The 115,343-nt window shown below is 56.4% G+C and carries 107 protein-coding genes, 5 tRNA genes and 1 riboswitch (2 of these 113 cut by a window edge); of the genes, 47 read left to right on the top strand and 65 right to left on the bottom strand.

What is annotated here, in order from left to right:
* The 5 genes from ACDO57_RS11150 to ACDO57_RS11170 form a co-directional block, all read left to right on the top strand.
* A protein-coding gene (locus ACDO57_RS11150) for a fimbrial protein (RefSeq protein WP_024908718.1) crosses the window boundary here: on the top strand, window positions 1-385 show its 3' portion. Its footprint begins 152 nt before the window's first position; only the last 385 of its 537 coding nucleotides appear in the window; the start codon falls outside the window, past its left edge; the stop codon is at window positions 383-385.
* A 68-nt stretch (window positions 386-453) separates the two neighbouring features.
* Window positions 454-1,128, top strand: a complete 675-nt coding sequence (locus ACDO57_RS11155; protein WP_148769789.1) for a molecular chaperone — start codon at window positions 454-456, stop codon at window positions 1,126-1,128.
* A 26-nt stretch (window positions 1,129-1,154) separates the two neighbouring features.
* Entirely contained in the window at window positions 1,155-3,698 is a 2,544-nt protein-coding gene (locus ACDO57_RS11160; protein ID WP_370883976.1) for a fimbria/pilus outer membrane usher protein, read from the top strand.
* A gap of 23 nt (window positions 3,699-3,721) precedes the next feature.
* Window positions 3,722-4,708, top strand: a complete 987-nt coding sequence (locus tag ACDO57_RS11165; protein ID WP_061715711.1) for a fimbrial protein — start codon at window positions 3,722-3,724, stop codon at window positions 4,706-4,708.
* The gene (locus tag ACDO57_RS11170) at window positions 4,705-5,208 is read left to right on the top strand and encodes a fimbrial protein (RefSeq protein ID WP_370883977.1); all 504 of its coding nucleotides are present in this window, start codon (window positions 4,705-4,707) and stop codon (window positions 5,206-5,208) included. Before ACDO57_RS11165 ends, ACDO57_RS11170 begins: the two co-directional genes overlap by 4 nt.
* On the opposite strand, the gene dinG is transcribed toward ACDO57_RS11170, so the two are convergent.
* Window positions 5,195-7,372, bottom strand: a complete 2,178-nt coding sequence (gene dinG, locus ACDO57_RS11175) for an ATP-dependent DNA helicase DinG (protein ID WP_370883978.1) — start codon at window positions 7,370-7,372, stop codon at window positions 5,195-5,197. The genes ACDO57_RS11170 and dinG overlap by 14 nt on opposite strands.
* Before the next feature lie 97 nt (window positions 7,373-7,469).
* Complete coding sequence (gene rhlE, locus ACDO57_RS11180; RefSeq protein ID WP_024908724.1) at window positions 7,470-8,849, bottom strand: ATP-dependent RNA helicase RhlE; 1,380 nt, start codon at window positions 8,847-8,849, stop codon at window positions 7,470-7,472.
* 207 nt (window positions 8,850-9,056) lie between these two features.
* Between rhlE and cecR the strand changes: the two genes are divergently transcribed.
* Genes cecR through ACDO57_RS11205 form a run of 5 tightly spaced genes read left to right on the top strand, consistent with a single transcriptional unit; the run spans window position 9,057 to window position 14,697 of the window.
* A complete protein-coding gene (cecR, locus tag ACDO57_RS11185) occupies window positions 9,057-9,734 on the top strand; it encodes a transcriptional regulator CecR (protein WP_024908725.1) in 678 nt (225 codons plus the stop codon).
* Entirely contained in the window at window positions 9,731-10,726 is a 996-nt protein-coding gene (gene hlyD / locus ACDO57_RS11190; RefSeq protein ID WP_061715714.1) for a secretion protein HlyD, read from the top strand. Before cecR ends, hlyD begins: the two co-directional genes overlap by 4 nt.
* Window positions 10,719-12,458, top strand: a complete 1,740-nt coding sequence (locus tag ACDO57_RS11195) for an ATP-binding cassette domain-containing protein (protein ID WP_061715715.1) — start codon at window positions 10,719-10,721, stop codon at window positions 12,456-12,458. The genes hlyD and ACDO57_RS11195 overlap by 8 nt, the downstream gene beginning before the upstream one ends.
* Window positions 12,448-13,581, top strand: coding sequence for an ABC transporter permease (locus ACDO57_RS11200; RefSeq protein ID WP_090417702.1), 1,134 nt, complete (start codon window positions 12,448-12,450; stop codon window positions 13,579-13,581). The genes ACDO57_RS11195 and ACDO57_RS11200 overlap by 11 nt, the downstream gene beginning before the upstream one ends.
* A 9-nt stretch (window positions 13,582-13,590) precedes the next feature.
* Entirely contained in the window at window positions 13,591-14,697 is a 1,107-nt protein-coding gene (locus tag ACDO57_RS11205; protein ID WP_045909494.1) for an ABC transporter permease, read from the top strand.
* Here the strand turns inward: ACDO57_RS11205 and ACDO57_RS11210 are convergent.
* The gene (locus ACDO57_RS11210) at window positions 14,659-15,069 is read right to left on the bottom strand and encodes a YbhQ family protein (protein ID WP_061715717.1); all 411 of its coding nucleotides are present in this window, start codon (window positions 15,067-15,069) and stop codon (window positions 14,659-14,661) included. The genes ACDO57_RS11205 and ACDO57_RS11210 overlap by 39 nt on opposite strands.
* A 133-nt stretch (window positions 15,070-15,202) precedes the next feature.
* Here ACDO57_RS11210 and ACDO57_RS11215 point away from each other — a divergent pair, with 133 nt between their 5' ends.
* The 3 genes from ACDO57_RS11215 to ACDO57_RS11225 are packed head-to-tail and all read left to right on the top strand — an operon-like array spanning window position 15,203 to window position 18,161.
* Window positions 15,203-15,964 (top strand): endonuclease/exonuclease/phosphatase family protein, encoded by a 762-nt coding sequence (locus tag ACDO57_RS11215; protein WP_032649441.1) that lies wholly within the window; start codon window positions 15,203-15,205, stop codon window positions 15,962-15,964.
* Window positions 15,961-17,199, top strand: coding sequence for a cardiolipin synthase ClsB (gene clsB / locus ACDO57_RS11220; protein WP_048991526.1), 1,239 nt, complete (start codon window positions 15,961-15,963; stop codon window positions 17,197-17,199). The genes ACDO57_RS11215 and clsB overlap by 4 nt, the downstream gene beginning before the upstream one ends.
* Window positions 17,199-18,161, top strand: coding sequence for a YbhN family protein (locus ACDO57_RS11225; protein WP_061715718.1), 963 nt, complete (start codon window positions 17,199-17,201; stop codon window positions 18,159-18,161). The genes clsB and ACDO57_RS11225 overlap by 1 nt, the downstream gene beginning before the upstream one ends.
* A gap of 89 nt (window positions 18,162-18,250) precedes the next feature.
* Here ACDO57_RS11225 and ACDO57_RS11230 read toward each other — a convergent pair whose 3' ends face one another.
* The 6 genes from ACDO57_RS11230 to moaA all read right to left on the bottom strand — a co-directional run bounded on the left by ACDO57_RS11230 (window position 18,251) and on the right by moaA (window position 21,729).
* Window positions 18,251-18,958 (bottom strand): Bax inhibitor-1/YccA family protein, encoded by a 708-nt coding sequence (locus tag ACDO57_RS11230; RefSeq protein ID WP_024908758.1) that lies wholly within the window; start codon window positions 18,956-18,958, stop codon window positions 18,251-18,253.
* A gap of 64 nt (window positions 18,959-19,022) precedes the next feature.
* On the bottom strand, window positions 19,023-19,475 hold the full coding sequence (gene moaE, locus ACDO57_RS11235) for a molybdopterin synthase catalytic subunit MoaE (protein WP_061715719.1): 453 nt from the start codon (window positions 19,473-19,475) through the stop codon (window positions 19,023-19,025).
* Between the two features lies 1 nt (window position 19,476).
* Window positions 19,477-19,722, bottom strand: a complete 246-nt coding sequence (moaD, locus tag ACDO57_RS11240) for a molybdopterin synthase sulfur carrier subunit (protein WP_048992093.1) — start codon at window positions 19,720-19,722, stop codon at window positions 19,477-19,479.
* Window positions 19,715-20,200 (bottom strand): cyclic pyranopterin monophosphate synthase MoaC, encoded by a 486-nt coding sequence (moaC, locus tag ACDO57_RS11245; protein WP_008501142.1) that lies wholly within the window; start codon window positions 20,198-20,200, stop codon window positions 19,715-19,717. Before moaC ends, moaD begins: the two co-directional genes overlap by 8 nt.
* A gap of 3 nt (window positions 20,201-20,203) precedes the next feature.
* A complete protein-coding gene (gene moaB, locus ACDO57_RS11250; RefSeq protein ID WP_061715721.1) occupies window positions 20,204-20,716 on the bottom strand; it encodes a molybdenum cofactor biosynthesis protein B in 513 nt (170 codons plus the stop codon).
* Between the two features lie 23 nt (window positions 20,717-20,739).
* Window positions 20,740-21,729, bottom strand: a complete 990-nt coding sequence (gene moaA / locus ACDO57_RS11255; RefSeq protein WP_061715722.1) for a GTP 3',8-cyclase MoaA — start codon at window positions 21,727-21,729, stop codon at window positions 20,740-20,742.
* Window positions 21,717-21,850: riboswitch (molybdenum cofactor riboswitch) on the bottom strand. Its footprint overlaps the gene before it by 13 nt.
* 225 nt (window positions 21,851-22,075) lie before the next feature.
* Between moaA and yvcK the strand changes: the two genes are divergently transcribed.
* Window positions 22,076-22,984: a uridine diphosphate-N-acetylglucosamine-binding protein YvcK gene (gene yvcK, locus ACDO57_RS11260; RefSeq protein ID WP_370883979.1), complete on the top strand. Its 909-nt coding sequence runs from the start codon at window positions 22,076-22,078 to the stop codon at window positions 22,982-22,984.
* A gap of 63 nt (window positions 22,985-23,047) precedes the next feature.
* Here yvcK and uvrB read toward each other — a convergent pair whose 3' ends face one another.
* On the bottom strand, window positions 23,048-25,063 hold the full coding sequence (uvrB, locus tag ACDO57_RS11265; RefSeq protein ID WP_029742168.1) for an excinuclease ABC subunit UvrB: 2,016 nt from the start codon (window positions 25,061-25,063) through the stop codon (window positions 23,048-23,050).
* Between the two features lie 752 nt (window positions 25,064-25,815).
* On the opposite strand from uvrB, the gene ACDO57_RS11270 reads away from it, so the two are divergent.
* Complete coding sequence (locus tag ACDO57_RS11270; protein ID WP_208763637.1) at window positions 25,816-26,538, top strand: ABC transporter ATP-binding protein; 723 nt, start codon at window positions 25,816-25,818, stop codon at window positions 26,536-26,538.
* Here ACDO57_RS11270 and bioD read toward each other — a convergent pair.
* Genes bioD through bioB form a run of 4 tightly spaced genes read right to left on the bottom strand, consistent with a single transcriptional unit; the run spans window position 26,501 to window position 30,128 of the window.
* On the bottom strand, window positions 26,501-27,202 hold the full coding sequence (bioD, locus tag ACDO57_RS11275) for a dethiobiotin synthase (RefSeq protein ID WP_370883980.1): 702 nt from the start codon (window positions 27,200-27,202) through the stop codon (window positions 26,501-26,503). The two genes, ACDO57_RS11270 and bioD, sit on opposite strands and share 38 nt — an antisense overlap.
* On the bottom strand, window positions 27,195-27,950 hold the full coding sequence (bioC, locus tag ACDO57_RS11280; RefSeq protein WP_370883981.1) for a malonyl-ACP O-methyltransferase BioC: 756 nt from the start codon (window positions 27,948-27,950) through the stop codon (window positions 27,195-27,197). Before bioC ends, bioD begins: the two co-directional genes overlap by 8 nt.
* Window positions 27,934-29,091, bottom strand: coding sequence for an 8-amino-7-oxononanoate synthase (gene bioF, locus ACDO57_RS11285; protein WP_370883982.1), 1,158 nt, complete (start codon window positions 29,089-29,091; stop codon window positions 27,934-27,936). The genes bioC and bioF overlap by 17 nt, the downstream gene beginning before the upstream one ends.
* Window positions 29,088-30,128 (bottom strand): biotin synthase BioB, encoded by a 1,041-nt coding sequence (gene bioB / locus ACDO57_RS11290; protein ID WP_023334965.1) that lies wholly within the window; start codon window positions 30,126-30,128, stop codon window positions 29,088-29,090. Before bioB ends, bioF begins: the two co-directional genes overlap by 4 nt.
* Window positions 30,129-30,196: 68 nt before the next feature.
* On the opposite strand from bioB, the gene bioA reads away from it, so the two are divergent.
* A complete protein-coding gene (gene bioA, locus ACDO57_RS11295) occupies window positions 30,197-31,504 on the top strand; it encodes an adenosylmethionine--8-amino-7-oxononanoate transaminase (RefSeq protein WP_370883983.1) in 1,308 nt (435 codons plus the stop codon).
* 48 nt (window positions 31,505-31,552) lie between these two features.
* Complete coding sequence (locus ACDO57_RS11300; RefSeq protein WP_061715728.1) at window positions 31,553-32,029, top strand: kinase inhibitor; 477 nt, start codon at window positions 31,553-31,555, stop codon at window positions 32,027-32,029.
* A gap of 103 nt (window positions 32,030-32,132) precedes the next feature.
* Here ACDO57_RS11300 and hutH read toward each other — a convergent pair whose 3' ends face one another.
* From hutH to hutI, 5 genes are all read right to left on the bottom strand, one after another.
* Window positions 32,133-33,653: a histidine ammonia-lyase gene (hutH, locus tag ACDO57_RS11305; RefSeq protein ID WP_061715729.1), complete on the bottom strand. Its 1,521-nt coding sequence runs from the start codon at window positions 33,651-33,653 to the stop codon at window positions 32,133-32,135.
* Window positions 33,650-35,338: a urocanate hydratase gene (gene hutU, locus ACDO57_RS11310; protein ID WP_370883984.1), complete on the bottom strand. Its 1,689-nt coding sequence runs from the start codon at window positions 35,336-35,338 to the stop codon at window positions 33,650-33,652. The genes hutH and hutU overlap by 4 nt, the downstream gene beginning before the upstream one ends.
* A gap of 126 nt (window positions 35,339-35,464) precedes the next feature.
* Complete coding sequence (locus tag ACDO57_RS11315; RefSeq protein WP_024908773.1) at window positions 35,465-36,199, bottom strand: histidine utilization repressor; 735 nt, start codon at window positions 36,197-36,199, stop codon at window positions 35,465-35,467.
* A 19-nt stretch (window positions 36,200-36,218) separates the two neighbouring features.
* Entirely contained in the window at window positions 36,219-37,157 is a 939-nt protein-coding gene (gene hutG / locus ACDO57_RS11320; protein WP_370883985.1) for a formimidoylglutamase, read from the bottom strand.
* The gene (gene hutI, locus ACDO57_RS11325) at window positions 37,154-38,377 is read right to left on the bottom strand and encodes an imidazolonepropionase (protein WP_090417754.1); all 1,224 of its coding nucleotides are present in this window, start codon (window positions 38,375-38,377) and stop codon (window positions 37,154-37,156) included. The genes hutG and hutI overlap by 4 nt, the downstream gene beginning before the upstream one ends.
* Window positions 38,378-38,601: 224 nt before the next feature.
* On the opposite strand from hutI, the gene ACDO57_RS11330 reads away from it, so the two are divergent.
* On the top strand, window positions 38,602-39,885 hold the full coding sequence (locus ACDO57_RS11330; RefSeq protein WP_024908776.1) for a putative acyl-CoA thioester hydrolase: 1,284 nt from the start codon (window positions 38,602-38,604) through the stop codon (window positions 39,883-39,885).
* A 55-nt stretch (window positions 39,886-39,940) separates the two neighbouring features.
* Here the strand turns inward: ACDO57_RS11330 and tisB are convergent, their stop codons facing one another.
* The gene (tisB, locus tag ACDO57_RS11335) at window positions 39,941-40,030 is read right to left on the bottom strand and encodes a type I toxin-antitoxin system toxin TisB (RefSeq protein ID WP_023332440.1); all 90 of its coding nucleotides are present in this window, start codon (window positions 40,028-40,030) and stop codon (window positions 39,941-39,943) included.
* Window positions 40,031-40,473: 443 nt separating this feature from the next.
* The gene (gene pgl / locus ACDO57_RS11340; RefSeq protein ID WP_048992106.1) at window positions 40,474-41,469 is read right to left on the bottom strand and encodes a 6-phosphogluconolactonase; all 996 of its coding nucleotides are present in this window, start codon (window positions 41,467-41,469) and stop codon (window positions 40,474-40,476) included.
* Between the two features lie 140 nt (window positions 41,470-41,609).
* Here pgl and ACDO57_RS11345 point away from each other — a divergent pair, with 140 nt between their 5' ends.
* Entirely contained in the window at window positions 41,610-42,428 is an 819-nt protein-coding gene (locus ACDO57_RS11345; RefSeq protein WP_048992107.1) for a pyridoxal phosphatase, read from the top strand.
* Here the strand turns inward: ACDO57_RS11345 and modC are convergent, their stop codons facing one another.
* The 4 genes from modC to ACDO57_RS11365 form a co-directional block, all read right to left on the bottom strand.
* The gene (gene modC, locus ACDO57_RS11350; RefSeq protein WP_048992108.1) at window positions 42,429-43,487 is read right to left on the bottom strand and encodes a molybdenum ABC transporter ATP-binding protein ModC; all 1,059 of its coding nucleotides are present in this window, start codon (window positions 43,485-43,487) and stop codon (window positions 42,429-42,431) included.
* A 2-nt stretch (window positions 43,488-43,489) separates the two neighbouring features.
* Entirely contained in the window at window positions 43,490-44,179 is a 690-nt protein-coding gene (gene modB / locus ACDO57_RS11355) for a molybdate ABC transporter permease subunit (RefSeq protein WP_032641645.1), read from the bottom strand.
* A complete protein-coding gene (modA, locus tag ACDO57_RS11360) occupies window positions 44,179-44,952 on the bottom strand; it encodes a molybdate ABC transporter substrate-binding protein (RefSeq protein ID WP_370883986.1) in 774 nt (257 codons plus the stop codon). The genes modB and modA overlap by 1 nt, the downstream gene beginning before the upstream one ends.
* A 178-nt stretch (window positions 44,953-45,130) precedes the next feature.
* Window positions 45,131-45,280: an AcrZ family multidrug efflux pump-associated protein gene (locus tag ACDO57_RS11365; protein WP_008501118.1), complete on the bottom strand. Its 150-nt coding sequence runs from the start codon at window positions 45,278-45,280 to the stop codon at window positions 45,131-45,133.
* A gap of 127 nt (window positions 45,281-45,407) precedes the next feature.
* Between ACDO57_RS11365 and modE the strand changes: the two genes are divergently transcribed.
* The 7 genes from modE to gpmA all read left to right on the top strand — a co-directional run bounded on the left by modE (window position 45,408) and on the right by gpmA (window position 53,156).
* Window positions 45,408-46,196 (top strand): molybdenum-dependent transcriptional regulator, encoded by a 789-nt coding sequence (modE, locus tag ACDO57_RS11370; protein WP_370883987.1) that lies wholly within the window; start codon window positions 45,408-45,410, stop codon window positions 46,194-46,196.
* Window positions 46,197-46,263: 67 nt separating this feature from the next.
* A complete protein-coding gene (gene modF / locus ACDO57_RS11375; protein ID WP_248163612.1) occupies window positions 46,264-47,736 on the top strand; it encodes a molybdate ABC transporter ATP-binding protein ModF in 1,473 nt (490 codons plus the stop codon).
* 201 nt (window positions 47,737-47,937) lie between these two features.
* On the top strand, window positions 47,938-48,954 hold the full coding sequence (gene galE / locus ACDO57_RS11380) for a UDP-glucose 4-epimerase GalE (RefSeq protein WP_048992115.1): 1,017 nt from the start codon (window positions 47,938-47,940) through the stop codon (window positions 48,952-48,954).
* Window positions 48,955-48,963: 9 nt separating this feature from the next.
* Entirely contained in the window at window positions 48,964-50,010 is a 1,047-nt protein-coding gene (gene galT / locus ACDO57_RS11385) for a galactose-1-phosphate uridylyltransferase (protein WP_061715735.1), read from the top strand.
* Window positions 50,011-50,014: 4 nt separating this feature from the next.
* Window positions 50,015-51,163, top strand: a complete 1,149-nt coding sequence (galK, locus tag ACDO57_RS11390) for a galactokinase (RefSeq protein WP_048992118.1) — start codon at window positions 50,015-50,017, stop codon at window positions 51,161-51,163.
* A complete protein-coding gene (gene galM, locus ACDO57_RS11395; protein WP_048992120.1) occupies window positions 51,157-52,197 on the top strand; it encodes a galactose-1-epimerase in 1,041 nt (346 codons plus the stop codon). The genes galK and galM overlap by 7 nt, the downstream gene beginning before the upstream one ends.
* A 206-nt stretch (window positions 52,198-52,403) precedes the next feature.
* Window positions 52,404-53,156, top strand: a complete 753-nt coding sequence (gpmA, locus tag ACDO57_RS11400; protein WP_023310804.1) for a 2,3-diphosphoglycerate-dependent phosphoglycerate mutase — start codon at window positions 52,404-52,406, stop codon at window positions 53,154-53,156.
* A 61-nt stretch (window positions 53,157-53,217) separates the two neighbouring features.
* On the opposite strand, the gene aroG is transcribed toward gpmA, so the two are convergent.
* Window positions 53,218-54,270: a 3-deoxy-7-phosphoheptulonate synthase AroG gene (gene aroG / locus ACDO57_RS11405; protein WP_024908788.1), complete on the bottom strand. Its 1,053-nt coding sequence runs from the start codon at window positions 54,268-54,270 to the stop codon at window positions 53,218-53,220.
* Window positions 54,271-54,574: 304 nt separating this feature from the next.
* Between aroG and ACDO57_RS11410 the strand changes: the two genes are divergently transcribed.
* A complete protein-coding gene (locus ACDO57_RS11410) occupies window positions 54,575-54,955 on the top strand; it encodes a protein YbgS (RefSeq protein ID WP_370884128.1) in 381 nt (126 codons plus the stop codon).
* Between the two features lie 106 nt (window positions 54,956-55,061).
* A complete protein-coding gene (gene zitB / locus ACDO57_RS11415) occupies window positions 55,062-56,000 on the top strand; it encodes a CDF family zinc transporter ZitB (RefSeq protein ID WP_024908790.1) in 939 nt (312 codons plus the stop codon).
* Here zitB and pnuC read toward each other — a convergent pair.
* From pnuC to sdhC, 26 genes are all read right to left on the bottom strand, one after another.
* Complete coding sequence (gene pnuC / locus ACDO57_RS11420; protein ID WP_024908791.1) at window positions 55,997-56,716, bottom strand: nicotinamide riboside transporter PnuC; 720 nt, start codon at window positions 56,714-56,716, stop codon at window positions 55,997-55,999. The genes zitB and pnuC overlap by 4 nt on opposite strands.
* Window positions 56,717-56,738: 22 nt before the next feature.
* Window positions 56,739-57,782: a quinolinate synthase NadA gene (gene nadA / locus ACDO57_RS11425; protein WP_370883988.1), complete on the bottom strand. Its 1,044-nt coding sequence runs from the start codon at window positions 57,780-57,782 to the stop codon at window positions 56,739-56,741.
* A 191-nt stretch (window positions 57,783-57,973) separates the two neighbouring features.
* Window positions 57,974-58,049, bottom strand: a tRNA-Lys gene (locus tag ACDO57_RS11430).
* Between the two features lie 24 nt (window positions 58,050-58,073).
* Window positions 58,074-58,149 (bottom strand) — tRNA-Lys (locus ACDO57_RS11435).
* A 146-nt stretch (window positions 58,150-58,295) separates the two neighbouring features.
* A tRNA-Lys gene (locus tag ACDO57_RS11440) sits at window positions 58,296-58,371 on the bottom strand.
* A gap of 3 nt (window positions 58,372-58,374) precedes the next feature.
* Window positions 58,375-58,450: transfer RNA gene (locus ACDO57_RS11445), tRNA-Val, on the bottom strand.
* A 26-nt stretch (window positions 58,451-58,476) separates the two neighbouring features.
* Window positions 58,477-58,552 (bottom strand) — tRNA-Lys (locus ACDO57_RS11450).
* Window positions 58,553-58,713: 161 nt separating this feature from the next.
* Window positions 58,714-59,505 (bottom strand): cell division protein CpoB, encoded by a 792-nt coding sequence (cpoB, locus tag ACDO57_RS11455; RefSeq protein ID WP_024908792.1) that lies wholly within the window; start codon window positions 59,503-59,505, stop codon window positions 58,714-58,716.
* A 9-nt stretch (window positions 59,506-59,514) separates the two neighbouring features.
* Window positions 59,515-60,036 carry a peptidoglycan-associated lipoprotein Pal gene (gene pal, locus ACDO57_RS11460; protein ID WP_003858578.1) on the bottom strand — a complete coding sequence of 174 codons (522 nt, stop codon included), beginning with the start codon at window positions 60,034-60,036 and terminating at the stop codon, window positions 59,515-59,517.
* A 35-nt stretch (window positions 60,037-60,071) separates the two neighbouring features.
* A complete protein-coding gene (gene tolB / locus ACDO57_RS11465) occupies window positions 60,072-61,364 on the bottom strand; it encodes a Tol-Pal system beta propeller repeat protein TolB (protein ID WP_032649508.1) in 1,293 nt (430 codons plus the stop codon).
* 134 nt (window positions 61,365-61,498) lie between these two features.
* Complete coding sequence (gene tolA, locus ACDO57_RS11470; RefSeq protein WP_048990051.1) at window positions 61,499-62,800, bottom strand: cell envelope integrity protein TolA; 1,302 nt, start codon at window positions 62,798-62,800, stop codon at window positions 61,499-61,501.
* Window positions 62,801-62,828: 28 nt separating this feature from the next.
* A complete protein-coding gene (gene tolR / locus ACDO57_RS11475) occupies window positions 62,829-63,257 on the bottom strand; it encodes a colicin uptake protein TolR (protein WP_003858589.1) in 429 nt (142 codons plus the stop codon).
* A 3-nt stretch (window positions 63,258-63,260) separates the two neighbouring features.
* Window positions 63,261-63,953 carry a Tol-Pal system protein TolQ gene (gene tolQ, locus ACDO57_RS11480; protein ID WP_008501101.1) on the bottom strand — a complete coding sequence of 231 codons (693 nt, stop codon included), beginning with the start codon at window positions 63,951-63,953 and terminating at the stop codon, window positions 63,261-63,263.
* On the bottom strand, window positions 63,950-64,354 hold the full coding sequence (gene ybgC / locus ACDO57_RS11485; RefSeq protein WP_003858593.1) for a tol-pal system-associated acyl-CoA thioesterase: 405 nt from the start codon (window positions 64,352-64,354) through the stop codon (window positions 63,950-63,952). Before ybgC ends, tolQ begins: the two co-directional genes overlap by 4 nt.
* 148 nt (window positions 64,355-64,502) lie before the next feature.
* Entirely contained in the window at window positions 64,503-64,793 is a 291-nt protein-coding gene (gene ybgE, locus ACDO57_RS11490; RefSeq protein WP_008501100.1) for a cyd operon protein YbgE, read from the bottom strand.
* Complete coding sequence (gene cydX / locus ACDO57_RS11495) at window positions 64,793-64,906, bottom strand: cytochrome bd-I oxidase subunit CydX (protein WP_003858598.1); 114 nt, start codon at window positions 64,904-64,906, stop codon at window positions 64,793-64,795. The genes ybgE and cydX overlap by 1 nt, the downstream gene beginning before the upstream one ends.
* 14 nt (window positions 64,907-64,920) lie before the next feature.
* Window positions 64,921-66,060, bottom strand: coding sequence for a cytochrome d ubiquinol oxidase subunit II (cydB, locus tag ACDO57_RS11500; RefSeq protein ID WP_023334940.1), 1,140 nt, complete (start codon window positions 66,058-66,060; stop codon window positions 64,921-64,923).
* A 15-nt stretch (window positions 66,061-66,075) separates the two neighbouring features.
* A complete protein-coding gene (gene cydA / locus ACDO57_RS11505) occupies window positions 66,076-67,644 on the bottom strand; it encodes a cytochrome ubiquinol oxidase subunit I (protein WP_048990050.1) in 1,569 nt (522 codons plus the stop codon).
* A 730-nt stretch (window positions 67,645-68,374) separates the two neighbouring features.
* Window positions 68,375-69,244 carry a succinate--CoA ligase subunit alpha gene (sucD, locus tag ACDO57_RS11510; protein WP_014169173.1) on the bottom strand — a complete coding sequence of 290 codons (870 nt, stop codon included), beginning with the start codon at window positions 69,242-69,244 and terminating at the stop codon, window positions 68,375-68,377.
* A complete protein-coding gene (gene sucC / locus ACDO57_RS11515; RefSeq protein WP_006809579.1) occupies window positions 69,244-70,410 on the bottom strand; it encodes an ADP-forming succinate--CoA ligase subunit beta in 1,167 nt (388 codons plus the stop codon). Before sucC ends, sucD begins: the two co-directional genes overlap by 1 nt.
* A 117-nt stretch (window positions 70,411-70,527) precedes the next feature.
* Window positions 70,528-71,748 carry a 2-oxoglutarate dehydrogenase complex dihydrolipoyllysine-residue succinyltransferase gene (gene odhB, locus ACDO57_RS11520; RefSeq protein WP_008501093.1) on the bottom strand — a complete coding sequence of 407 codons (1,221 nt, stop codon included), beginning with the start codon at window positions 71,746-71,748 and terminating at the stop codon, window positions 70,528-70,530.
* Window positions 71,749-71,762: 14 nt separating this feature from the next.
* Entirely contained in the window at window positions 71,763-74,570 is a 2,808-nt protein-coding gene (gene sucA, locus ACDO57_RS11525) for a 2-oxoglutarate dehydrogenase E1 component (RefSeq protein WP_032649515.1), read from the bottom strand.
* Window positions 74,571-74,803: 233 nt separating this feature from the next.
* Window positions 74,804-75,520: a succinate dehydrogenase iron-sulfur subunit SdhB gene (sdhB, locus tag ACDO57_RS11530; RefSeq protein WP_008501090.1), complete on the bottom strand. Its 717-nt coding sequence runs from the start codon at window positions 75,518-75,520 to the stop codon at window positions 74,804-74,806.
* A 15-nt stretch (window positions 75,521-75,535) separates the two neighbouring features.
* A complete protein-coding gene (gene sdhA / locus ACDO57_RS11535) occupies window positions 75,536-77,302 on the bottom strand; it encodes a succinate dehydrogenase flavoprotein subunit (RefSeq protein ID WP_024908800.1) in 1,767 nt (588 codons plus the stop codon).
* The gene (gene sdhD / locus ACDO57_RS11540) at window positions 77,302-77,649 is read right to left on the bottom strand and encodes a succinate dehydrogenase membrane anchor subunit (protein WP_008501088.1); all 348 of its coding nucleotides are present in this window, start codon (window positions 77,647-77,649) and stop codon (window positions 77,302-77,304) included. Before sdhD ends, sdhA begins: the two co-directional genes overlap by 1 nt.
* Window positions 77,643-78,047: a succinate dehydrogenase cytochrome b556 subunit gene (gene sdhC, locus ACDO57_RS11545; RefSeq protein WP_020684965.1), complete on the bottom strand. Its 405-nt coding sequence runs from the start codon at window positions 78,045-78,047 to the stop codon at window positions 77,643-77,645. The genes sdhD and sdhC overlap by 7 nt, the downstream gene beginning before the upstream one ends.
* A 639-nt stretch (window positions 78,048-78,686) precedes the next feature.
* On the opposite strand from sdhC, the gene ACDO57_RS11550 reads away from it, so the two are divergent.
* A complete protein-coding gene (locus tag ACDO57_RS11550; RefSeq protein WP_023334930.1) occupies window positions 78,687-79,970 on the top strand; it encodes a citrate synthase in 1,284 nt (427 codons plus the stop codon).
* Window positions 79,971-80,067: 97 nt separating this feature from the next.
* Here the strand turns inward: ACDO57_RS11550 and nei are convergent, their stop codons facing one another.
* The 7 genes from nei to ACDO57_RS11585 all read right to left on the bottom strand — a co-directional run bounded on the left by nei (window position 80,068) and on the right by ACDO57_RS11585 (window position 85,922).
* Entirely contained in the window at window positions 80,068-80,859 is a 792-nt protein-coding gene (gene nei, locus ACDO57_RS11555) for an endonuclease VIII (RefSeq protein WP_370883989.1), read from the bottom strand.
* An 18-nt stretch (window positions 80,860-80,877) separates the two neighbouring features.
* Entirely contained in the window at window positions 80,878-81,618 is a 741-nt protein-coding gene (gene pxpA, locus ACDO57_RS11560) for a 5-oxoprolinase subunit PxpA (protein ID WP_370883990.1), read from the bottom strand.
* On the bottom strand, window positions 81,605-82,537 hold the full coding sequence (pxpC, locus tag ACDO57_RS11565) for a 5-oxoprolinase subunit PxpC (RefSeq protein WP_024908804.1): 933 nt from the start codon (window positions 82,535-82,537) through the stop codon (window positions 81,605-81,607). The genes pxpA and pxpC overlap by 14 nt, the downstream gene beginning before the upstream one ends.
* A complete protein-coding gene (gene pxpB / locus ACDO57_RS11570; protein WP_032649521.1) occupies window positions 82,531-83,187 on the bottom strand; it encodes a 5-oxoprolinase subunit PxpB in 657 nt (218 codons plus the stop codon). The genes pxpC and pxpB overlap by 7 nt, the downstream gene beginning before the upstream one ends.
* Window positions 83,188-83,201: 14 nt before the next feature.
* Window positions 83,202-83,945, bottom strand: coding sequence for a type 2 GTP cyclohydrolase I (locus tag ACDO57_RS11575; RefSeq protein ID WP_024908806.1), 744 nt, complete (start codon window positions 83,943-83,945; stop codon window positions 83,202-83,204).
* Window positions 83,946-83,955: 10 nt separating this feature from the next.
* Complete coding sequence (gene phrB / locus ACDO57_RS11580) at window positions 83,956-85,368, bottom strand: deoxyribodipyrimidine photo-lyase (RefSeq protein ID WP_370883991.1); 1,413 nt, start codon at window positions 85,366-85,368, stop codon at window positions 83,956-83,958.
* A 347-nt stretch (window positions 85,369-85,715) separates the two neighbouring features.
* A complete protein-coding gene (locus ACDO57_RS11585; RefSeq protein ID WP_013097552.1) occupies window positions 85,716-85,922 on the bottom strand; it encodes a YbfA family protein in 207 nt (68 codons plus the stop codon).
* 309 nt (window positions 85,923-86,231) lie between these two features.
* On the opposite strand from ACDO57_RS11585, the gene kdpF reads away from it, so the two are divergent.
* The 9 genes from kdpF to potE all read left to right on the top strand — a co-directional run bounded on the left by kdpF (window position 86,232) and on the right by potE (window position 98,163).
* The gene (gene kdpF / locus ACDO57_RS11590; protein WP_014069365.1) at window positions 86,232-86,321 is read left to right on the top strand and encodes a K(+)-transporting ATPase subunit F; all 90 of its coding nucleotides are present in this window, start codon (window positions 86,232-86,234) and stop codon (window positions 86,319-86,321) included.
* Window positions 86,321-88,000, top strand: a complete 1,680-nt coding sequence (kdpA, locus tag ACDO57_RS11595; RefSeq protein WP_370883992.1) for a potassium-transporting ATPase subunit KdpA — start codon at window positions 86,321-86,323, stop codon at window positions 87,998-88,000. Before kdpF ends, kdpA begins: the two co-directional genes overlap by 1 nt.
* Before the next feature lie 18 nt (window positions 88,001-88,018).
* On the top strand, window positions 88,019-90,067 hold the full coding sequence (gene kdpB, locus ACDO57_RS11600) for a potassium-transporting ATPase subunit KdpB (RefSeq protein WP_024908809.1): 2,049 nt from the start codon (window positions 88,019-88,021) through the stop codon (window positions 90,065-90,067).
* Window positions 90,068-90,079: 12 nt separating this feature from the next.
* Complete coding sequence (gene kdpC / locus ACDO57_RS11605) at window positions 90,080-90,655, top strand: potassium-transporting ATPase subunit KdpC (RefSeq protein ID WP_370883993.1); 576 nt, start codon at window positions 90,080-90,082, stop codon at window positions 90,653-90,655.
* Window positions 90,656-93,343 carry a two-component system sensor histidine kinase KdpD gene (gene kdpD, locus ACDO57_RS11610; RefSeq protein ID WP_370883994.1) on the top strand — a complete coding sequence of 896 codons (2,688 nt, stop codon included), beginning with the start codon at window positions 90,656-90,658 and terminating at the stop codon, window positions 93,341-93,343.
* The gene (gene kdpE / locus ACDO57_RS11615; protein WP_024908812.1) at window positions 93,340-94,017 is read left to right on the top strand and encodes a two-component system response regulator KdpE; all 678 of its coding nucleotides are present in this window, start codon (window positions 93,340-93,342) and stop codon (window positions 94,015-94,017) included. The genes kdpD and kdpE overlap by 4 nt, the downstream gene beginning before the upstream one ends.
* A gap of 278 nt (window positions 94,018-94,295) precedes the next feature.
* A complete protein-coding gene (gene speFL, locus ACDO57_RS11620; RefSeq protein ID WP_003858645.1) occupies window positions 94,296-94,400 on the top strand; it encodes a leader peptide SpeFL in 105 nt (34 codons plus the stop codon).
* Window positions 94,401-94,654: 254 nt separating this feature from the next.
* Window positions 94,655-96,853, top strand: coding sequence for an ornithine decarboxylase SpeF (gene speF, locus ACDO57_RS11625; protein WP_032649529.1), 2,199 nt, complete (start codon window positions 94,655-94,657; stop codon window positions 96,851-96,853).
* A complete protein-coding gene (potE, locus tag ACDO57_RS11630; RefSeq protein ID WP_032649532.1) occupies window positions 96,850-98,163 on the top strand; it encodes a putrescine-ornithine antiporter in 1,314 nt (437 codons plus the stop codon). The genes speF and potE overlap by 4 nt, the downstream gene beginning before the upstream one ends.
* Window positions 98,164-98,267: 104 nt before the next feature.
* Here the strand turns inward: potE and pgm are convergent, their stop codons facing one another.
* Together pgm and seqA are read right to left on the bottom strand one after the other, a co-directional pair.
* Window positions 98,268-99,908 carry a phosphoglucomutase (alpha-D-glucose-1,6-bisphosphate-dependent) gene (gene pgm / locus ACDO57_RS11635; RefSeq protein WP_024908814.1) on the bottom strand — a complete coding sequence of 547 codons (1,641 nt, stop codon included), beginning with the start codon at window positions 99,906-99,908 and terminating at the stop codon, window positions 98,268-98,270.
* A gap of 24 nt (window positions 99,909-99,932) precedes the next feature.
* Complete coding sequence (gene seqA / locus ACDO57_RS11640) at window positions 99,933-100,481, bottom strand: replication initiation negative regulator SeqA (protein ID WP_008501070.1); 549 nt, start codon at window positions 100,479-100,481, stop codon at window positions 99,933-99,935.
* Between the two features lie 183 nt (window positions 100,482-100,664).
* Here seqA and ybfF point away from each other — a divergent pair, with 183 nt between their 5' ends.
* The 4 genes from ybfF (at window position 100,665) to fur (ending at window position 103,277) form a co-directional block, all read left to right on the top strand.
* Window positions 100,665-101,438 carry an esterase gene (gene ybfF / locus ACDO57_RS11645; protein ID WP_024908815.1) on the top strand — a complete coding sequence of 258 codons (774 nt, stop codon included), beginning with the start codon at window positions 100,665-100,667 and terminating at the stop codon, window positions 101,436-101,438.
* Between the two features lie 128 nt (window positions 101,439-101,566).
* A complete protein-coding gene (ybfE, locus tag ACDO57_RS11650; RefSeq protein ID WP_024908816.1) occupies window positions 101,567-101,854 on the top strand; it encodes a LexA regulated protein in 288 nt (95 codons plus the stop codon).
* A 155-nt stretch (window positions 101,855-102,009) separates the two neighbouring features.
* Window positions 102,010-102,540: a flavodoxin FldA gene (gene fldA, locus ACDO57_RS11655; RefSeq protein ID WP_008501067.1), complete on the top strand. Its 531-nt coding sequence runs from the start codon at window positions 102,010-102,012 to the stop codon at window positions 102,538-102,540.
* Window positions 102,541-102,830: 290 nt separating this feature from the next.
* Window positions 102,831-103,277 (top strand): ferric iron uptake transcriptional regulator, encoded by a 447-nt coding sequence (fur, locus tag ACDO57_RS11660; RefSeq protein ID WP_023310771.1) that lies wholly within the window; start codon window positions 102,831-102,833, stop codon window positions 103,275-103,277.
* Window positions 103,278-103,373: 96 nt separating this feature from the next.
* On the opposite strand, the gene chiQ is transcribed toward fur, so the two are convergent.
* From chiQ to nagE, 4 genes are all read right to left on the bottom strand, one after another.
* Window positions 103,374-103,703 (bottom strand): ChiQ/YbfN family lipoprotein, encoded by a 330-nt coding sequence (gene chiQ, locus ACDO57_RS11665; RefSeq protein WP_024908817.1) that lies wholly within the window; start codon window positions 103,701-103,703, stop codon window positions 103,374-103,376.
* A 47-nt stretch (window positions 103,704-103,750) separates the two neighbouring features.
* Window positions 103,751-105,148 (bottom strand): chitoporin, encoded by a 1,398-nt coding sequence (gene chiP, locus ACDO57_RS11670; protein ID WP_032649540.1) that lies wholly within the window; start codon window positions 105,146-105,148, stop codon window positions 103,751-103,753.
* A gap of 446 nt (window positions 105,149-105,594) precedes the next feature.
* On the bottom strand, window positions 105,595-107,262 hold the full coding sequence (gene glnS, locus ACDO57_RS11675) for a glutamine--tRNA ligase (RefSeq protein WP_370883995.1): 1,668 nt from the start codon (window positions 107,260-107,262) through the stop codon (window positions 105,595-105,597).
* Between the two features lie 169 nt (window positions 107,263-107,431).
* Window positions 107,432-109,453 carry an N-acetylglucosamine-specific PTS transporter subunit IIBC gene (gene nagE, locus ACDO57_RS11680; protein WP_024907027.1) on the bottom strand — a complete coding sequence of 674 codons (2,022 nt, stop codon included), beginning with the start codon at window positions 109,451-109,453 and terminating at the stop codon, window positions 107,432-107,434.
* A 329-nt stretch (window positions 109,454-109,782) separates the two neighbouring features.
* Here nagE and nagB point away from each other — a divergent pair, with 329 nt between their 5' ends.
* From nagB to asnB, 5 genes are all read left to right on the top strand, one after another.
* Window positions 109,783-110,583, top strand: coding sequence for a glucosamine-6-phosphate deaminase (gene nagB / locus ACDO57_RS11685; RefSeq protein ID WP_023310765.1), 801 nt, complete (start codon window positions 109,783-109,785; stop codon window positions 110,581-110,583).
* Window positions 110,584-110,638: 55 nt separating this feature from the next.
* The gene (gene nagA / locus ACDO57_RS11690) at window positions 110,639-111,787 is read left to right on the top strand and encodes an N-acetylglucosamine-6-phosphate deacetylase (protein ID WP_061715752.1); all 1,149 of its coding nucleotides are present in this window, start codon (window positions 110,639-110,641) and stop codon (window positions 111,785-111,787) included.
* Between the two features lie 8 nt (window positions 111,788-111,795).
* Window positions 111,796-113,016: an N-acetylglucosamine repressor gene (locus ACDO57_RS11695; RefSeq protein WP_024907025.1), complete on the top strand. Its 1,221-nt coding sequence runs from the start codon at window positions 111,796-111,798 to the stop codon at window positions 113,014-113,016.
* 45 nt (window positions 113,017-113,061) lie between these two features.
* Entirely contained in the window at window positions 113,062-113,814 is a 753-nt protein-coding gene (gene nagD, locus ACDO57_RS11700; protein WP_023310763.1) for a ribonucleotide monophosphatase NagD, read from the top strand.
* Window positions 113,815-114,063: 249 nt separating this feature from the next.
* Window positions 114,064-115,343 carry the 5' portion of an asparagine synthase B gene (gene asnB, locus ACDO57_RS11705; RefSeq protein WP_010428626.1) on the top strand. The gene runs 385 nt beyond the window's last position, so only the first 1,280 of its 1,665 coding nucleotides appear in the window; its start codon is at window positions 114,064-114,066; the stop codon falls past the right edge of the window.

The raw sequence follows: 115,343 nt of genomic DNA on the forward strand, positions 1-115,343 counted from the left end.
AAACGTTCAGTTAGGCAAAGTCTCTAAAACGGTATTTACCGGTGCAGGCTCTACCAGCACGTTAACGAAGTTCGATATTCAGTTAAAAGACTGTCCGGAAACCGTTACCTCTGCAGCGATTAACTTCGGCGGAACGCCGGATGCGAATAACAACGCAACGCTGGCATTAACGCCGGATGTGGATGCGGCAACGGGTGTCGCTATTCAGCTGGTTGACGCTTCTGAGCAGCCGGTGAGTCTGTACACCCCTTCTCAGCAATATCCGTTAGCCTCCGGTACAGCAGTTAACGACCTGATATTCGGCGCGCGTTATATTCAAACCGGGGCCGCGATTACCGCAGGTCCGGCTAACTCCGTTTCGACCTTCACCGTTATCTATAACTGATATTATCAATCCTGAGATATTAACGCGGTTATACGCGTTAATATCTCTTATCTTATTGAGAAATATTTATGCGCCACGGTTATTTACTGAGCACGCTTTTACTGGCGGCCTCTACTGCACATGCAGGTGTCATTATTAATGGCACACGTCTGGTCTACCAGGGAGAGAAAAAGGAATCGTCTCTTGGTCTTTCAAACCCAGATGCAACGGATTATCTGGTACAGTCCTGGGTCGACTCTGGCGGTAAAAACCTGGCCAAAGCGCCGTTCCTGATCACCCCTCCTCTTTTCCGTCTGGATGCGAAAGAAGATAACGTTCTGCGCGTTGTACGTACGGGCGGAAATTTACCGGAAGACAGGGAAACACTGTACTGGTTGAATATTAAAGCGATCCCTTCATCAAAGCACGTCGAAGGTGTGAATACGCTACAAATTGCCATTAATACGCGTATTAAATTGCTTTATCGCCCGTCAGCAGTAAAAGGCAGACCAGAAGAGGTGGCCGATAAGCTTGAATGGCGCCGTGAAGGTAATGAACTGGTGGTGAATAACCCCACGCCTTTCTTTATGAACTTCCAGACCGTCACGCTGAACGGTCATAAAGTAACAAAAGCCACCTGGGCGGTCCCGAAAACGGAAACGCATTTTGCCTTGCCTGGCAATATCGGAGGCTCAACCGTCACGTATTCCATTATTACTGATTACGGCAGCATCAGCCATACCTGGTCGAAAGCCGTTCGTTAATACTATCCCCCGGTAATAAAATAATCATGTACAGCCATAAAAAGCCGTTTACCTGCCGAATTTCATCCCTGCTGGTCATTCTCTGTGGCCTGGCACTGGCGATCTTTGCGCAGCAGGTTATGGCTGATGATTATTTTAACCCCGCGCTGCTGGATATTGATAATCCGCAACAGGGTAAGACCGATCTGTCGGTTTACGAAAAAGGGCCAGGGCAGGCACCGGGGAAATATCAGGTCGCTATTTTTATTAATAATAATAAAATTGATACCCGCGACGTCACGTTCACATTGCATAAAGGTTCACACGGCAGCAGTTCACTTCAGCCCTGCTTTAGCCTGAATGATTTAAAAAGCCTTGGGATCAAAACCCAAAAATATCCGGCGCTGATGGCAAAAGGCCAGTGTGCCGATTTAACCGCCATCCCGGCAGCCTCCACGTCGTTTCACGTTCGCAATCAGCAGCTGCTGCTCAGTATCCCTCAACTGGCCCTGGGCCAGGTTCCACGCGGCTATATCGACCCGAAAGAATTCGACGAGGGGATCACCGCAGGTATTCTCAACTACAGCGTGACCGCCAGCCAGAGCCATGCGCGACAGTCGGGCGAGCAGAATAACAGCAGCCAGTACGTTAACCTGCGTCCCGGGTTTAACGTTGGCGCCTGGCGCGTACGCAACTACTCCACGTGGAATCGCAGCACCCAGGGCAAGGAAGAGCAGCAAAAATTCTCTTCCGTTTATACCTATGCCCAGCGCGATATCGTGGCGATGAAAAGCGATCTCACCGTTGGACAAAGCTCTTCGCCTTCTGATGTTTTTGACAGCGTACCCTACACCGGCGTGGAGCTTAAATCCGACAGCGACATGCTGCCGGACAGCGAAAAAGGCTATGCGCCCATTATTCGCGGCACCGCACACAGCAATGCGCTGGTGATGGTTCGCCAGAACGGCTACGTCATTTATCAGAACACGGTCGCTCCCGGCGCGTTTGAAATTAACGACCTTTACCCCACCGGCAGCAGCGGCGATCTGCAGGTCACCGTGAAAGAGACCGACGGCAGCGAAAGCCATTTCGTGGTGCCATATGCCTCCGTACCGGTACTGCAGCGCGAAAAAAACCTGCGCTACAGCGTGACCGCCGGGCGGTACCGTTCCTACGACAAAGACGTCGAGAAAACTCCGTTTGCCCAGGGCAGCGCAATTTACGGCCTGCCCTTTGGTTTTACCGCTTACGGCGGCATACAGCAGAGCAGCCACTATCAGTCCCAGGCGCTCGGCGCCGGGAAAAACATGGGCGATTTAGGGGCGTTCTCCATCGACGTCACCCGCGCAAAGGCCCTGCTGAAAAAGCAGCAGGCCAGCAAAGGCCAGTCCTGGCGCGTGCGCTACAGCAAAGATTTTGCCGGTTCAGGCACCAACTTCTCGCTCGCGGGCTATCGCTACAACAGCAAAGGGTTTTACACCCTGGAAGACACCATGGAGTCATATACCCGCTCTGACGACTGGTCTGCCCCCCAGCAGCGCCGCGCCCGAACCGAGGCCACCATCGACCAGACGCTGCCCGAAGGCTGGGGGTCCGTCACCCTGAACATGGTGAAAGAGACTTACTGGAGCCAGAACCAGGACATGACCTCCATGAGCGTCAGCTACAACAACAGCTGGCACGGGGTGAGCTACAGCCTGAGCTACAGCATGAACAAGAACACCCAGGACAGCGATGAAAACGGCGACGAAGTGACGAACGACAACCAGTTCTCGCTGAGCGTCTCCGTGCCGCTGGACCACTGGATGCATAACACCTGGGCCACCTACAACCTGAACAATACCAAAGACGGTACCACGCAGAATATCGGCCTGAACGGCACGGCGCTGAAGGAAGACAACCTGAACTGGAATATTCAGGAAGGGGTGAGCAGTACCGGCAGCAGTAACTCCACCAGCATGAACGCCGATTACAAAGCGACCTATGGCGAAGTGAGCGCAGGCGTCAGTCAGGATAAATACCAGCAGACCGTGAACGTCGGTTTGCAGGGCGGCGTGGTTGCCCATGCCAACGGCATCACCCTGAGCCAGCCGCTCGGTGAGACCATCGCGCTGGTGAAGGCGCCGGGAACGCACGGGACGCATATCACCAACCAGACGGGCGTTGAGACCGATTTCCGCGGCTACACCGTCGTACCATTCGTCACCGCGTATCGCCATAACACCATTGCGCTGGATACCGAAACGCTGCCGGATGATGCCGACGTGACGCACGCGGCGCAGGTAGTGACCCCTACACGCGGCGCCGTAGTTCGCGCCAGCTTTACTACCCGCGTGGGCAATCGCGTGCTGATGACGCTCACGCACAACGGTAAACCGCTGCCCTTCGGCGCGACGGTGACCACTGAGGATAAGGACAACGAATTTATCGTTGGCTCAGATGGCCAAACGTACCTCTCCGGCCTCCCCGCACGCGGAAAACTCTCCGTTGCGTGGGGTGACAATGCCAGCGAACAATGCATCGCGCAGTACACGCTGGCTGAAGAGAGAGATAAATCCGGCATTATTACCGCTGCCGCAACATGTCAGTAATGCACTGGTTGAGACGAAAGATGATGCAAATCGTTAAACAGAGTTTTTTATTGTTAGTGCTGGGAATATCCGCATTTTTTATGCCGCACGCGAAAGCGTCATGCACGTCTCCGGATATGCCAAAGATGATTGATGTGGCCTCCATATCGGTACCCACCTCGCTGGCCGTTGGCGCGACCATTCCGGGTTCAGAGCAGACGGTGCACGTTGCCGGGAATTGCTCCAGTACCTACAGCCCGGGGATGGAAATAGTGGCTTGCTATTATGGTTCCGGTTCAGAAATAGCGGGCCTGCCGGGCGTGTACGACTCTGGTGTCGCCGGGATTGGTATCGCCCTGATGAACGATCAGGGGCAACGCATCCAGGGGGCCGGTGGCGTCCACTGTGATTCCCGGAATACGCCGGTGGGATATCTCTCTTCAGATGGACAGCTCTCGTTCAATTTTGACGTAACTCTGGAACTGGTGAAAACCAGCTCCACGGTGTCCTCAGGCTCGCTTTCTCAGGCTCAGACGGAGTTTGGGCTTGGCGTTTACAATCACGAAGGTTTAGGCAGTCCGAACACCCTTTCCTATTCAGGAAATATCACGTTTAACGAAGTCACCTGCTCAGTTTCGCCGAAAAGCCTCACCGTGACGCTGGGCAATTTCCCTGTCAGCGACTTCACCGGGACAGGAACTCTGACGTCGCCTCAGACGTTCGACATTACCGTTAACTGCAATAACACCGTACAGCCTCAAGTGATGATCACCAGTGCAAACGGCTATGAAACAGATTTCCCTGGCGTCGTAAAACTGACTCAGGAGAGTGGCGTAGCAACCGGCGTAGGAGTGCGCATGATGTTCGACGGGGAAATTGCCAACTTTGATACTTACAAGAATACGGCGGCAGTTGCACAAGCGAACGTTCCGCTGGCGATCCCGTTTGAGGTCGCATATCAACAAACGGCAGCCAGCGTCACCCCCGGGACAGCAAACAGCATTGCCACGATTACGTTGGGATATAAATGAAAAAAATCACCTTGTTACTACTGGCAGGCCTTCTCACGCAGGCGAATGCCGATGAGATCGCGATCCAGATGAGAGGCAATATCATCGCCAATACCTGCTCGGTAGACAGCGCCAGCCAGAATTTGACCGTTAACCTGGGACAAGCCGCCTCCAGCGATTTTAAGGATGTGGGGGATACCGGGGAGTGGAAGAATTTTGATCTTACGCTGTCCAAATGCCCGTCCACCACCACGCTCGCCACCGCGACCTTTAACGGCCAGGCAGACAGCGTACACCCGACGAAATTTGCCAGCACGGGCAGCGCCGGCGGGCTGGCTCTGGAGCTGGCAGACCGCCTGGATCGCATTACGATTGCCCCGCAGGCGAGCTTCAGCGCCCTGGTTAATCAAAGCGATCATACCGTCGATTTCCCACTCGCCGCACGATACTACGCCACCTCCATGCCGGTGAGCGCGGGGACGTTCAGCAGCGTGGTGCAGGTGACCTTCACTTACCAGTAGGATCGCGCCCCTTAGCACGGATGCTTTTCCTGCGCCCGGCGGTCAGTGTTGCCGGGCGTTTTTTTACCTCGGGCACCTCTGGCTGTTCAATCGGAAAGATCGGCAGCGCGTTCAGCAGCCGCTGGCCGTAGTTTTTGGTGAGCAGACGTTTGTCATAAATCACCACCTCCCCCCAGCAGCCGTGGCTACGAATCAGACGCCCGACCTGCTGAATAAGGTTAAACGACGCCGCAGGTAAACTCTGCACCTCAAACGGATAGCGGTTGAGGCTTTTCAGCCACTCGCCTTCGGTGATGACGACCGGGCTGTCGATAGGCGGGAAGGCGATTTTATGGATATGCACCTGCGTCAGGTAGTCCCCTTTCAGATCCAGACCTTCCGCGAAGGACTGCAATCCCACCAGCACGCTGCGCTCGCCATTATCGATACGTTTGCGGTGCGTTTCCACCAGCCGGTAGCGCGGCTGATCGCCCTGCACCAGCAGGAGTAAACGCAGATCGGTGACGTGCTCCAGGAAGCGCTGCATCGCGCGCCCGCTGGCAAACAGCACCAGCATGCCGGGGTATTTCCTGCTCTCAACCTGTTCGCGGAAGTAGGCCGCCATTTCCGCAATGTGCTGCTCTTCGTTGTCGATCAGCGGCTCGAATTTCATGCGCGGGATCACCAGCTTCCCCTGCTCGCAGTGGTTAAACGGCGAGTCCAGCGCGACAAAACGATCGCCCGCTTTCTCTTTAAGCCCGCTCATTTCCTGCAAACGCGAAAAACTGTTCAGGGAGCGCAGCGTGGCAGAGGTGACCACCACGTGCGGCACGCTCCGCCAGATGAGCTTTTCCAGCTGATCGGCCACGCGGATGCCCACGCAGTGGAAAAACAGATGAACCTGCCCGTCGCGCACTTCACGGGTGGCCCATTTGGTGACCGGCGCGCCCGACGCCTGCACCATCGAGGCCAGCCGCCAGAGCTTGCTCTGGGCTTCAAACATGCCGAGCGCACGGTTCATTTGCAAAAGAATACGGTGCAGGCGAACCACGTCGTGTGAGCCGGTTTTCTCGCTGAGATCGTTTAAGAACATCTCCGCCAGCCCGCGCAGCTTTTCGAGATGCTTCGCCAGCTGCTGGCAAATCTCCATCACCTCGTCCGGCAGTTCGCCCATCGCAAAGCGGTGTTCCGCCTCCTGGGTTGCGGGAAGATATAGATTCAGGATGTTGTTCAGCGACGAGATAAGGCTGTAAACCTCTTCGCAGTGGTCGCTCAGACGCTCCGGCACCGCCAGCGGCGGCGTGGTTTTCGGCCGGAACTGCTCCATGCAGGTAGCGACAAGCTTGCAGAAGAGATCCAGCTGCAGGCGGAACCAGGGGGCGGTAATTTCTGCGCTCATCTCCAGCGCGTCGCGCGCCACGTCGGGCAGATGGTGGCCTTCGTCGAGCACCAGCAGCAGGTTTTTCGGCTCCGGCAGCACTGCTTCGCTCTCCAGCGCCGCCATCACCAGGGCGTGGTTAGCCACAACCACCTCCGCTTCCTGAATTTCACGCCGGGCGACGAAGAACGGGCACTCGCGATAGTAGTGACAGTTGCGGTTCAGACAGCTGGCTTTGTCGGTGCTGAGCCTTCTCCATAAGTCGTCGCTGATGGCCTGGCTGGTGTGATCCCGCAGGCCGTCCCACTTATAGCCGTCCAGCTCGGCTTTGAGTTTTGCACACTGCTCCTGCTCGGCCTTATTGTTTGGCGTCAGCTCGTCATCCAGAAACGCGAGCAGATCCTGTTGATTCGGCTCGCTGCTGGCCAGCGCCGCCAGGTTACGCGGGCACACGTAACGCCCGCGCCCAAAGGCGGCCGTAAACCGCAGGTCGGGGATGATTTTGCGCAGCAGCGGCAGGTCTTTGCTGAAAATCTGATCCTGCAGCGCCACGTTGGCGGTGCTGACCACCAGCGTTTTGTCCTCTTCCCGCGCGATGGCAATGCCGGGAATGAGGTAAGACAAGGTTTTCCCGACGCCGGTCGGGGCTTCAATCGCCAGATGGCGCCCGTCGTCCCCGGCGAGCGTTTTTGCCACGTCAGCAATCATCTGCCGCTGCGGCGCTCGGGGGATAAAGTCGGGGATCTGCTGTTGTAGCGCCTTATACCATGCGCCAATTTGCGCCTTGAGCGCAGCGGTTAAAGCCATCGGAAAACCTGAAATACTGTATAAACAGCCACTATTGTGGCACTTTCTCTTCGCAGCCGCAAAAAGAAAAGCCCGGCTTTACGACCGGGCTTCCAGATTACTGCGGGTTAGCAGGTTTACGCGGGCGGCGTCGGCGCTGCCCTTCTCCTGCCGGCTTGCCTTCGCCGCTGCGCCACGGATTGTCACCGGCCGGTTTGCTGTCGTTGCTACGACGCGGCGGTTTGCCCGCTGACTTCGGCGCGCCGCCTTCGGCACGACGCGGCTGCTGACCGCGACCACCGCCGCCCTGACCGCGACCGCCCTGGCGACCGTTCTGAATCGGCTCGGCTTTGATCGACGGATCCACTTCATACCCCGGGGTTTCGATACGCGGGATCTCTTTCTTCAGCAGACGTTCGATATCGCGCAGCAGCTTGTGCTCGTCCACGCAAACCAGAGAGAGCGCTTCGCCGGTTGCCGCCGCACGACCGGTACGGCCGATACGGTGCACGTAGTCTTCCGGCACGTTTGGCAGCTCGTAGTTCACCACGTGCGGCAGCTCTTCAATGTCGAGGCCACGGGCAGCAATGTCGGTTGCCACCAGCACGCGGATGTCGCCGGACTTGAAGTCCGCCAGCGCACGGGTACGCGCGCCCTGGCTCTTGTTGCCGTGGATAGCCGCGCTACGGATGCCGTCTTTATTCAGCTGTTCCGCCAGGTGGTTCGCGCCGTGCTTGGTGCGGGTAAAGACCAGCACCTGCTGCCAGTTACCCTGGCCGATCATTTGGGAGAGCAGTTCGCGCTTGCGCTTTTTATCAACAAAGTGAACGTGCTGCGTCACCTGCTCAGAGGCGGTGTTGCGGCGCGCCACTTCCACTTCCAGCGGGTTATGCAGCAGCTTTTCCGCCAGCGCCTTGATCTCGTCGGAGAAGGTCGCGGAGAAGAGCAGGTTCTGACGACGCGGCGGCAGCTTGGCCAGCACGCGGCGAATATCGTGAATAAAGCCCATGTCGAGCATGCGGTCGGCTTCGTCCAGCACCAGAATTTCAATGCTATCGAGCTTCACCGCGTTCTGGTGTTCCAGATCCAGCAGACGACCCGGCGTTGCCACCAGCACGTCGACGCCGCCGCGCAGCTTCATCATCTGCGGGTTGATGCTGACGCCGCCGAACACCACCAGCGAGCGAATGTTGAGATAGCGGCTATAGTCACGCACGTTCTCACCAATCTGAGCCGCCAGCTCGCGAGTTGGGGTGAGGATCAGCGCACGAACCGGACGGCGGCCTTTGGCGTGCGGCTGATTTTTTACCAGCAGCTCTAACAGCGGCAGCGTAAAGCCCGCGGTTTTACCGGTGCCGGTCTGGGCGCTGGCCATCAGGTCACGGCCCTGAAGAACGGCGGGGATCGCCTGCTGCTGGATTGGGGTTGGCTCAACGTAGCCCTGCTCTGCGATCGCGCGCAGAATTTCCGGGTTCAGGCCAAGGGAATCAAAAGACATAAAAACTCCGAACCGCCCCGACCATCACAGGTGTAGTTTTCAGGGAGATATAACGAATAGGGGAGGACAAAAACCACAATGTCGCGAAGGGGCGGAGTGTAGCAGCTTTTGTGACGTGGCGCATAAAATATCCCTCCGCATTCCCTCGACGTTAGCGTGAATCAGGCATAATCTTAATCAATCGATTGATTAATTTTTAATGCCGCCATGAATACAACACCCACAACAACCAAAGGTGAACAGGCCAAAAACCAGCTTATTGCCGCCGCGCTGGCGCAGTTTGGTGAGTACGGGCTGCATGCGACCACGCGCGATATCGCCGCGCTGGCCGGGCAAAACATTGCGGCGATTACCTACTATTTTGGCTCAAAAGAGGATTTATATCTCGCCTGCGCCGAGTGGATTGCCGATTTTATCGGCACGCAGTTTCACCCGCACGTCGAGGAGGCCACCGCGCTGCTCAGCCAGCCGTCCCCCGATCGCGAGGCCATCCGCCAGCTGATCCTCAATGCCTGCCACAACATGATCCGCGTGCTGACCCACGACGATACGCTCAACCTGAGCAAGTTTATCTCCCGCGAGCAGCTCTCCCCCACTGCCGCCTATCAGCGGGTACACGATCGGGTGATTGAGCCGATGCACTCCCACCTGACCCGGCTGATCGCCGCCTATACCGGGCGGGATGCCAACGATACCGCGACAATTTTGCATACCCACGCCCTGCTGGGTGAAATCCTTGCCTTCCGTCTGGGCCGGGAAACCATCCTGTTACGCACCGGCTGGACACAATTTGATGAGGATAAAGCCGCGCAGATCGGTGAGGTGATCGCCTGTCATCTCGATCTGATCCTGCAAGGCTTAACGCAAAGGAGCCTGAAGTCATGAAAAAACCTGTCGCCATCATTCTGGTGGTTGTTGTTTTGCTTGCCGCGGGCGTCGGAGGATGGCTGTGGTACCAGAGCCATCAGGATAAAGGCCTGACGCTGTACGGTAACGTGGATATTCGCACGGTGAACATGAGCTTCCGCGTCGGCGGACGTCTCGCCGCGCTGAGCGTTGACGAAGGCGATGCCATTAAAACCGGGCAGACGCTGGGGATGCTGGACAAAGCGCCCTATGAAAATGCGCTGCTGCAGGCCAAGGCGGGCGTCTCCGTTGCGCAGGCGCAGTATGACCTGATGCTGGCCGGCTATCGCGACGAAGAGATCGCTCAGGCCGCGGCAGCCGTCAAACAGGCGCAGGCGGCCTATGACTACGCGCAGAACTTCTACGCTCGCCAGCAGGGGCTGTGGAAAAGCCGAACCATTTCCGCGAATGACCTGGAAAATGCGCGCTCCTCCCGCGACCAGGCGCAGGCAACGCTGAAATCCGCGCAGGATAAGTTAAGCCAGTACCACACCGGTAACCGCCCGCAGGATATCGCCCAGGCGAAAGCCAGCCTTGAACAGGCGCAGGCGCAGCTGGCCCAGGCGGAGCTGGATCTGCACGACACCACGCTCATCGCACCGTCTGACGGCACGCTGATGACCCGCGCCGTGGAGCCGGGCAGCATGCTCAGCGCGGGCAGCACCGTGTTAACCCTCTCCCTGACCCGCCCGGTCTGGGTACGCGCCTACATTGATGAGCCCAACCTCGGCCAGATGCAGCCGGGTCGCGAGCTGCTGCTCTATACCGACGGTCGCCCGGACAAGCCGTATCACGGCAAAGTGGGCTTTGTCTCCCCTACCGCCGAATTCACGCCGAAAACAGTAGAAACACCGGACCTGCGTACCGACCTGGTGTATCGCCTGCGCATCATCGTGACCGATGCGGATGACGCGCTGCGTCAGGGCATGCCCGTCACCGTAAAAGTGAACGGCGGGGAACGACATGAATGACGCGGTTATTCAGCTCAACAATCTGGTTAAATGCTTTAAGGGGATGGATAAGCCCGCGGTCGCACCGCTGAACTGTACCATCCAGAAAGGCTATGTGACCGGGCTGGTCGGCCCGGACGGCGCGGGGAAAACCACCCTGATGCGGATGCTGGCCGGGCTGCTGAAGCCGGATGAAGGATCGGCCCGCGTGCTCGGCCTTGACCCGATAAAAGATGACGGCGCGCTCCACGCTATGCTCGGCTATATGCCGCAGAAGTTTGGCCTGTACGAAGACCTGACGGTGATGGAAAACCTGAACCTGTACGCCGACCTGCGCAGCGTCACCGGCGAAACGCGACAGAAAACCTTCGCCCGCCTGCTGGAATTTACCTCCCTCGGCCCGTTCACCGACCGGCTGGCGGGCAAGCTCTCCGGCGGGATGAAGCAGAAGCTGGGGCTGGCCTGCACGCTGGTGGGCGAGCCAAAAGTGCTGCTGCTGGATGAGCCCGGCGTCGGCGTAGACCCGATTTCCCGCCGCGAATTGTGGCAGATGGTGCACGAGCTGGCGGGCGACGGGATGCTGATCCTCTGGAGCACCTCCTACCTCGACGAAGCGGAGCAGTGCCGGGACGTGCTGCTGATGAACGAAGGCGAACTGCTTTATCAGGGCGAGCCGACGACGCTGACGCAGAGCATGGCCGGGCGCAGCTTCCTGCTGCACAGCCCCCAGGCGTCCAACCGCACGCTGCTGCAGCAGGTGCTCAAGCTGCCGCAGGTCAGCGACGGGATGATTCAGGGCCGCTCGGTGCGGGTGATCCTCAAAAAAGAGGCCACCGTCGACGATATTCGCCATGCGCCCGGCATGCCTGAGATCGACATGGAAGAGACGGCGCCGCGTTTCGAAGATGCGTTTATCGACCTGCTGGGCGGCGCGGGGACGTCAGAGTCGCCGCTTGGCGCCATTCTGCACACGGTGGAAGGCACGCCGGGCGAAACGGTCATTGAAGCCAAATCCCTCACCAAAAAGTTCGGGGATTTCGCCGCCACCGACAACGTCAATTTTGCGGTGAAGCGCGGGGAGATTTTTGGCCTGCTCGGGCCGAACGGTGCGGGAAAATCGACCACCTTTAAGATGATGTGCGGCCTGCTGGTGCCGACGTCCGGCAAGGCGCTGGTACTGGACATGGACCTGAAGGTCAGCTCCGGCAAGGCGCGCCAGCATCTGGGCTATATGGCGCAGAAATTCTCCCTGTATGGCAACCTGACGGTCGAGCAAAATCTGCGCTTTTTCTCCGGCGTGTACGGCCTGCGCGGGCGCGCGCAGAACGACAAAATCCGCCGCATGAGCGACGCCTTCGGGTTAACCAACATTGCCTCCCACGCCACCGACGAGCTGCCGCTCGGCTTTAAGCAGCGGCTGGCGCTGGCCTGCTCGCTGATGCACGAGCCGGATATTCTGTTTCTGGATGAACCGACCTCGGGCGTTGATCCTCTCACCCGCCGCGAGTTCTGGCTGCATATCAACAGCATGGTGGAAAAAGGGGTGACCGTGATGGTAACCACCCACTTCATGGACGAGGCGGAGTACTGCGACCGCATCGGGCTGGTGTATCGCGGTAAGCTGATTGCCCACGGTACCCCGGACGACCTGAAAAACCAGGCCGCCGACGAGGAGGTCCCGGACCCGACCATGGAGCAGGCGTTTATCACCCTCATCCACGACTGGGATAAGGAGAATGCCCATGCGCAGTAACACCCTTTCCTGGCGCCGGGTGCGCGCGCTGTGCGTTAAAGAGACGCGGCAGATCGTGCGCGATCCCAGCAGCTGGCTGATTGCGGTGGTGATCCCCCTGCTGCTGCTGTTTATCTTTGGCTACGGCATTAACCTGGACTCCAGCAAGCTGCGGGTCGGGATTTTGCTGGAGCAGCAGAGCGAGGAGGCGCTGGACTTCACCCACGCCATGACCGGCTCGCCCTACATTGACGCCACCATCAGCGACAATCGTCAGGAACTGATCCAGAAGATGCAGGCCGGGAAAATTCGCGGTCTGGTCGTCATTCCGGTGGATTTTGCCGCCAATATGGCGCGGGCGAATACCGATGCGCCGATCCAGGTGATCACCGACGGCAGCGAGCCGAACACCGCGAACTTCGTGCAGGGCTACGCGGAGGGGATCTGGCAGCTCTGGCAGATGCAGCGGGCGGAAGATCGGGGTGAAGAATTTAAACCGCTGATCGACGTGCAGACGCGCTACTGGTTTAACCCCGCCGCCATCAGCCAGCACTTTATTATTCCGGGCGCGGTGACGATTATCATGACGGTCATTGGCGCGATTCTGACCTCGCTGGTGATCGCCCGCGAGTGGGAGCGCGGCACCATGGAGGCGCTGCTTTCAACCGAAGTGACGCGCGTCGAGCTGCTGCTGTGCAAGCTTATTCCCTACTACTTCCTCGGCATGCTGGCGATGCTGCTCTGTATGCTGGTGTCCGTCTTTATCCTCGGCGTGCCGTATCGCGGCTCGCTGGTGGTGCTGTTCTTTATCACCAGCCTGTTTTTACTCAGCACGCTGGGGATGGGGCTGCTCATCTCCACCATCACCCGCAACCAGTTTAACGCGGCCCAGGTGGCCCTCAACGCCGCCTTTTTGCCGTCGATTATGCTGTCCGGCTTTATCTTCCAGATAGACAGCATGCCTGCCGTGATCCGCGCCGTGACCTACGTGATTCCGGCGCGCTACTTTGTGAGCACGCTGCAGAGCCTGTTCCTGGCAGGGAATATTCCGGTGGTGCTGATCGTCAATACGCTGTTTTTACTGGCGTCTGCGGCGATGTTTATCGGGTTGACGTGGATGAAAACCAAACGGCGGTTAGATTAAGGAGCGCGCATGTTTCACCGTTTATGGACGTTAATACGCAAAGAGTTGCAATCCCTGCTGCGCGAGCCGCAAACCCGCGCCATTCTGGTGTTGCCGGTGCTGATCCAGGTTTTACTGTTCCCGTTTGCCGCCACGCTGGAGGTGACCAACGCCACCATCGCCATTTACAACGAAGACAACGGCAAACACGCCGTTGAGCTGACGCAGCGTTTTGCCCGCGCGAAAGCCTTTACCCACATCCTGCTGCTAAAAAGCCCGCAGGAGATCCAGCCTACCATCGACACGCAAAAAGCGCTGCTGCTGGTGCGGTTCCCGGCGGATTTTTCCCGTAATCTGGATACCTTCCAGACCGCGCCGCTGCAGCTGATCCTCGACGGACGCAACTCCAACAGCGCCCAGATCGCGGCCAACTATCTGCAGCAGGTCGTGAAGGATTACCAGCAGGAGCTGATGGACGGCAAACCGAAGCCCAACAACAGCGAACTGGTGGTGCGCAACTGGTATAACCCGAATCTGGACTACAAGTGGTTTGTGGTGCCGTCGCTGATCGCCATGATCACCACCATCGGGGTGATGATTGTGACCTCTCTCTCCGTCGCCCGCGAGCGCGAACAGGGCACGCTGGATCAGCTGCTGGTCTCCCCGCTCGCCACCTGGCAAATTTTCGTCGGCAAAGCGGTGCCGGCGCTGATTGTCGCGACCTTCCAGGCCACCATCGTGCTGGGGGTGGGAATTTGGGCCTACCAGATCCCGTTCGCCGGATCGCTGGCGCTGTTTTACTTCACGATGGTGATTTACGGGCTGTCGCTGGTGGGGTTTGGGCTGCTGATTTCCGCACTCTGCTCGACGCAGCAGCAGGCGTTTATCGGGGTATTCGTCTTTATGATGCCCGCGATCCTGCTCTCGGGGTACGTCTCACCCGTCGAGAATATGCCGGTGTGGCTCCAGGATCTGACGTGGATAAACCCGATACGACACTTTACGGATATCACCAAGCAGATCTATCTGAAGGATGCGAGTCTGGATATTGTCTGGGGAAGTTTGTGGCCGCTACTGGTCATCGCGGCCACGACGGGCTCAGTGGCGTACGCGATGTTTAGACGCAACATCGCGTAGCTTTTTCTCTTTGGTCAGCAACGAGACCACCGCAGGCCCTGCGAGGATAGCCAGACCCGCCAGGGCCAGCAGCAGGTTGTTTTGCAGCACGCGTGACAGCAGCCACAGGACGATCATCGCCGCACCAAAATACCAGGTGGTGGTGAGCTCTTCGAGCACATCACCCACCTCGCGCCAGCGTGCTTCATGGTGGCGCTGTAAGAACAGCATCGACAGCACGGTGACGCCGTAAAGGACGCATAGCCCCAGGCCAACATGCACCAGCGTGCCGCTCATCCAGCCCATCACCAGTACGGCCACGACCAGTAAATGCAACATTATCTGCCAGCAACTCAGGCCAGTTGCGACACGAACACGTTGTTGCCACTTCATGGCTTCTCTCCTGAAGGATTTTTCTCTGCTTAATCAGACTACCGCACTTTACGGAAAATTCCGTAACGCCGCATCTTTTTGTGACGCCGACTACACTTTATTTTCATTGGGATAGTCACTCAGGAAGGAGCTTATGACGAAAAAAATGCAGCATTTCTCGCTTAAAGTGCTGACGATAAACATTCATAAAGGCTTCACAGCATTTAATCGCCGCTTCATTTTACCGGAGCTGCGCGACGCGGTTCGCACCGTCAGCGCGGATATTGTCTGCCTGCAGGAGGTGATGGGCGCACACGAAGTGCATCCGCTTCACTTTGAGAACTGGCCCGACACGCCGCACTATGAATTTCTGGCCGACACCATGTGGAGTGATTACGCCTACGGCCGCAATGCGGTCTATCCGGAAGGGCATCACGGCAACGCGGTGCTGTCCCGTTATCCCATAGAACATTACGAAAACCGCGACGTTTCCGTCGGGGAGAGCGAAAAACGCGGTCTGCTATACTGCCGCGTTACCCCGCCCGATCTTGAGCTGCCCATCCATGTCGGCTGTGTTCATCTGGGCCTGCGCGAAGCCCATCGTCAGGCGCAGCTGAAAATGCTGGCCGAATGGGCCAACGCGCTTCCCGAAGGTGAACCGGTGGTAGTGGCGGGCGATTTCAACGACTGGCGACAGCGGGCAAACCATCCGTTAAAGGTAGAGGCCGGACTGGAGGAAATTTTCACCCGGGCGAACGGCAGGCCTGCGCGCACCTTTCCGGTCCGTTTCCCGCTGCTGCGGCTTGACCGCATCTACGTAAAAAATGCCCATGCCAGCAGCCCGACCGCCCTGGCGCTCCTCAACTGGCGGCATCTTTCCGACCATGCCCCGCTCAGCGCGGAGATCCACCTATGAAATGTTCCTGGCAGGAAGGCAACCGGATCACGCTGCTGGTCAACGGGGACGAGTATTACCCGGCCGTGTTTAAGGCGATTGATCACGCTCAGCAGAAAGTGATCCTCGAAACCTTTATCTGGTTCGAAGACAACGTTGGCAAGCAGCTGCACAGCGTGCTGCTGCGCGCCGCCCAGCGCGGGGTGAAAATTGAAGTGCTGCTGGATGGCTACGGCTCGCCGGACCTCAGCGATGCATTCGTCAATGAACTGACCGCCGCGGGGGTGGTGTTCCGCTACTACGATCCCGGCCCTCGCCTGTTCGGTATGCGTACCAACCTTTTCCGCCGGATGCATCGCAAAATTGTGGTGGTGGATGAGACGGTGGCGTTTGTCGGCGGCATTAACTACTCCGCTGAGCATATGTCCGACTACGGCCCGGAAGCGAAGCAGGATTACGCGATTCGCATTGAAGGCCCGGTGGTGCAGGACATCTTGCTGTTTGAGCTGGAGAACCTGCCGGGGAAAGAGGCCGTTCGCCGCTGGTGGAAACGCCGTCATCGCCCGGAAGAGAACCGGAAGCCCGGCGAAGCGCAGGCGCTTTTCGTCTGGCGCGACAACGGCGAGCACCGGGACGATATTGAACGTCATTATCTCAAGATGCTGGCCAACGCGAAGCGTGAAGTGATCATCGCTAACGCCTACTTTTTCCCGGGCTATCGTCTGCTGCATGCCATGCGCAATGCCGCCCGACGCGGCGTGCGCGTGAAGCTGATTGTGCAGGGCGAGCCGGACATGCCGATCGTCAAAGTCGGGGCACGGCTGCTGTATAACTATCTGGTGAAGGGCGGCGTCCAGATCTACGAATATCGCCGCCGACCGCTGCACGGCAAAGTCGCGCTGATGGACGATCACTGGGCCACCGTGGGCTCCAGCAACCTTGATCCGCTGAGCTTATCGCTCAACCTTGAAGCCAACCTGATCATTCACGATCGCCAGTTTAATCAGACCCTGCGGGATAACCTTCAGGCGTTGATCGTTAACGACTGCGTGCGCGTGGATGAGTCCATGGTTCCCAAACGCACCTGGTGGAACCTGGGCATCAGCGTGGTGGTGTTCCACTTTCTGCGGCATTTCCCGGCGATGGTCGGCTGGCTGCCGGCGCATACGCCGAAGCTGGCGCAGGTGGACCCGCCGGTACAACCCGAAATGGAAACCCAGGACCGCATAGAAGCGGAAGACGGAGGCAAACCCTGATGTCGAAATCGCATCCACGCTGGCGGCTGGCAAAAAAGATCCTCACCTGGCTGTTTTTTATTGCGGTCGCTGTGCTGCTGGTGGTCTACGCGCAGAAAGTTGACTGGGAAGAGGTGTGGAAGGTCATCCGCAACTATAACCGGATGGTGCTGCTGGGCGCTGTGGGGCTGGTTATCGTGAGCTACCTGATGTACGGCTGCTATGACCTGCTGGGCCGCGCTTACTGCGGCCACAAGCTGGCCAAACGTCAGGTAATGCTGGTGTCATTTATCTGCTACGCCTTTAACCTGACGCTGAGCACCTGGGTCGGCGGCATTGGCATGCGCTATCGCCTTTATTCGCGCCTTGGCCTGCCGGGCGGAACCATCACGCGCATTTTCTCGTTAAGCATCACCACTAACTGGCTGGGCTATATTCTGCTCGGCGGGGTGATCTTCACCATCGGCGTGGTGCAGTTGCCCGCGCACTGGTATATCGATGAGGCTACGCTGCGCATTCTGGGCATCGTACTGCTGCTGATTATCGCCGTTTATCTCTGGGCCTGCGCCTTTGCCAGACGCCGTCATATGACCATTAAAGGGCAAAAGCTGGTCCTGCCCTCGTGGAAGTTTGCGGTGCTGCAGATGGCGGTTTCCAGCGCTAACTGGATGGCGATGGGAGCCATCATCTGGCTGCTGATTGGCGAGGACGTAAACTACTTCTTCGTGCTGGGCGTGCTGCTGGTGAGCAGTATTGCGGGCGTGATTGTGCATATTCCGGCGGGGATCGGCGTGCTGGAGGCGGTGTTTATTGCCCTGCTGGCCGGGGAGCATGTTTCTCAGGGAACGATTATCGCCGCCCTGCTGGCGTACCGCATGCTGTATTACTTCCTGCCGCTGGCGCTGGCCACGGTCTGCTATCTGGTGCTGGAAAGTCGGGCGAAAAAGCTGCGGGCGAAGAATGAGAGGATGCTAGCGAAGTGAATAAGTCGGGTGGCGGCTTCGCCTTACCCGACCTACGGTTCGCGCTTCGTAGGCCGGGTAAGGCGAAGCCGCCACCCGGCAAAGCAACCTTAACGACGGTTGCCGAAAATACGCAGCAGCATCAGGAACAGGTTGATGAAGTCCAGATACAGCGTTAGCGCGCCCAGGATCGCGTATTTGCGCAGGTTTGAACTGTCGCGCACGTCGATCTGCTCGCCGATGTTTTTCAGTTTCTGGGTGTCATACGCCGTCAATCCAACGAAGATCACCACCCCGATGTAGGTCACGGCCCACATCAGCGCTTCGCTCTTCAGCCACAGGTTCACCAGCGACGCCAGCACAATCCCGATCAGCCCCATAAACAGCATACTGCCGAAGCCGCTCAGATCGCGTTTCGTGGTGTAGCCGTAGAGGCTCATCGCACCGAACATCCCGCCGGTGACCACGAAGGTGCTGGCGATGGATGAGTAGGTGTAAACGATAAAGATGCTGGAAAGCGTCAGCCCCGTTAGTGCCGAATAGAGCATAAACAGGGTCGTTGCCATGCCGGCACTCAGCTTTTGCACAAGACCGGAAAGCACAAACACCAGCGCCAGCTGCGCGATAATCAGCCCAAAGAAGGTGATCTTACTGGAGAAGATAAACATCATCAGCTCCGGCGTGTTCGCCGCATACCACGCGATAAACGCGGTAAGCAGCAGGCCAACCGTCATCCAGCCGTACACCTGAGCCATATACGTCTGCAGGCCGCTGCGGGTCTGCTGTACTATTGAATCGGAACGCGGAAATCGGTCCATGATTCACTCCTGATTAAGATTAAGTAGACACACACGTTAAGATTAACACATCCACGTAAACCGACTACCAACGGCTGGCGGCTTGTTTATCGCTGTCGCGAGATTCCACCCAGCGGTCACCTTCCGGCGTGGCTTCGCGCTTCCAGAACGGCGCTTTGGTTTTGAGGTAATCCATAATGAACTCCCCGGCGGCAAACGCGCTGCCGCGGTGCGCGCTGGTAACCCCGACGAAGACAATCTCCTCGCCGGGCCACATCTCGCCGATGCGGTGAATCACCGTGATGCGGCCGAGTGGCCAGCGGCCCCGCGCCTCCTCCACAATCTCCGCCAGCGACTTCTCCGTCATCCCCGGATAGTGCTCCAGCGTCAGCGCCTTCACGCTGTCGCCGAGGTTGTGGTTGCGCACTTTGCCGGTAAAGGTGACGACCGCGCCGTCTTCATCGCGTTCCGCCAGCCAGCTGTATTCGGTCCCCACGTTAAAACGCCCGGGGCTCACCAGAATGCGGGTTTCAGCCATCTTAGCCCCCCGTTACCGGCGGGAAGAAGGCCACTTCATCCCCTTCGGCCAGCGGGTGGGTGAACTCCACCAGCGTCTGGTTAACGGCGGCCAGCAGCTTGCCTTCGTCCAGCGCCAGCGCCCAGCGGTCGCTTCGTGCCGCCAGATGCGCGCGCAGGGCAGCAACGTTTTCAAAAGACGCATTCAGCGTCAGGCTGTCGGTATTCACCAGCTCGCGCACCTGCGCAAAAAAGAGCACCTTAATCATGGCTGTCCACCTTAAAATCACCGGATTTTCCGCCGCTTTTTGCCAGCAGGCGAACCGGGCCAATCACCATATCTTTCTGCACCGCTTTGCACATGTCGTAGATGGTCAGCGCGGCAACGGAGGCCGCCGTCAGCGCCTCCATCTCCACGCCGGTTTTGCCGGTTAAGCGGCACAGCGATTCAATCCGCACCCGATTATGCTCCGGCTGCGCCTGCAGGTTCACTTCCACCTTGCTCAGCATCAGCGGATGGCACAGCGGGATGAGATCCCAGGTGCGCTTGGCGGCCTGAATCCCCGCGATGCGGGCGGTGGCAAAGACATCACCCTTGTGATGGCTGCCGTCGATGATCATCGCCAGCGTTTCCGGCAGCATGGTGACGAACGCTTCCGCGCGCGCCTCGCGCACCGTTTCGGCTTTGGCGGAGACGTCAACCATATGCGCTTCGCCGGCGGCGTTAATGTGGGTCAGTTGTGACATAGCTTATTTCTTTAAATGGGGATGGAAATTACACGGACGGGTACGGGCATCCAGCTGCGGGGCGATGATGTTTGCCCACGCGGTGCGGCAGGCTTTGGTCGAGCCCGGCATGGCGAAAATCAGCGTTTTGTTCGCCACCCCGGCAACGGCGCGCGACTGCAGCGTGGAGGTACCGATCTCTTCAAAGGAGAGCATGCGGAACACCTCGCCGAAGCCTTCCACCTCGCGGTCGAACAGCGGGATCAGCGCCTCGGGCGCCTGATCGCCTGCGGTAAAGCCGGTGCCGCCGGTGATCAGCACCACCTGCACCTCATCGCTGGCGATCCACTGAGAGACCTGCGCGCGAATGGCGTAGCGGTTCTCCTTCACGATCGCTTTATCGACGATGTGATGCCCCGCGTCATGGGCCGCCTCGCGCAGCCAGTGGCCGGAGGTATCATCCTCTTCGCCACGACGGTCGGAAACGGTAAGGATCGCAATGCGTGTCGGGATAAATTCTGCGCTTACCTGACTCATTTTCTGTTCCTTCTTAAGCCTGATTACCCGCCGATGTAGGACAGGTTCTGAGTAATGCCGGTATTGCCCTGATGCAGGAAGTGGGTCTGTTTTTTATGCGTCAGCGCTTCAGAAATGCGTGCTTCAAGCGCGTCCTGCTGCGCATCGTCTTCCAGCAGATCGCGAAGATCTACGCCGCCGTCACCAAACAGGCAGAGATGGAGCTTGCCCACGGAGGAGACGCGCAGGCGGTTGCAGCTGGCGCAGAAATCTTTCTCGTAAGGCATGATAAGCCCGATCTCGCCTTCGTAATCAGGATGGCAGAAGACCTGCGCCGGGCCGTCGCTGCGCTGGCGGATCTGGTGGATCCAGCCGCGCCTGAGCAGCGCGTCGCGCAGCACCATGCCGGAGATGTGATGGCGGCGGAACAGCTCGCTGCCCTCGCCGGTTTCCATCAGCTCAATAAAACGCAGCTGAATGGGGCGGGATTTAATCCACGCCAGGAAGGTATCGAGCTGGTGATGGTTTACATCACGCATCAGCACCGTGTTGACTTTGACTTTTTCGAAGCCGGCCGCAAATGCCGCATCGATACCGTCCATGACCTGCTGGAATTTATCCTGGCCGGTAATGGCGTGGAACTGGCGGGCGTCCAGACTATCGACGCTGACGTTAATCGCCGTCAGCCCCGCATCGCGCCAGGTCGCCACGTCGCGCGCCATGCGGTAACCGTTGGTGGTCACCGCAATCTGGCGGATACGTTCGTTTTCACGTACCGCGGCAATGATGTCGGGGAAATCGCGGCGCAGCGAGGGTTCACCGCCGGTAAGGCGCACTTTTTCGGTGCCGAGCTCAGAGAAGGCGCGCGTGACGCGGCGCACTTCATCCACGGAGAGAAAGCCGTTATTGGTGACGTTGCCCGGTTTGTAGCCATCGGGCAGGCAGTAGGTGCAACGGAAGTTGCACACATCGGTAATCGACAGACGTAAGTAATAAAACTTACGCGCGAAAGCATCAGTAAGTTGTGAAGCCATGTACACCTTTCCAGATCGGGAGGCACAGTCATTTCTTTCTGTACCCTGGTGGCAAATTCGCCACGGCCAGAGCGCCATATCTTTCGACACAGGCGCAAGGGCTAGAGTGTATGTTTTCAATTTTGAAAACGTGGTTAGGGCGATAGTAGCGCGGAAATTCTGACGGCGCCATTATCGCTTTTCGCTATATAATTAAGTATATAGCGAGTCATTCGTCCATTTTCGCTACAGAATACCTAAAAAACGCATTTTCACATTGATATACGTCATTTTGCATCGGGTGAAGCATCGTCTTTTAGGGGTAGTTAGGTTACTGTTACGCGATCGAACGTGATAAGGAATACGTATGCGCAATCGCACTTTTGCGGATCTTGACCGAGTGGTCGCTCTTGGCGGAGGACACGGCTTAGGCCGGGTTATGTCCTCTTTGTCGTCACTGGGCTCAAGGCTGACAGGGATAGTGACCACCACCGATAACGGCGGCTCAACCGGGCGCATTCGTCGTGCCGAAGGCGGCATTGCCTGGGGAGATATGCGCAACTGCCTGAACCAGTTAATTACCGAGCCGAGCGTCGCGTCGGCGATGTTTGAGTACCGTTTTGGCGGTAATGGCGAACTTTCCGGTCATAACCTCGGAAATCTGATGTTAAAGGCGCTGGATCACCTGAGCGTACGGCCTCTGGAAGCCATCAACTTAATCCGTAATCTGCTCAAAGTGGACGCATTCCTGATCCCCATGTCTGAACAACCGGTTGACTTGATGGCAATCGACGCCGAAGGGCATGAAGTTTACGGCGAGGTGAATATTGACCAGCTCCTCCTGCCGCCAACGGAGTTGATGACCTATCCGAGCGTGCCCGCCACGCGTGAAGCGGTAGAGGCAATCGGGGAAGCGGATCTTATCCTGATCGGTCCAGGCAGTTTTTATACCAGCCTGATGCCCATTCTGCTGGTGAAAGAGCTGGCGCAGGCGCTGCGCCGCACCCCGGCGCCGATGGTTTACATCGGTAATCTGGGACGTGAACTGAGCCCGGCGGCGGCGAGCCTGTCGCTGGCAGACAAACTTGAATTAATGGAGCATTACGTCGGCAAGAAAATCATTGACGGCGTAGTCGTGGGACCAAAAGTGGATGTGTCAGGGATTGGCGATCGTCTGGTGGTGCAGGAGCCGCTGGAGGCCACAGACATCAAGTATCGCCATGACCGCCATCTGCTGCGCGAGGCGCTGGAGAAGGCGATTCAGGCGCTGGGTTAGGTTCGTTTTGTGCGGCCTGATGCCCTCTCCCACGGGGAGAGGGGGAAAACACGCTGCTTTAAGCTATGATGCCGCGATAAACAGATCCCGCAGCTGATGAAGCTGGTCGCGGATCTGCGCCGCCTCTTCGAACTCCAGGTTCTGCGCGTGCTGCATCATCTGACCTTCCAGCTCGTGGATTTTCTGCTGCAGCGCTTTCGGCGTCAGCACGACGGTATCTTCTTCCACCACTGAACGCGCCTTGCCGCGGCCTTTCGCTTTGGTTTTGGCAATGTTCTGACCCAGCGCTAGAATATCCACCACCTTCTTGTTCAGACCCTGCGGCGTAATACCGTGTTCTTCGTTGTAGCGCTGCTGTTTCTCGCGGCGGCGCTCCGTTTCACCAATCGCTTTCGCCATCGACGGGGTAATTTTGTCACCGTACAGAATCGCTTTACCGTTGACGTTACGCGCCGCACGACCGATGGTCTGGATCAGGGAGCGTTCAGAACGCAGGAAGCCCTCTTTGTCCGCATCGAGAATCGCCACCAGCGAGACCTCCGGCATATCGAGACCTTCTCGCAGCAGGTTAATCCCTACCAGCACGTCAAACTCGCCCAGACGCAGGTCGCGGATAATCTCCATGCGCTCCACGGTATCGATATCCGAGTGCAGATAACGCACCTTCTCGCCGTGCTCTTCGAGATACTCGGTCAGGTCTTCCGCCATACGCTTGGTGAGCGTGGTCACCAGCACGCGCTCGTTGATGGCGGAACGGGCGCGAATTTCCGAGAGCAGATCGTCCACCTGGGTGGCCACCGGACGAACTTCAATAATCGGGTCGAGCAGACCCGTTGGACGCACAACCTGATCGACAACGTCTTCACCGGATTTCTCCAGCTCGTAGTTGCCCGGCGTGGCCGAGACGTAGATGGTTTGCGGCGCGAGCGCCTCAAACTCTTCAAACTTCATCGGACGGTTATCCAGCGCCGACGGCAGGCGGAATCCGTACTCCACCAGCGTCTCTTTACGCGCCCGGTCGCCGCGGTACATCCCGCCGATCTGCGGGATCGTAACGTGGGATTCGTCGATCACCAGCAAACCGTCTGCCGGAAGGTAGTCAAACAGCGTCGGCGGCGGCTCGCCCGGCCCGCGCCCGGAGAGGAAGCGGGAGTAGTTTTCGATGCCGGAGCAGTAGCCCAGCTCGTTCATCATCTCAAGGTCAAACTGGGTGCGCTGGCTCAGGCGCTGCTCCTCCAGCAGCTTATTGTTGGCCAGCAGCACCTTACGGCGCTCGGCCAGCTCCACTTTGATCTCTTCCATCGCCTGCACGATACGCTCGCGCGGCGTCACGTAGTGCGTTTTCGGGTAGATGGTGAAGCGCTGGATCACCGACTCAACGTGTCCGGTCAGCGGGTCGAAGAGCGACAGGCGTTCAACCTCTTCGTCGAACAGCTCGACGCGCAGTGCCATATCGTCCGATTCCGCCGGGAAGATGTCGATCACCTCACCGCGTACGCGGAAGGTGCCGCGCTGGAACGCCTGATCGTTACGGGCATACTGCAGCTCCGCCAGACGACGGACAATGGCGCGCTGGTCGATGATCATCCCCTGCGTCAGGTGCAGCATCATCTTGAGATAGAGATCCGGATCGCCGAGACCGTAGATCGCGGAAACCGATGCGACAACGACCACATCGCGACGCTCCAGAAGCGCCTTAGTGGCCGACAGACGCATCTGCTCGATGTGTTCGTTCACCGAGGCATCTTTCTCAATGAAGGTGTCAGAGCTCGGTACATAGGCTTCAGGCTGGTAGTAATCGTAGTAGGAGACGAAATACTCCACGGCGTTTTCCGGGAAGAACTCTTTCATCTCGCCGTAAAGCTGTGCGGCCAGGGTTTTATTGGGTGCCAGCACCATCGTGGGGCGCTGGAGATCCGCAATCACGTTGGCGATAGTGAACGTTTTACCCGAGCCGGTTACCCCCAGCAGCGTCTGGTGCGCCAGCCCATCTTCCAGCCCTTCTTCCAGACGACGGATCGCCTCAGGCTGATCGCCAGATGGACGGAAAGCAGAATTCAATTTGAACGGTTTACTCATGGGCGACAACCTGATGACGTTATAAGCGGCAGGTGAGTAATTTTACTCCTTGTTGCCAGGAATGCCAGTAAAAAACACTGGATGAAAAACCAGTAGCATGTCAGGATATTTAGAGTAGCGCCTGAATGATTAGCGCGATAGCGACCAAAATTTGGACTGTGACAATATAAAACACCAGTCAGGTCAGGTTATCCCCAGAACTTTTTCTTTTTTAACATTTGTCAAGCCAGGTAATGATAGTTTTGTGGCAACGAGTGACACTTTCATGACGGGAATTGCTTTTATCTAAGCAATTAAATAATAAACGATATTTTCTAAAGCCGCGTTTCGCGTCAATTTGGGCGTAAGCCGCGTCTTCTCTCGCTTATCGCGTGTTTTCTAACTCTAATGCACATGGTTATCCACAGGAATAGTGGATAACTGCTTCCAGCCCATGCAGACTGGCGCTCGGCAAATTCCCGGATTTTCCCACGAGACGGCGGTAAAAAATTTTTATAGCTATTTTTTGCTGATTAACAGTTGCGTCATTCATAACCAACCGATGCGATCTTGCTCACATTTTCAGCATTTCGGGTTCTGCACCACAACTCAACACCGCCAGCACCGTCGATGTGCAATCCCGTTTTTTCTCGGCCCCTCTCCGATGACTTATTCCTAAAAAAGCCGGTTTTTTAAACACTTTTCGGTTTCTGGCAGGGGTTTTGCAGATTCAAACCCGAGCCTCACCTACACACATTTTTAAGGAGAGAAAGATGTTGAGTCTGCGTGCTGTGAATCAGTTTTACGGAAGCCAACATACGCTATGGAACGTGAATTTGGATTTTCCGCAAGGGATGTGTACAGGCGTCGTTGGCCTGCCGGGAATGGGGAAAACCACCCTCATGAATTGCATCGCCGGGAGAGTGCCCGTCGAAAGCGGCAGCATCATCTGGCATGAGGCAGGCGCGCCGCCGCGCGATTTGCTTAACCTGCCGCCAGAACAGCGTTCAGGAACGGAGATAGGCTATGTCCCGCAGGACAGGCGGATCTTCTCCCAGCTAACGATCGAGGAAAACCTGCATATCGCCATGCGGGCGATGGGGAAACCCAACCCGGAAGCGAAAAATGACGTTTACGACCTGTTTCCGGCGCTCTACGCATTGCGACAGACCCGCGCCAACACGCTCTCTCCGGACGACCAGTACCAGCTGGCGCTGGCTAATGCGCTGGTGAACCGTCCTCACCTGCTGATCCTCGATGAGCCCCTGCACGGCGCAGGACACAGCTTCGCCCAGAAGCTGGGGCAGCTGCTGGTGCGCTTAAACCGGGAGTTAGGTATGACGGTGCTGTTAGCGGAGCAGCAGCTGTCGTTTATCCGCCGGGTTGCGGACCGTTTCTGTATGCTCTATCGCGGGCGTAACGTGGCGCAGGGCCACGTTAACGAACTGGATGACGAGCTTATCGCGCACTGGATGTCGCGGGAAGCAAGACGCTGAGATCGAGATAACGCCCGATTTCGGCATTTTCCGCGCCGTCAGCAAGCCAGGGAATTTCCCCGAGGCACGGGGCGGGAAGGACGCGCCTGAGCGTCGCCAGATACTCCTGGTGTCGTTTCCCCGGCGCAACCACGTCGTTGGCTATCCAGCCCGCCAGACGCAGCCCGGCCTGCCGTATGGCCTGCGCGGTCAGCATGGCGTGATTGATACAGCCCAGCTTAACGCCGACGACCAGAATGACCGGAAGCTGCTCGGCCTGCACCCAGTCAGCAAACGTCTGCGCGTCCGAAAGCGGCGTAAACCAGCCGCCAGCCCCTTCCACCAGCACCCAGTCGGCCTCGCTTTCCAGCGCCCGTAACCCGGCTGAAAGCACGGCGAAATTAATCGGACGACCTTCGTCAGCGCTGATGATGTGCGGCGAGGTCGGCTCGGCAAAGGTGTACGGATTGACCGCTGAATAGGCGAGTTCACGCGTGCTGTTACGCTGGAGCGCCAGCGCGTCGGTGTTGCGTAACCCTTCCGCCGTCATCTCGCTGCCGGAAGCAACGGGCTTATATCCGGCGGTGTTTTTTCCGAGCTTTCGTGCCGCCTGCAGCAGCGCAGAGCTGGCAACCGTTTTGCCCACTTCCGTATCCGTTCCGGTGACAAAATAACGTTCAGTCACGTTCGATAATCCCATGAAAAAGTTGATAAGAGAGCGGGAAATGCCCCCGCTGCTGAGGCCAGGCCAGCTCCAGGCGCTGCAGCTGTCCCCGGGTGAGTGGTTTTTTCTCCCGTCCGGCATGCAGGTGCGTGGCGCCGATGCCCTTCAGCGAGCGCATGGCGCTGAACGCATCGCTAAAATTGAGGGTGATGGTCTGCACCGTGCTGCGGTAGCGCCAGCCTGTCAGCGCCTGCGTCACCTGCTCATGCGATAAAAAACGGTTAGCATGCGGCTGCACATCCACCGCTTTCCACGCCTGATTCAGCTCCGGCAGCGAACTCTCCAGCAAGGTGGTAAAGGCCACCTTCCCGCCCGGTCGCGCCACGCGATAAAGCTCGCGCAAGGCCTGCGGCAGGCTGCTGCACCACTGGACCGCCAGATGGCTCCAGACCAGATCGAACTGCGCATCCGCCAGCGGGATCGCCTCGATATCGGCCAGCAGATAGCGATCCGCTGCCTGCCTTTGACGCGCCTCGTCGAGCATCTGCTCTGAGAGGTCGATAGCCGTGACCTGGCTTCCCGCCCCGCGCCAGTAGCGGCTGTTGCTGCCCGGACCACAGCCGGCGTCCAGCACCTGGGGAAAACGGCTCTCGCCAAGCGCGGTCAGAAGCCCCTGCGCGCTCTGACGCTGCAGCTCATCGTGCTGCGAATAGCTCTGCGCGGCGCGACCAAATGCCGCCGCGACGGCCTGCTTATTCACCGGCAACATGGAGCGCCTCCAGCAACGTCTCAATATCCTGTCGTTCATGCGCCGCCGTCAGGGTTAAGCGCAGCCGCGCCGTACCAGGTGGGACGGTGGGCGGGCGGATGGCGGTCACCCACATGCCGCGCTGGCGCAGCGCCTGTGCCAGCGCCAGCGCGCGGCCGTTTTCACCGACAATCACCGGCTGGATAGCGCTCTGCGAATCGGTTCTGCGGAATGGCAGCGCCTCGAGTCCCTGACGGAAGCGGGCGATATGCTCTGCCAGACGCTGGCGACGTTCATCCCCTTCTGCGCTGCGGATCACCGCCAGCGATGCAGATAGCGCCACGGCCTGCGCCGGGGGCATGCTGGTGCTGTAAATCAGGTGTCGGGCAAACTGCAGCAGATAGTCGGCGACGGATTCGCTGCACAGCACGGCGGCGCCGCTGACGCCAAAGCCCTTGCCGAAGGTGACAATCAGCAGCTCCGGCTTCACGTTTTGCTGATACGCGCTGCCGCGCCCTTCGTCGCCCATTACGCCAATACCGTGGGCATCGTCCACCAGCAGCCAGGCGTTTTGCCGTTTGGCGGTATCGTGCAGCACGGCAAGCGGCGCGCTGTCGCCGTCCATGCTGAATACCCCTTCAGTGACCGCCAGCTGTTGTCCGTCGCAGGGTTTATCCAGCAGCGCAGCTAGCTGTCCCGCATCGTTATGAGCAAAGCGGCGCAGCTGCGCCGGGCTTAAATGTGCCGCCTCCAGCAGGGAGGCGTGACTTAAGCGGTCGGCGACAATGCGGTCCTCTTTTTCCATCAGGGCAGTAATCACCGCCTGGTTGGCGGCAAAGCCGGAGATAAACAGCAGCGCGCGCGGGTAGCCGAGCCAGTCAGCCAGTTCCTCTTCCAGCGCATGATGCGCTGTGGTGTATCCGCTGACGTGTCCCGAGCCGCCGCTGCCCACGCCAAACCGCTCAGCGCCCTGCTGCCAGGCGCGGATAATGGCCGGATGCTGGCTCAGCCCGAGATAGTCGTTGCTGGAGAAATTGCAGAACCGCTGGCCTTCACGGGTAAGAAAACGGCCCGCGCCGTTTTCCACCACCCTGCGAACGCGAAATGCCTCTGCCGTCCGACGGTCGTCAAGCGCAGAGTTGATACGTGCCTGCCAGGTCATACGGTTGCCGCGTTGTAGAACTGGTCGGTGTCGGCGTTGAAAATCTGCTGCTCCAGCTGCTGCTGTTGCTCGTTATCGCCCGTCAGCACCTCGGTCTGATGCGGGTTAAGCCCCAGCTTGCGGAACAGCTGAACGTCTTTGTCCTCTTCCGGGTTCGGCGTGGTCAGCAGCTTGCAGCCGTAGAAGATGGAGTTGGCTCCGGCCATAAAGCACATGGCCTGGGTCTGCTCGTTCATCTGCTCGCGACCGGCAGAGAGGCGCACGAAAGAGGTCGGCATCATAATGCGCGCCACCGCGATGGTGCGAATAAAATCAAACGCATCCACGTCGTCGTTGTCCGCCAGCGGCGTGCCCTTGACCTTCACCAGCATGTTGATCGGCACGCTTTCCGGCGGGGTCGGCAGGTTAGCCAGCTGCAGCAGCAGGCCCGCGCGGTCTTTCACCGTTTCGCCTAAGCCCACGATACCGCCGGAGCACACTTTGATTCCGGCATCACGCACTTTATCCAGCGTATCCAGACGCTCCTGGTAGGTACGCGTGGTGATGATGTTGCCGTAAAACTCCGGCGAGGTGTCGAGGTTGTGGTTGTAGTAGTCCAGCCCCGCCGCCGAGAGGCGCTGCGCCTGCTCGTCGTTCAGCGTGCCGAGCGTCATACAGGCTTCGAGGCCCATCTCCTTCACGCCTTTTACCATCTGCTCCAGGTAAGGCATGTCGCGATCGTGCGGGTTCTTCCACGCCGCGCCCATGCAGAAGCGGGTCGAGCCGGCGTTTTTCGCCTTGCGCGCCGAGTCGAGTACCTGCTCAACTTCCATCAGCCGTTCGGATTCCAGGCCGGTTTTGTAGCGCGCGCTCTGCGGGCAATATTTGCAGTCTTCAGGGCAGGCACCGGTTTTGATCGACAGTAGCGTGCTGACCTGAACATGGCGAGGATCGAAGTGCTGACGATGCACCTGTTGGGCTTCGAACATCAGCTCAAGGAAAGGTTTATTGAATAATTCAGTGACTTGCGACATCGTCCAGCGTGCGTGGTGAGCCATGGGGCTTCTCCAAAGGGTTTTGTTAATTTTCGGTTCGGTTTATACTCGTAAACCTAAAACTTTTCAAAATGGTTTACAAGTCGATTATGACCCAGGACGATCTCGCCTTCGACAAGCAGCATATCTGGCACCCTTACACCTCCACGACCCGCCCCCTTCCCGTCTATCCGGTGACCTCCGCCCACGGCTGCGAGCTGCATCTCGCCAGCGGCGAACAGCTCGTTGACGGGATGTCCTCCTGGTGGGCGGCCATTCATGGGTACAACCACCCGCGCCTGAATGCGGCAATGAAGGCGCAGATTGACCAGATGTCGCACGTGATGTTCGGCGGGATCACCCATCAGCCCGCGGTGGATTTATGCCGTCGCCTGGTGGCGATGACGCCTGACTCGCTGGAGTGCGTGTTCCTGGCGGATTCCGGCTCCGTGGCGGTGGAAGTGGCGATGAAAATGGCGCTGCAGTACTGGCACGCGAAAGGCGAAACGCGCCAGCGGTTCCTCACCTTCCGCAACGGCTATCACGGGGATACCTTCGGGGCGATGTCGGTATGCGATCCGGACAACTCCATGCATAGCCTGTGGAAGGGCTATCTGCCGGAAAACCTGTTTGCCCCGGCCCCCCAGAGCCGCTTCGACGGCGAGTGGAACGAAATGGACATGGTCGGCTTCGCGCGGCTGATGGCGGCGCATCGCCATGAAATCGCCGCCGTGATACTTGAGCCGATTGTGCAGGGCGCGGGCGGGATGCGGATGTACCACCCGGAATGGCTGAAGCGTATTCGCAGGATGTGCGACCGCGAGGGCATTCTGCTGATTGCCGATGAGATCGCCACCGGCTTTGGCCGCACCGGCAAGCTGTTTGCCTGCGAACATGCGGGTATCGCCCCGGATATTCTGTGCCTCGGCAAAGCGCTGACCGGCGGCACCATGACGCTCTCCGCCACGCTCACGACCCGCCAGGTCGCCGACACCATCAGCGACGGCGAAGCAGGCTGCTTTATGCACGGCCCGACGTTTATGGGTAATCCTCTCGCCTGCGCCGTCGCAAGCGAAAGCCTCGCCATTCTGGAGAGCGGCGAGTGGCAGACGCAGGTGGCGGCGATTGAAGCGCAGCTGAAAGCAGAGCTGAGCGCCGCCTCAGGGGCGAATTTCGTCGCGGACGTGCGCGTGCTGGGCGCCATCGGGGTGATTGAAACCACCCATCCGGTGAATATGGCGGCGCTACAGCGCTTCTTCGTGGACCAGGGCGTGTGGGTACGGCCTTTCGGCAAGCTTATCTACCTGATGCCGCCGTACAGCATTACGCCGGAGCAGCTGCGAAAATTAACCGACGCGGTTGTAACAGCCGTTAACATTCCCGCGCATTTCACGATTTAACCCTATGCATTACACTTGCTGAACGAGCGATCAACGAGGGTAAACCGTATGAAAATCATCAGCAAAGATCTGCGCGACGGTGAAAAACTGCCGGAGCGTCACGTTTTCAACGGCATGGGGTATCAGGGAGACAATATCTCCCCACACCTGGCGTGGGATGAGGTTCCGGCAGGCACCAAAAGCTTTGTCGTGACCTGCTACGACCCGGATGCGCCTACTGGCTCCGGCTGGTGGCACTGGATTGTGGCGAACCTGCCTGCCGACACGCGCGTCCTGCCGCAGGGTTCCGGTTCAGACCTGGTTGCCCTGCCTGAAGGTGCCATTCAGACGCGCACTGACTTCGGTAAAGCGGGCTACGGCGGCGCGGCGCCGCCAAAAGGGGAAACCCACCGCTATATCTTCACGGTGCACGCGCTGGATGTGGAGAGGATTGAGGTCGATGAAGGGGCGAGCGGCGCAATGGTCGGGTTTAACGTGCATTTCCATACGCTGGGCAGCGCGTCGATTACGGCGATGTATTCGTAATAGTGCGGGCTGATGCCCTCACCCCGGCCCTCTCCCACAGGGAGAGGGAGAAAACCTGGCAATTCCCTCTCCCTGTGGGAGAGGGTTAGGGTGAGGGGAAAAATCACAGCACCGAAGGTAACAGCCCCACCAGCCGCCCCTCTTCCAGAAGCTGCATCGCCTTATCAATATCCGGCGCAAAGAAGCGGTCGTCATCGTAATGCGATACATGCTCGCGCAGCGCATGACGCGCCTGCTCCAGCAGCGGGCTGGATTTTAGCCCTTCACGCAGATCGATACCCTGACTTGCCGCCAGCCATTCCACCGCCAGCACGCCGCGGGTGTTGGAGGCCATTTCCCAGAGACGACGCCCGGCAGCCGGTGCCATCGAAACGTGATCTTCCTGGTTTGCAGACGTTGGCAGGCTGTCCACGCTGTGCGGGTGCGACAGGGCTTTGTTCTCGCTTGCCAGCGCTGCGGCCGTCACCTGAGCAATCATAAAGCCCGAGTTGACCCCGCCGTTACGCACCAGGAACGGTGGCAGCTGGGACATATGTTTATCCATCATCAGCGCGATACGGCGCTCGGACAACGCGCCGACTTCGGCAATCGCCAGGGCGATATTATCCGCCGCCATCGCTACCGGCTCGGCGTGGAAGTTACCGCCGGAGACCACCTCGTTTTCCTGAGCGAACACCAGCGGGTTATCGGACACCGCGTTGGCCTCCACCAGCAGCACCTCCGCCGCCTGACGCAGCTGCGTCAGGCACGCGCCCATCACCTGCGGCTGGCAACGCAGGGAATACGGATCCTGAACCTTCTCGCAGTTATGGTGTGAATCGGCGATCTCGCTGGTGTCGGTAAGCACGTGACGGTACATCGCGGCGGCATCAATCTGCCCGCGCTGACCGCGCACCTCGTGGATGCGGGCATCGAACGGGCGACGCGAGCCCAGTACGGCTTCGGTGGTCAGCGCGCCGCACACCACCGCCGAGGCAAACAGATCTTCCGCTTCAAACAGGCCGCGCAGCGCGAAGGCGGTCGATGCCTGCGTGCCGTTCAGCAGCGCCAGCCCCTCTTTCGCCGCCAGCGTAATGGGTGTTAAGCCGGCTTTTTTCAGCGCCTCTTTCGCAGGCAGCCACTCGCCCTGCCAGCGCGCTTTGCCTTCGCCCAGCAGCAGCAGCGACATGTGCGCCAGCGGGGCAAGATCGCCGGATGCCCCAACAGAGCCTTTTGCCGGGATCCACGGATAGACTTCCGCATTGACCAGCGCCATCAGCGCCTGAATCACGCTCAGGCGAATGCCGGAAAAGCCGCGCGCCAGGCTGTTGATTTTGAGCACCATCATCAGACGGACAATCTCATCGTCAAGCGGCTGGCCGACGCCCGCCGCGTGCGACAGCACCAGAGAACGCTGTAAGTTTTCCAGATCGTGCGTCGCGATGCGGGTCTGCGCCAGCAGCCCAAAGCCGGTGTTAATCCCGTAAGCCGTGCGCCCTTCGGCCACAATAGCTTCCACACAGGCAACGCTGTCATTAATGGCCGCGTGCGCGCTTTCATCAAGCGAAAGGGTGACCGGTTTACGCCAGACGTTACGCAGCTGTTTGAGCGTCAGCGAGCCGGGAGTGAGTGTTAATGCGTTCATTCATGCTTTCCTTGTGTGGCAGGGATCATCGGCAGGTTAAGGCCCTGCTCTTTGGCACAGTCAATGGCAATCTCGTAACCCGCATCCGCGTGACGCATCACGCCGGTTGCCGGGTCGTTGTGGAGCACGCGAGCGATACGCGCGGCGGCTTCATCGGTTCCGTCGCAGACGATGACCATCCCGGAATGCTGGGAGAAGCCCATCCCCACGCCGCCGCCGTGGTGCAGCGACACCCAGGTCGCGCCGCTGGCGGTATTCAGCAGGGCGTTCAGCAGCGGCCAGTCGGAGACCGCATCCGAGCCGTCGCGCATGGCTTCCGTTTCGCGGTTCGGGCTGGCGACGGAGCCGGAGTCCAGGTGGTCGCGGCCAATGACGATCGGCGCGGAAACTTCACCGCTGCGCACCATTTCGTTGAAGGCCAGACCGAGTTTTTGCCGCCACTCCAGCCCTACCCAGCAGATACGCGCCGGCAGGCCCTGGAAGTTAATGCGCTCGCGGGCCATATCCAGCCAGCGGTGCAGGTGTTCGTCATCGGCGACGATTTCCTTCACTTTGGCGTCGGTTTTGTAGATATCCTCCGGGTCACCGGACAGGGCAACCCAGCGGAACGGACCGATGCCGCGGCAGAACAGCGGGCGGATATAGGCCGGAACGAAGCCCGGGAAGTCGAAGGCGTTATTCACGCCCATCTCTTTCGCCATCTGGCGAATGTTATTGCCGTAATCAAAGGTCGGAATGCCCATCTGGCTGAAGGCCAGCATGGCGGAGACGTGTTCCGCCATGGAGCGTTTCGCGGCAAGCACCGTGCCTTCCGGATCGGTTTCCGCTTTTTGCTGATAGTCTTCCCAGGTCCAGCCTTTTGGCAGGTAACCGTGCAGCGGGTCATGGGCGCTGGTCTGGTCGGTGACCAGATCCGGACGCACGCCGCGGGCGACGAGTTCAGGAAGAATGTCCGCCGCGTTGCCGCACAGGGCAATCGACACCGCTTTGCCTTCAGACGTGTATTTTTTGATGCGCGCCAGCGCATCGTCCAGATCGGTTGCCTGTTCGTCGACGTAACGGGTACGCAGACGGAAATCAATGCGGCTCTGCTGGCACTCAATGTTCAGCGAGCACGCGCCGGCAAGCGTGGCGGCCAGCGGCTGCGCGCCGCCCATCCCACCGAGACCCGCGGTCAGTACCCAGCGGCCTTTGAGCGAGCCGTTATAGTGCTGGCGACCGGCTTCCACGAAGGTTTCGTAGGTGCCCTGCACAATCCCCTGACTGCCGATGTAGATCCAGCTACCCGCGGTCATCTGGCCATACATCGCCAGCCCTTTCGCGTCCAGTTCGTTGAAGTGTTCCCAGGTGGCCCAGTGCGGCACGAGGTTAGAGTTGGCGATCAGCACGCGCGGCGCGTTTTTGTGCGTTTTGAACACGCCCACCGGCTTGCCGGACTGCACCAGCAGGGTTTCGTCATGTTCGAGTTCGGTCAGGGATTTTACAATTGCGTCATAGCATTCCCAGTTGCGCGCGGCGCGGCCTATGCCGCCGTAGACCACCAGCTCGTGGGGGTTCTCCGCCACCTCAGGATCAAGGTTGTTCATCAACATGCGCAGCGGGGCTTCGGTGAGCCAGCTTTTGGCGGTGAGAGTGGTGCCGCGCGCGGCGCGGACATCCTGCTGGCGGTATTTACCTGACGACATTGTGTGCTCCTCATACGGGACAGTGATGCATTTAGATATACTTGTATAGACAAGCACACACAAGGTCAGTTTTAACAAAAAAGATACAATTTTGTTATATTGCGTTAGCTATCACGCTTTTAAAACTTATGACATAAAGTGACCCTGCAGCCGGTAACGGTTCCCCGGGAAAAGCAGTCGGGCATGCGACACAATGTGCGACGAGGACCAGGTCCGACGGCGAATTAGCAGGCACGGATCGTGCTCTTTAATGCGCAACCGTTCACACTCCTGCGGCGTGGCGCGCACGGCCTCCACAATGTGCTCCCCTTCCGTCAGCGGTGCGACGAGCGAGAGATAGGCGTGCGGCGTCGTCTGGGTGTAATCCTGGTTCAGATAGTCCGGTATCCGTTCAGCGTTCACGCAGCGATCTTCAATCTGCACCGGAATGTCGTTCTCAAAATGCACCATAACCGAGTGGAAGATCCGGCTACCTTCTTTGACATTCAGCTCTACCGCCTGCTCGGCGCTGGCCTGGGTCTCTTCGAGCACCAGTACCTCACAGCGGTGCTGGTGATTACGCGAGGTTATCTCATCGGCAATACTGCGGATTTCAAACAGGGCAGATTGCCCTTTCGGTTCCGCCACAAATGTCCCCACGCCCTGCAGGCGCACCAGAAGCCCTTCGTCGGTCAGCTCGCGCAGCGCCCGGTTGACGGTCATCCGGCTAAAACCGAACTGCGCCACCAGCTCGGCCTCCGAGGGAATGCGATCGTGCGGCCGCCAGACGCCGGTGGCGATTTTTTCGCTGATCGCCTGCTTCACCTTTTCGTAGAAAGGCGCGGGAGGGCTCGACTGCGGCAGAGGTGAGCGTGAAAACATCGTAACTCCTTGAATAGTGTTATGCCCACCAGTGAGCAATTTGCCAGGCCAGACGGGCGGCAAGCTTTGCGCCCTGCCCGTCCCGATCGTACTGCGGGTTAAACTCTACCAGATCGGCGGCCTGTAGCTTACCGCTACGGCAGATTTGTTCGATAACCGGCAGAAGATCCAGTGCCGGTATGCCTAACGCAGCCGGAGCGGAAACGGCAGGCATTTCGCTGGCGGGCAGGACGTCCAGATCGATCGTCAGGTAGATACGGTCAGCCTGCGCCAGCACTTTTTCCAGCGCAGATAGCGCATCGCGCCTGAAATGGAGATCTTCCACCAGCGTGACGTTCAGGCGTTCAGCCTCATCCCACAGCGCCTGCGTGTTGGCCGCCCGGCTCACGCCAAAGCAGGCGTACTGAAATGCCCGCCCGCGCTCATCGCAATAGTGCGCCAGCTGGCGAAACGGGGTGCCGGACGTGGCATGGTCGGCCTTGCGCAGGTCAAGATGCGCATCAAGATTGATCACCACCACGCGCTCGTTGGGGAACGCGTCAAGAACGCCGCGACCGTGCGCCCAGGCGGTTTCGTGCCCGCCGCCAAAGACCAGCGTACGCATCCCGGACTGCTGACAGGCCGTAACGGCATCGCTTAACGCCTGCTGTGCCGCTTCCAGCTCGTCGCCTTCAACGTAAACCGAGCCCATATCCGCCAGCCGATCGTGTCCCTGATGGCTTGCCATATTCGCCAGCGCCTTTCGCAGCATATCAGGCGCCTGCACGGCGCCGGGCCTGCCCTGATTGCGTTTTACCCCTGCATCACATTCAAAGCCTATCAGCGCGATGCCGGATGAAAGCGGCGTGAACTGCCCCTGCTGCTTTATCGTCTGGAAAATGCGCGTTGCGTTGCTGGCCTCGGCGCTGTCGTCGCGCCCCTGCCAGACCGTTTCGGCTACGGGCCGCCATAACCTCATACTGCCTCCCCACGGAAAATACGTTGATACAGCGGATTGCGTCCCGGCTCGTAGACCATCTCAACCGGATGGTGAGCATCCCAGACGATAAAATCGGCGACAAACCCGGCCCGCAGCTGTCCGTGAGTTGCGCCACGGCCCAGCGCCTGCGCGGCATGCCGCGTGACGCCAGCCCAGGCTTCTTCAGGGGTCAGGCCAAACTGGACGCAGGCCATGTTCATCGCCAGGTGCAGGCTGGCAAACGGGCTGGTGCCGGGGTTGTAGTCGGTGGCGACCGCCATCGGGACACCCTGTTTTCTGAGCTGTTCAACCGGCGGACGCTGGCGCTCCTGCAGAAAATAGAACGCCCCCGGCAACAGGACCGCAACCGTGCCGCTTTCCGCCATCGCCTGAACGCCTGCGTCGTCAAGATATTCGATATGATCGGCGGAGAGTCCCTTATACCGGCTGACCAGCGCCGCACCGCCCTGATTCGACAGCTGTTCGACATGTCCTTTCACCGGGATGCCGAGCGCGGTGGCCGCCTGAAAGAGGCGCTCGGTTTGCGACGGGGTAAAGCCGACGTTTTCGCAGAACACGTCTACTGCTTCATATAACTCTTTTTGCCACAGCGCGGGCAATATCTGCTCACAGACCAGCGTGAGATACGCATCTGGATCCTGTCGGTATTCCGGCGGAACCGCATGGGCCGCCAGCAGCGTTGGGCTGATATCGATCGGATTATTGAGGCTCAGCTGACGGGCAACCTGCAGCATCTTCTCTTCGGCCTCGGGGTTTAGACCGTATCCCGACTTGATTTCAACCGTAGTGACGCCTTCATTCATCAGTCGCTGAAGCCGCTGCTGCGCCAGCTTAAGCAGGGTTTCGGGTGAGCTGCTGCGCGTCGCCGTCACGGTCGCGTTAATCCCGCCCCCCTGGGCGCTGATGGTTTGATAAGAGACGCCGTTCAGACGCTGCTCCCACTCCGCCGCGCGATCGCCGCCAAACACCAGGTGGGTATGGCAGTCAATCAGGCCAGGCGTGACCAGACGCCCCTGGAGATCGACACAGTGAGGGTGTCCGGCAGGAATGTCAGATTCAGGGATCACGGCCAGAAGGGTGTGGCCGCGCACGACCAGGGCATGTTGCTCTTTCAGTCCATAGGGCGCAGAGACGTCCGGCACCATCGTAGCCAGTCGCGCATTTCGCCATATTACATCGTCGGGATGAATCTGCTGCATGGGCATTCCACTTGTCATGGGTTGTATAGACATTTATTTTCATCTGTTGCCTGCTGTCAACCGACTTTGCGGAAAATGTTATTTATTTGTGATCACTTACCTGCCGCTCCGGGGCTAAAAATGCAACTTTTACCCTTTTTATCTTCCCGTTTCGCTCAACTTAGTATAAAAAAGCAGGCTATTTCGTCTATCCCGTAAAGACTTGCATACCCAGGAGCTTCACCTTGAACATTTCCAGGATTTCCCGTCTGGCGTTAGCACTCGCCTTTGGCGTGACCTTATCCGCATGCAGTTCAACCCCACCGGATCAGCGACCTTCTGAGCAGGTTGCGCCCGGTACCGCCTCCCGCCCGATTTTGTCCGCTGATGAAGCGAAGAACTTCGACCGTGCGCACTACTTCTCAGCGATGGATCCTAACGCTGCACCGTGGACACCGTCGTCTATTAACCTGCCTAAACAGCCTGACTTCGTGGTAGGCCCGGCGGGTGCGCAGGGCGTAACGCATACCTCTATTCAGGCTGCGGTTGATGCTGCCATCACTAAACACAGCGCGTCTCGCCAGTACATCGCGATCCTGCCAGGTGAATATGAAGGCACCGTGTATGTTCCGGCCGCACCAGGCAGCATTACGCTTTACGGTCTGGGCGAAAAAGCTATCGACGTAAAAATTGGCCTGGCGATTGATTCCGAAATCGACAGCAACACCTGGCGTCACCTGGTGAACCCGGCCGGTAAATATATGCCGGGTAAACCGGCGTGGTACATGTTTGATAACTGCCAGAGTAAGCGTTCCGCCACCATTGGCGTGATGTGCTCAGCGGTGTTCTGGTCTCAGAATAACGGTCTGCAGCTGCAGAACCTGACCATCCAGAATACCCTGGGCGACAGCGTTGATGCCGGTAACCACCAGGCCGTTGCGCTGCGTAGCGATGGTGACCAAGTGCAGATTAACAACGTCAACATTCTGGGCCGTCAGAACACCTTCTTCGTGACCAACAGCGGCGTGCAGAACGCCCTGCAGAATAACCGCCTGACCCGTACCCTGGTGACCAACAGCTACGTTGAAGGTGACGTGGATCTGGTGTCCGGTCGCGGCGCGGTGGTGTTTGATAACACCGATTTCCGCGTGGTGAACTCACGTACTCAGCAGGAAGGTTACGTGTTTGCTCCGGCAACCCAGTCTAACCTCTTCTACGGCTTCCTGGCCGTGAACAGCCGCTTTAATGCTGCCGGTGACGGCGTGGCGCAGCTGGGACGTTCCCTGGACGTGGACTCTGCCACTAACGGCCAGGTCGTGATCCGCGACAGCGTGATCAACGAAGGCTTCAACATGGCGAAGCCGTGGGCTGATGCAGCAATCTCCAAACGTCCGTTCTCCGGCAATACCGGTGCGATGGATGATAAAGGGAACGTGCAGCGCAACCTGAACGACGCTAACTTCAACCGCATGTGGGAATACAACAACCGCGGTCTGGGTAGCAAAGTGGTTGCTGAGCCGAAGCAGTAATAAGATGAGAGTAAAAGGGGGAGTTTAATCCCCCTTTTTACTGCGACTGAATGCGTCAGGCTCCAAACTTAAGATACGCATCCAATAGTTGCATAATCGCAACCATGAGTTGCAGGAACAGAATTGCCCATTCCACACCGCTCATACGCCACTCCTTTGGTATAGAGCACTTCTCCCCTGATTTACCTTTCCGCGGCCTGTCACCAGAGGTGTGTTGGTTATGTTTTGATGTGCTCCGCAGTTTAGGCACTGTCGGCACCACCCGACAGCCAGGACTGAATACGGATCCTGAATTGCGGAACTGCAACACATCAAGCCAACGGACAGAATGATATCAAATCACTACTGTACATAAAAACAGATAAGGTCAGTTTAGAAATTTATAAAGAAAACGCCTCTAAACAACTGATTATTTTAAAAATAACAACCGATAATCATTCTGTGTTCTTTGTCCTTCGTTGACGATGCGTTTACTTCACCTTGAGTCGACATTATGATGACCATGTTGGTTACGTTTTGATGTGCTCACCCGGCAACCACCGGGCATAAAAAAACCTCGCGTTCGCGAGGTTTTTTGTTTTAAGCCGCTTAGTGAGCGTTAACCACGACCCACATTGGCCCCTGTCCGACGGCGTAACGTCCTTTCTCTTCCAGCAGACCCTGCTCGCCTTTAATTTCATACAGCGCGATGTGGTGGGATTTCTGCCCCGCTGCAATCAGGTATTTACCGCTGTGATCGATATTAAAGCCGCGCGGCTGGGTTTCCGTTGGCTGGAAGCCTTCAACCGCCAGCACGCTGCCGTCTTCAGAAACGCTAAACACGGTAATCAGGCTGGAGGTACGGTCACAGGCGTACAGATGGCGGCCATCTGGCGTAATGTGGATATCCGCCGCCCAGCGGGTGTCGGAGAAGTCAGGCGGCATCATGTCCAGCGTCTGCACGCACTCAATCTGGCCGTTAGGATCTTTCAGCTCCCAGACGTCCACTGAGCTGTTCAGTTCATTAACCACGTAGGCGTATTGCTGGTTCGGATGGAAGACCATATGGCGCGGACCCGCGCCTTCAACGGTAGTCACTTCGGCAGGATTCTGCGCCACCAGGTGACCATCGTCGCTCAGGGTGAACAGGCAGATACGATCCTGCTTCAGCGCAGGCACCCACAGCGTGCGGTTATCCGGCGTGATATTCGCCGAGTGGCAGCCTTCAAGCCCTTCCACCACATCCACGGTTTCGACCGGAATGCCATTTTCCAGACGCGTTACGCTGACGCAGCCCGCGTTATAAGAGCCGCTGAAGACAAAATTGCCTTTACGATCGGTAGAGATATGGGTTGGGCTGCCCGGCAGCGGGGCTTCGGCAGTGTACGTCAGCGCGCCATCGTCCGGAGAAATGCGATAGGCCAGCACGCGGAACTCCGGGCGCACACCCACGTACAAGAAACGTTTATCCGGGCTGATGACCATCGGTTGCACCTGGCCTGGCACATCAACAACCTGCACCAGCGTGAGTGTCCCTTCGGTATTTAAACGCCAGACGTGGATCTGCTGGCTTTCAGGACTGGCGGTATAAACGGTTTGTTTCATGAATATTCACTCCTCACTGCGCATGAAAGTAGTTAACTTTTGACGGTGAATGCTGAATTGTCGACAGGAGTTTTGAAGCATTCGCCTCTCGGTGTACCATCCCATCAAAACGTAAATTCAATATTAACCTGGGAAAACAGATGACCTCGCGTGTGATTGCTCTGGATTTAGACGGTACCTTACTGACGCCGCAAAAAACCCTTCTTCCCTCTTCTCTGGAAGCGCTTAAACGCGCACAGGAAGCGGGATATCAACTCCTTATCGTAACGGGTCGACATCACGTTGCCATTCACCCTTTTTATCAGGCACTGGCGTTAGATACACCTGCAATTTGTTGTAATGGCACCTATTTGTATGATTATCAGGCAAAAAAGGTTTTAGCATCCGACCCGCTGCCGGTTCCCCAGGCGCTGCAACTGATTGATCTGCTGGATGAGCATGCCGTTCACGGTCTGATGTACGTAGATAATGCGATGGTGTATGAGCGCCCTACCGGCCACGTGGTGCGCACCAGCAACTGGGCGTTGTCCCTGCCTGAAGCGCAGCGTCCGGTCTTTACCCAGGTTTCCTCCCTGCGTCAGGCGGCCCAGGACGTTGAGGCTATCTGGAAATTCGCCCTGACGGATGAAGACACCACCAAACTGAATGCCTTCGCAAAACACGTGGAACAGACGCTGGGTCTGGAGTGCGAATGGTCCTGGCACGATCAGGTGGATATTGCCCGCAAAGGCAACAGCAAAGGCAAACGGCTGACGCAGTACGTGGAATCGCAGGGCGGGTCAATGCAGGACGTGATCGCCTTCGGCGACAACTACAACGACATCAGCATGCTGGAAGCCGCCGGTACCGGCGTGGCGATGGGCAATGCCGACGACGCGGTCAAAGCGCGTGCTAACGTGGTGATCGGCGACAACACCACCGACAGCATCGCGCAGTACATTTATACCCACCTGCTGTAATCAGGCGGTGATCGAGACACTCTTGATTTGCGCGTAAAGCCACAGGCCGGGTTTGATCCCTAACTCATCCCTGGCCCACGGGCTGATGCGCGCCCAGAGCGTTCTGCTTCCCACTTCAAGCTTCACTTCCACCTGCCCGTTATCATCAAAACACTCCGCGACTTTGGCGCGCAGAATATTTCGAATACTGGTTTGCAGCGGCGGTTGCAGCACCAGCGAGACGTCCGACGCCTGAATGCGAATTCGCAGTACGGACTGTAACGGTTTATCAATCTTATTGACCCAAAGATGCTGGTCACCCAGCGCCAGGGCGGTCATCGCATAGTGCGGGTGGTGTTCCAGCACGCTCACTTTCAGGATGCTGCTCTGCTGTTCCCGGGGTAACCACGGGTGCATTACGCTGCTGCCCCACACCTCTTCCAGGTTGCCGAAGGCCTTGACGCGGCCCTCTTCCAGCACCAGCACCTTATCGGCCAGATGCAGGATCTCATCCAGCGAATGGCTGACGTAGAGCATCGGAATATTAATTTCCCGCGTCAGGCGCTGTAGATAAGGCAGAAGTTCACGTTTACGCGGAATATCCAGCGAGGCCAGCGGTTCGTCGAGCAGCAGCAGTTCGGGTGCGGTCAGCAACGCGCGGCCAATCGCCACGCGCTGTTTTTCTCCGCCGGAAAGCGAGGAAGGCAGCCTGTCGAGCAGAGGTTCAATGCCTAGAAGCGTTACCAGCTTCTCAAACTGCGAAGCCATGCTTTTCGCCATGCCGTAACGCAGGTTGCCGCGCACGCTGTAGTGCGGGAATAGGCGCGCGTCCTGGAAAACATAGCCGATGCGGCGCTTATCCGGCGAGAGGTAAACTTTATTCTCCACGTCATTCAGGACGCGGTCATTCAGGACAATACGGCCTGACTGCGGGCGGGTCAGACCGCTGATGGCATTAATCAGCGACGTTTTTCCCGCCCCCGACACGCCAAAGATGGCGGTGATGCCGCTTGCCGGCAGCGTCTCGTTAAGCGTCAGGGTATGGTTTCCCAGCGTCTGGGTGAAATGGAGTTCCAGCATGCTTATTTCCCCATTCGCTCGCGGCTGAGGCGCGCCAGCCATTCAGACACCATTAGCGATGCCAGCGCCAGCACGATTGAGATGATGCACAGCCGCGCCGCCGCGCCTTCACCGCCCGGCGTTTGAATCAGGGTATACATCGCCGACGGGATGGTTCGCGTCTCGCCGGGGATGTTCGACACAAACGTGATGGTCGCGCCAAACTCGCCCAGCGAGCGGGCGAAGGCCAGCACCGTGCCAACAATAATGCCGGGTAACGTCAGGGGTAGCGTGATGGTGAAAAAGACGCGCCAGCGGCCTGCCCCCAGCGTGCGGGCCGCCTGTTCGAGCTTCATGTCCACGCCTTCCAGCGCGAGGCGTATCGCCCTCACCATCAGCGGAAATGACATTACCGCTGCCGCCAGTACCGCACCGCGCCAGCTAAACGCAAACGTCAGCCCAAACCAGTCGTAGAGCTTCTCGCCGATAAAACCGCGCCGCCCCATCGAAATCAGCAGCAGGTAACCGACCACCACGGGCGGCAACACGAGCGGAAGATGAAGCACGCTGTCGAGCAGCGTTTTGCCGGGAAACTGACAGCGAACCAGTAACCAGGCAAAGAAGATCCCAAAGGGCAAACTCAGCGCAACCGCCAGGGAAGAGACTTTAAGGCTCAGCAGAACAGCCTGCCATTCAGGATCGGTCAATATCATCAGTGAGTCGTAAATCCGTAACGTTTAAAGATTGCGGACGCTTCCGGCCCCTTCAGATAATCGCGGAAGGCCGTCACGGTCGCATTTTTATGTCCATCAACAATCGCAACAGGATATTCCACTTTCTTGTGGGAGTCTTCCGGGAACGTTGCGACCACTTTTACACCTTTACTGGCAACGGCATCAGAGCCATACACAATGCCCAGCGGGGCTTCGTTGCGTTCTACCAGCGCCAGCGCGCCGCGGACATCTTCCGCCGGAGCCAGTTTCGGTGACAATGTCTCCCATGCGCCCAGCTTTTGCAGCGCTTCTTTGGCATAAATACCGGCCGGAACGTGCTCCGGATCGCCCACCGCCAGACGGCCACCGTTCAGCAGGCTCGTCCAGTTGGTCTCTTTGTTGATGGTAATGTCCGCCTGGGCGCTGGCTTTTGGCGCCACGACAACCAGGCTATTCCCCAGCAGCGTTTCGCGGGTTGCCGCATCAATCGCTTTCTTCTCCACCGCGTAATCCATCCACTTCTGATCGGCAGAGATGAACAGATCCGCCGGTGCGCCCGCTTCTATCTGGCGCGCCAGCGTCGAGGAAGAGGCAAAAGAGGAGACCACCTCGACGTTTTTCTCTTTTTTATACGTCGCCGCGATATCCTGCAGCGCGTTGGTCAGCGACGCCGCCGCAAAGACCGTGATTTTACCGTCGTCCGCCAGCGCGTGGCCGGTAATTGAAAGCGTCAGCGTTGCCCCTGCGAAAAGGCGTACCCAGGTACGTGCCATTTTTAACTCCTGTGAGTAGCGTTATATACATATTAATATAACGGTAACGTCAGGGAGATCCCAGCGTTAAATCGTACCGCTGAAGAGGTAAACCGGTGTGATACGTTAAATATTATCGGCGAAAACGGGAAAATCTTGAGAGCAAAACGCCCGGACAAGCCGGGCGTTTTGTGGGGAATCAATGCTGCTTTTTAGCCTGGTCTCTGTGACCAATGTTCGAAAAGACGTTGAACACTTCACCCAGGCCGTAGATGGCACCGAGGATGATGGCCATCACTACTGGTACCATGATCACGGCGAATACCAGACTTTTCAACAACTCTAACATGGTTTTCTCCAGATATTGTGAATAGCTTATTCTACCCTTTCAAGTGAGAAAAACATCCCCTTTTGTGCGGTACCCTTTGCGCCCTGCACCATTTGGGTCACAATACTCTTTTTGCCAGGACACTGTTATGCAGGCCGAAATTCTTCTCACACTCCGACTTCAGCAAAAGCTTTTCGCCGATCCGCGACGTATCGCCCTGCTTAAACAAATAGAACAAACAGGCTCGATTAGCCAGGGGGCGAAAAACGCGGGCATCAGCTATAAAAGCGCCTGGGACGCCATCAACGAGATGAACACCCTGAGCGAACAGCCGCTGGTAGACAGAGCCACGGGCGGCAAAGGCGGCGGCGGTGCAATCGTGACGCGTTACGGCCAGCGCCTTATTCAGCTTTACGATCTGCTGGCCCAGATCCAGCAAAAAGCGTTTGATGTGTTGAGCGACGACGACGACGTTCCGCTGGACAGTTTGCTGGCCGCCATTTCCCGCTTCTCGTTACAAACCAGCGCCCGCAACCAGTGGTTTGGCACGGTGACGGCGCGCGATAATCTCCAGGTACAGCAGCATATTGAAATCCTGCTTGCCGATGGGACTACCCGTCTGAAAGCCGCCATAACGGCGCAGAGTGCAGAGCGCCTTGAGCTGGACGAAGGGAAAGAGGTACTGGTGCTGCTGAAAGCACCGTGGGTCAATATCACGCGCGATCCCGACACCGCAAAGGCAGCAGATAACCAGTTGCAGGGCGCAATTAGCCATATCGAACGCGGCCAGGCGCAGTGCGAAGTGCTGATGACCCTGGCAGACGGGCAACGACTTTGCGCGACAATACCGCTTAACGAGGCGGACGGTTTAGAAGAAGGTACTGTCGTCACCGCCTGGTTCAACGCAGATCGGGTGATTATCGCCACATTGTGCTGAGCACATTGACAATCGCGCCGACAGTGCGTATCCCTGATATCTATTGCTGCAAAAACAGGGATAAATCATGTCATCATTGCATATTTCGCAAGGCACGTTTCGTCTTAGCGATGTCCGAACGCTGACGATTGCTGATTTGACGATACGCGCGGGTGAAAGCTGGGCGTTTGTCGGCACTAACGGCAGCGGTAAATCTGCGCTGGCCCGCGCGCTGGCCGGCGAGCTCAACCTCCTCAAGGGCGAATACCAGAGCACCTTTACGCGCCTGACGCGCCTGTCGTTTGAACAACTGCAAAAGCTGGTCAGCGACGAGTGGCAGCGCAACAACACCGATTTACTCAGCCCTGGCGAAGACGATACCGGCCGTACGACGGCAGAAATTATTCAGGATGAGGTGAAAGACCCCGCCCGCTGTCAGCGCCTGGCAGAACGGTTCGGTATCACCGCCCTGCTGAACCGGCGCTTTAAATACCTTTCGACCGGCGAGACGCGGAAAACGCTGCTTTGTCAGGCGCTGATGAGCGAGCCTGACCTTCTTATTCTGGACGAACCGTTCGACGGTCTTGACGTGCAGTCCCGTGCGCAGCTTGCGGCTCTGCTGGAGTCGCTTAATCGGCAGGGATATACCCTGGTGCTGGTACTTAACCGCTTCGATGAAATTCCGGACTTTATCCAGCACGCGGGCGTACTGGCCGACTGTAACCTGACCGAGACCGGCGAAAAAACCGCACTGCTTAAGCAGGCGCTCATTGCCCAGCTCGCGCACAGCGAACAGCTAGACGGTATTACTCTTCCGGAACCTGACGCCCCTTCGGCCCGCCATGCGCTTGACCCCCACCAGCCGCGCATCGTGCTGCGGGATGGGATGGTCTCTTATGACGATCGCCCGATCCTTAACCGTCTAAGCTGGACGGTCAATCCAGGCGAGCACTGGCAGATTGTCGGCCCTAACGGCGCGGGAAAATCAACGCTGCTTAGCCTGATCACCGGCGATCACCCGCAGGGCTATAGCAACGATCTGACGCTGTTCGGTCGGCGTCGCGGCAGCGGCGAAACCATCTGGGATATTAAAAAACATATCGGCTATGTCAGCAGCAGCCTGCATCTGGATTACCGGGTCAGTACCACGGTACGCAACGTGATCCTCTCCGGCTATTTTGATTCCATCGGTATTTATCAGGCGGTGTCGGACAAACAGCACAAGCTGGCCCAGCAGTGGCTGGATATCCTTGGCATGGACAACCGGGTCGCTGACGCACCGTTTCATAGTCTGTCGTGGGGGCAGCAGCGTCTGGCCCTGATCGTTCGCGCGCTGGTAAAACACCCTACGCTGCTTATCCTCGACGAACCGCTGCAGGGACTCGATCCGCTCAACCGACAGCTTATCCGCCGCTTTGTGGACGTGCTGATTAGCGAAGGTGAAACGCAGCTGCTTTTCGTTTCACACCATGCCGAAGATGCCCCCTCCTGCATCACCCATCGGCTGGAGTTTGTTCCGGACGGTGAGCAGTATCGTTATCTGCAAAGCAAAATCGATTAACCCCCGGAGGGCACCGCCCTCCGTTTTTCAGATAACCTGCACTAAGACATTGCTATCCCGTTGATCTACAATGCCCCACAGCGGCTGATAATCGGACTTTAAAAACAGTGTAAACGATTCCACTATTTTATCCCATGTCACACTTTTCGCGTCTCTGTTATGCTATGGTTATTACATACCATAAGCCCAATGGAGCGAAATATGCGAGTTCTGGTAACAGGTGGTAGCGGTTACATAGGTAGTCATACCTGCGTGCAACTGCTGCAAAACGGTCACGACGTCATCATCCTCGACAACCTGTGCAACAGTAAGCGCAGCGTGCTGCCTGTGATTGAACGTCTTGGCGGTAAACAACCGACTTTTGTAGAAGGCGACATCCGCAACGAAGCGCTGATGACCGAGATCCTTCACGACCACGCCATCGAAGCGGTGATCCACTTCGCAGGTCTGAAAGCGGTCGGTGAATCCGTTGCGAAACCGCTCGAGTATTACGACAACAACGTCAACGGTACTCTGCGTCTCATCTCCGCCATGCGTGCGGCCAACGTCAAAAACTTCATCTTTAGCTCTTCGGCTACCGTCTACGGCGATCAGCCTAAAATCCCTTACGTTGAAAGCTTCCCAACCGGGACACCGCAAAGCCCATACGGCAAAAGCAAACTGATGGTGGAGCAGATCCTGACCGACCTGCAAAAAGCACAGCCGGAGTGGAGCATCGCGCTGCTGCGCTACTTCAATCCGGTCGGCGCCCATCCGTCCGGCGATATGGGTGAAGATCCGCAGGGCATCCCGAACAACCTGATGCCGTATATCGCGCAGGTTGCCGTCGGTCGTCGCGACTCGCTGGCGATTTTTGGCAATGACTACCCTACCCAAGACGGCACCGGCGTGCGTGACTACATCCACGTCATGGATCTGGCCGACGGCCACGTGGCGGCGATGCAGCAGCTGGCCAACAAGCCGGGCGTGCATATTTACAACCTCGGCGCCGGGGTCGGCAGCAGCGTGCTGGACGTGGTTAACGCCTTCAGCAAAGCCTGCGGTAAGCCGGTGAGCTACCACTTCGCACCGCGTCGTGATGGCGACCTGCCTGCTTACTGGGCCGATGCCACCAAAGCCGACAAAGAGCTTAACTGGCGTGTCACGCGCACGCTTGATGAAATGGCACAGGATACCTGGCACTGGCAGTCACGCCACCCGCAGGGCTATCCGGACTAAGGATCCGTCATGACGCAATTTAATCCCGTCGATCATCCGCATCGTCGCTTTAACCCGTTAAGCGGGCAATGGATTTTGGTTTCTCCGCATCGCGCCAAGCGCCCCTGGCAGGGGGCGCAGGAAACGCCTGCGAAACAAACGCTGCCACAGCACGACCCGGACTGCTTCCTCTGTCCGGGCAACACGCGCGTCACCGGGGATAAAAACCCGGACTACAAAGGCACCTTCGTCTTCACCAACGATTTTGCCGCCCTGATGACCGACACCCCGGACGCACCGGAAAGCCACGATCCGCTGATGCGCTGCGAAAGCGCGCGCGGTACCAGCCGCGTGATCTGCTTCTCCCCCGACCACAGCAAAACGCTGCCGGAGCTGAGCGTTGAGGCACTGAAAGAGGTCGTCAGCACCTGGCAGGCGCAAACCGCCGAGCTGGGTCAAACTTACCCGTGGGTGCAGGTGTTCGAAAACAAAGGCGCGGCTATGGGCTGCTCCAACCCGCATCCGCATGGCCAGGTCTGGGCGAACAGCTTCCTGCCTAACGAAGCCGAGCGTGAAGACCGTCTGCAAAAAGCGTATTACGCGGAAAACGGTTCCCCAATGCTGGTCGATTACACCCGCCGTGAGCTGGCCGACGGCAGCCGCACCGTGGTGGAAACCGAACACTGGCTGGCCGTCGTGCCTTACTGGGCTGCCTGGCCGTTTGAAACGCTGCTGCTGCCGAAAGCGCACGTACAGCGCATCACCGATCTCAGCGACGCGCAGCGTGACGACCTTGCTCTGGCGCTGAAAAAGCTGACCAGCCGTTACGACAACCTGTTCCAGTGCTCCTTCCCGTACTCCATGGGCTGGCACGGCGCCCCGTTTAACGGCGAAGAGAATCTACACTGGCAGCTGCACGCCCATTTCTATCCGCCGCTGCTGCGCTCTGCGACGGTGCGTAAATTTATGGTGGGCTATGAAATGCTGGCGGAAACCCAGCGTGACCTGACGGCGGAACAGGCGGCAGAACGTCTGCGTGCCGTTAGCGACGTCCACTATCGCGAATCAGGAGTCTAAAAAAATGAGTCTGAAAGATAAAACACAATCCCTGTTTGCTGAAAAATTTGGCTACCCTGCCACCCACGTTATCCAGGCCCCTGGCCGCGTCAACCTGATTGGTGAACACACCGACTATAACGACGGTTTCGTCCTGCCGTGCGCCATCGATTACCAGACGGTGATCAGCTGTGCGAAGCGCGACGACCGCCAGGTTCGCGTGATTGCAGCGGATTACGGTAATGAGACGGACGCGTTTTCCCTCGATGCCCCAATCGTGACGCACGACAGCCAGCAGTGGTCAAACTACGTGCGCGGCGTGGTGAAGCATCTACAGAAGCGTAACAAAAACTTTGGCGGCGCAGATTTAGTGATCAGCGGCAACGTGCCGCAGGGCGCGGGCTTAAGCTCCTCTGCGTCTCTGGAAGTCGCGGTGGGTACCGTGTTCCAGCAGCTTTATCATTTACCGCTGGATGGCGCGCAAATCGCCCTGAATGGTCAGGAAGCGGAAAACCAGTTCGTGGGCTGTAACTGCGGCATTATGGACCAGCTGATCTCCGCGCTGGGCAAAAAAGAACACGCGCTGCTGATCGACTGCCGCTCGCTGGGCACTAAAGCCGTTCCCCTGCCAAAAGGCGCGGCTGTGGTAATCATCAACAGCAACTTTAAGCGCACGCTGGTGGGCAGCGAGTACAACACCCGCCGCCAACAGTGCGAAACCGGTGCCCGCTTCTTCCAGCAGCCCGCCCTGCGCGACGTAACGCTCAATGAATTTAACAAAGTGGCGCACGAGCTGGATCCGGTCGTTGCCAGGCGCGTTCGTCACGTGCTGACGGAAAATGCCCGTACCGTTGAAGCCGCCTCCGCGCTGGCGAAAGGTGACCTGAAACGTATGGGTGAGCTGATGGCGGAATCTCACGCCTCCATGCGCGATGATTTTGAAATCACCGTTCCACAGATCGACACCCTTGTGGACATCGTCAAAGCCACCATCGGCGACAAAGGTGGCGTGCGCATGACGGGCGGCGGTTTTGGCGGCTGCGTCGTTGCGCTGGTGCCTGAAGAGCTGGTCCCTGCCATAGAGGATGCCGTGGCGAAGCAGTACGAAGCAAAAACAGGCATCAAAGAAACCTTCTATGTTTGCAAAGCATCACAAGGAGCCGGACAGTGCTAAACGAAACACCTACTCTTGCACCGGATGGTCTGCCGTATCGCCTGTTAACCCTGCGCAACAGCGCGGGGATGGTCGTTACGGTGATGGACTGGGGTGCAACCCTTCTTTCTGCCCGCGTACCAATGCCGGACGGCAGCGTGCGCGAGACTCTGCTGGGCTGCGCCTCGCCTGAGCAGTACGTCAATCAGTCCGCCTATCTGGGCGCGTCCGTTGGGCGCTATGCTAACCGCATCGCGAAGAGCCGTTTTGAGCTCGACGGCGTCCAGTACGCCCTGCTTCCAAGCCAGGGTGAGAACCAGCTGCACGGCGGACCGGACGGGTTTGATAAACGCCGCTGGAAGATTGTTCGTCAAAACGACGGGGAAGTGCTGTTCTCGCTGGATTCGCCTGACGGCGATCAGGGCTTCCCGGGGAACCTTATCGCGTCCGCGCGCTTTACGCTGACCGACGACAACCGTATCGCCATTGAATACCGTGCGACGGTCGACAAGCCGTGTCCGGTCAACCTGACCAATCACGCGTACTTTAATCTGGACGGTAACCAGTGCGACGTGCGTAACCACAGGCTGCAGATCCTGGCGGATGCCTGGCTGCCGGTTGACGAGATGGGCATTCCGCATCAGGGCCTCAAAGACGTGAGCGGCACCAGCTTTGACTTCCGCAGCGCGAAAACGATCGCCCAGGATTTCCTGAGCGATGACGATCAGCGCAAGGTGAAAGGCTACGACCACGCATTCCTGCTACAGGCCAAAGGTGATGTGAAACAACCTGCCGCGCAGGTGTGGTCTGCGGATGAGAAGCTGCAGATGACGGTGTATACCACTGCCCCTGCCCTGCAGTTCTACTCAGGTAACTATCTCGGCGGCACGACGGCGCGCGAACACGAAGAGTATAGCGACTGGCAAGGCCTGGCGCTGGAGAGCGAGTTCCTGCCGGACAGCCCGAACCATCCGGAATGGCCCCAGCCGGACTGCGTGCTGCGCCCGGGTGAAGAGTACGTTAGCGTCACAGAGTATCATTTTATTCCGCATTGATTTCCAGCCCTCCCATCGGAGGGCTTTTTTCTGCGCGCCTTGCTGAAAATAGCGCCGATCGCAGACAAAATCATAACCCTGGATTCACAAGCATCTTACACTCAGAGACTATTTTCGCTATGGTTAGGGTTAAGCGTTGCTGGTGGCACGGCCACGGCAATATAATGAGAATTGTTATCATTCTAAAAATGCTTGAGGAGTAAGAGATGGCTATAACTAAGCTGGTCCTGGTGCGTCACGGCGAAAGCCAGTGGAACAACGAAAACCGCTTTACCGGTTGGTACGACGTTGATCTGTCTGAGAAAGGCGTAAGCGAAGCAAAAGCAGCAGGTAAACTGCTGAAGGAAGAAGGCTTCAGCTTTGATTTTGCTTACACCTCTGTGCTGAAACGTGCCATCCACACCCTGTGGAACGTGCTGGACGAACTGGATCAGGCCTGGCTGCCGGTTGAGAAGTCCTGGAAACTGAACGAACGTCACTACGGTGCGCTGCAGGGCCTGAACAAAGCGGAAACCGCTGAGAAATATGGCGACGAGCAGGTTAAACAGTGGCGTCGCGGCTTCGCAATCACCCCGCCAGAGCTGACCAAAGATGACGAGCGTTACCCGGGCCACGACCCGCGTTACGCGAAGCTGACCGACGCTGAGCTGCCAACCACCGAGAGCCTGGCGCTGACCATCGACCGCGTTGTGCCTTACTGGAACGAAACCATTCTGCCACGCCTGAAAAGCGGCGAGCGCGTGATCATCGCGGCTCACGGTAACTCCCTGCGCGCGCTGGTGAAATACCTGGACAACATGGGTGAAGACGAAATCCTCGAACTGAACATCCCAACTGGCGTACCGCTGGTGTATGAGTTCGACGAAAACTTCAAGCCAATCAAACACTACTATCTGGGTAACGCGGAAGAGATCGCTGCGAAAGCAGCGGCTGTCGCGAACCAGGGTAAAGCGAAGTAATTTTCGCCAGACATAAAAAAAGCGCGGAGCCTTCCGCGCTTTTTTATTTGTGCCTGATAATTCAGCCGCGACGCGCTTTTACCGCATTCGCCAGCTGACGCAGGATGGTATCGGTATCGTCCCAGCCGATGCAGGCATCGGTCACGCTTTTGCCATACACCAGCGGCTCGCTGCCTTCCAGGTTCTGGTTACCTTCAACCAGATGGCTTTCGATCATCACCCCAATCACCGCCTTCTCACCGCCGGCAATCTGCTGACAGACGTCTGCGCCCACTTCCATCTGCTTTTTAAACTGCTTGCTGGAGTTGGCGTGGCTGAAATCGATCATCACCTGCGGTGGCAGCCCGGCTTTTTCCAGCCCGACCTTCACTTCTGCCACGTGTTTTGCGCTGTAGTTCGGCTCTTTGCCGCCGCGCAGAATGATATGGCAGTCGCCGTTACCGCTGGTGTTAACGATGGCGGAATGACCCCATTTGGTCACCGACAGGAAGCAGTGCGGTGCACCTGCAGCATTGATAGCGTCAATGGCGACCTTGATGGTACCGTCAGTGCCGTTTTTGAAGCCCACCGGACAAGAGAGACCGGACGCCAGCTCGCGGTGCACCTGAGATTCAGTGGTACGGGCACCAATTGCGCCCCAGCTCATCAGGTCTGCCAGGTATTGTGGCGTAATCATGTCCAGGAATTCACCGGCCGCAGGCAGGCCGCTGTCGTTGATCTCCAGCAGCAGCTTGCGCGCAATGCGCAGACCGTCGTTGATCTGGAAGCTGTTGTCCATGTGCGGGTCGTTAATCAGCCCTTTCCAGCCCACGGTGGTGCGCGGTTTTTCAAAGTAGACGCGCATGACGATTTCCAGCTCGTCCTTCAGCTCTTCACGCAGGGTGAGCAGACGGGCAGCGTATTCTTTCGCGGCTGCAGGATCGTGAATGGAGCACGGGCCAATCACCACCAGAAGACGATCGTCATTACCTTTCAGGATCTTATGGATCGCTTTACGTGCATGAGAAACCGTGTTTGCGGCATTTTCAGTGGCGGGGAATTTCTCAAGGAGCGCTACAGGAGGTAATAACTCATTGATCTCTTTGATGCGTAAATCGTCGTTCTGATAATTCATTTTCTTTCCAGCTCTGCCATATCTTTAGTAATGAAAGCAATCCTTTCAATCTATCTTGTCGACCAGGAAGTGTAAACACGGTTTTACACTTCACGCAGATAATTCCTGGAATTCGCCTAAAAATCGCCACAAAATAGCGAAAAATGAGATCTAACCTAAGCTTTTTAACTGTAACAACCAATTTTACACGCTTAAACGCGATTCCCTACTAACGTAAGTCCGTAAGGCGGAATCTTTCGCCTCTGAAAAAGATGCACTGTTGGAGAATGTTATCCAGCGTAACGACAAGAACAGGAGCACCATGATGAAAATGACAAAACTGGCAACCCTCTTCCTGACCGCCACACTCACTCTGGCCAGCGGCAGCGTCCTGGCCGCGGAAACAGGCACATCAGACAGCAACGGGGATGCAAATGCGGCTGCGGCAGCAGGCCAGCCCGCCCCAGATGCGAAACAGAATATCGCCCCGAATAATGTCGACAACAACCAGATCAATACCGGGAACACCAACACCGGCGGCACGATGCTGCATCCCAACGGCAGCGGTTCCGGTACCATGAATCATGACAATATGAGTTCGGATGAGGTTCATAAGAACTCGATGTGTAAGGACGGCAAATGCCCGAACCCTGACGACAAAGTGGGTAACGACGCCAATACCAAAACTGATGGCACCACCCAGTAATTTGTTATGAACCGTCAAAAAAAGGAGAGCCCAGGCTCTCCTTTCTTTTTGGAGTAACCTATTAAAAACGCTACACTAAAAACAATAACACTTCAGGAAAGCAGACATGGCGCACTCCCATTCCCACTCGCATTCTCCCGGCAACGACAACGCTAAACGACTGATGCTGGCCTTTGGCGTCACGGCAACGTTTATGGTTATCGAGGTCATTGGCGGCCTGGTTTCCGGCTCTCTGGCGCTTCTGGCCGATGCCGGACATATGCTGACCGATGCCGCCGCCCTGCTCTTCGCCCTGCTGGCGGTGCAGTTCGCGCGTCGTCCACCGAATGCGCGCCACACATTCGGCTGGCTGAGGCTGACCACCCTGGCCGCGTTTGTTAACGCCATTGCGCTGGTGGTCATTACCGTGCTTATCGTCTGGGAGGCCGTACAGCGCTTCCGGCATCCTCAGCCGATCGCCGGAGCGACCATGATGGTGATTGCCGTGGCAGGGCTGCTGGCGAATATCCTGGCCTTCTGGATTCTGCACCGCGGCAGCGGAGAAAAGAACCTCAACGTGCGCGCGGCAGCGCTGCATGTTCTGGGGGATTTACTCGGTTCCGTCGGGGCGATTGTCGCCGCGCTGGTGATCCTCTATACCGGCTGGACGCCTGTCGATCCGATTCTGTCCGTGCTGGTGTCGTGTCTGGTCTTACGCAGTGCCTGGCGGCTGTTGAAGGAGAGCGTGAATGAACTGCTCGAAGGGGCACCGGCATCCATGGATATCGACGAGCTGAAGCGCAACTTGCGCCGTTCAGTCCCGGAAGTCCGCAATGTTCATCATGTGCACGTCTGGCTGGTGGGGGAAAAACCGGTCATGACGCTGCACGTCCAGGTGATCCCGCCTCACGACCACGATGCGCTGCTGGAACGCATCCAGCATTTTCTTGAGCATCACTACGAAATTGGCCACTCCACCATCCAGATGGAGTATCAGCCCTGTAACGGGCCGGACTGCCACCTTAACGAGGCGCAGTCCGGACATTCACATCATCATCACCACTAGCTGGAAAGCGCGTGAGAGCCTCGCTCACGCGCGCTGTTAATCCACATACGGCTGCCGTTAAGCGCAATGAAGGTCAGCAGCAGATATTCCAGCGACATCGCATAGACGCCCTGCAGGGCGAAGATCGCCACGCTGATCACGTTGATGATGACCCACAGCAGCCAGTTCTCAACGTATTTACGGGTCATCAGGATCATCGCCGCAATCGACAGCACCATCATGCAGGAATCCCAGAACGGGAAAGCATCCGGCTGCAGCTCTGGCATCGTCACGTTCAGGCCGATACCGGACATGACCGAAACGGCGACGCGGGTCAGGAACGCAAACACCGGGTTGATGTAGACGGTCATTAAGCCAATGGCCACCACGCAGGCGACGAACCAGGCGATGGCTTTCGGCAAGGGCAGCCAGCGGATCTGCAGCTCTGCCTCCTGCTGGCTGTTCTGCCGCGACCACGCGTACCAGCCGTAGATATTAGCGGCGAAGAAGAACAGCTGTAAAAGCAGGCTGGCGTAAAGCTGGATCTGGAAGAAGATAATCGCAAACAGCGTGACGTTAATCAGCCCGAACGCATAGTTGCTGATCTTCTCCAGGCTTGCCAGCCAGATACAGAGTAATCCCGCCAGTGTGCCAACGGCCTCAATCCATGACAGGTCATAGCCACCTGCACCAATCGGTATATGAACCAGAATGTTATGTGTGCTAAAAAAATCCATCTTTTCTCCGCGGCGTGTTGAATTAAGTACGTAGTGTAGCCGCAAAATCCAGCATGCGGTTAAGCGGAATCAACGCCCCTTCACGCAGAGCGGCATCCACATGGATTTCATGTTCTGCACCGCCTGTCTCGAGCCCTTCGGCAATGGCCTTCAGGCCGTTCATCGCCATCCACGGGCAATGGGCACAGCTGCGACACGTTGCGCCCTCACCCGCCGTTGGCGCTTCAAGGAGCTCTTTCTCCGGCACGGCCTGCTGCATCTTATAGAAGATACCGCGATCGGTCGCCACGATGAGCTGCTTGTGAGGCAACGTCCTGGCCGCGTTGATAAGCTGGCTGGTTGAGCCCACGGCATCCGCCATGTCGACAATTGACTGCGGTGACTCAGGGTGAACAAGAATGGCGGCGTCAGGATAAAGTGCCTTCATGCGCGCCAGCGCCTGGGTTTTGAATTCATCATGCACGATGCAGGCGCCCTGCCAGCAGAGAACGTCAGCCCCCGTCTGCTTCTGGACATAATTTCCAAGATGACGATCTGGCGCCCAGATAATTTTCTCTCCCAGGCTGTCCAGATGTTCAATCAGCTCAACGGCGATGCTCGACGTGACTACCCAGTCGGCCCGCGCTTTTACCGCCGCAGAGGTGTTGGCGTAAACCACCACGGTCCGATCAGGGTGGGCGTCACAGAAGGCCGTGAATTCGTCAATCGGACAGCCCAGATCCAGCGAACACTCCGCGTTAAGCGTGGGCATCAGAATGGTTTTTTCAGGGCTCAGGATCTTTGCCGTTTCGCCCATAAAACGCACGCCAGCAACCAGTAGCGTGGAAGCGGGGTGTCGTGCACCGAAGCGTGCCATCTCCAGTGAGTCAGAAATGCAGCCTCCGGTCTCTTCAGCCAGCTGCTGAATTTCCGGGTCGGTGTAGTAATGGGCCACCATTACCGCATCGCGCTCTTTAAGAAGACGTTTGATCTTCTCGCGGTAGAATTGCTTTTCATCCTGGCTCAGCGGGACAGGCTTTGGCGGAAACGGATAGATTGCGGCTTCAGGATCAAACATCACACTCATTATGGCTTCTCGTTTTACTGGCTTAACAATATTGCCTTTCTTTTGCCTGACATAGCAAAACGCGTGGCAATTGTGTTTTGTATACTAAACAAGATAGCGAATCTGGACTGAAAAGTCACCGGGAATAGATGGGCGGAGCATTTGTTGTACCGCAGATAGCAAAAAGGCGCCTTTAGGGCGCCTTTCTACACTGGTGGGTCGTGCAGGATTCGAACCTGCGACCAATTGATTAAAAGTCAACTGCTCTACCAACTGAGCTAACGACCCCTTGCGGGATTTTTTTCTTCGAAGTGGTGGGTCGTGCAGGATTCGAACCTGCGACCAATTGATTAAAAGTCAACTGCTCTACCAACTGAGCTAACGACCCATTCGGGTGCTGACTTCGAAGATTTTTACTCGGTACCACCGGAGAGTGGTGGGTCGTGCAGGATGACTCGGCTTCGCCTCGCCCTTCGGGCCGTTGCTAAAGCAACGTTATCCTTCACGTTTAATATCTGAGTAAGATATTAAAATTGGTGGGTCGTGCAGGATTCGAACCTGCGACCAATTGATTAAAAGTCAACTGCTCTACCAACTGAGCTAACGACCCGAGTGGTGGGTGATGACGGGCTCGAACCGCCGACCCCCTCCGTGTAAAGGAGATGCTCTACCAACTGAGCTAATCACCCACTCTGTACTGCCGGTATGCGTTAAGTGGTGGGTCGTGCAGGATTCGAACCTGCGACCAATTGATTAAAAGTCAACTGCTCTACCAACTGAGCTAACGACCCACTTTTACGCTGTTTTCACGTTGTTTGATATCCCGTGGCAACGGCGGCATATATTACTGATTTAAGAATTCAGCGCAACAAAAATTTCGATGAAGATCACTTAACTGCTTACGAATCATGCTGCACGACCAGAAATAACGCGATTTCTGGTCATGCGATAATCATCCCATCGAATTCAGACGTTTTTGCGCCTGCTTAGCACCTTCGGTACCCGGGAATTTAGAGACCACCTGCTGATAAACCGCTTTGGCTTTCGCAGTGTCGCCTTTGTCCTGCATGATGACGCCCACTTTGTACATCGCATCAGGCGCTTTTGGCGATTTCGGGTAGTTTTTTACCACGGAGGCAAAATAAAACGCCGCATCGTCCTTTTTACCCTTGTTGTAATTCAGCTGACCGAGCCAGTAATTCGCATTTGGCTGATAAGTAGAATCAGGGTATTTCTTAACAAAGTTCTGAAACGCAGCAAGCGCGTCATCCTGACGAGATTGATCCTGCACCAGGGCAATGGCCGCGTTGTAGTCCGTATTCGCGTCACCGCTCTGTACAGGCGCACCTGTTGAAGCAGAAGCATCCGCAGCCGGAGCTGATGTCGCTGCACCGCTCTGATCGCCCGCGGCTGGCTGTGCTTGTGCTGCACTACCACTGCTCAGGCTATCCATCTGCAGCAAAATCTGCTTCTGACGTTCCACAACCTGGTTAAGCTGATACTGGCTTTCCTGAATCTGACCGCGGAGAGCGTCAATATCATTCTGGTTATCGGAGAGCTGTTGCTGGAGTTGGGTTAAAAGCTGGCTGTGAGCGTTAGAAATACGCTCGAGTTGAGTGACCCGGTCTTCTACCGAGCCTGAGCCGACACTACTGATTGGTGCCTGAGCAAAAGCGGCCCAGGGGGCCGCTATTCCAACCAGTAACGACAGACTCAACAGATGATGTCTGAAGTTACTGCTCATGCAATTCTCTTAGTAAACCAGTACGGCACGACGGTTTTTGGAGTAAGCCGCTTCGTCGTGACCCAGTACTGCAGGTTTTTCTTTACCGTAAGAAACGATGGAGATCTGGTCAGCAGAAACGCCTTTACCCTGCAGGTACATTTTAACAGCGTTAGCACGACGTTCACCCAGGGAGATGTTGTACTCTGGAGTACCACGTTCGTCCGCGTGACCTTCTACGGTGACTTTGTAAGATGGGTTGCTACGCAGGAAGTTAGCGTGCGCATCCAGCATCGCAGCGAAGTCAGAACGGATGTCGTATTTATCCAGATCGAAGTAAACGATGTTGTTCTGCTGCAGCTGCTGCATCTGAAGACGCGCTTGCTCTTCAGAAGACATGTTGCCATTGCCGTTCGCGTCCATACCGGTGCCGGCACCCATCATGCCTTCGCCGCTCTGGTCATTGCTTGCGTTCTTGTTAGAAGAACACGCTGCGATTGCCATTACAGGCAGAGCGATCATCAGCCCCTTCAGCACTTTGTTCAGTTGCATTTCTATGATTCCTTTAGTAATCAATTAATTATTATTTACAGATACGGCGACCAGGCAGGAGATTTTACCTGTCCATCAGTTGCCGGAATACGCGCTTTGAAACGCCCATCTGTAGAAACCAGATTCAGCACAGATCCCATCCCCTGAGAAGAGCTGTAGATTACCATCGTGCCGTTAGGTGCCAGACTTGGCGTTTCATCCAGGAACGTTGACGACAGAACTTGAACGCCACCCGCTACCAGATCTTGTTTGGCAATGTGCTGCTGCCCACCGTTGGAGCTCACCATTACCATAAATTTACCGTCGCTGCTCACGTCTGAGTTCTGGTTCTGCGAACCTTCCCAGGTAATACGCTGCGGAGCACCGCCGTTGATGTTGACTTTGTAGATTTGTGGACGGCCAGCCTGGTCAGAGGTAAACGCCAGGTTTTGACTGTCCGGGAACCATGAAGGTTCGGTGTTGTTGCTGCGACCGTCGGTCACCTGACGGATCTGGCCAGAGCCAATGTCCATCACGTACAGGTTCAGGCTACCGGTTTTTGACAGCGCAAACGCCAGTTTAGAACCGTCCGGAGAGAACGAAGGCGCACCGTTGTGACGTGGGAAAGATGCTACCTGACGAACAGCACCGTTTGCCAGCGTCTGGATAACCAGTGCTGAACGGCCACTTTCGAAGGTGACATACGCCAGTTTAGAACCGTCCGGAGACCAGGCCGGAGACATCAGCGGCTGTGAAGAACGTTTCACCAGGAACTGGTTGTAGCCGTCGTAGTCAGATACGCGCAGCTCATACGGGAACTGACCTCCGTTGGTCTGCACCACATAAGCAATACGGGTACGGAACGCACCTTTAATGCCGGTCAGTTTTTCGAATACCGCATCGCTGGCAGCGTGAGCCGCGTAGCGCAGGTACTGCTTAGTGACCTTGTAAGAGTTCTGAGCCAGAACGGTACCCGGTGCACCGCCGGTATCCACCAGCTGCCAGGCCACGTTGTAAGAGCCGTCCGGGTTAGGCGTAACCTGACCCACAACCACGGCATCAATACCCAGTGCAGACCATGCTGCAGGCTGTACTTCCTGCGCGCTACCCGGCTGCTGAGGCAGACGAGAACGATCTAACGGGTTGAATTTACCGCTGTTACGCAGGTCAGCCGCCACTATGCCACCGGCATCTTCAGGTGCAGCGCCAGGACCGGCCCACTGGAACGGAACAACACCGATTGGGCGTGCCGAGTCCACCCCCTGGGTGATCTCGATACGTACTTCTGCGTGCAGTACTGCTGCCCACAGCATTAAAAAACCAAATGCTACACGTAATGCCTGCTTCATCATATCTCCCTTATCCGGGTAACCTTACCCACGATAATTTAGCAGAATGTTAACAAACTCAAATAGACAAAACTACCCGAACCCTGTGACTAAACCTGGTCTATTTTTCCCCGTTTGCACGGGGAAAATGTAACTTAAGGTTTGAAGTCCAGCGGCGCATTTTTGAAGACTTCGTAAACTGCCTGAGACGGCGGTTTCGGCATCTTCGCCTGACGCGCTGCAGCCAGGGCCGCAGTACATAAAGCCGGGTCGCCACCTTCCGACTTGATATCCAGCAGCATGCCGTCCGGAGCCAGTTTTATACGCAACGTACACGTTTTACCGGTATAGGAAGACGCATCATAGAATCGGCTTTCAATAGCGGATTTAATCTGCGCGGCATAACCGTTGATTTCAGCCCCGGTCGCACCGTTACTCTTAGTGTTACCACTTCCGGTCGGCGCTGCGTTGTTTCCTTTCGCCCCACCGCCCGTTTTCGGTGCATTCTTACCGGAGCTCAAATCGCCCAGCAGATCGTCAACCCCTGCGGCAGCAGCAGCTTTTTCAGCGGCGGCAGCCTTTTTAGCAGCCGCTTTTTCAGCAGCGGCTTTCTTATCGGCAGCGGCCTTCTCAGCTGCAGCTTTTTTATCAGCAGCGGCTTTTTCCGCGGCAGCTGCTTTTTCTGCTGCCGCTTTCTCAGCAGCAGCCGCTTTCTTAGCGGCCTCGGCAGCAGCTTTCTTCTCTGCGTCCTGAGCGGCTTTCTTCGCGGCTTCCGCTTCAGCTTTCTTCTGAGCATCAGCAGCGGCTTTCTTCGCGGCTTCCGCTTCGGCTTTCTTCTGAGCATCAGCAGCCGCTTTCTTCGCGGCTTCCGCTTCAGCTTTCTTCTGAGCATCAGCAGCAGCTTTCTTCGCGGCTTCTGCTTCAGCTTTCTTCTGAGCATCAGCAGCGGCTTTCTTCGCCGCTTCTGCCGCTAATTTTGCCTGGGCATCAGCCTGTGCTTTCGCGTCCGCTGCGGCTTTTGCTGCCGCCTCTTCCGCCTGCTTTTGCTGTTCCTGTGCTTTCTTCGCGGCCTCTTCGGCTTGTTTCTGCTGTTCCGCCTGCTCTTTTGCGGCTTCCTGCGCCTGCAAACGTTCTTTCTCAAGCTGCTTCAGACGTTCCTGCTCTGCGGCCTGCTTTTCACGCAGCTCTTCCGCCTGCTGTTGCGACTGTTTTTCACGCTGCTCTTCAGCCCGTTTGGCACTCGCCTTCTGCTGTTGTTCGCGATTATAGTTCTGTACTACCGCACCGGGATCCACCATCACGGCGTCAATGGAAGAGCCTCCACCGCCGCCGGCTGATGCATCAATATGCTCGTCGAACGAACTCCAGATCAGCGCTGCAAAGAGAATAACGTGCAGCACTGCGGAGACGATTATCGCTCGCTTAAGCTTGTCGTTCTGTTCGGTTGCCTTTGACACTATCGGTTCCCAAAAACTACGCGGATGATCAAATAGGTTGGGTCATTAAGCCAACTGACTTAACACCCGCACTATGTAGCAAGTTCAGCGCTTTAATAATTTCATCGTAGGGTACGTCTTTCGCGCCACCGATTAAGAAGACCGTTTTCGGATTTGACTCCAGGCGACGCTGCGCTTCAGCAATCACCTGCTCAGGCGGCAGCTGATCCATACGATCTTTCTCTACCACGACGCTGTATTGCCCTACGCCGGAAACCTCAATGATAACCGGAGGATCGTCATTGGTGCTCACCGCCTGTGATTCTGTCGCATCCGGCAGATCCACTTCCACGCTCTGGGTAATGATTGGCGCTGTCGCCATGAAGATCAGCAGCAGTACCAACAGGACGTCCAGCAGTGGAACGATATTGATTTCGGACTTGAGCTCGCGACGACCTCGTCCACGCGATCTGGCCATGGTTTACCCCTTGTTGCTCTCGGTGCTGGTAAACGCCTGACGGTGCAGAATCGCAGTGAACTCTTCCATAAAGTTGTCGTAGTTCAGTTCCAGTTTGTTCACACGCTGATTCAGACGGTTGTAAGCCATAACCGCCGGAATTGCCGCAAACAGACCGATAGCGGTCGCAATCAGTGCTTCAGCGATACCCGGTGCAACCATCTGCAACGTCGCCTGCTTCACCGCGCCCAGTGCGATAAAGGCGTGCATGATCCCCCACACGGTACCAAACAGGCCGATATACGGGCTGATGGAACCGACAGTACCGAGGAATGGAATGTGCGTTTCAAGGTTTTCCAGCTCGCGGTTCATAGAGATGCGCATCGCACGCGAGGCACCTTCCACCACCGCTTCCGGCGCATGATTGTTTGCACGATGCAGACGGGCAAACTCTTTGAAACCGCTATAAAAAATTTGCTCGGAGCCTGTAAGGTTTTCACGGCGTCCCTGGCTTTCCTGATACAGACGAGAAAGCTCAATACCCGACCAGAACTTATCTTCAAACGCTTCAGCTTCACGGCCAGCGGCATTGAGGATACGCGTTCTCTGGATGATGATGGCCCAGGATGCGATTGAAAAACCAATCAAAATCAACATGATAAGTTTAACCAGAAGGCTTGCCTTCAGGAACAAATCAAGGATATTCATGTCAGTCACTGCTTAAACTCCGCGACAATAGACTTAGGAAGCGCACGAGGCTTCATTATGGTTGGATCAACACAAACAATCAGTACTTCAGCTGAGTTCAGTACGGTATTCTCTGCGTTGACTATCCGCTGCGTGAAAACCAGTGAGGTCCCGCGCATTGATGTAATTTCAGTTTGGACTTCGAGCATATCGTCGAGTCTGGCAGGCGCAAAATACTCAAGCGTCATCTTGCGAACCACGAAGGCAACTCGCTCAGCCAACAGTACCTGTTGACTAAAGTGATGATGGCGCAGCATCTCTGTGCGTGCCCGTTCATAAAAAGCAACGTAGCTGGCGTGGTAAACCACACCACCGGCATCGGTATCTTCGTAATAGACACGAACCGGCCATCGAAACAGCGTTGTATTCACTTTACATCCCGGTAATGCAACAAAAGTTAATGCTTTTAAACTTCGCTACTATACGCGCGGGAAAGAGGGTTGGGAATGGGGGAAAGTAAACGGAGAGTAAATTTTTATGGGCTCGGGTAAGCCCATAACGTTAACGGACATTTCTTATTCAGAAGAAGAAGAAAATCAAACCGGCGAGAAGCACCAGATCGGCAATCAGCGGGCAAAAAATTCCCTGCCAGTGAACGGCTTTCGGACGAAAGCCCACGCCGTGGATCACACCTGCACACACCGCCCACATGATGAGGAAGCCGTGCCAGATTTCAAGCTCGCTGGTTTTCGCTGCAAAGCGCGAAGGGTCCCAGAAGATACAACCTGCCAGCAGTAATGCCATCACTAAAGAAAGCGCCCGTAACGGGCGCTTGTCCATTACCGCGTAAAGTTTCGCGATAATATTCATCAGTGTTTTTCTTCACCCGCTTTGGTCGCTTCTACGTGCTCAAGCGCCAGGGCAGTGATGACACCAAATGCACAGGCAAGAAGCGTCCCTAAAATCCATGCGAAATACCACATATTCAGCTCCTTACTTAGTACATAGAGTGGGTGTTGCTTTCGATATGTTCTTTCGTGATGCGACCGAACATTTTCCAGTAACACCAGATGGTGTAGGCCAGAACAATCGGAACGAATACGCAAGCAACATATGTCATCAGGTTCAGCGTCATATGGCTGGACGTTGCATCCCACATGGTCAGGCTAGCATTCAGCATGGTGCTGGATGGCATGACGAATGGGAACATCGCAATACCCGATGTCAGGATGATGCACGCCAGGGTCAGTGATGAGAACACGAACGCCAGAGCGCCTTTCTCCAGACGGGACGTCAACACGGTCAGCAGCGGCAGCAATACGCCCAGAGCCGGAATAGCCCACAGCGCAGGGGTATTGTTAAAGTTCACCAGCCATGCACCTGCCTGACGCGCCACTTCTTTGGTCAGCGGATTAGACGGCGCAGTATGGTTAATCGCAGACGTCACCACGTAGCCATCAATGCCGTACACCACCCACACACCAGCCAGTGCGAAGCAGACCAGCGTGACCAGCGCAGCGACCTGAGCCGTCGCGCGAGAACGCAGGTGCAGTTCACCAACCGTACGCATCTGCAGGTAGGTTGCGCCCTGAGTGATGATCATCGCCACGCTCACTACGCCGGCCAGCAGACCAAACGGATTCAGCAGCTGGAAGAAGTTACCGGTGTAGTAGAGACGCATGTACTCGTCCAGGTGGAACGGCACGCCCTGCAGCAGGTTACCGAACGCCACGCCGATGACCAGCGGTGGAACGAAGCTACCGATGAAGATGCCCCAGTCCCACATGTTGCGCCAGCGGGTGTCTTCAATCTTGGAACGGTAGTCGAAACCGACCGGACGGAAGAATAAAGAAGCCAGCACCAGAATCATCGCCACGTAGAAGCCGGAGAACGCAGCCGCGTAGACCATCGGCCAGGCAGCGAACAGCGCGCCGCCTGCGGTGATCAGCCACACCTGGTTACCGTCCCAGTGAGGGGCGATGGAGTTGATCATGATTCGACGCTCGGTGTCATTACGACCGAGGAAACGGGTGAGCATCCCCACCCCCATGTCGAAACCATCCGTGACGGCGAAACCGATCAGCAGAACGCCGATCAACAGCCACCAGATAAAACGCAATACTTCATAATCGATCATTTGATGACTCCTGTCTTAGCGTGCCGGCTGAGTAGTCGCAGTGGACTGCTCGTAGTGATAGCGACCGGTTTTCAGGCTGCTTGGGCCAAGGCGCGCGAACTTGAACATCAGGAACAGTTCAGCCACCAGGAACAGGGTGTACAGACCACAAATCAGCAGCATGGAGAAGATAAGGTCGCCCGCTGTCAGGGAGGAGTTCGCTACCGCCGTTGGCAGTACCTCACCAATCGCCCATGGCTGACGGCCATACTCCGCCACAAACCAGCCGGATTCGATTGCGATCCACGGCAGTGGAATACCGTACAGCGCAGTGCGCAGCAGCCATTTTTTCTCGCCGATGCGGTTGCGAATCACGGACCAGAATGACGCCGCAATGATCAGCAGCATGATGATGCCGCAGCCCACCATGATACGGAATGCGAAGTACAGAGGCGCAACGCGTGGAATCGAGTCTTTGGTTGCCATCTGGATCTGTGCTTCTGTCGCATCAGACACGTTCGGGGTATAGCGCTTCAGCAGCAGACCGTAACCCAGATCTTTCTTCACGTTGTTGAACTGATCGCGAACGGCCTGGTCGGTAGAACCGGCACGCAGCTGTTCCAGCAGCGAGTAGGCTTTCATACCGTTACGGATACGCTCTTCGTGCTGAACCATCAGCTCTTTCAGCCCCGTCACCTGCTTATCAACAGAACGGGTGGCGATGATACCCAGCGCGTAAGGGATCTGAATCGCGAAGTGGTTTTGCTGCGCGTCCTGATCCGGAATACCGAACAGCGTAAAGGCCGCAGGCGCCGGTTGGGTTTCCCATTCGGCTTCGATAGCGGCCAGTTTGGTTTTCTGCACGTCACCCATTTCGTAACCGGATTCATCACCCAGAACGATAACAGAGAGGATTGCAGCCATACCGAAGCTTGCCGCGATAGCAAAGGAGCGCTTAGCAAACGCGAAGTCACGACCGCGCAGCATGTAGTAAGAACTGATACCTAGGATAAACATTGCGCCGCACACATAGCCAGAAGCGACGGTGTGAACGAATTTAACCTGCGCAACCGGGTTCAGGACCAGCTCGGCAAAGCTGACCATCTCCATACGCATGGTTTCGAAGTTGAAATCAGACGCGATCGGGTTCTGCATCCAGCCGTTCGCCACCAGGATCCACAGCGCGGACAGGTTCGAACCTAATGCCACCAGCCAGGTCACCGCCATATGCTGGACTTTACCCAGACGGTCCCAACCGAAGAAGAACAGACCTACAAAGGTGGATTCGAGGAAGAATGCCATCAGACCTTCAATGGCCAGCGGCGCACCGAAGATATCCCCTACATAGTGGGAATAGTAAGACCAGTTAGTCCCGAACTGGAACTCCATAGTCAGACCGGTTGCCACGCCCAGTGCGAAGTTGATACCAAACAACTTGCCCCAGAACTTGGTCATATCTTTATAAATCTGTTTGCCGGAGAGAACGTATACCGTTTCCATGATGGCCAGCAGGAACGCCATACCGAGCGTCAGTGGCACAAACAGGAAGTGGTACATCGCGGTCAAGGCAAACTGTAAGCGCGACAGTTCGACTATATCTAACATCATGACTCCTTGCTCATCGCATGAAGACTCCGAGAGTGAACCCCGTCAGAAAGAGATCCACACGCATGCCCCAATACAAATTATTCGCATCCTTGTCGTCGTTATTACCCTGAAGGAGGATAAAAACGATGACGTGAGGTTACAAATACGTTAATAAAAAACTCAAATTGATCCCGCAAATATAATACGCTGCAAAACCCTTACAATAAACAGGTTTTTATTGAATCACATTTACGTTTTTCGACGGTGATCAATTTATAGCAAAATTACCACTTTTCGGCCATTTTGATCGCGGACAATTTAGCGCCTTTTGGTGTGTTTTTCCAAACATTAAACATTGATTTAAATCAAAAACAATCCGTTATGTTAATTGTGTTTTGATGCGGTGAACATAGTAAAGACCATGTTAAAGATATGTATATAAAATACAATTAAGGTTATCGAATCGACGGGTGAATATAAACAGAAGTGATTTTTATTAACTTAGTAGTCTGAATGCCGATTTATTCAGGACATAAATTTTAGTGGGTTTTTCGTTTTTTTCCATCTGCTCTCTTTAAGGTAAATAAATAACAATTATTTTACTTTTACATCCTCTCTAATTAACACCTGTTTGTGACTATTGCATGACGCCCGGCAGGCAATAAAAAAGGCCGCTTTACAGCGGCCAACCATGTCGAAACGGACATTTTTATACTTCAACGCTCCCCTTTCGGGGAGCAGAGAGGACTTACTTAATGATGGATTTCAGTGCTTCGCCGATATCCGCCAGACTGCGAACGGTTTTCACGCCTGCGGCTTCCAGCGCTGCGAATTTCTCATCAGCCGTACCCTTACCACCGGCGATGATCGCGCCTGCGTGACCCATACGCTTGCCTTTCGGCGCAGTCACACCCGCGATGTAACCCACTACTGGCTTGGTCACGTGTTCTTTGATGTAAGCAGCCGCTTCTTCTTCCGCGCTACCACCGATCTCACCGATCATCACGATCGCTTCGGTCTGTGGATCTTCCTGGAACATCTTCAGGATGTCTATGAAGTTAGAGCCCGGGATCGGGTCACCGCCGATGCCCACGCAGGTGGACTGGCCGAAGCCGTAATCGGTGGTCTGCTTAACGGCTTCATAGGTCAGGGTACCGGAACGGGACACGATGCCCACTTTGCCCGGCTTGTGAATGTGGCCCGGCATGATGCCGATTTTGCATTCGCCCGGGGTGATAACGCCAGGGCAGTTCGGGCCGATCATGCGCACGCCTGCTTCATCCAGCTTCACCTTCACGGTCAGCATATCCAGCGTCGGGATGCCTTCAGTGATGGTGATGATCAGTTTGATGCCTGCGTCGATCGCTTCCAGGATGGAGTCTTTGCAGAACGGTGCCGGAACGTAGATCACGGTCGCGGTTGCGCCCGTTGCTTCTACGGCTTCCCGCACGGTGTTGAACACCGGCAGGCCCAGGTGGGTGGTGCCGCCTTTACCTGGCGTTACGCCGCCAACCATCTGCGTACCGTAGGCAATCGCCTGTTCGGAGTGGAAAGTCCCCTGGCTACCGGTGAAGCCCTGGCAGATAACCTTGGTATCTTTATTAATTAAAACTGACATTATTTCCCCTCCACTGCGGCAACAACCTGCTGAGCTGCATCCGTCAGACTTTTCGCTGCAATAATATTCAGGCCGCTGTCAGCCAGTTTTTTCGCGCCGAGTTCAGCGTTGTTACCTTCCAGACGTACAACAACCGGAACGTTAACACCCACTTCTTCTACCGCACCGATGATACCGTCGGCGATCAGGTCGCAACGGACGATACCGCCGAAGATGTTAACCAGAACGGCCTTCACGTTGTCGTCGGAGAGAATGATCTTGAACGCTTCGGTTACGCGCTCTTTGGTTGCGCCACCGCCCACGTCGAGGAAGTTTGCTGGCTCACCGCCGTGCAGCTTAACGATGTCCATGGTGCCCATCGCCAGGCCCGCACCGTTAACCATGCAGCCGATGTTGCCGTCCAGCGCCACGTAGTTCAGCTCCCACTGTGCAGCCTGCGCTTCACGCGGATCTTCCTGAGACTGATCGCGCATTTCGCGCAGATCCGGCTGGCGGAACAGCGCGTTGCCGTCAGCGCCCAGCTTGCCGTCGAGGCAGATCAGGTCGCCCTGGGTGGTGATCACCAGCGGGTTAATTTCGATCAGCGCCAGATCGCGCTCCAGGAAGATGGTTGCCAGACCCATGAAGATCTTGGTGAACTGCTGAACCAGTTTACCTTCCAGACCCAGTTTGAACGCCAGCTCGCGACCCTGGTAAGGCATTGGGCCCGCCAGCGGATCGATAGCCACTTTGTGGATCAGGTGCGGGGTCTCTTCCGCCACTTTTTCGATTTCCACGCCGCCTTCGGTAGACGCCATGAACACCACGCGACGGGAGCTACGGTCAACAACCGCGCCCAGGTACAGTTCTTTCGCGATGTCGGTCGCCGCTTCAACCAGGATCTGGTTAACCGGCTGGCCGTTCGCGTCTGTCTGGTAGGTCACCAGACGCTTGCCGAGCCAATGTTCAGCAAACGCACGAATCTCTTCTTTACTCTTAACAACCTTCACACCGCCCGCTTTACCACGGCCACCAGCGTGAACCTGACACTTAACTACCCATGGGCCGGAACCGATTTTAGATGCAGCTTCTTCTGCTTCACGCGGGGTAGTACAGGCATAACCCACCGGAGCCGGTAAGCCATACCGGGCAAACAGCTGTTTGGCCTGATATTCATGTAAGTTCATGTGTTCTATCCATCCTTCAGGGTAATCGTTATCTTCAAACCTGTAGACCGGCGCAGTCTGTGTGCCGGATGGCGCTACGCTTATCCGGCCTACAGGGCAGGTGATGCTAAATAGTTACTAGACGTCCAGCAGCAGACGCGTTGGATCTTCCAGCAGCTCTTTAATCGCTACCAGGAAGCCCACGGACTCGCGGCCGTCGATCAGGCGGTGGTCGTAAGAGAGCGCCAGATACATCATTGGCAGGATCTCAACTTTACCGTCTACCGCCATCGGGCGATCTTTAATGGCATGCATACCCAGGATCGCGCTCTGCGGCGGGTTAATGATCGGGGTAGACATCAGCGAGCCGAATACGCCGCCGTTGGTAATGGTGAAGTTACCGCCGGTCAGATCGTCTACGGTCAGCTTGCCGTCGCGGCCTTTAACAGCCAGCTCTTTAATGTTTTTCTCGATGTCAGCCATACCCAGGGTATCCACATCACGCAGAACCGGCGTTACCAGACCACGTGGGGTAGAAACCGCCATGCTGACGTCGAAATAGTTGTGGTAAACCACGTCATCGCCATCGATAGACGCGTTCACTTCCGGGTAGCGTTTCAGCGCTTCAACTACCGCTTTCACGTAGAAGGACATAAAGCCCAGACGGATACCGTGACGTTTTTCAAACGCGTCACCATACTGCTTACGCAGGTCCATGATTGGCTTCATGTTCACTTCGTTGAAGGTGGTCAGCATCGCGGTGGAGTTTTTCGCTTCCAGCAGACGCTCGGCCACGCGCTTACGCAGGCGAGTCATCGGCACGCGTTTTTCGCTGCGGGCGCCCAGAGCAGGCTGAGCTGCTGGTGCTGCCGCTGGGGCTTTCGCTTCTGCCTGAGCAGGCGCTTTCGCCAGGTGTTTGTCGATGTCTTCGCGGGTCAGACGTCCGCCTACACCGGTGCCTTTGATGGCTGCCGGGTCAAGGCTGTGTTCTGCCAGCAGGCGACGGATCGCCGGGCTGAGGGCGTCGTTAGACTGTTCTTCCAGAGAAGCCTGCTGGCGCTGAGCCGGCGTAGAGGCTTTCTCTTCAGACTTCGCGCTGGACTCTTTGCCCGCGCTGTTGCCTTCACGCAGGCGACCCAGGATCTGACGAGAGGTGACGGTGGTACCTTCATCTTCCAGCACCGCGTCCAGAACGCCATCCGCCGAAGCCGGTACTTCCAGTACCACTTTGTCAGTTTCGATTTCTACCAGCACTTCATCGCGCTTAACGGCATCGCCTGGTTTTTTGTGCCAGGTAGCGACGGTCGCATCTGCTACGGATTCAGGCAGGTCGGGAACAAGAATATCTACGCTACTCATTTTGTATCCTTTAATTAATCGACGTTCAGCGCGTCATTGACCAGATCTTGTTGCTGCTTCTGGTGAACGGACATATACCCTACCGCCGGAGAGGCGGAGGCCGGGCGACCTGCATAACGCAGGGCTGACCCAAATGGAATCACTTCACGGAAATGATGCTGGCTGCAGTACCATGCGCCCTGGTTGAGCGGCTCTTCCTGGCACCAGACAAAATCATGTACGTGAGCATATTGTTTCAGCACTTCCTGCATCGCCTGATGCGGGAACGGATAAAGCTGTTCGATACGCACGATGGCGACATCTTTCTGATCGTTCTTGCGGCGCTGTTCCAGCAGGTCGTAATAAACCTTACCAGAACACATCACCACGCGCTTCACGCCCTGCGGATCCAGCTCGTCAATTTCGCCAATGGCTGGCTGGAAGGTACCGTTCGCCAGTTCTTCCAGGCTGGACACCGCCAGCGGATGACGCAGCAGGGATTTCGGCGACATCACCACCAGCGGACGACGCATACCGCGCAGCGCCTGACGACGCAGCATGTGGTACACCTGAGCCGGAGTAGACGGCACGCAGACCTGCATGTTCTGCTCGGCGCAGAGCTGCAGATAACGTTCCAGACGCGCGGAGGAGTGCTCCGGACCCTGGCCTTCATAACCGTGCGGCAGCAGCATTACCAGGCCACACATACGGCCCCACTTCTGCTCGCCGGAGGAGATGAACTGGTCGATAACCACCTGCGCACCGTTGGCGAAGTCACCAAACTGCGCTTCCCAGATGGTCAGGGTGCGTGGTTCAGCGGTGGCGTAGCCGTATTCGAAGGCCAGTACCGCTTCTTCAGACAGCACGGAGTCCCAGACCTTGAACTGGCCCTGACCGTTGTGCACGTGCTGCAGCGGGGTGTAGGTTGAACCGTTGGACTGGTTGTGAACAACCGCGTGACGGTGGAAGAAGGTACCACGGCCCGCATCTTCACCGGACAGACGAACAGGAATGCCTTCGTCAACCAGCGTTGCGTAAGCCAGCGTTTCCGCGCCGCCCCAGTCGAACAGCTTCTCGCCTGCCGCCATGGACTGACGGTCAGCGTAGATTTTCTGCACGCGAGACTGCATCTCGATAGCGTCCGGTACGGTGCTGATGCGTTTAGCCAGCTCCTGCAGGCGCTTCATCTCAACCTTGTTCGGGTAGCTCTCATCCCACTCGTGGTTGAGGTACGGGGACCAGGTAAAGGAGTGCATGTTCATCGGACGCAGCTCTTTCACCACGCATTCACCCGCATCCAGCGCGTCGCGGTAGAGGTTGACCATTTCGGTCGCATCTTCCAGCGTCGCCACTTTGTCGCTCTCCAGCTTGTCAGCATAGATTTTGCGCGGGGTCGGGTGTTTTTTGATTTTCTGGTACATCAGCGGCTGGGTTGCACTTGGCTCATCCGCTTCGTTGTGGCCGTGACGGCGGTAGCAGAAGAGGTCAATGAACACATCGCGTTTAAAGGTATTACGGAAGTCCAGCGCCAGACGGGTAACGAAAGCAACGGCTTCCGGGTCATCCGCGTTAACGTGGAAGATCGGCGCCTGTACCATCTTACCGATGTCGGTGCAGTACGGGGTAGAACGCGCATCCAGCGGGTTAGAGGTGGTGAAGCCCACCTGGTTGTTGATCACGATGCGAACGGTACCGCCCACTTCGTAACCACGCGCTTTCGACATGTTCAGGGTTTCCTGAACCACGCCCTGCCCTGTTACCGCCGCATCACCGTGGATGGTGATTGGCAGCACTTTATTGCTGCTTGGCTCGTCCAGACGATCCAGACGCGCACGTACGGAACCGATAACCACCGGGCTGACGATTTCCAGGTGTGACGGGTTAAACGCCAGCGCCAGGTGAACCAGACCGCCTTCGGTTTCGATATCAGACGAGAAGCCCATGTGGTACTTCACGTCGCCGGTGCCGAGGTGTTCTTTATGTTTGCCCGCGAATTCGTCGAACAGGTCCTGTGGTTTTTTACCCAGCACGTTGACCAGTACGTTCAGACGACCGCGGTGCGCCATACCCAGTACCACTTCACGGGTACCGCTCTTGCCTGCGTGACGAATCAGCTCTTTCAGCATCGGCACCAGCGCGTCGCCGCCTTCCAGCGAGAAGCGTTTTGCGCCCGGGAATTTCGCGCCCAGATAACGCTCAAGCCCTTCCGCTGCGGTCAGTTCGTTCAGGAAGCGTTTTTTCTCGTCAGCCGAGAAGGTCGCGTGGCCCGCTACGGATTCGATGCGCTGCTGGATCCAGCGTTTCTCTTCGGTAGAGGTAATGTGCATGTATTCCGCGCCGATGGAGCCGCAGTAGGTTTGCTTGAGCGCGTCAATCAGATCGCCCAGCTTCATCGTGTCTTTGCCGATGGCAAAGGAACCTACGTTAAAGCTTTCCTGGAAATCGGCCTCGGTCAGATCGTGATACGCCGGATCGAGATCGGCCACACGGTCTTGTTTCCACAGTCCCAGCGGATCGAGATTCGCATGCTGGTGACCGCGGAAGCGATAAGCGTTGATAAGCTGCAGGACTTTAACCTGCTTCGCATTGGTGTCAGGGTCGGAAATCGCAGAAGAGTAACGTGAGGCATCCTTCGCCAGACGACGGAAATAATCACGTGTTTTGGAATGGAATTGATCCGGTTTGACCCCTGTGCCAGGCAACTGCTGGAACATGGAACGCCAGTTTGCGTCCACTGAGTCAGGATCGGTTAAGAAGTCTTCATAGAGCTGTTCTATCCAGCTCTGGTTCGCACCAGAGAGGTAAGAAGAGTCCAGCCAGGCTTTCATTGCGCCGTTCTGCATCGTGATCCCTTAAGCATTTTTATGCTTACTTTCGCCGTAGAAACTACCACGCACACCGCGTGTACGTGCCGGGGTTCACCTGCGAGCTCTTTTCATTTGGCCCGCGAAGGAACCTTTAGAAACTGTCTGGACTTCAGGGTAGTACAGGGCAGTTTTTAAAGGTTTCTGCAATCTGTTCCCTCTCCCTTTGGGAGAGGGTCAGGGTGAGGGGAACAGCGCTCCCCTCTCACTACTTACGCACTGCGCTGCAGCAGCATCGACTTAATATGGCCGATGGCGCGCGTCGGGTTCAGCCCCTTCGGACACACACTGACGCAGTTCATGATGCTATGGCAGCGGAATACGCTGAAAGCGTCACTCAGTCCTTCCAGACGGCTGTCGGTTTCGGTGTCGCGGCTATCGATCAGGAAGCGATAGGCAGCCAGCAGACCGGCCGGGCCGATAAACTTGTCCGGGTTCCACCAGAACGACGGGCAGGACGTTGAACAGCATGCGCAGAGAATACACTCGTACAACCCATCGAGTTTTTCACGCTGCTCTGGAGACTGTAAGTGCTCGCGAGCGGGTGGATTTTGCCCATTATTCAATAAGTAAGGCTTAATCTTCTCATATTGTGCATAGAATTGCCCCATGTCTACCACCAAATCACGCACAACCGGCAGGCCTGGCAGAGGACGGATAACAATTTTCTGACCAGGACGCTGCAACGCTGAAATTGGCGTGATGCAGGCCAGGCCATTTTTGCCGTTCATGTTCACCCCGTCAGAGCCACAAACCCCTTCACGGCAGGAGCGGCGGAACGACAGCGTTGGATCTTTTTCTTTCAGCTGGATTAACGCATCCAGCAGCATCATGTCGCGACCTTCTTCCGCTTCCAGGGTGTAGTCCTGCATGCGCGGAGCGTCATCAACATCCGGGTTATAACGATAAACTGAGAATTCGAGTTTCATTATCCTGTCTCCGCATTAGTAAGTACGAATCTTCGGCGGGAACGCCGGACGCAGTTTCGGTTCCATATTGACGCTACGACGCGTCATGGTTTCCGACTCTGGCAGATACAGGGAATGGCACAGCCAGTTTTCGTCATCACGCTCCGGGAAGTCGAAGCGGCTATGCGCGCCACGGCTTTCGGTACGGAAGTTTGCCGACATCGCCGTCGCGAACGCGGTTTCCATCAGGTTATCCAGCTCCAGGCACTCAACGCGCTGGGTGTTGAACTCGCTGGAGGTGTCGTCCAGACGGGCATTTTTCAGACGCTCGCGGATAGCTTTCAGTTGCTCAAGGCCTTTGGCCATCGCATCGCCTTCACGGAATACCGAGAAGTTGTGCTGCATGCATTCCTGCAGCGCTTTACGGATTTCCACCGGATCTTCGCCGTTACGGTTACCGTTCCAGCGGTTGAGACGCTCAAGAGAGGCATCAATTTCGTCGTCGGTTGCATCACGCAGCGCGCCCTGCTCGGCAATAGATTCCTGCAGATGCAGACCCACTGCGCGACCAAACACTACCAGGTCCAGCAGGGAGTTACCGCCCAGACGGTTTGCGCCGTGTACGGATACGCAGGCAATTTCGCCTACTGCGAACAGACCAGGAATAACCACGTCTTCGCCCTGCTCGTTCACGGTCAGCGCCTGACCGGTCACTTTGGTCGGAATACCGCCCATCATGTAGTGGCAGGTTGGGATAACCGGAATCGGCTCTTTCACCGGGTCGACGTGTGCAAAGGTGCGGGAGAGTTCCAGGATGCCCGGCAGACGGGATTCCAGCACTTCTTTACCCAGATGGTCGAGTTTCAGCTTCGCGTGTGGACCCCATGGGCCATCACAGCCGCGGCCTTCACGGATTTCGATCATGATGGAACGCGCCACCACGTCACGACCCGCCAGGTCTTTCGCATTCGGGGCATAACGCTCCATAAAGCGCTCGCCGTGTTTGTTCAGCAGGTAACCACCTTCACCGCGGCAACCTTCTGTTACCAGAACGCCCGCACCGGCGATACCGGTTGGGTGGAACTGCCACATCTCCATATCCTGCACCGGCACGCCCGCGCGGATAGCCATACCGACACCGTCACCGGTGTTAATGTGGGCGTTAGTGGTGGACTGATAAATACGGCCTGCGCCGCCGGTCGCCAGCACGGTCGCGCGGGCTTTGAAGTAAACCACTTCACCGGTTTCGATGCACAGCGCGGTACAACCAACAATTGCGCCATCGGCGTTTTTCACCAGATCCAGCGCATACCACTCGGAGAAGATGGTGGTGTGGTTTTTCAGGTTCTGCTGATACAGGGTGTGCAGCAGCGCATGACCGGTACGGTCAGCCGCCGCCGCGGTACGTGCCGCCTGCTCGCCGCCGAAGTTTTTCGACTGGCCGCCAAACGGACGCTGATAGATAGTGCCGTTTTCCAGACGGGAGAACGGCAGACCCATATGGTCCAGCTCCAGAATCGCTTCCGGGCCGGTTTTACACATATATTCGATGGCATCCTGGTCGCCGATGTAGTCGGAACCTTTTACCGTGTCATACATGTGCCATTCCCAGTTGTCTTCATGGGAGTTACCCAGCGCAACGGTGATACCGCCCTGCGCAGACACGGTGTGGGAACGGGTCGGGAAAACTTTAGAGAGCAGCGCACAGGTCTGGCCGCTCTGGGAAATTTGCAGTGCGGCACGCATACCTGCGCCACCGGCACCAATCACAACAGCATCAAATTCTCTGACTGGCAGTTTCATTACACACCCCACACCACAACGAATCCATAAATAACGTAAACCACCAGTGCAACCACAATGGCCAGCTGCAGCGGGAGGCGAATCGCCAGCGGTTTAACGTAATCGGTCAACACCTGCCACATACCAATCCAGGCATGAATAAGGATGGAGAACAGAGCCAGCAGGGTGAACACTTTGGTGAAGGCGGATCCGAAGAACCCACTCCAGATTTCCCACGTCAGCGTGCCGCTGGTCGCGAAGAAACCGATCATATAGATGATGTAAAGGGTGAGAACGATGGCGGTAGCACGGACCAGGATGAAGTCATGTACGCCGTTGCGTCCTAATGCGGAGGCGTTGCTTACCATACGAGAACTCCTGCGAGAAGTGAAAGCACGACTGTAATCACAAATGAAATGTTAGCGGAGCGTTTCCCGGCTTCGAAAGTCTCTTCCAGATAGCCAAAGTCCATCAGCATATGGCGAACACCCACGACGACGTGGTACGCCAGCGCGGTCAGAATGCCCCACATGATGAATTTCACGAAGAAGCTGTTCATGATGGCAGAGGCCTGGAGGAATCCTTCAGGGGAAGAGAGGCTGGTGCCCAGTAACCACAGCAAAATACCGACCGCCACAAACGTAATCACACCAGAAACACGGTGCAGAATGGACGCTATTGCTGTTACAGGGAACCGGATCGTTTTGAGATCCAGATTGACAGGTCTTTGTTTTTTCACATTTCTTATCATGAATAACGCCCACATGCTGTTCTTATTGTTTCCTTCCTCCGGACTGCGATGCGGGTCAAGCAGCGTTCCTTTTCTATAACTGCGCGTCATGCAAAACATTGCTTCCAGATGCTAAAACGACACGTTACAACGCTGGGTGGCTCGGGATTGCAGGGTGTTCCGGAGACCTGGCGGCAGTATAGGCCGTTCACAAAATCATTACAATTAACCTACATACAGTTTGTCGGGTTTTCTCTGGAACAGTGATCAGGGTCACGATAACAACATCTTTTTAATTTTTAATCATCTGATTTGACAAATGTTAAACAATATTGTTACAAACGTCATCAGAAAAGGCATATAATGCGCAAAAGTTATGAGGTCTCACTTTCACCTGACAAATAGTTATGTAACAGTGTGATGGTATTGACCGAAGTTATCAGGACAGTTATTAGTGATATACAGGTTTGAATAATTCGGACTGCAAAAACGCTGATTTGCTGTTGTTTCACTGATATTTCATTCGTTTACCTGCAAGGCGCCATAGCTCTGTACCCTGGTTTGTCCTCGTGAGCTGAGCGGTAAGCCAAATAACAATCTGGTAACGGTGATTTACAGCTGAAAGCAAATCCGGTGAAGCGCAGTCTTAAGCATAAGGCGCTAAGGAGACCGTAAATGGCTGATACAAAGGCAACGCTCACCCTAAATGGTGACACTGCTATTGAACTGGATGTGCTAAAAGGCACGCTCGGTCAGGATGTTATTGATATCCGTACGCTGGGTTCTAAAGGTGTGTTCACCTTTGACCCTGGATTTACCTCTACCGCATCTTGCGAATCCAAAATCACCTACATTGACGGTGACGAAGGTATCCTGCTCCATCGCGGCTTCCCCATCGATCAGTTAGCCACCGAATCCAACTATCTGGAAGTGTGCTACATCCTGCTGAACGGCGAAAAACCGACGCAGGCCCAGTACGATGAATTCAAAACCACCGTGACCCGTCACACCATGATCCATGAGCAGATTACCCGTCTGTTCCATGCGTTCCGTCGTGACTCTCACCCAATGGCGGTGATGTGCGGGATTACCGGTGCGCTGGCGGCGTTCTACCACGACTCCCTTGACGTGAATAACCCGCGTCACCGTGATATCGCGGCGTTCCGCCTGCTGTCCAAAATGCCTACCATGGCGGCGATGTGCTACAAATACTCCATCGGCCAGCCGTTTGTGTATCCGCGCAACGACCTCTCCTACGCGGGTAACTTCCTGCGCATGATGTTCTCCACGCCGTGCGAAGAGTACGAAGTGAACCCGGTACTGGAACGTGCGATGGACCGTATTCTGATCCTGCACGCTGACCACGAACAGAACGCCTCTACCTCTACCGTCCGTACCGCGGGCTCTTCAGGCGCGAACCCATTCGCCTGTATCGCTGCGGGGATCGCCTCCCTGTGGGGACCGGCGCACGGCGGCGCGAACGAAGCGGCACTGAAGATGCTGGAAGAGATCAGCACCGTTGAGCACATTCCTGAGTTCGTGCGTCGTGCGAAAGACAAGAATGACTCCTTCCGCCTGATGGGCTTCGGTCACCGTGTTTACAAAAACTACGACCCGCGCGCCACCGTCATGCGTGAGACCTGCCACGAAGTGCTGAAAGAGCTGGGTACCAAAGATGACCTGCTGGAAGTGGCGATGGAGCTGGAACACATCGCGCTGAACGACCCGTACTTCATCGAGAAGAAACTCTACCCGAACGTCGATTTCTACTCTGGCATTATTCTGAAAGCGATGGGCATTCCGTCTTCCATGTTCACCGTCATCTTCGCCATGGCCCGTACCGTAGGCTGGATTGCGCACTGGAACGAAATGCACAGCGAAGGCATGAAAATTGCCCGTCCTCGTCAGCTGTATACCGGCTACGAGCAGCGTGATTTTAAGTCTGATATTAAGCGCTAAACAACGTTGGGTGCGGCCTGATGCCCTCACCCCGGCCCTCTCCCACAGGGAGAGGGAGAAAACATTAAAAACGGCAACTTTCGTTGCCGTTTTGCTTTTATTTCTGGCAGTGCGGGCACCAGTAAAAGGGTCTCGAAGAGAGCATAATCTTGTCGATAATCCCGCCGCATCGCTCGCACATTTTCCCCTCCCGGTGAAACACCTTGAACCGGAACAGCGCCCCGTGATGCTTGTTCTCATCCACCACGCCGCGCGTGTTATACGACAGCCGCGGAATATCCAGCAGCGCGTGGGATAACGCGTCCAGCTGTTCATCATTCAGCTGAGACGCTTTGTGCTGCGCCGCCAGCCCGACTTCCCAGAGGATCTCTACCCGCAGGTAGTTGCCCAGCCCGGCCAGAAAGGCCTGGTCGAGGAACAGGCCGGAAAACTGCCGGTTACGGAATGTGGGCGATAGCAGCCGGGCCTTCACATCGCTCGCCGTCAGGCGCTTGTCCAGCACGTCCGGCCCGACACGCTGCAGAAACGGGTGCGTCAGCAGCTGCTCCGGCGTTAACATTTCGATATCCGACGCGCTATAGAGCAGGATCGCCTTATCCGCCGTTTGCAGCCTGACGCGCAGCACGCGGGTGGTTTGCGGCTGCTCGTCCGCCTCCACCACGCGCCAGACGCCGTAAAGCTGGTTATGGCTATATAACGTCAGGTTATGGGAAAAATGCGTGAGCAACGCTTTGCCGCGCGTTTCAATATGGGTCACCGTCTGCCCCACCAGCTGTGATTCAAACGGTTTTAGCTGAGGAAAAGCAAACCAGACATGCGTCAACGGTTTGCCCTTTATCGCCGCCTCCAGGCTATCCGCCGCGCGGCGGATCTCCGGACCTTCTGGCATGTTATTGTCCTTTCATGATTATTCTGCGCTGACCAGAATGCCCTCTTCAGAGAACGCCGCCCGCAAGCGGCGCGCGAACTGGAGCGCATGCTCGCCGTCGCCGTGTAAACATACCGTATCAGCCTGAACGTTTGCCTGTGTGCCATCCACGGCGGTCACCCGCCCGGCGCGCACCATCTCCAGCGTCTGCGCCAGCGCTTTAGCTTCGTCGGTAATCAGCGCCCCGGCCTGTGTACGTGGAACCAGGCTGCCGTCCGGCAGGTATCCCCGGTCGGCAAACACTTCCTGACGGGTGGTCAGGCCCAGCCGCTGTCCGGCACGAATAAGCTCGCTACCCGCAAGGCCTACCAGAATCAGCTGCGGATTACAGTCCCGTACCGCGCGGGCAATCGCCCCCGCCAGCGCCGGATCTTTCGCCGCCTGGTTATAGAGCATACCGTGCGGCTTCACGTGGCGCAGCACGCCGTTCTCAGCGCGCACCATCGCCTCCAGCGCGCCGATCTGGTAGAGCACCTGAGCGTAGACCGTCTCCGGCGGCAGATCCATCGCCGTGCGGCCAAAGTTTTCCCGGTCAGGGAAGCTCGGATGAGCGCCAATCGCGACACCGTTTTTGATGGCATTACGCACGCTCTCCAGCATGGTTTGCGCATCGCCCGCATGAAAGCCACAGGCGATGTTGACCGAGGTGACCAGCGTCATCAGCACCGCATCGGCGCTGCTGCCCTCGCCCAGATCGGCATTCAAATCAATCTTTACCATCAAGCCTCCACGCCAGCTGTTCGAGATAACGCTGCTGATCCTGCCGCGCCTTCAGCGCCTCTTCCAGTGAACACTGCACGAAGTGAATCGGCTGTCCGAGGGGAATTTGCGCCAGATGGTAGCGATCGGCTTCAATGATGCAGGCAATTCGCGGGTAACCGCCGGTCGTCTGCGCGTCGTTCATTAACACGATCGGTTGCCCGTTGCCTGGAACCTGAATAACCCCAGGCAGTAAACCGTGGGAGAGCAGTTCCCGGTCAGTCGTGCGGGTCAGCGGTTGCCCCTGAAGACGGTAGCCCATGCGGTTACTCTGCGGACTGAGCTTCCACGGCGAGCGCCAGAAGGACTCTTTGGAAGCCTCGTCAAACTCATGATATTCCGGCCCCGGTAAGGCGCGGATCTGGTTTCCCCACAGCAGCTGTTTTACGCCCTGCGCGGTCGAGAAATGGCGTGCCGAGGGCTTGATTGCCAGCCGATCGCCGTCGCGCAGCAAACGCCCTTCATGACCGCCGATCCCGGCTTTCTGATCGGTACTGGATGAGCCCAGCACCTCAGGCACGTCGATGCCGCCCGCCACCGCGAGATAGCTACGCACACCGTGCAAAGGACGCTTTAAGGTCAGACGCTGTCCGGCTTTCGCCCGTAGCCGCCAGCCGGTCCAGACCGCTTTACCATCCAGCGTCGCGTCACACCCTGCGCCAGTTAAGGCAAACCAGGTCTCCTGACTAAACTCAATGACGCACTGGCCGAGCGTAATTTCGAGCGCGGCCGTATTGCCGGGGTTGCCCACCAGCACGTTAGCAATCTCCAGCGCCGGCCTGTCCAGCGCGCCACAATAGCTCACGCCAGACTGGCGCATACCAAAGCGGCCCGCATCCTGTACGGAGGTATAAAGCCCGGCGCGAATAAGCGTTAACATACCCCCTCCTTCTGCGGGATAAAGCGAAGGGTATCGCCGGGACGCAGGAGTATTGGCGTCTCCAGCCCCGGGTCAAATAACGGTGTGGCGGTATGCCCAATAAGCTGCCAGCCGCCGGGCGATGTCAGCGGATAAACGCCGGTCTGCTCGCCGCCGATAGCCACCGTCCCCGCCGGTACGCTCAGGCGCGGTTCGGCACGACGTGGCGTATGCAGCTGAGGGGCTAATCCCCCCAGATACGGGAATCCGGGCTGAAACCCCAGGAACCAGACCACGTAGTCAACCGAGCTGTGCAGCTCAACAACCTGCTTTGCTGTTAAACCACAGTGGTCTGCCACCACGTCGAGATCCGGTCCCCCCGTGCCGCCATACACGACCGGGATCTCGATGGCACGCGATTCCGGCTCCAGCGCCTCACTCTCTTCCCACCAGCGCTGCAAACGTTCGATGGCATCCAGCGCCAGCGTATGCGGGCTACGCAGCACCACGGTGATGTTATTCATCCCCGGAATGGCTTCAACCACTTCCGGCAGATCGACCAGACGCTGGGTTAGCCGCCAGATACGTTTTTGCGTGGCAAGGGTCACCGGCGGCTCGAGCTCCAGAACCACTGCCGTTTCTCCCAGAAGATAACAACGCGCTCGCTGCACTCAGGCACCTCTCATCAGGCCGGGTTAGGGATATCAATAAAGGTCACATCCAGATCGGTGTTTTCCGTCAGCCACTCGCTGAGGGCGCGAATGCCGCCGCGCTCGGTGGCATGATGGCCTGCCGCGTAAAAATGCAGCCCCTGCTCACGCGCCGAATGAATCGTCTGCTCGGACACCTCGCCGGTGATAAAAGCATCGACACCAAAACGCGCGGCGCTGTCGATAAAGCCCTGCCCGCCACCGGTACACCAGGCCACACGCTTGACCGTATCCGGGCCGGTATCACCGCTCCATAGCGGACGACGCCCCAGGCGCGCTTCAATCCACGAGGCCAGCTCCAGCCCCGGAACCGGCATCGCCAGTTCGCCCCACGGCACCAGCGGCTCAATCTCGCCCATCACGGTAATGCCCAGTAGCTGCGCCAGCTGGACGTTGTTACCGAGTTCCGGGTGCGCATCCAGCGGCAGGTGGTAACCGTACAGGTTAATGTCATTTGCCAGCAGCGTTTTCAGGCGGTTGCGCTTCATGCCGCGAATAATCGGCGATTCGTTTTTCCAGAAGTAACCGTGATGGACAATCACCGCATCAGCGTTCTGACGGACCGCCTCGTCCAGCAGCGCCTGGCTTGCCGTGACGCCGGTGATAATTTTTTGCACCGTCTCACGCCCCTCAACCTGGAGCCCGTTCGGGCCGTAATCGCTGAAGGAGGCGCTGTTCAGTTTTTCGTTAATCAGGCGTTCCAGTTCGCTGTTTTTCATCATCACTCTCTTATGCTTTGCGGGCCGCTTCGTACGCAGCCAGCGTGGCGACACGCGCCTGTTTATGATCGACAATCGGGCGGGGATAATTCAGTTTTACACGCTGTTTATCCGCCCATGCCCACGGTTCGTGGATCGCTTTAGCCGGTATCTCTTTAAGTTCAGGGACCCAGCGGCGGATAAACTCACCGTCCTCATCAAATTTTTGTCCCTGAGTGGTTGGATTAAAAATCCGGAAATAGGGAGCCGCATCGGTGCCCGTTGAGGCTGCCCACTGCCAGCCGCCGTTATTCGCGGCAAGATCGCCATCGATCAGCTGAGAGATAAAATAGCGCTCTCCGATACGCCAGTCGATAAGCAGATCCTTCACCAGAAAGCTGGCGGTAATCATTCGCAGGCGGTTGTGCATCCACCCCGTCTCATTGAGCTGACGCATCGCGGCATCGACTATCGGATAGCCCGTCTGCCCTTTTTGCCAGGCCTGTAAAAGTGCCTCGTCGTGCTGCCATTTTACGTTGTCGGTCCAGGGAATGAACGGACGATGCTTACAGAGATCGGGATGATACGTCATCAGATGGCGATAAAACTCACGCCAGATCAGTTCATTCAGCCAGACGGACCCAGCGCCGCCCTCCAGTGCCTGCGGCTGCTCCGCCAGCAGACGGTGTAAACACTGACGAGGAGAGATCGCGCCCAGCGCCAGACAGGCCGACAGGCGGCTGGTGCCCTCGATGGCGGGAAAATCCCGACGCGCGTCGTAGTTGGCCGCATCCTGTTTGCAGAACTGGCGCAGTTGGGCGATGGCCGCTTTCTCATCAGCGGGGAACAGCGCTTTATCAAACGGCTGCTGAGGATAATCGAACGTCAGTTCAGGCAGGTCCTTTATGGCTTCGCCCCTCGCGGCAGGCGCGGCAACGCACTCCGGCAACGCCTCTTTCAGACGTTTGATAAAGGCATTTTTAAACGGTGTGAAAACTTTATACATCTCACGGTTGCCGGTCATCACGCTGCCCGGCGCCAGCATCACGCTGTCATCAAATCCTTCACAGACCACATCTTCCAGTATCTTCTCCAGCTGACGGTCGCGCTGCTGCTCGTTGAATTCGTACTGATAGTTGTAAAAAAGATGCGTGACGTTGTGCTGCTTACAGGTCTCCTGCACCGTCTGCAGCTGTGCGGCAAAATCACTTACCTCTTTATAAATCAGCGGTATGCCTTTTCCGGCAAGCGAATGCTGCAGATCGGTCAGATACGCCCGCAGCAAGGCCGCCTGGCGTGGCGCCATATCATGCTGCCGCCACTGCCCGGGCGTAGCCACAAACAGAGCCAGTACGTTAGCGTCTTTGGCGCGGCAGGCTGCCGCGAGGGCGATGTTGTCATTTACGCGCAGATCCGCGCGAAACCAAACCAGATGGGTGGGCATAAAACTCCAGGCAAATATCCATTATGTCCGTAAGGGCATGCCGTAAAAGGAAAAAGCATGCATTGAACTACTTTGCCATGAAGTGTAGACGGGATGAAATAAAAAAGGCCGCCCGAGGCGGCCTTAACGCTACTTGTCCTGCGAGATCGTGGTTAAAGCAACAAACCCGATCGGCTCATCACTTATTAGGATTTTATAAAGGCTTCGAGGGATTGCCATCTGCTTACAGGAGGGGATGATAAAAATCCCGGGTAGGGGCTGGAAGACCACCCAACGGACCGCGAATCCCGAGGGACAAAAAAACCGCCACATTACTGTTGGCGGTTTTTTTATTGCTGTGTGTAGTCTTAGTAGAAGTCGCAGGTCGCTTTCTCGGCCTGATCCATCCACACCGGCTTCTCGCTGGTTTTCGCCCAGACGCGGTGCAGATAGCTATAAAAACGTGCACGATCTTTCCAGAACAACATCACCGGCAGAGCCAGCACGCCAGCTACTACGGCGAAAGCGCGGCGCATAAACACGATATGAGCCGGATACTCTTTATAAAGATCCATATTTTTCTCCCCTATAGTTGGCCGGAAACGTCATCCGGAAAATTCAAAATCTGTGACCTGGCTAAAATAATATCGCTTTGTTTGTAATTTTACTACTCATCCGACCACTTATTTTCATCCGTTTAGTGAAAATTTACATTCACGCCGTAATTAAGTTACAAAAAAGTTAACGATTTACTTATCAATAGTTAAATTGTGGGCTTTGCCATCTTTATACTTTTTTTACACCCACCTTCTCCATTTTTGCGAAATCTTTGCGCCAGAAATCCTACCGTTAGCACAACAACGAAAGTCACCCGGAGGTGGATTGTGAGTGCAGGTCTTATTGCCGGCATCGTGCTGGTGTTCCTGTTATTGGGTTATCTGGTTTATGCCCTGATTAATGCGGAGGCATTCTGATGGCTGCTCAGGCGTTTTTGCTTATTGCCAGTTTCTTAGTGGTGTTGTTCGTCCTGGCAAGGCCACTGGGCTCGGGGCTGGCACGGCTGATCAATAACGTTCCCCTGCCCGGCACGGGAAGCGTTGAAAAAGGGATCTGGCGCGTACTGGGTGTAGACGATCGGGAGATGAACTGGCGTGACTATCTGATCGCCATTCTGCTGCTGAACATTGTCGGACTCATTGCGCTTTTTGCCATGCTGATGTTGCAGGGTATCCTGCCGCTGAATCCGCAACAATTACCGGGCCTGTCGTGGCATCTTGCGCTGAACACGGCAGTCAGTTTTGTCACCAACACCAACTGGCAGTCCTATTCCGGTGAAACCACGCTCAGCTACTTCAGCCAGATGGTCGGGTTAACCGTGCAGAACTTCCTCTCTGCCGCCAGCGGTATTGCGGTGATCTTCGCGCTGACGCGTGCGTTTGCACGTCAGAAAGTGAGTACGTTAGGTAACGCATGGGTAGACCTGACGCGCATTACGCTGTGGATCCTGCTGCCGATTGCGCTGCTGATCGCGCTGTTCTTTATTCAGCAGGGCACCCTGCAAAACCTGATGCCTTACACGCCTTATACCTCGCTGGAAGGCGCAAAACAGCTCCTGCCGATGGGGCCGGTGGCGTCGCAGGAAGCCATCAAAATGCTCGGGACGAACGGCGGGGGCTTCTTCAACGCCAACTCCTCGCATCCGTTTGAAAACCCTACCGCTCTGACCAATTTTGTGCAGATGCTGGCGATTTTCCTGGTCCCCGCCGCGCTCTGCTTTGCCTTTGGAGACGTAGTCAACGATCGCCGTCAGGGGCGCACCCTGCTCTGGACCATGTCGCTTATCTTCGTGGTCTGTGTTGCGCTGGTGATGTGGGCCGAATGGCAGGGTAATCCGCACTTCCTGACACTGGGTGCCGACAGCGCAATCAACATGGAAGGTAAAGAGAGCCGCTTTGGCATTCTTGCCAGCAGCCTGTATGCGGTGGTCACCACGGCTGCCTCGTGCGGGGCGGTCAACGCCATGCACGATTCCTTTACGGCGCTGGGTGGCATGATCCCGATGTGGCTGATGCAGATTGGCGAGGTGGTGTTTGGCGGCGTAGGCTCTGGTCTGTACGGCATGCTGCTGTTCGTGCTGCTGGCGGTGTTTATTGCCGGTCTGATGATTGGCCGCACCCCGGAATATCTGGGTAAAAAAATCGACGTCCGCGAGATGAAATTAACCGCGCTGGCGATTCTGGTCACCCCGGCGCTTGTGCTGCTCGGCACCGCGCTGGCCCTGATGACCGAGGCCGGACGCAGCGGCATCTTTAACCCTGGCATTCACGGTTTTAGTGAAGTGCTGTATGCCGTCTCCTCTGCCGCCAACAACAACGGCAGCGCCTTTGCAGGCTTAAGCGCCAACTCACCGTTCTGGAACTGCCTGCTGGCGTTCTGCATGTTCGTGGGTCGTTTCGGGATCATCGTGCCGGTTATGGCGATAGCCGGATCGCTGGTGAACAAAAAAATCCAACCGACCACCACCGGGACGTTACCGACCCACGGCGCGCTGTTTATCGGCCTGCTGACGGGCACCGTGTTACTGGTCGGCGCCCTGACCTTTATCCCCGCCCTCGCGTTAGGCCCGGTCGCGGAATACCTCTCTTTACGCTGATTTTGCGGAGAAATTGTCATGAGTCGTAAACAACTGGCCCTGTTCGAACCGTCATTAGTTCGTCAGGCGCTCATGGATGCGGTGAAAAAGCTGAGCCCGCGCGTGCAGTGGCACAACCCGGTGATGTTTATTGTCTGGGCGGGAAGCGTCCTGACCACCGGCCTGGCGATTGCCATGGGAACGGGCCACATGCCGGGGAATGCGATGTTTACCGGTGCCATCAGCCTGTGGCTGTGGTTTACCGTGCTGTTCGCCAACTTTGCGGAAGCGCTGGCGGAAGGCCGGAGTAAAGCCCAGGCCAACAGCCTGAAAGGGGTGAAAAAAACCGCCTTCGCGCGCAAGCTACGTGAACCGAAATACGGCGCGCAGATGGACCACGTTCCGGCGGATGAACTGCGTAAAGGCGATGTGGTGCTTGTGGAAGCCGGTGACATCATCCCTTGCGACGGCGAAGTCATTGAAGGGGGAGCATCGGTGGATGAAAGCGCCATCACCGGCGAATCCGCGCCGGTGATCCGTGAGTCCGGCGGCGATTTCGCCTCCGTGACGGGCGGGACGCGCATTCTTTCCGACTGGCTGGTGATACAGTGCAGCGTTAACCCGGGTGAAACCTTCCTCGACCGGATGATCGCCATGGTGGAAGGCGCCCAGCGTCGTAAAACGCCAAACGAAATTGCCCTGACCATCCTGCTGGTGGCCCTGACCATCGTCTTCCTGCTGGCAACCGCGACGCTGTGGCCATTCTCTGCCTATGGCGGTACCGCGGTCACCGTCACGGTACTGGTGGCGCTGCTGGTTTGTCTGATCCCAACCACCATTGGCGGCCTGCTGTCGGCCATCGGCGTGGCCGGCATGAGCCGTATGCTCGGTGCCAACGTTATCGCCACCAGCGGGCGTGCGGTGGAAGCCGCCGGTGACGTGGACGTCTTACTGCTGGATAAAACCGGGACCATCACCCTCGGCAACCGTCAGGCGTCAGATTTCTTACCCGCCCCGGGCGTGGATGAAAAAACGCTGGCAGATGCCGCGCAGCTCTCATCCCTTGCCGATGAAACCCCGGAAGGCCGCAGTATCGTGATCCTCGCCAAGCAGCGCTTTAACCTGCGCCAGCGCGACGTTCAGAGCCTGCACGCCACGTTCGTGCCCTTCACGGCGCAAACCCGCATGAGCGGCATTAACATTCAGGATCGCATGATCCGTAAAGGCTCGGTTGACGCCATCCGCCGCCACATCGAGGCTAACAACGGTCACTTCCCGCCGGAAGTGGACAGCCTGGTCGAAAGCGTGGCCCGTCAGGGGGCGACGCCGCTGGTGGTGGCCGAAGGGGCCCATGTGCTGGGGGTGATTGCGCTGAAGGATATCGTCAAAGGCGGTATCAAGGAGCGCTTTGCCCAGCTGCGTAAGATGGGGATCAAAACGGTAATGATCACCGGGGATAACCGTCTTACCGCCGCGGCGATTGCCGCCGAAGCGGGCGTGGATGATTTCCTTTCCGAAGCCACCCCGGAAGCCAAGCTGGCACTGATTCGTCAGTATCAGGCGGAAGGCCGTCTGGTGGCGATGACGGGTGACGGGACCAACGATGCCCCTGCCCTGGCGCAGGCCGACGTGGCGGTGGCAATGAACTCCGGTACCCAGGCGGCAAAAGAGGCGGGCAATATGGTCGACCTCGACTCTAACCCGACCAAGCTGATCGAAGTGGTACACATCGGCAAGCAGATGCTGATGACGCGCGGGTCGCTGACCACGTTCAGTATCGCCAACGACGTGGCGAAGTATTTCGCCATCATTCCGGCCGCGTTTGCCGCGACCTATCCGCAGTTAAACGCCCTGAACGTGATGCACCTGCACTCTCCGGCCTCGGCCATTCTGAGCGCAGTCATCTTTAACGCCCTGATTATTGTCTTCCTGATCCCGCTGGCGCTGAAGGGCGTGAGCTACAAGCCGCTCACGGCGGCCGCCATGCTGCGCCGTAACCTGTGGATTTACGGCCTGGGCGGGCTGGTGGTGCCCTTCGTCGGTATCAAGGTTATCGACCTGCTGTTGACGCTGTTCGGCCTGGTTTAAAAGGTGAATCAAATGACCATGTTACGCCCCGCTATACTTCTGTTTATTCTGCTGTCTCTCATTACCGGCGGGCTGTACCCGCTGGTGACCACCGCGCTGGGCCAGTGGTGGTTTAAGGATCAGGCTAACGGCTCGCTGATACTGCAAAACGGTGAAAACCGCGGTTCTCGCCTGATTGGTCAGAACTTTACGGATGCCCGCTACTTCCAGGGACGCCCTTCCGCCACTGCCGAAAGCCCGTATAATCCGATGGCATCCGGCGGCAGCAACCTGGCGGGCAGCAACCCGGAGCTGGACAAAGCCGTCACTGAGCGCGTGGCAGCCCTGCGCGCCGCGAATCCACAGGCCAGCCGGGAAGTACCCGTGGAGCTGGTGACCGCCTCGGCCAGCGGGCTGGACTACAGCCTGACGCCGTCAGCCGTGGCATGGCAGATCCCGCGCGTCGCCGCCGCCCGCCAGCTAACCGTCGAACAGGTGAGCCAGCTGGTTGCAGAGCACACGCAAAAGCCGCTGGTCAGCTTCATCGGCATGCCCGTGGTAAATATTGTTGAGCTGAATCTGGCGCTGGACGCGCTAAGGAAAAACTAAATGACCGACGAGCCCATGCGCCCGGATCCGGACAGGCTGCTTGAACAGACGGCTGAAGCCCATCGTGGCAAACTGAAAATTTTCTTCGGCGCCTGCGCGGGCGTCGGGAAAACCTTCGCCATGCTGACGGAAGCCCAGCGGCTTCGGGCGCAGGGGCTCGATATTTTGATCGGCGTGGTTGAAACCCACGGACGTAAAGAGACGGCATCGCTGCTGAAGGGGCTGGCTACCCAGCCGCCCCGCCGCATCAGCCATCGCGGTCGGTTAGTCACCGAATTCGATCTCGATGCCGCCCTCGCCCGCCGTCCCGCCCTTATCCTGATGGACGAACTGGCGCACAGCAATGCGCCAGGCTCACGCCACCCAAAACGCTGGCAGGATGTTGAAGAGCTACTTGAAGCCGGTATCGATGTGTTCACCACGGTTAACGTTCAGCATCTTGAAAGCCTGAACGACGTGGTCAGCGGCGTGACCGGCATTCAGGTGCGCGAGACGGTGCCCGACCCCTTCTTTGATTCCGCGGACGAGGTGGTGCTGGTCGACCTGCCCCCCGATGATTTGCGCCAGCGCCTCCATGAAGGCAAAGTGTATATCGCCGGCCAGGCCGAGCGCGCCATCGAACATTTCTTCCGTAAAGGCAACCTGATAGCCCTGCGCGAGCTGGCCCTGCGCCGAACCGCCGACCGGGTGGACGATCAGATGCGCGCCTGGCGCGACCTGCAGGGCCAGGAACGCGTCTGGCACACGCGGGATGCCATCCTGCTGTGCGTCGGCCACGGCAGCGGCAACGAAAAGCTTGTCCGCACCGCCGCGCGCCTCGCTGCAAAATTTGGCAGCGTCTGGCATGCGGTATATGTCGAAACGCCGCAGCTCCACGCGCTACCCGAAAACCAGCGTCGCGCGATCCTGAGTTCGCTGCGCCTGGCGCAGGAGCTGGGTGCCGAAACCGCCACCCTTTCCGACCCACAGGAAGATAAAGCCATTCTGCGCTACGCGCGCGAGCACAACCTGGGGAAAATCGTCATTGGCCGTCGCCAGCATCGCCGCTGGTTTAGCCGCGAATCCTTTGCCGACAAGCTGGCTCGTCGTGCGCCGGATCTGGATCTGGTGATCGTGGCGCTGGATGACAAACCTACCCCCTTACCGAATCGCGCGCCGGACAGCCGCACCTTCAGCGATAAATGGCGCATTCAGCTTCGCGGCTGTCTTGTCGCCGTCGTGCTCTGCGCCCTGATTACCGTCATTGCCAGCCAGTGGCTGATTGCGTTTGATGCCGCCAACCTGGTGATGATCTACCTTCTTGGCGTGGTGGTGGTGGCGCTCTTTTACGGGCGCTGGCCGTCGGTACTGGCGACGGTTGTCAACGTCATCAGCTTCGATCTGTTCTTTATTGCTCCCCGCGGGACGCTCGCCGTCTCGGACGTACAATACATTCTCACCTTTGCGGTGATGCTCACCGTCGGGCTGGTGATCGGGAATCTGACGGCGGGCGTGCGCTACCAGGCGCGCATCGCCCGCTACCGCGAACAGCGTACGCGCCATCTCTATGAGATGTCGAAATCGCTGGCGGTGGGCCGTACGCCGCTGGATATCGTGCAGACCAGCGAGCAGTTTATTCGCTCGACGTTTCATGCCAGCAACCTGATTTTACTCCCGGACGAACACGGTAAGCTGCGCCCGCTGACCTCGGCCAGCGGCATGACGCCCTGGGACGAAGCCATCGCGCGCTGGAGCTTTGACAAAGGCTTACCGGCGGGCGCAGGGACCGACACCCTCCCCGGCGTGCCCTATCAAATTCTGCCGCTGCGCAGTGCCGATAAAAATCAGGGGCTGGTCATCGTGGAGCCTTCCAACCTGCGCCAGCTGATGATCCCCGAACAGCAGCGACTGCTGGAGACGTTCACGCTGCTGGTTGCCAGCGCGCTGGAACGACTGGCCCTCACCGCCAGCGAGGAACAGGCCCGTCTGGCGAGCGAGCGGGAAAGCATTCGTAACTCGCTGCTGGCGGCGCTCTCGCACGATCTGCGTACCCCGCTCACCGTCCTGTTTGGTCAGTCAGAAATCCTGACGCTGGACCTGGCGGCGGAAGGCTCTAAACACGCCCTTCAGGCCAGCGAGATCCGCCAGCATGTGCTGAATACCACGCGCCTGGTGAATAACCTGCTCGATATGGCGCGTATCCAGTCAGGCGGTTTTAACCTCAAAAAAGAGTGGCTCACGCTGGAAGAGGTGGTGGGCAGCGCCCTGAAAATGCTCGAACCCGGCCTGGGCGGGCGACATATCGCGCTGAACATGCCCGAGCCTCTGACGTTAATTCACGTCGACGGTCCGCTGTTTGAGCGGGTGCTGATCAACCTGCTGGAGAACGCCGGCAAATATGCGGGCTCCAGCGCCCGGATTGGGGTGGATGCGACGGTGGACGATGGTACGCTTCGTCTTGACGTCTGGGATACCGGCCCCGGCATCCCAGCCGGGCAGGAGCTGGCTATTTTCGAAAAATTCGCACGCGGCAATAAGGAGTCGGCCATTCCAGGCGTCGGGCTGGGGCTGGCGATTTGTCAGGCAATCATTGACGTCCACGGCGGGTCCATTTCCGCAGAGAATCGTCCCGAAGGCGGCGCACGTTTTTGTGTTACACTTCCTCTGGAAACCCCGCCAGAACTTAATGAATTACCAGAGGATTTGTGATCAACGTTCTGATTGTTGAAGATGAGATCGCCATTAGCCGTTTTCTGCGCGCTGCGCTGGAAGGAGACGGTCTGCGCGTTCATGATGCGGGTACGCTTCAGCGGGGTTTAATTGAAGCCGCTACCCGCAAGCCGGACCTGGTGATCCTCGATCTTGGCCTACCGGACGGTGACGGCATCGATTTTATCCGGGAAGTCCGTCAGTGGAGCCAGATGCCGATCCTCGTGCTCTCCGCCCGTACTGAAGAGACGGATAAAATCGCGGCGCTGGATGCCGGGGCGGATGACTATCTGATTAAACCTTTTGGGATCGGCGAACTACAGGCCCGCCTTCGCGTGGCGCTGCGTCGCCACAGCGCAACCACGCCTGCTGACCCAACCTACACGTTTGGGGATATCCGGGTTGACCTGGCCGCGCGGCGCATTGTGCGCGGCGATGAGGAGATTCACCTCACGCCGATAGAATTTCGCCTGCTCGCCGTACTGCTCAACAACCACGGTAAGGTACTCACCCAACGCCAACTGTTAAGTCAGGTGTGGGGACCCAACGCTGTGGAACATAGTCATTATTTACGCATATATATGGGACATCTTCGTCAGAAACTCGAAGTCGACCCCGCTCGCCCTCGCCATCTATTAACTGAAACCGGTATCGGTTATCGGTTTATGCTTTGAATAACTATTCATTTTATTTCTAAATAAAACTCAATCCCTCAGAAAATATTTCACAAATAACCCATACGTTATTTTTACGGGTTATTTTTGCTCATTTAAAACATTGATAACACAACCCATTAACGCACCATCAACAAATCAGAATTTTGATCTGCGATATTCATCTAAAACGAATATTTATTTCTGATTTGATCGATTATCGGTGATCTAACTCACGGTTAATCGCCTTTTCCTGGATAAAATGACCATGCTTTCAATTACTGAAAGGAAAATGAATCATGGAAAACAACAATCGTTTAATGCCCCATATAAGGCGGACAACACATATCATGATGTTTGCCCACCGAAACTGCTTTGACTTTCATCTCTTTAATGCCCGGTAGTCCTTCGACTTCTGGCGCACTCGCTTACAGGTCATCCTGAAACACCTTATTTTACAGGCTATTGCCTGTGAACTCGTGCGCTCATTCATTTTGATTCAGACTCATCCGCACCGGGCGGACTGAATTTCAATCATCAAAAAAGCAATTCACTGATTTAAATCAGCGGCCACCTTTGCTTTTTTTTCCGGAAAATTATCGATTTCTTTCTTGCAAGAAATCGAGGGACGCTTATTACCTAAAATAAAGAGAGAAAGATGAAAAGTTTAAAAATCGCAGCCAGCCGTGCCTGTCCGGATTGCTTTACCACCCAGCGTGAACTGGTGGATGTCCGCGCTTCTGATTATATTGATGTTGCCGCCATTGTTCTGGCGGTAACGGATATTGCCAGCGGTATCCTGGACGAAATAGAAGCCACCGGTTTTGGCATTCCTGTTTTTGTCGCGACGCATAAAGAAGAGATCATTCCGGCAGACTATTTATCGCGCATTCATGGCGTATTTGAGTATTCAGACACCAGCAACGACTTTTATGGACGCCAGCTGGAAGCAGCGGCCCTGAAGTACGAAACCCAACTGCGCCCGCCGTTTTTCCGCGCACTGGTCGACTACGTGAAGCAGGGCAACAGTGCGTTTGACTGCCCGGGGCATCAGGGCGGCCAGTTCTTCCGCCGCCATCCAGCCGGTAATCAGTTCGTTGATTTCTTTGGCGAGACGCTTTTCCGCTCCGATCTGTGCAACGCCGACGTCGCAATGGGCGATCTGCTGATCCACGAAGGCGCACCGTGCATTGCCCAGCAGCATGCGGCAAAAGTCTTTAATGCCGATAAGACCTACTTCGTGCTGAACGGCACCTCGTCATCCAACAAAGTGGTGCTTAACGCCCTGCTCACCCCGGGCGACCTGGTGCTGTTCGACCGTAACAACCACAAATCTAACCATCACGGTGCCCTCCTCCAGGCTGGCGCAACGCCGGTCTATCTCGAAACCGCGCGTAACCCGTACGGCTTCATTGGTGGCATTGACGCCCACTGCTTTGAAGAAAGCTATCTGCGCGAGCTCGTAGCAGAGGTGGCGCCGGGCCGTGCACGCGATGCGCGTCCGTTCCGTCTGGCGGTGATCCAGCTGGGTACCTACGATGGCACCATCTATAACGCCCGTCAGGTGGTGGATAAGATTGGGCACCTGTGTGATTACATCCTGTTTGACTCGGCCTGGGTGGGTTACGAGCAGTTTATTCCGATGATGGCCGACTGCTCGCCGCTGCTGCTGGAGCTGAACGAAAACGATCCGGGGATCCTGGTCACCCAGTCCGTGCATAAACAGCAGGCAGGCTTCTCCCAGACCTCGCAAATTCACAAGAAAGACAGCCACATCAAAGGCCAGCAGCGCTATGTCCCGCATAAGCGGCTGAATAATGCCTTTATGATGCATGCCTCCACCAGCCCGTTTTATCCGCTGTTTGCCGCGCTGGACATTAACGCCCGTATGCATGAAGGCCAGAGCGGCCGCAACATGTGGATGGACTGCGTGGTGAACGGTATCGAAGCGCGCAAGCTGATCCTGGAAAACTGCCAGTATCTGCGTCCCTTCGTGCCGGAGACGGTGGATGGCCGTCCGTGGGAAAGCTGGGATACGGCGGAGATTGCGACCGACCTGCGCTTCTTCCACTTCGTACCGGGTGAAAACTGGCACGCTTTTGAAGGCTACGCAGAGCACCAGTATTTTATCGACCCATGCAAGCTCCTGCTGACCACGCCGGGCATTAACGCCCGCACCGGGGAGTATGACGACTTCGGCGTGCCCGCCACTATCCTTGCCAACTTCCTGCGTGAAAACGGCATCGTGCCGGAAAAATGCGATCTCAACTCGATCCTGTTCCTGCTCACGCCTGCGGAAGATATGGGCAAACTGCAGCAGCTGGTGGCGCAGCTGGTGCGCTTCGAAAAACTGCTCGAGAGCGATGTTCCGCTGAAAGAGGTCCTGCCTTCTCTCTACAAACAGCATCCGGAACGTTACGCGGATTACACCCTGCGCCAGATCTGCCAGGAGATGCATGACCTGTACGCCCGTCACAACGTGAAACAGCTGCAGAAAGAGATGTTCCGCAAGTCTCACTTCCCACGCGTGATGATGAACCCGCAGGACGCGAACTACGCCTATCTGCGCGGTGAAGTTGAGCTGGTCTCCCTGCGCGACGCGGAAGGCCGCATCGCCGCCGAAGGCGCACTTCCTTATCCGCCGGGGGTGCTGTGTGTTGTCCCAGGGGAAGTCTGGGGCGGTTCCGTGCTGCGCTACTTTGCCGCCCTGGAAGAAGGCATCAACCTTCTGCCGGGCTTCGCGCCGGAGCTGCAGGGTGTGTACGTCGAGGAGTGTGAGGGCCGCAAACAGGTTCGCTGCAATGTCATCAAACAACCCGCCGCTCAGCCCGCGCTGCTGAAAGGAGAGAAATTATGAGTAAGTCCAATAAGATGGGCGTGGTGCAGCTGACCATCCTCACCATGGTGAACATGATGGGCTCCGGGATTATCATGCTGCCCACCAAGCTTGCAGAGGTGGGTACCATCTCTATCATCTCCTGGCTGGTGACGGCAGTCGGTTCAATGGCGCTGGCGTGGGCGTTCGCCAAGTGCGGGATGTTCAGCCGTAAGTCAGGCGGGATGGGGGGCTATGCCGAATACGCTTTTGGCAAGTCGGGCAACTTTATGGCCAACTACACCTACGGCGTGTCGCTGCTGATCGCCAACGTGGCGATTGCCATCTCCGCGGTGGGTTACGGTACGGAGCTGTTTGGCGCGACGCTCAGCCCGGTACAAATTGGGCTGGCGACCATCGGGGTTCTGTGGATCTGCACCGTGGCTAACTTTGGCGGCGCGCGTATCACCGGACAGCTCTCCAGCATCACCGTCTGGGGTGTGATTATCCCGGTTGTCGGCCTGTGCATCATCGGCTGGTTCTGGTTCAGCCCGACGCTGTACGCCAACTCCTGGAACCCTCACCATGTGCCGTTCTTTACCGCTGTGGGCTCTTCTATCGCTATGACGCTCTGGGCTTTCCTGGGGCTGGAATCCGCCTGCGCGAACGCGGAAGTGGTGGAGAATCCTGAAAAGAACGTGCCGATTGCGGTCCTTGGCGGAACGCTGGGCGCGGCGGTGATCTATATTGTCTCGACTAACGTGATTGCGGGTATCGTACCGAATATGGATCTGGCTAACTCCACGGCGCCGTTCGGGCTGGCCTTCGCGCAGATGTTCACGCCGGAAGTCGGGAAAGTGATCATGGGTCTGATGGTGATGTCCTGCTGCGGTTCACTCCTTGGGTGGCAGTTCACCATCGCACAGGTGTTTAAATCCTCCGCTGATGAAGGTTACTTCCCAAAAATCTTCTCCCGCGTGACCAAAGCGGATGCGCCGGTGCAGGGCATGCTGGCGATTGTTATCTTCCAGAGCGGATTGTCGCTGATGACCATTAGCCCGTCGCTGAACAGCCAGTTCAACGTGCTGGTCAACCTGGCGGTCGTGACAAATATCATTCCGTATATTCTGTCGATGGCGGCGCTGGTGATTATTCAGAAAGTCGCGAAGGTGGATCCACGCAAGGCGCGCGCGGCCAATATCGTGGCGCTGATTGGCGCAATCTACAGCTTCTATGCGCTCTACTCATCCGGTGAGGAAGCGATGCTGTATGGCGCGATGGTGACCTTTATGGGCTGGACGCTGTACGGTCTGGTGTCACCACGGTTTGAATTGAAGAACAAGCACAGTTAGGTAAAAGCAAAACGGCAACCCAAGGGTTGCCGTTTTTATTGTTTTCTCCCTCTCCCTGTGGAAGAGGGCCGGGGTGAGGGCATCAGCCCGCACCCAAACCGCACTTACGCGTTTTTCAGCACTTCGCTGACAATCTCTACCGCTTCTTTCTCAATCTGCTGACGGTGCTCAGCGCCGAGGAAGCTTTCGCAATAGATTTTATACGCATCTTCCGTACCGGATGGACGCGCGGCAAACCAGCCGTTTTCGGTCATCACTTTCAGCCCACCAATGGAGGCACCGTTGCCCGGTGCCGCCGTCAGACGCGCGGTGATCGGGTCACCTGCCAGGGTGCTTGCGCTGACCATCTCCGGAGAGAGTTTGGACAGGGCCGCTTTCTGAGCTGACGTCGCGCTGGCCTGAATACGGTTATAGCTTGGTGCACCAAAGCGTGCCGCCAGATCATTGTAATGTTCCTGCGGGTTTTTACCGGTGACCGCGGTGATTTCCGCCGCCAGCAGGCACATGATGATGCCGTCTTTATCGGTTGACCATGGCGTGCCGTCGAAACGCAGGAAAGAGGCCCCCGCGCTCTCTTCACCACCGAAACCAAAGCTGCCGTCGTGCAGACCGTCAACGAACCATTTGAAGCCCACCGGCACTTCCACCAGCTTGCGGCCCAGCGCCTCGACCACCCGGTCGATCATCGCCGAGGAAACCAGCGTTTTACCGACGGCCACCTCTTTGCCCCACTGCGGACGGTGCTGGAACAGGTAGTTAATCGCAACCGCCAGATAGTGGTTCGGGTTCATCAGCCCGGCAGGGGTGACGATACCGTGACGGTCATAATCCGGGTCGTTCGCAAACGCCAGATCGAATTTATCACGCAGCGCCAGCAGGCCCGCCATCGCGCACTCGGAGGAGCAGTCCATACGGATCGCGCCGTCTTTATCCAGGTGCATAAAGCGGAAGGTCTGATCGACGTGATCGTTCACGATGGTCAGATCCAGCTTGTAGTGCTCGGCGATACGCTTCCAGTATTCGATACCGGAGCCGCCCAGCGGATCCACGCCCAGCTTCAGGCCGGCTTTCTGAATGGCCGCCATATCGACGATATCCGCCAGCCCTTCCACGAACGGCTGAACCAGATCCTGCTCTTTCACGTGGCCGGACGCCATGGCCGCATCCAGAGAGATGCGCTTCACGCCTTTCAGGCCATCAGCCAGCAAGGCGTTCGCACGATCTTCCACCACTTTGGTGACGTTGGTGTCGGCCGGGCCACCGTTAGGCGGGTTGTATTTGATGCCACCGTCTTCCGGCGGGTTGTGGGATGGCGTGATAACGATACCGTCAGCCAGCGCGCCACCTTTTTTGTTGTGTACCAGGATGGCGTTAGAGACCGCAGGCGTTGGGGTGAAGCCATTGTTCTCCTGAACAATGATATCGACGCCGTTTGCAGCCAGCACTTCCACAACAGAGATGAACGCCGGTTCAGACAGGGCATGGGTATCTTTCCCCACGTAGCACGGACCGGTAACGCCGTTTTTAGCGCGCTCTTCCGCAATGGCCTGAGCAATGGCCAGAATGTGCGGTTCGTTGAAGCTGTGGCGCGCCGCGCTGCCGCGGTGACCAGATGTACCAAACTTCACTGCGTGTTCTGCGTTGCCCACGACCGGCTTCAGCACGTAATACTGCGCGGTCAGCTGAGCGACGTTAATCAAATCGCTTTGTTGTGCAGGTTGGCCTGCACGGCTGTGATTTGCCATTACCGGGTCCTTCTGATGCAAGGGTTAAATTGTACCGCAAACCTTTTCAATCAATTCCGCCGGGAACTGCATGGACTGCATGATGTGTTCAATCATGCTGCACTTGCGGCCCGTATTGGTATTGGTTATCACCCAGTATGGGGTGCCAGGAACATGTTTGGGTTTGGTTTGATTGCCATTTTGCAGCAGCGTCTGCTCGTCGCCCGCGAAATAGACGCGAGTACGACCGTGCAGCGACTCGGTCGCTTCAGCAAACGCTTTGTTATCCAGTGAATAAAGTGTAGACAGCACCAGCATAAAGCGGTTAACCGCCTTTTTCTGCTCCGCGTATTCATCGGAGAGCAGCAGCTCGCGCATCGCGCGCACTTTATCTTTTGCCGGCGTCACGGCAGGTTTTGCTTGTGCAACAACGCTCGGCTGAGACACGACATCTTTGGTGACTGGGGTAGCAGGCTGTGAAGCGGCGGAAATTTTAAGCATGCGCCGTAAAATGTCGGACGCGCTCTCCCCGATATGCCGCGTCTGGCTGGCAATATACTGATAGAGTTCGTCATCAACTTCGATTGTTTTCATCTTAATCCAGTGCGATATCTTATCTGAATACAAGTCATTGGGATTATAAGGTCAAATCCCAACAGCGGATAGCGTCAAACCAGGTTGGCGGCAAAAGTCAGATTAAACTGGAACCTTGCAGCCGGGCGGCAGAATGGTCAACATGATACCCTAACCTGACATACGTAAAAAAAGAACTTTGCCATGAAATTGAATACCCGAGCGCAAACTGCACAATCGCCGAACAATAATTCTCCCATCGTACTGGTTCACGGGCTTTTTGGCAGCCTGGATAACCTGGGCGTGCTGGCACGCGATCTGGTTACCGACCACGATATTTTACAGGTCGATATGCGCAATCACGGTCTTTCCGGGCGTTCCGACGAGATGACCTACGCGGCGATGGCGCAGGATCTGCTGGATACGCTGGACGCACATAGCCTGCAGAAGGTAACGCTGATCGGGCATTCAATGGGTGGTAAAGCGGTGATGGCCCTGACGGCACTGGCCCCGGACCGTATTAGCGGCCTGGTGGTAATTGACGTCGCGCCCGTGGATTATGACGTCCGTCGTCACGACGAGATTTTTGCCGCCATTAATGCGGTCACAGAAGCGGGTGTCGCGACACGCCAACAGGCGGCTGCCGTCATGCGTGAGCATCTTGATGAAGAAGGCGTCGTGCAGTTCCTGCTGAAGTCGTTTGTTGACGGGCAATGGCGTTTTAACGTGCCGGTGCTCTGGGACCAGTACAACAACATCGTGGGCTGGAAAACCGTCCCCGCCTGGCCGCACCCTACCCTCTTTATTCGCGGCGGAAACTCACCTTACGTAACCGACGCGTACCGCGACACGCTGCTGGCCCAATTCCCGCAGGCTCGCGCCCACGTTATTGCCGGTGCCGGGCACTGGGTGCATGCGGAAAAACCTGACGCCGTGCTGCGCGCCATTCGCCGCTATCTTGCTGATACTGCAAATTGATTAAAAAGAGAGCGACTGGAAGGCTGCAGGCGTCCAGTCGTTGGCGTGCCGTTTTTGGTGATGTATGATGGCGCGCTTATCGCCCGGGCATTAGCAGGGCGGCGTGTTTCCCCCGAAGTCTCAGAATCATGGCCAAAGAACAAACGGACCGTACGACACTAGATCTGTTCGCGAATGAGCGTCGCCCGGGACGACCCAAGACGAATCCGCTTTCGCGCGATGAACAGCTGCGTATCAATAAACGCAACCAGCTTAAACGCGATAAAAATCGTGGGCTTAAGCGTGTCGAACTGAAGCTTAACGCCGACGCCGTCGATGCGCTGAACGAGCTGGCCGACGCGCGAAATATCAGCCGCAGTGAACTCATTGAAGAGATGTTGATCGCTCAGCTTGAAACGTTACGCGGCCAGGCATAAGTCTGAAAATCCCCTTTATCGCCCTTTTCATGTAGCACAGAGTGCAGTCCTGCGCGATAGCTGTTTCCGCAGGGTTGCCAGTTCTGCTATTATTGCCCTTATCCGTGGCCGAATTGCGCCACCATACTATTAAGTTTCAAGAGGTTATTTTACTCATGGCAATCATCGGCATTTTCTTTGGCAGTGATACCGGCAATACCGAAAATATCGCAAAAAACATTCAAAAACAGCTCGGTAAAGACGTTGCTGATGTGCATGACATCGCCAAGAGCAGCAAAGAAGATCTGGAAGGCTATGACATTTTGCTGCTGGGTATCCCAACCTGGTACTACGGTGAAGCCCAGTGCGACTGGGATGATTTCTTCCCGACGCTGGAAGAAGTCGACTTCAACGGTAAGCTGGTCGCCCTGTTTGGCTGTGGCGATCAGGAAGACTACGCCGAATACTTCTGTGACGCGCTGGGCACCATCCGCGACATCATTGAGCCGAATGGCGCGGTTATTGTAGGCCACTGGCCGACCGCCGGTTACCACTTCGAAGCGTCTAAAGGCCTGGCCGATGACGATCACTTCGTGGGTCTGGCCATCGACGAAGACCGTCAGCCAGAACTGACCGCCGAGCGTGTTGAGAAGTGGGTGAAGCAGATCCGTGAAGAACTGCACCTGGACGATATTCTGAACGCCTGATTATTTCGCGGCGCAACTGCGGTTGCGCCCATGCCCCAGGTCAAACCGATTAAATTAATCGCTACAATCTTTTAACTTTTTCGCCCAGACCTGTACAATGTCTCCCTGATAAAATGTGGTTTTCCATTGAGCAAGTTTGTTGGTGATACCCCATTTTTATAAGCATATTTTGCCTGAGACTTGCAGTTTTCATTTAGCCATGGCAGTTCTATAATGAGACGCATTATCCCAGGTGCATTTTCTGTCACTTCCTACAGAAGTGAATCGTTTAGCAACAGGACAGATTCCGCATGACTGACAACAATACCGCATTAAAGAAGGCTGGCCTGAAAGTTACGCTTCCTCGGTTAAAAATCCTTGAAGTGCTTCAGGGTCCAGACAATCACCATGTCAGTGCGGAAGACCTTTATAAACGTCTTATCGACATGGGTGAAGAGATTGGGCTGGCTACCGTCTATCGCGTGCTGAACCAGTTTGATGACGCGGGCATTGTTACCCGTCATAATTTCGAAGGCGGTAAATCTGTTTTCGAACTGACCCAGCAGCAGCACCACGATCACCTGATCTGCCTCGATTGCGGCAAGGTCATTGAATTCAGCGATGATTCCATCGAATCACGCCAGCGTGAAATCGCCGCGCGTCATGGCATCCGCCTGACCAACCACAGCCTGTACCTTTACGGTCATTGTGCTGAAGGCGATTGCCGCGAAGACGACCACGCGCACGACGCGAAATAAACAAGTGTTCATACTCTGAGCCAGCCGTAAGGTTGGCTTTTTTTTGCCTAAAAAAATGCCCGGTGGCGCAGCGCCACCGGGCATGATAACAGCGAGTTACTTACTGTTATTGCTTCGAATTTCTTTCCAAATCTGGTCGCAACGCTTCGCCACTTCCTGATCGTTACCGGTTTTACGCGCCTGGATACAGGCCTGGTAATCCATTACGCGGACATTTTCCTGCGTCGCGAACTGCTCATGCGCTTTCTCTTTCTTCAGCACGTTTAGCACGCTCTGACAGGCTTCAATTTTCTCCGGCGATCCTTCCGCAGTATTAATGCAGGCGCTATACGCCTCCTTCAGGCGGGAGTCCTCTTTTGGTGCCTGAGTCTGAGCACACGCCACCAGCCCTGATGCCAGCAACGCGACGACTACGATTTTTTTCATCATATACAGTCTCCATACCGGCGGGACTCAGCCCGCCGGTGCGTTTATCAGAAGATGGTGAATGGGGCGATAACCATGAATTTCACGTCACGTTCATCCTGGAAAATGTTGCCGTAACCGCCCGCATAGCTCGGGATATCGGAGTGATTGTCATACTGGGTGAAGTGCAGTTTGAACATCGTGCCTTTCGCGCGGCCATCCTGCAGGGTATAGATTGCATCCAGGCTGTAGGAAGACTCTTTCAGGCGATAGTTGGGATCGTAGTATGCGTCCGGTGTTGCCATATCGGCAGGTTTTGCGTCCCAGGCGTAAGCGTAAGAAGCGCCCACCGCCCAGCCAGGCAGGTTCCAGTTTTTCAGGTCGTACATTGCACCGAAGAAGACCGCTTTCTCGCCGTCGGCGTTGAAGTCTGAGCGGTTATCCCACCAGATATCAAGACGGCCGTTGGAGGAGGCGTAGGTCGGAGTCATACGCTGCAGGAAGTAGCCCTGCTGCCCTTCCGCCTTCACCCATGTGCCTTCCAGACGCAAATCAACCTGACCAACCTTGTAGCCGAAGGTGAGTGCCTGCAGCCACGCGGTGCCGTCATAAATGTCATTGACCCCACCGTTACTGACTTTATCGCGCGTACCGTAGAACTGGTAGCTGGTACTCAGCGGGCTACCCGCGACATCAAACTTATAGCTGGCCTTGGCAAAGTACTGATCGATATAGCCTTGTGCCTGACCAAATGCCGCTTCAAGCACCAGATCGTTTTTGAAGTCGTATTTCGCGCCCAGCGAGTGCAGGTAATCGACTTTGGTTTTTTTATCGTTCTGGTAGAACTTGTCCATCTCGATGTGCCAAGGCGCTTTGTACTCGTTGGTCCACATATAGGAGAAGCTCAACGCACCCGCATCACCGTAGTCAAAATTAGCCCCCGCTTCCGCACCCTGATAGGTACCCGGCATAAAGCTCCAGTGTGGCGCTAACAGAGTCTGGCCAGTTGGCTGAATATAACCGCCGCGCGCCCATACCGGACCGTATTTAAATTTCGCCGCGGCTTTGTAAAGGCTTATACCGCTCTTATCCCCGGACCAGTCTTCATCATAGGCTTTGTTGCTGGAGGAGAAGGCGATTTCGTTCGGGTGGCCGCTGTCACCGTTTTCCGCCATTTCAATCGCGGTGAACGCAGCAATATCCAGACCGAACATATCCGCGGCATAGCCTGACTGGAAGTCCAGGTTGGCGTTCCAGGTGGAGTGAGAAAGGTTGGTTTTGTATTTATCTTCAGTGACGTCTTTACGGTCACGCTCACGCTGCCAGTAATAAATACCGCCCGTGAGGGTAGAATCTTCGATGAAACCCGCTGCTTTTGCCTCTGGCGCAATCACCAGGCCCGACATTGCTGTCACACCGGCAATAGCCAGCGCCAGCGCACTACGTTTGCCACTGAACGTACGCATAGATTATTCCTCTTTGACGAATTAAAACGCCTGAAACGGCGTAAATAAAAAAGACCAAATGGTCAGGGGTAGTTTTAAATACCCTCGAATTAACTACCGTCTTTAGGTTATTTTTCGCGACGCGAATTATCAATGCTTTTTAGCGGACAAAAGTCAGGATTATGACGAAGTGCACATAATTGGTAGTGCTTTGTAACATTTACGGGAAGGCGAGGAATGACGGGGAATTATCAGGTATTTCAGTGGGTAGACGTGGAATCTTTTTCCATTTATGTAACATTTTTGATTTTCGCAATGGCACAAACTTTTTTTTAAAAAATAAGTAGCACCTCATTGACCTGATATTTTCATGACGCCTCTTTAAGCCCTGGCTTAATACTCTGATCGTTAAATAAAAAAACGCCGCACAGTGCGGCGTTTGTCTCTCATTGACCAGAGCAGCAATATTATTCGCCGATCTTCGTCCAGGTATCACGCAGACCTACAGTACGGTTAAATACTGGTTTTTCCGCGGTGCTGTAACGGCTGTCCAGGCAGAAGTAACCTTCACGTTCGAACTGGAACGCTTTGCCCGCTTCAGCGGCTTTCAGAGAAGGCTCCGCATAACCCTGCTTGATCACCAGCGATTCCGGGTTGATGGTCGCCAGGAAGTCTTCCGCCGCCCCCGGGTTAGGAACGCTGAACAGACGATCGTACAGACGAATTTCTACCGGCAGCGCGTGGGATGCGCTCACCCAGTGGATAACGCCCTTCACTTTACGGCCGTCAGCAGGATCTTTGCTCAGCGTTTCAGCGTCATAAGAACAGAAGATGGTGGTGATATTCCCTTCCGCATCTTTTTCTACGCGCTCGGCTTTGATGACGTAAGCATTACGCAGACGCACTTCTTTACCCAGCACCAGACGCTTGTACTGCTTGTTGGCTTCTTCGCGGAAGTCAGCGCGGTCAATCCAGATCTCGCCGCTGAACGGCACGTCACGGATTCCCATTTCCGGTTTGTTCGGATGGTTAGGCATGGAGACCAGCTCGCTTTCACCCTGCGGATAGTTTTCGATGACCAGTTTCACCGGGTCGATAACCGCCATCGCGCGCGGGGCGTTTTCGTTGAGATCTTCACGAATGCAGGATTCCAGGGAAGCCATCTCAATGGTGTTATCCTGCTTGGTCACGCCGATACGTTTGCAGAACTCACGAATAGACGCGGCAGTGTAACCACGACGACGCAGACCAGAAATGGTAGGCATACGCGGGTCATCCCAGCCCTCAACGTGCTTGTCGGTCACCAGCAGGTTCAGCTTACGCTTGGACATCACGGTGTATTCCAGATTCAGACGAGAGAACTCGTACTGGCGCGGATGCACAGGAATGTTGATGTTATCCAGCACCCAGTCGTACAGACGACGGTTGTCCTGGAACTCCAGCGTACACAGGGAGTGCGTAATACCTTCCAGCGCATCGCTGATGCAGTGGGTAAAGTCGTACATCGGGTAGATGCACCACTTGTTACCGGTCTGGTGGTGTTCTGCGAACTTGATACGGTACAGCACCGGATCGCGCATCACGATGAACGGAGACGCCATATCGATTTTGGCACGCAGGCACGCTTTGCCTTCTTCGAAGCCGCCGGCACGCATTTTTTCAAACAGCGCCAGGTTCTCTTCCACGCTGCGATCGCGGAACGGGCTGTTTTTGCCCGGCGCGGTCAGCGTACCGCGGTATTCGCGGATTTCGTCAGCAGACAGTTCGTCGACATACGCCAGACCTTTATTGATCAGTTCTACCGCATAGGCGTACAGCTGATCGAAATAGTCAGAGGAGTAGCAGATATCGCCAGACCAGTTGAAGCCCAGCCACTGCACGTCGTTCTTAATGGACTCAACGTATTCGATGTCTTCTTTTACTGGGTTGGTGTCATCGAAACGCAGGTTGCACTGGCCCTGGTAGTCCTGGGCAATGCCAAAGTTCAGGCAGATAGATTTTGCATGCCCGATGTGCAGGTAGCCGTTCGGCTCCGGCGGGAAACGGGTATGGATTGTGGTGTGCTTACCACTGGCCAGATCTTCATCGATGATCTGACGAATAAAGTTACTCGGGCGGGCTTCTGCCTCACTCATCGTGGATTCCTCAAAGCGTAAACAACGTATAACGGCGTATGATCTTATAAGCCGGACGTAGTGACAACCCTTAAAACGTCTCTGAAGAAAATAATGGGGGCATTTGCTGCAAAAAAAAGCGGCGGAGGATATCCCCCGCCGCTTAAGGCATGACTCTACTCAGGAGCGATTACTTGCCTTTAATCTCATATAGCGGTGTTTGACCCGCAACAACCTGACCTTTCGCCTGGATGACCAGACCGCTGAAGTCGTCAATGTTGCTGCAAACCACCGGGCTTATCATGGAGCGCGCGTTGGCGTTCAGGAAGTCCAGATCCATTTCCAGAATCGGCTGCCCTGCCACCACTTCAGCGCCCTCTTCCACCAGGCGAGTAAAGCCCTGACCGTTCAGCGCAACGGTATCGATACCCATATGGACAACGATCTCCGCACCATTTTCGGTTTCGAGGCAGAACGCGTGGTTGGTGTTGAAGATTTTCACGATGGTACCGGCCGCCGGAGACACAACGGTTTTTTCCGTTGGTTTCACCGCCACACCGTCACCGACCGCTTTGCTGGCGAAGGCTTCGTCAGGCACTTGCTCAATCGCAACGACTTCACCGGTTACCGGTGAAACCAGCGCGGCTACCGTTTTGGCGTTAGGTACTGCCTGCGGTTTTGCAGCCGCTGGCGCGGCGGCAGGTGCGGCAGAAGCTTCTGCTGCGGCTACCGGACCGGTGGTTTTCATGGCGTTAGCAATTTTCTCTGCCACGAAGCCAACGATAATCTGCACGCTGGTTTTGTTCAGGCGGATAACACCGGAAGCACCCAGACGTTTGGCCAGCGCTTCGTTCACCAGGGAAGAATCTTTCACGTTCAGACGCAGACGGGTGATACAGGCGTCGATACCGGTCAGGTTGTCAGAACCGCCAACAGCGGCGATGTACTGACGCGCCAGACCTGAAACGTCCTGATCCTGAGCACCGCTCACGTTCACATCCTGACCATCCGCTTCGCTACCGGCCACGGCCAGTTCGCGACCCGGGGTCATCAGGTTGAATTTGGTGATAGTGAAACGGAACACCATGTAGTAGATCGCGAAGAACACCAGACCTTGTGGAATCAGCATCCACCAGTGGGTTGCCAGCGGGTTACGGGAAGAAAGCACCATATCCACCAGACCCGCACTGAAGCCGAAACCGGCAATCCAGTGCATGCTGGCAGCGATAAACACGGAGATACCGGTCAGCACAGCGTGGATCACATACAGAACTGGCGCCACGAACATGAAGGAGAACTCCAGCGGCTCGGTGATACCGGTGAAGAAGGCCGCGAACGCCCCCGCCATCATGATACCCAGCACTTTCGCTTTGTTCTCTGGACGCGCGCAGTGGTAGATAGCCAGCGCAGCTCCCGGCAGACCAAACATCATGATCGGGAAGAAGCCAGCCTGGTAACGACCGGTGATACCGACAACCGCTTTACCTGCTTCGATGGACTGTGCGCCACCCAGGAAGTTAGGAATATCGTTAATACCGGCAACATCGAACCAGAATACAGAGTTCAGCGCGTGGTGCAGACCGACCGGGATCAGCAGACGGTTAAAGAACGCGTACACGCCCGCACCGACAGAACCCAGTTTCTGGATGTGCTCACCGAAGTTCACCAGACCGTCGAAGATCATCGGCCAGACGTACATCATGATGAACGCAACAACGATCATCACAAACGAGGTCAGGATGGGGACCAGACGGCGGCCGCTAAAGAAGGAGAGCGCTTTTGGCAGCTCTACGCTGCTGAAGCGGTTATACAGTTCAGCGGAGATGATACCCACAAGGATACCGACAAACTGGTTACTGATCTTACCAAATGCCGCCGGAACCTGGTCCGCCGGGATTTTTTGGATCATGGCCACCGCTGCCGGTGAGCAGAGAGTGGTTAACACAAGGAAACCGACAAAACCGGTCAGCGCAGCGGCGCCGTCTTTGTCTTTGGACATACCATAAGCCACACCAATAGCAAACAACACGGACATGTTGTCGATAATGGCAGAGCCCGACTTGATAAAGAACGCCGCCAGCGCGCTGGTATTACCCCAGCCGTTGGGGTCGATCCAGTAGCCGACACCCATCAGGATGGCTGCGGCAGGCAGCGTGGCGACCGGCACCATCAGTGCGCGACCAACCTTTTGTAAATAACCTAGAATACTCACTTTCTTCCCCCTATGAGACCCCGTTTAAGGCATGTTCTCAGCTCTGTTTTTTTATTGTGTCACGAACTATAGATACAGTTGATGATTCACTGGCATTGTGAGTGTGTGAAAAATTAATTCGTATCGCAAATTAAACGCGTACTTTTTGTGATTTTTGTCACCAAATATCGTTATTCACCCTCCCTTATACTGGCTAACAGCGAAAACTTATTTTATCATTCAAAAAATCAAGACGGATTGATCCGGCCTGAAAGTTTCCAGGTTACGCTTAAGTATCAGGTTCCGATAGCCATCCGCCCACTCTTCTACTTTAACTCTCGAGGTGAACAATGAGACTGATTCCCCTGGCAACTGCTGAACAAGTTGGTAAATGGGCCGCTCGCCATATCGTAAACCGCATTAACGCATTCAAGCCGACTGCCGATCGTCCTTTCGTTCTTGGACTTCCAACAGGCGGCACGCCGCTGACAGCCTATAAGGCGCTGGTTGAGATGCATAAAGCAGGCCAGGTTAGCTTCAAACATGTTGTCACCTTCAATATGGATGAATACGTTGGCTTACCGAAAGACCACCCGGAAAGCTACCATAGCTTTATGCACCGCAATTTCTTTGATCACGTTGATATTCCATCTGAAAATATTAACCTGCTGAATGGAAACGCGCCGGATATTGACGCAGAATGCCGTCAGTATGAAGAAAAAATCCGTTCTTACGGTAAGATCCACCTGTTCATGGGTGGTGTAGGTAATGATGGTCATATCGCGTTTAACGAACCAGCGTCATCTCTGGCTTCCCGCACCCGTATTAAAACGCTGACCCATGACACGCGCGTGGCAAACTCCCGCTTCTTTGACGGCGATGTTAACCAGGTTCCAAAATACGCCCTGACCGTAGGCGTAGGCACCCTGCTGGATGCCGAAGAAGTGATGATTCTGGTGCTGGGCGGCGTGAAAGCGCAGGCGCTCCAGGCTGCCGTTGAAGGCAACGTTAACCATATGTGGACCATCAGCTGCCTGCAGCTGCATCCGAAATCCGTCATCGTCTGTGACGAACCGTCCACGATGGAGCTGAAGGTAAAAACGCTGAAATACTTCAACGAGTTAGAAGCCGAGAATATTAAAGGTCTGTAATTGAATAACCGCCTCTTCATCAGGAGGCGGCCGCTTTTTTTAACCGGGGGTCGTTATGTACGCTTTAACCCACGGTCGGATTTATACCGGCCATGAAATTCTGGATGACCATGCGATTGTTATCGCTGATGGCCTGATTGAACGTGTTTGCCCGCTGGCAGAACTGCCGCCGGAGATTGAACAGCGCTCACTCAATGGAGCAGTAATCTCCCCCGGTTTCATCGACGTTCAGCTCAACGGCTGCGGCGGTGTGCAATTCAATGATACCGCCGAAGCGGTAACGGTCGAAACGCTGGAGATCATGCAGAAAGCCAATGAGAAATCGGGCTGCACCAGCTATCTGCCAACGCTCATCACCAGCAGTGATGACCTCATGAAGCAGGGTATCCGTGTGATGCGTGAATATCTTGCCAAACATCCTAATCAGGCGCTGGGTCTGCACCTTGAAGGGCCATGGCTGAACATGGTCAAGAAAGGAACGCATAACCCGAATTACGTGCGTAAGCCTGATGCGGAGCTGGTTGACTACATGTGTGCCAACGCCGATGTGATCACCAAAGTGACGCTGGCACCTGAAATGACGGGTACGGATGTCATCAGCAAACTTGCTGCCGCCGGGATTATCGTTTCAGCCGGTCACTCAAACGCGACGCTGAAAGAAGCGAAAGCCGGTTTCCGCGCGGGCATTACCTTCGCGACGCACCTTTACAACGCCATGCCGTATATCACAGGCCGTGAACCGGGTCTGGTCGGGGCGATTCTGGATGAGCCAGACGTCTACTGCGGTATTATTGCTGACGGCTTACACGTTGATTACACCAACATTCGCAATGCTAAGCGGCTGAAAGGTGACAAGCTTTGTCTGGTGACGGATGCCACTGCACCGGCAGGTGCAAATATTGAGCAGTTCATTTTTGCCGGTAAAACAATATACTACCGCAATGGACTGTGTGTTGATGAAAACGGTACGCTGAGTGGTTCCTCTTTGACCATGATTGAAGGGGTGCGTAACCTGGTTGAGCATTGCGGGATTGCGCTTGAGGAAGTCCTGCGTATGGCAACCCTTTATCCGGCTCGCGCAATGGGCGTGGATAAACAGCTCGGCGGAATTGCACCAGGTATGGTTGCAAACCTGACGGCATTCACACACGATTATAAAATTATTAAGACCATCGTTAATGGTAACGAGGTCGTCACTGAGTAAGTAAAAGTATGACACCTGGCGGACAAGCTCAAATCGGTAATGTCGATCTCGTTAAACAACTTAACAGTGCGGCGGTATATCGCCTGATTGACCAACACGGCCCCATCTCGCGAATTCAGATAGCCGAACAAAGCCAGCTTGCACCCGCCAGCGTGACAAAAATTACCCGCCAGCTTATTGAGCGCGGTCTGATCAAAGAAGTCGATCAGCAGGCCTCCACCGGAGGCCGTCGCGCCATCTCCATTATTACTGAAACCCGTAATTTTCAGGCAATTGGCGTCCGTCTGGGCCGTCATGACACCACGCTCACGCTATACGATCTGAGCAGTAAAGCCATCGCGGAAGAGCACTACCCTCTTCCGGAGCGCACCCAGGAGACGCTGGAGCATGCGCTGCTGAATACCATCGCGCAGTTTATTGAAAGCTGTCAGCGCAAGATCCGCGAACTCATCGCTATCTCCGTAATTCTGCCCGGCCTGGTCGACCCGGAAAGCGGCGTGATCCGCTATATGCCGCACATTCCGGTTGAAAACTGGGGGCTGGTCGATGCGCTGGAAAAGCGTTTTAAAGTGACCTGCTTTGTGGGCCACGATATTCGCTCGCTGGCGCTGGCGGAGCACTACTTTGGTGCGAGTCAGGACTGTGAAGACTCTATTCTGGTGCGCGTTCACCGCGGAACGGGCGCGGGCATAATCTCTAACGGCCGTATTTTTATTGGTCGCAACGGTAACGTCGGTGAGATTGGCCACATTCAGGTTGAGCCCCTTGGGGAGCGCTGCCACTGCGGCAATTTCGGCTGTCTTGAAACCATCGCCGCCAACACGGCCATCGAGCAGCGCGTCCGCCATCTGCTTGAACAGGGTTACCAAAGCCGCGTCACGCTGGACGACTGCAAAATAGGCACCATCTGCAAAGCCGCTAATAAAGGCGACGCGCTGGCCTGTGAAGTAATCGAGCAGGTGGGGCGCCATCTGGGGAAAACTATCGCCATCGCCATTAACCTGTTTAACCCACAAAAAGTGGTGATCGCCGGTGAAATTGTGGAAGCGGAAAAGGTGCTGCTCCCCGCGATTGAAGGCTGTATTAACACCCAGGCGCTGAAAGCATTCCGCCAGAATCTTCCGGTGGTTCGTTCAAAGCTTGACCATCGCTCGGCGATTGGCGCGTTCGCGCTGGTCAAACGCGCCATGCTCAACGGAATTCTGCTGCAGCATTTGCTGGAAAGTTGATCGGACCTTATAGTAACGCCTTCTTTTTTTAATGTCGGACTGTCCATGACCATTAAGAATGTAATTTGTGATATCGACGGCGTGCTGATGCACGACAACGTTGCCGTGCCGGGTGCTGCGGAGTTTCTTCACCGCATCATCGACAAAGGAATGCCTCTGGTTCTTCTCACGAACTACCCTTCTCAGACCGGTCAGGATCTGGCAAACCGTTTTGCCACGGCAGGTGTCGACGTCCCGGACAGCGTGTTTTATACCTCGGCGATGGCCACGGCGGATTTTCTGAAGCGTCAGGAAGGGAAAAAAGCCTACGTGGTGGGTGAAGGTGCGCTGATCCATGAGCTATACAAAGCGGGCTTTACCATCACCGACGTCAACCCGGACTTTGTAATTGTTGGCGAAACGCGATCCTTTAACTGGGAGATGATGCATAAAGCTGCATACTTTGTCGCCAGCGGTGCGCGCTTTATCGCTACCAATCCGGATACCCACGGCCGCGGTTTTTATCCGGCCTGCGGCGCGCTGTGTGCCGGTATCGAAAAAATCTCTGGTCGTCAGCCGTTCGTTGTCGGGAAACCGAGCCCGTGGATCATTCGTGCCGCACTGAACAAAATGCAGGCCCACTCTGAAGAAACCGTTATTGTCGGCGACAACCTGCGCACCGATATTCTGGCCGGTTTCCAGGCGGGTCTGGAGACGATTCTGGTCCTCTCTGGCGTCTCTCAGCTTGATGACATTGATTCGATGCCGTTCCGGCCAAGCTGGATTTACCCCTCCGTCGACGAAATCGACATTATCTGATTCCGAACCACGCCTCAGGGCGTGGTTTTTTATTTTCTCGCCTGTAAAACACAATCGCATCTAACGGAAAAGCACTTTCATTGCATAATCATCAATAAAAGTGCTCACGACATACGCATTTTTCACAGATCGGCAACCGCCATTGCACTATTTCCGTTTTCACCCGTAAAACGCTTGCGCGCCCTGCCCCTTTGCGGCATTTTCATAAGCAAGCAACATTACAAAGCAACAGGGTTAACGGAGAAGGTTATGTGTTCAATTTTTGGCGTACTGGATATTAAAACTGACGCAGGCGAACTGCGTAAAAAGGCACTCGAACTGTCCCGCCTGATGCGCCATCGCGGACCGGACTGGTCAGGCGTTTACGCCAGTGACAAAGCGATTCTGGCTCACGAACGTCTGTCTATTGTTGACGTCAACGCCGGTGCACAGCCGCTGTATAACGAGAAAAAAACGCACGCGCTGGCTGTCAACGGTGAGATCTACAACCACCAGGCGCTGCGCGCCGAATACGGCGACCGCTACGCGTTCCAGACCGGTTCTGACTGTGAAGTGATCCTGGCGCTGTATCAGGAGAAAGGGCCTGAGTTCCTGGACGACCTGCAGGGTATGTTCGCCTTCGCGCTGTACGACAGCGAAAAAGACGCTTACCTGATTGGCCGCGACCATATCGGCATTATCCCGCTGTACATGGGCCACGATGAGCATGGCAACTTCTACGTTGCTTCTGAAATGAAAGCCCTGGTACCGGTCTGCCGCACCATCAAAGAGTTCCCGGCAGGCAGCTACCTGTGGAGCAAAGACGGCGAGATCCGTCAATATTATCAGCGTGACTGGTTCGACTACGACGCGGTAAAAGACAACGTCACGGACAAAGCCGAGCTACGTCAGGCGCTGGAAGATTCCGTGAAAAGCCACCTGATGTCCGACGTGCCTTACGGCGTGCTGCTCTCCGGCGGTCTGGACTCCTCCGTGATCTCCGCGATCACCAAGAAATTCGCGGCCCGTCGCGTGGAAGATCAGGAGCGCTCAGAAGCCTGGTGGCCACAGCTGCACTCCTTTGCCGTGGGCCTGGAAGGCGCACCTGACCTGAAAGCCGCGCAGGAAGTGGCAAACCACCTCGGCACCGTGCACCATGAAATTCACTTCACCGTGCAGGAAGGTCTGGATGCGATCCGCGATGTGATCTATCACATTGAAACCTATGACGTGACCACCATCCGCGCCTCGACCCCGATGTACCTGATGTCACGTAAGATCAAAGCGATGGGCATCAAGATGGTGCTCTCCGGTGAAGGTTCTGACGAAGTGTTTGGCGGCTACCTGTACTTCCACAAAGCGCCGAATGCCAAAGAGCTGCACGAAGAGACCGTGCGTAAACTGCAGGCGCTGCACATGTTCGACTGTGCGCGTGCCAACAAAGCGATGTCCGCCTGGGGCGTGGAAGCGCGCGTGCCGTTCCTGGATAAGAAATTCCTCGACGTGGCGATGCGCATCAACCCGCAGGACAAGATGTGCGGCAACGGCAA

The sequence above is a fragment of the Enterobacter cloacae complex sp. 2015409 genome, assembly GCF_041365315.1.
In the GTDB taxonomy this organism is placed as follows: domain Bacteria; phylum Pseudomonadota; class Gammaproteobacteria; order Enterobacterales; family Enterobacteriaceae; genus Enterobacter; species Enterobacter pseudoroggenkampii.

Coding starts and splice junctions, on each gene's coding strand:
- ACDO57_RS11155 (WP_148769789.1), top strand. CDS start 454: ATGCGCCACGGTTATTTACTGAGCACGCTTTTACTGGCGGCCTCTACT.
- ACDO57_RS11160 (WP_370883976.1), top strand. CDS start 1,155: ATGTACAGCCATAAAAAGCCGTTTACCTGCCGAATTTCATCCCTGCTG.
- ACDO57_RS11165 (WP_061715711.1), top strand. CDS start 3,722: ATGCAAATCGTTAAACAGAGTTTTTTATTGTTAGTGCTGGGAATATCC.
- ACDO57_RS11170 (WP_370883977.1), top strand. CDS start 4,705: ATGAAAAAAATCACCTTGTTACTACTGGCAGGCCTTCTCACGCAGGCG.
- dinG (WP_370883978.1), bottom strand. CDS start 7,372: ATGGCTTTAACCGCTGCGCTCAAGGCGCAAATTGGCGCATGGTATAAG.
- rhlE (WP_024908724.1), bottom strand. CDS start 8,849: ATGTCTTTTGATTCCCTTGGCCTGAACCCGGAAATTCTGCGCGCGATC.
- cecR (WP_024908725.1), top strand. CDS start 9,057: ATGAATACAACACCCACAACAACCAAAGGTGAACAGGCCAAAAACCAG.
- hlyD (WP_061715714.1), top strand. CDS start 9,731: ATGAAAAAACCTGTCGCCATCATTCTGGTGGTTGTTGTTTTGCTTGCC.
- ACDO57_RS11195 (WP_061715715.1), top strand. CDS start 10,719: ATGAATGACGCGGTTATTCAGCTCAACAATCTGGTTAAATGCTTTAAG.
- ACDO57_RS11200 (WP_090417702.1), top strand. CDS start 12,448: ATGCGCAGTAACACCCTTTCCTGGCGCCGGGTGCGCGCGCTGTGCGTT.
- ACDO57_RS11205 (WP_045909494.1), top strand. CDS start 13,591: ATGTTTCACCGTTTATGGACGTTAATACGCAAAGAGTTGCAATCCCTG.
- ACDO57_RS11210 (WP_061715717.1), bottom strand. CDS start 15,069: ATGAAGTGGCAACAACGTGTTCGTGTCGCAACTGGCCTGAGTTGCTGG.
- ACDO57_RS11215 (WP_032649441.1), top strand. CDS start 15,203: ATGACGAAAAAAATGCAGCATTTCTCGCTTAAAGTGCTGACGATAAAC.
- clsB (WP_048991526.1), top strand. CDS start 15,961: ATGAAATGTTCCTGGCAGGAAGGCAACCGGATCACGCTGCTGGTCAAC.
- ACDO57_RS11225 (WP_061715718.1), top strand. CDS start 17,199: ATGTCGAAATCGCATCCACGCTGGCGGCTGGCAAAAAAGATCCTCACC.
- ACDO57_RS11230 (WP_024908758.1), bottom strand. CDS start 18,958: ATGGACCGATTTCCGCGTTCCGATTCAATAGTACAGCAGACCCGCAGC.
- moaE (WP_061715719.1), bottom strand. CDS start 19,475: ATGGCTGAAACCCGCATTCTGGTGAGCCCCGGGCGTTTTAACGTGGGG.
- moaD (WP_048992093.1), bottom strand. CDS start 19,722: ATGATTAAGGTGCTCTTTTTTGCGCAGGTGCGCGAGCTGGTGAATACC.
- moaC (WP_008501142.1), bottom strand. CDS start 20,200: ATGTCACAACTGACCCACATTAACGCCGCCGGCGAAGCGCATATGGTT.
- moaB (WP_061715721.1), bottom strand. CDS start 20,716: ATGAGTCAGGTAAGCGCAGAATTTATCCCGACACGCATTGCGATCCTT.
- moaA (WP_061715722.1), bottom strand. CDS start 21,729: ATGGCTTCACAACTTACTGATGCTTTCGCGCGTAAGTTTTATTACTTA.
- yvcK (WP_370883979.1), top strand. CDS start 22,076: ATGCGCAATCGCACTTTTGCGGATCTTGACCGAGTGGTCGCTCTTGGC.
- uvrB (WP_029742168.1), bottom strand. CDS start 25,063: ATGAGTAAACCGTTCAAATTGAATTCTGCTTTCCGTCCATCTGGCGAT.
- ACDO57_RS11270 (WP_208763637.1), top strand. CDS start 25,816: ATGTTGAGTCTGCGTGCTGTGAATCAGTTTTACGGAAGCCAACATACG.
- bioC (WP_370883981.1), bottom strand. CDS start 27,950: ATGTTGCCGGTGAATAAGCAGGCCGTCGCGGCGGCATTTGGTCGCGCC.
- bioF (WP_370883982.1), bottom strand. CDS start 29,091: ATGACCTGGCAGGCACGTATCAACTCTGCGCTTGACGACCGTCGGACG.
- bioB (WP_023334965.1), bottom strand. CDS start 30,128: ATGGCTCACCACGCACGCTGGACGATGTCGCAAGTCACTGAATTATTC.
- bioA (WP_370883983.1), top strand. CDS start 30,197: ATGGTTTACAAGTCGATTATGACCCAGGACGATCTCGCCTTCGACAAG.
- ACDO57_RS11300 (WP_061715728.1), top strand. CDS start 31,553: ATGAAAATCATCAGCAAAGATCTGCGCGACGGTGAAAAACTGCCGGAG.
- hutH (WP_061715729.1), bottom strand. CDS start 33,653: ATGAACGCATTAACACTCACTCCCGGCTCGCTGACGCTCAAACAGCTG.
- hutU (WP_370883984.1), bottom strand. CDS start 35,338: ATGTCGTCAGGTAAATACCGCCAGCAGGATGTCCGCGCCGCGCGCGGC.
- ACDO57_RS11315 (WP_024908773.1), bottom strand. CDS start 36,199: ATGTTTTCACGCTCACCTCTGCCGCAGTCGAGCCCTCCCGCGCCTTTC.
- hutG (WP_370883985.1), bottom strand. CDS start 37,157: ATGAGGTTATGGCGGCCCGTAGCCGAAACGGTCTGGCAGGGGCGCGAC.
- hutI (WP_090417754.1), bottom strand. CDS start 38,377: ATGCAGCAGATTCATCCCGACGATGTAATATGGCGAAATGCGCGACTG.
- tisB (WP_023332440.1), bottom strand. CDS start 40,030: ATGAGCGGTGTGGAATGGGCAATTCTGTTCCTGCAACTCATGGTTGCG.
- pgl (WP_048992106.1), bottom strand. CDS start 41,469: ATGAAACAAACCGTTTATACCGCCAGTCCTGAAAGCCAGCAGATCCAC.
- ACDO57_RS11345 (WP_048992107.1), top strand. CDS start 41,610: ATGACCTCGCGTGTGATTGCTCTGGATTTAGACGGTACCTTACTGACG.
- modC (WP_048992108.1), bottom strand. CDS start 43,487: ATGCTGGAACTCCATTTCACCCAGACGCTGGGAAACCATACCCTGACG.
- modB (WP_032641645.1), bottom strand. CDS start 44,179: ATGATATTGACCGATCCTGAATGGCAGGCTGTTCTGCTGAGCCTTAAA.
- modA (WP_370883986.1), bottom strand. CDS start 44,952: ATGGCACGTACCTGGGTACGCCTTTTCGCAGGGGCAACGCTGACGCTT.
- ACDO57_RS11365 (WP_008501118.1), bottom strand. CDS start 45,280: ATGTTAGAGTTGTTGAAAAGTCTGGTATTCGCCGTGATCATGGTACCA.
- modE (WP_370883987.1), top strand. CDS start 45,408: ATGCAGGCCGAAATTCTTCTCACACTCCGACTTCAGCAAAAGCTTTTC.
- modF (WP_248163612.1), top strand. CDS start 46,264: ATGTCATCATTGCATATTTCGCAAGGCACGTTTCGTCTTAGCGATGTC.
- galE (WP_048992115.1), top strand. CDS start 47,938: ATGCGAGTTCTGGTAACAGGTGGTAGCGGTTACATAGGTAGTCATACC.
- galT (WP_061715735.1), top strand. CDS start 48,964: ATGACGCAATTTAATCCCGTCGATCATCCGCATCGTCGCTTTAACCCG.
- galK (WP_048992118.1), top strand. CDS start 50,015: ATGAGTCTGAAAGATAAAACACAATCCCTGTTTGCTGAAAAATTTGGC.
- gpmA (WP_023310804.1), top strand. CDS start 52,404: ATGGCTATAACTAAGCTGGTCCTGGTGCGTCACGGCGAAAGCCAGTGG.
- aroG (WP_024908788.1), bottom strand. CDS start 54,270: ATGAATTATCAGAACGACGATTTACGCATCAAAGAGATCAATGAGTTA.
- ACDO57_RS11410 (WP_370884128.1), top strand. CDS start 54,575: ATGAAAATGACAAAACTGGCAACCCTCTTCCTGACCGCCACACTCACT.
- zitB (WP_024908790.1), top strand. CDS start 55,062: ATGGCGCACTCCCATTCCCACTCGCATTCTCCCGGCAACGACAACGCT.
- pnuC (WP_024908791.1), bottom strand. CDS start 56,716: ATGGATTTTTTTAGCACACATAACATTCTGGTTCATATACCGATTGGT.
- nadA (WP_370883988.1), bottom strand. CDS start 57,782: ATGAGTGTGATGTTTGATCCTGAAGCCGCAATCTATCCGTTTCCGCCA.
- cpoB (WP_024908792.1), bottom strand. CDS start 59,505: ATGAGCAGTAACTTCAGACATCATCTGTTGAGTCTGTCGTTACTGGTT.
- pal (WP_003858578.1), bottom strand. CDS start 60,036: ATGCAACTGAACAAAGTGCTGAAGGGGCTGATGATCGCTCTGCCTGTA.
- tolB (WP_032649508.1), bottom strand. CDS start 61,364: ATGAAGCAGGCATTACGTGTAGCATTTGGTTTTTTAATGCTGTGGGCA.
- tolR (WP_003858589.1), bottom strand. CDS start 63,257: ATGGCCAGATCGCGTGGACGAGGTCGTCGCGAGCTCAAGTCCGAAATC.
- ybgE (WP_008501100.1), bottom strand. CDS start 64,793: ATGAATATTATCGCGAAACTTTACGCGGTAATGGACAAGCGCCCGTTA.
- cydX (WP_003858598.1), bottom strand. CDS start 64,906: ATGTGGTATTTCGCATGGATTTTAGGGACGCTTCTTGCCTGTGCATTT.
- cydB (WP_023334940.1), bottom strand. CDS start 66,060: ATGATCGATTATGAAGTATTGCGTTTTATCTGGTGGCTGTTGATCGGC.
- cydA (WP_048990050.1), bottom strand. CDS start 67,644: ATGTTAGATATAGTCGAACTGTCGCGCTTACAGTTTGCCTTGACCGCG.
- sucD (WP_014169173.1), bottom strand. CDS start 69,244: ATGTCAGTTTTAATTAATAAAGATACCAAGGTTATCTGCCAGGGCTTC.
- sucC (WP_006809579.1), bottom strand. CDS start 70,410: ATGAACTTACATGAATATCAGGCCAAACAGCTGTTTGCCCGGTATGGC.
- odhB (WP_008501093.1), bottom strand. CDS start 71,748: ATGAGTAGCGTAGATATTCTTGTTCCCGACCTGCCTGAATCCGTAGCA.
- sucA (WP_032649515.1), bottom strand. CDS start 74,570: ATGCAGAACGGCGCAATGAAAGCCTGGCTGGACTCTTCTTACCTCTCT.
- sdhB (WP_008501090.1), bottom strand. CDS start 75,520: ATGAAACTCGAATTCTCAGTTTATCGTTATAACCCGGATGTTGATGAC.
- sdhA (WP_024908800.1), bottom strand. CDS start 77,302: ATGAAACTGCCAGTCAGAGAATTTGATGCTGTTGTGATTGGTGCCGGT.
- sdhD (WP_008501088.1), bottom strand. CDS start 77,649: ATGGTAAGCAACGCCTCCGCATTAGGACGCAACGGCGTACATGACTTC.
- sdhC (WP_020684965.1), bottom strand. CDS start 78,047: ATGTGGGCGTTATTCATGATAAGAAATGTGAAAAAACAAAGACCTGTC.
- ACDO57_RS11550 (WP_023334930.1), top strand. CDS start 78,687: ATGGCTGATACAAAGGCAACGCTCACCCTAAATGGTGACACTGCTATT.
- nei (WP_370883989.1), bottom strand. CDS start 80,859: ATGCCAGAAGGTCCGGAGATCCGCCGCGCGGCGGATAGCCTGGAGGCG.
- pxpA (WP_370883990.1), bottom strand. CDS start 81,618: ATGGTAAAGATTGATTTGAATGCCGATCTGGGCGAGGGCAGCAGCGCC.
- pxpC (WP_024908804.1), bottom strand. CDS start 82,537: ATGTTAACGCTTATTCGCGCCGGGCTTTATACCTCCGTACAGGATGCG.
- ACDO57_RS11575 (WP_024908806.1), bottom strand. CDS start 83,945: ATGAAAAACAGCGAACTGGAACGCCTGATTAACGAAAAACTGAACAGC.
- phrB (WP_370883991.1), bottom strand. CDS start 85,368: ATGCCCACCCATCTGGTTTGGTTTCGCGCGGATCTGCGCGTAAATGAC.
- ACDO57_RS11585 (WP_013097552.1), bottom strand. CDS start 85,922: ATGGATCTTTATAAAGAGTATCCGGCTCATATCGTGTTTATGCGCCGC.
- kdpA (WP_370883992.1), top strand. CDS start 86,321: ATGGCTGCTCAGGCGTTTTTGCTTATTGCCAGTTTCTTAGTGGTGTTG.
- kdpB (WP_024908809.1), top strand. CDS start 88,019: ATGAGTCGTAAACAACTGGCCCTGTTCGAACCGTCATTAGTTCGTCAG.
- kdpC (WP_370883993.1), top strand. CDS start 90,080: ATGACCATGTTACGCCCCGCTATACTTCTGTTTATTCTGCTGTCTCTC.
- kdpD (WP_370883994.1), top strand. CDS start 90,656: ATGACCGACGAGCCCATGCGCCCGGATCCGGACAGGCTGCTTGAACAG.
- speFL (WP_003858645.1), top strand. CDS start 94,296: ATGGAAAACAACAATCGTTTAATGCCCCATATAAGGCGGACAACACAT.
- speF (WP_032649529.1), top strand. CDS start 94,655: ATGAAAAGTTTAAAAATCGCAGCCAGCCGTGCCTGTCCGGATTGCTTT.
- potE (WP_032649532.1), top strand. CDS start 96,850: ATGAGTAAGTCCAATAAGATGGGCGTGGTGCAGCTGACCATCCTCACC.
- pgm (WP_024908814.1), bottom strand. CDS start 99,908: ATGGCAAATCACAGCCGTGCAGGCCAACCTGCACAACAAAGCGATTTG.
- seqA (WP_008501070.1), bottom strand. CDS start 100,481: ATGAAAACAATCGAAGTTGATGACGAACTCTATCAGTATATTGCCAGC.
- ybfF (WP_024908815.1), top strand. CDS start 100,665: ATGAAATTGAATACCCGAGCGCAAACTGCACAATCGCCGAACAATAAT.
- ybfE (WP_024908816.1), top strand. CDS start 101,567: ATGGCCAAAGAACAAACGGACCGTACGACACTAGATCTGTTCGCGAAT.
- fldA (WP_008501067.1), top strand. CDS start 102,010: ATGGCAATCATCGGCATTTTCTTTGGCAGTGATACCGGCAATACCGAA.
- fur (WP_023310771.1), top strand. CDS start 102,831: ATGACTGACAACAATACCGCATTAAAGAAGGCTGGCCTGAAAGTTACG.
- chiQ (WP_024908817.1), bottom strand. CDS start 103,703: ATGAAAAAAATCGTAGTCGTCGCGTTGCTGGCATCAGGGCTGGTGGCG.
- chiP (WP_032649540.1), bottom strand. CDS start 105,148: ATGCGTACGTTCAGTGGCAAACGTAGTGCGCTGGCGCTGGCTATTGCC.
- glnS (WP_370883995.1), bottom strand. CDS start 107,262: ATGAGTGAGGCAGAAGCCCGCCCGAGTAACTTTATTCGTCAGATCATC.
- nagB (WP_023310765.1), top strand. CDS start 109,783: ATGAGACTGATTCCCCTGGCAACTGCTGAACAAGTTGGTAAATGGGCC.
- nagA (WP_061715752.1), top strand. CDS start 110,639: ATGTACGCTTTAACCCACGGTCGGATTTATACCGGCCATGAAATTCTG.
- ACDO57_RS11695 (WP_024907025.1), top strand. CDS start 111,796: ATGACACCTGGCGGACAAGCTCAAATCGGTAATGTCGATCTCGTTAAA.
- nagD (WP_023310763.1), top strand. CDS start 113,062: ATGACCATTAAGAATGTAATTTGTGATATCGACGGCGTGCTGATGCAC.